The sequence below is a fragment of the Kitasatospora sp. NPDC101155 genome, assembly GCF_044768305.1.
Lineage (GTDB): Bacteria > Actinomycetota > Actinomycetes > Streptomycetales > Streptomycetaceae > Kitasatospora.
On sequence record NZ_JBIWPN010000007.1, the window covers coordinates 2,848 to 102,309 of the forward strand.

The 99,462-nt window shown below is 73.1% G+C and carries 88 protein-coding genes, 1 tRNA gene, 8 pseudogenes and 1 riboswitch; of the genes and pseudogenes, 46 read left to right on the plus strand and 51 right to left on the minus strand.

Annotation, left to right across the window (positions count from 1 at the left end; genetic code table 11):
* Positions 1-249: 249 nt before the first annotated feature.
* Together ACIRYZ_RS12550 and ACIRYZ_RS12555 are read right to left on the minus strand one after the other, a co-directional pair.
* Complete coding sequence (locus tag ACIRYZ_RS12550) at positions 250-963, minus strand: HPP family protein (RefSeq protein WP_402942705.1); 714 nt, start codon at positions 961-963, stop codon at positions 250-252.
* A gap of 5 nt (positions 964-968) precedes the next feature.
* Complete coding sequence (locus tag ACIRYZ_RS12555) at positions 969-3,704, minus strand: GNAT family N-acetyltransferase (protein WP_402942708.1); 2,736 nt, start codon at positions 3,702-3,704, stop codon at positions 969-971.
* 174 nt (positions 3,705-3,878) lie between these two features.
* Here ACIRYZ_RS12555 and ACIRYZ_RS12560 point away from each other — a divergent pair, with 174 nt between their 5' ends.
* The 4 genes from ACIRYZ_RS12560 to ACIRYZ_RS12575 all read left to right on the plus strand — a co-directional run bounded on the left by ACIRYZ_RS12560 (position 3,879) and on the right by ACIRYZ_RS12575 (position 6,009).
* Complete coding sequence (locus tag ACIRYZ_RS12560) at positions 3,879-4,391, plus strand: nucleoside-triphosphatase (RefSeq protein WP_402942711.1); 513 nt, start codon at positions 3,879-3,881, stop codon at positions 4,389-4,391.
* Between the two features lie 21 nt (positions 4,392-4,412).
* On the plus strand, positions 4,413-4,724 hold the full coding sequence (locus ACIRYZ_RS12565; protein WP_402942714.1) for a hypothetical protein: 312 nt from the start codon (positions 4,413-4,415) through the stop codon (positions 4,722-4,724).
* A gap of 213 nt (positions 4,725-4,937) precedes the next feature.
* Positions 4,938-5,432 carry a universal stress protein gene (locus ACIRYZ_RS12570; RefSeq protein ID WP_402942717.1) on the plus strand — a complete coding sequence of 165 codons (495 nt, stop codon included), beginning with the start codon at positions 4,938-4,940 and terminating at the stop codon, positions 5,430-5,432.
* A 409-nt stretch (positions 5,433-5,841) separates the two neighbouring features.
* Positions 5,842-6,009 (plus strand): hypothetical protein, encoded by a 168-nt coding sequence (locus ACIRYZ_RS12575; RefSeq protein ID WP_402942720.1) that lies wholly within the window; start codon positions 5,842-5,844, stop codon positions 6,007-6,009.
* Positions 6,010-6,124: 115 nt separating this feature from the next.
* On the opposite strand, the gene ACIRYZ_RS12580 is transcribed toward ACIRYZ_RS12575, so the two are convergent.
* Positions 6,125-6,700 carry an Ig-like domain-containing protein gene (locus ACIRYZ_RS12580; RefSeq protein ID WP_402942722.1) on the minus strand — a complete coding sequence of 192 codons (576 nt, stop codon included), beginning with the start codon at positions 6,698-6,700 and terminating at the stop codon, positions 6,125-6,127.
* A gap of 121 nt (positions 6,701-6,821) precedes the next feature.
* On the minus strand, positions 6,822-7,757 hold the full coding sequence (locus ACIRYZ_RS12585) for a LysR family transcriptional regulator (RefSeq protein WP_402942724.1): 936 nt from the start codon (positions 7,755-7,757) through the stop codon (positions 6,822-6,824).
* Positions 7,758-7,893: 136 nt separating this feature from the next.
* Here ACIRYZ_RS12585 and ACIRYZ_RS12590 point away from each other — a divergent pair, with 136 nt between their 5' ends.
* Positions 7,894-9,141, plus strand: a complete 1,248-nt coding sequence (locus ACIRYZ_RS12590; RefSeq protein ID WP_402942725.1) for an MFS transporter — start codon at positions 7,894-7,896, stop codon at positions 9,139-9,141.
* 60 nt (positions 9,142-9,201) lie between these two features.
* Positions 9,202-9,801 carry a cysteine hydrolase gene (locus ACIRYZ_RS12595; RefSeq protein ID WP_402942728.1) on the plus strand — a complete coding sequence of 200 codons (600 nt, stop codon included), beginning with the start codon at positions 9,202-9,204 and terminating at the stop codon, positions 9,799-9,801.
* Between the two features lie 59 nt (positions 9,802-9,860).
* Here the strand turns inward: ACIRYZ_RS12595 and ACIRYZ_RS12600 are convergent, their stop codons facing one another.
* Positions 9,861-10,043 carry a hypothetical protein gene (locus ACIRYZ_RS12600; RefSeq protein ID WP_402942730.1) on the minus strand — a complete coding sequence of 61 codons (183 nt, stop codon included), beginning with the start codon at positions 10,041-10,043 and terminating at the stop codon, positions 9,861-9,863.
* 428 nt (positions 10,044-10,471) lie between these two features.
* A riboswitch (M-box (ykoK) riboswitch) is annotated at positions 10,472-10,649 on the plus strand.
* Between the two features lie 307 nt (positions 10,650-10,956).
* Here ACIRYZ_RS12600 and ACIRYZ_RS12605 point away from each other — a divergent pair.
* Both ACIRYZ_RS12605 and ACIRYZ_RS12610 read left to right on the plus strand, forming a co-directional pair.
* Complete coding sequence (locus ACIRYZ_RS12605; RefSeq protein ID WP_402942733.1) at positions 10,957-12,324, plus strand: magnesium transporter MgtE N-terminal domain-containing protein; 1,368 nt, start codon at positions 10,957-10,959, stop codon at positions 12,322-12,324.
* Complete coding sequence (locus ACIRYZ_RS12610) at positions 12,321-13,640, plus strand: NRAMP family divalent metal transporter (RefSeq protein ID WP_402942735.1); 1,320 nt, start codon at positions 12,321-12,323, stop codon at positions 13,638-13,640. Before ACIRYZ_RS12605 ends, ACIRYZ_RS12610 begins: the two co-directional genes overlap by 4 nt.
* Before the next feature lie 266 nt (positions 13,641-13,906).
* On the opposite strand, the gene ACIRYZ_RS12615 is transcribed toward ACIRYZ_RS12610, so the two are convergent.
* From ACIRYZ_RS12615 to ACIRYZ_RS12670, 12 genes and pseudogenes are all read right to left on the minus strand, one after another.
* Positions 13,907-14,926 carry a DUF6081 family protein gene (locus ACIRYZ_RS12615; RefSeq protein WP_402942738.1) on the minus strand — a complete coding sequence of 340 codons (1,020 nt, stop codon included), beginning with the start codon at positions 14,924-14,926 and terminating at the stop codon, positions 13,907-13,909.
* Between the two features lie 103 nt (positions 14,927-15,029).
* Positions 15,030-15,926: pseudogene (locus ACIRYZ_RS12620) on the minus strand (beta-ketoacyl-ACP synthase 3); the annotation flags it as partial.
* Positions 15,923-16,963: an AvrD family protein gene (locus ACIRYZ_RS12625; RefSeq protein ID WP_402942739.1), complete on the minus strand. Its 1,041-nt coding sequence runs from the start codon at positions 16,961-16,963 to the stop codon at positions 15,923-15,925. The gene ACIRYZ_RS12625 and the pseudogene ACIRYZ_RS12620, both read right to left, overlap by 4 nt.
* Positions 16,960-17,724 (minus strand): thioesterase II family protein, encoded by a 765-nt coding sequence (locus ACIRYZ_RS12630; RefSeq protein ID WP_402942741.1) that lies wholly within the window; start codon positions 17,722-17,724, stop codon positions 16,960-16,962. Before ACIRYZ_RS12630 ends, ACIRYZ_RS12625 begins: the two co-directional genes overlap by 4 nt.
* Positions 17,725-17,811: 87 nt before the next feature.
* Positions 17,812-19,122 carry an amidohydrolase family protein gene (locus ACIRYZ_RS12635; protein ID WP_402942743.1) on the minus strand — a complete coding sequence of 437 codons (1,311 nt, stop codon included), beginning with the start codon at positions 19,120-19,122 and terminating at the stop codon, positions 17,812-17,814.
* Between the two features lie 117 nt (positions 19,123-19,239).
* Positions 19,240-20,511, minus strand: coding sequence for an MFS transporter (locus ACIRYZ_RS12640; protein WP_402942746.1), 1,272 nt, complete (start codon positions 20,509-20,511; stop codon positions 19,240-19,242).
* Between the two features lie 50 nt (positions 20,512-20,561).
* Positions 20,562-22,190 carry an FAD-dependent monooxygenase gene (locus ACIRYZ_RS12645; protein WP_402942749.1) on the minus strand — a complete coding sequence of 543 codons (1,629 nt, stop codon included), beginning with the start codon at positions 22,188-22,190 and terminating at the stop codon, positions 20,562-20,564.
* Positions 22,191-22,252: 62 nt separating this feature from the next.
* Complete coding sequence (locus ACIRYZ_RS12650) at positions 22,253-22,648, minus strand: carboxymuconolactone decarboxylase family protein (protein WP_402942752.1); 396 nt, start codon at positions 22,646-22,648, stop codon at positions 22,253-22,255.
* Positions 22,649-22,747: 99 nt separating this feature from the next.
* Positions 22,748-23,434, minus strand: coding sequence for an HAD family hydrolase (locus tag ACIRYZ_RS12655; RefSeq protein ID WP_402942755.1), 687 nt, complete (start codon positions 23,432-23,434; stop codon positions 22,748-22,750).
* Positions 23,431-24,153: an AAA family ATPase gene (locus ACIRYZ_RS12660; RefSeq protein ID WP_402942757.1), complete on the minus strand. Its 723-nt coding sequence runs from the start codon at positions 24,151-24,153 to the stop codon at positions 23,431-23,433. Before ACIRYZ_RS12660 ends, ACIRYZ_RS12655 begins: the two co-directional genes overlap by 4 nt.
* Positions 24,154-24,453: 300 nt before the next feature.
* Positions 24,454-25,302 (minus strand): helix-turn-helix transcriptional regulator, encoded by an 849-nt coding sequence (locus tag ACIRYZ_RS12665; protein ID WP_402942760.1) that lies wholly within the window; start codon positions 25,300-25,302, stop codon positions 24,454-24,456.
* A 330-nt stretch (positions 25,303-25,632) separates the two neighbouring features.
* Entirely contained in the window at positions 25,633-26,385 is a 753-nt protein-coding gene (locus ACIRYZ_RS12670) for an SDR family NAD(P)-dependent oxidoreductase (protein ID WP_402942763.1), read from the minus strand.
* Positions 26,386-26,514: 129 nt separating this feature from the next.
* Here ACIRYZ_RS12670 and ACIRYZ_RS12675 point away from each other — a divergent pair, with 129 nt between their 5' ends.
* The 4 genes from ACIRYZ_RS12675 to ACIRYZ_RS12690 all read left to right on the plus strand — a co-directional run bounded on the left by ACIRYZ_RS12675 (position 26,515) and on the right by ACIRYZ_RS12690 (position 29,113).
* Positions 26,515-27,426 (plus strand): LysR family transcriptional regulator, encoded by a 912-nt coding sequence (locus ACIRYZ_RS12675; protein WP_402942766.1) that lies wholly within the window; start codon positions 26,515-26,517, stop codon positions 27,424-27,426.
* Positions 27,427-27,683: 257 nt separating this feature from the next.
* Positions 27,684-28,427, plus strand: coding sequence for a dienelactone hydrolase family protein (locus ACIRYZ_RS12680; protein ID WP_402942769.1), 744 nt, complete (start codon positions 27,684-27,686; stop codon positions 28,425-28,427).
* A gap of 360 nt (positions 28,428-28,787) precedes the next feature.
* Entirely contained in the window at positions 28,788-28,940 is a 153-nt protein-coding gene (locus tag ACIRYZ_RS12685) for a hypothetical protein (protein WP_402942771.1), read from the plus strand.
* A gap of 29 nt (positions 28,941-28,969) precedes the next feature.
* Positions 28,970-29,113 carry a hypothetical protein gene (locus tag ACIRYZ_RS12690; protein ID WP_402943403.1) on the plus strand — a complete coding sequence of 48 codons (144 nt, stop codon included), beginning with the start codon at positions 28,970-28,972 and terminating at the stop codon, positions 29,111-29,113.
* A 100-nt stretch (positions 29,114-29,213) separates the two neighbouring features.
* Here the strand turns inward: ACIRYZ_RS12690 and ACIRYZ_RS12695 are convergent, their stop codons facing one another.
* On the minus strand, positions 29,214-29,696 hold the full coding sequence (locus ACIRYZ_RS12695) for a hypothetical protein (RefSeq protein ID WP_402942774.1): 483 nt from the start codon (positions 29,694-29,696) through the stop codon (positions 29,214-29,216).
* A gap of 440 nt (positions 29,697-30,136) precedes the next feature.
* Here ACIRYZ_RS12695 and ACIRYZ_RS12700 point away from each other — a divergent pair, with 440 nt between their 5' ends.
* The 3 genes and pseudogenes from ACIRYZ_RS12700 to ACIRYZ_RS12710 all read left to right on the plus strand — a co-directional run.
* Positions 30,137-30,544, plus strand: coding sequence for a ribonuclease domain-containing protein (locus ACIRYZ_RS12700; protein ID WP_402942777.1), 408 nt, complete (start codon positions 30,137-30,139; stop codon positions 30,542-30,544).
* Between the two features lie 266 nt (positions 30,545-30,810).
* Positions 30,811-33,873: an amino acid adenylation domain-containing protein gene (locus tag ACIRYZ_RS12705; RefSeq protein WP_402942780.1), complete on the plus strand. Its 3,063-nt coding sequence runs from the start codon at positions 30,811-30,813 to the stop codon at positions 33,871-33,873.
* Positions 33,874-33,936: 63 nt separating this feature from the next.
* Positions 33,937-34,065 (plus strand): annotated as a pseudogene (locus ACIRYZ_RS12710) (GDP-mannose 4,6-dehydratase); the annotation flags it as partial.
* A 102-nt stretch (positions 34,066-34,167) separates the two neighbouring features.
* On the opposite strand, the pseudogene ACIRYZ_RS12715 reads toward ACIRYZ_RS12710, so the two are convergent.
* A pseudogene (locus tag ACIRYZ_RS12715) lies at positions 34,168-34,623 on the minus strand (transposase); the annotation flags it as partial.
* Positions 34,624-34,776: 153 nt separating this feature from the next.
* Between ACIRYZ_RS12715 and ACIRYZ_RS12720 the strand changes: the two are divergent.
* Both ACIRYZ_RS12720 and ACIRYZ_RS12725 read left to right on the plus strand, forming a co-directional pair.
* The gene (locus ACIRYZ_RS12720; protein ID WP_402942782.1) at positions 34,777-35,985 is read left to right on the plus strand and encodes a 4-hydroxybenzoate 3-monooxygenase; all 1,209 of its coding nucleotides are present in this window, start codon (positions 34,777-34,779) and stop codon (positions 35,983-35,985) included.
* 51 nt (positions 35,986-36,036) lie between these two features.
* A complete protein-coding gene (locus tag ACIRYZ_RS12725; RefSeq protein WP_402942785.1) occupies positions 36,037-37,779 on the plus strand; it encodes a methyltransferase in 1,743 nt (580 codons plus the stop codon).
* A 105-nt stretch (positions 37,780-37,884) separates the two neighbouring features.
* Here ACIRYZ_RS12725 and ACIRYZ_RS12730 read toward each other — a convergent pair whose 3' ends face one another.
* The 3 genes from ACIRYZ_RS12730 to ACIRYZ_RS12740 form a co-directional block, all read right to left on the minus strand.
* On the minus strand, positions 37,885-38,181 hold the full coding sequence (locus tag ACIRYZ_RS12730; protein WP_402943406.1) for a nuclear transport factor 2 family protein: 297 nt from the start codon (positions 38,179-38,181) through the stop codon (positions 37,885-37,887).
* 9 nt (positions 38,182-38,190) lie between these two features.
* Complete coding sequence (locus ACIRYZ_RS12735) at positions 38,191-38,934, minus strand: G1 family glutamic endopeptidase (RefSeq protein ID WP_402942787.1); 744 nt, start codon at positions 38,932-38,934, stop codon at positions 38,191-38,193.
* 202 nt (positions 38,935-39,136) lie between these two features.
* Positions 39,137-39,208, minus strand: a tRNA-Glu gene (locus ACIRYZ_RS12740).
* 285 nt (positions 39,209-39,493) lie between these two features.
* Here ACIRYZ_RS12740 and ACIRYZ_RS12745 point away from each other — a divergent pair.
* Positions 39,494-40,504 (plus strand): helix-turn-helix domain-containing protein, encoded by a 1,011-nt coding sequence (locus ACIRYZ_RS12745; protein WP_402943408.1) that lies wholly within the window; start codon positions 39,494-39,496, stop codon positions 40,502-40,504.
* Positions 40,505-40,868: 364 nt separating this feature from the next.
* The gene (locus tag ACIRYZ_RS12750) at positions 40,869-42,077 is read left to right on the plus strand and encodes a GNAT family N-acetyltransferase (protein ID WP_402942790.1); all 1,209 of its coding nucleotides are present in this window, start codon (positions 40,869-40,871) and stop codon (positions 42,075-42,077) included.
* A gap of 514 nt (positions 42,078-42,591) precedes the next feature.
* Here the strand turns inward: ACIRYZ_RS12750 and infA are convergent.
* Together infA and ACIRYZ_RS12760 are read right to left on the minus strand one after the other, a co-directional pair.
* Positions 42,592-42,816: a translation initiation factor IF-1 gene (infA, locus tag ACIRYZ_RS12755; protein ID WP_402942793.1), complete on the minus strand. Its 225-nt coding sequence runs from the start codon at positions 42,814-42,816 to the stop codon at positions 42,592-42,594.
* Between the two features lie 97 nt (positions 42,817-42,913).
* Positions 42,914-43,711 (minus strand): GNAT family N-acetyltransferase, encoded by a 798-nt coding sequence (locus tag ACIRYZ_RS12760; RefSeq protein ID WP_402942796.1) that lies wholly within the window; start codon positions 43,709-43,711, stop codon positions 42,914-42,916.
* Positions 43,712-44,183: 472 nt separating this feature from the next.
* Here ACIRYZ_RS12760 and ACIRYZ_RS12765 point away from each other — a divergent pair, with 472 nt between their 5' ends.
* Positions 44,184-44,636, plus strand: a complete 453-nt coding sequence (locus ACIRYZ_RS12765; RefSeq protein ID WP_402942798.1) for a hypothetical protein — start codon at positions 44,184-44,186, stop codon at positions 44,634-44,636.
* A 395-nt stretch (positions 44,637-45,031) separates the two neighbouring features.
* Positions 45,032-46,198, plus strand: coding sequence for an alanine--tRNA ligase-related protein (locus ACIRYZ_RS12770; protein WP_402942801.1), 1,167 nt, complete (start codon positions 45,032-45,034; stop codon positions 46,196-46,198).
* A 99-nt stretch (positions 46,199-46,297) separates the two neighbouring features.
* Here the strand turns inward: ACIRYZ_RS12770 and ACIRYZ_RS12775 are convergent, their stop codons facing one another.
* Together ACIRYZ_RS12775 and ACIRYZ_RS12780 are read right to left on the minus strand one after the other, a co-directional pair.
* A complete protein-coding gene (locus ACIRYZ_RS12775; protein WP_402942803.1) occupies positions 46,298-46,669 on the minus strand; it encodes a fic family toxin-antitoxin system, toxin component in 372 nt (123 codons plus the stop codon).
* Positions 46,670-46,958: 289 nt separating this feature from the next.
* On the minus strand, positions 46,959-48,755 hold the full coding sequence (locus ACIRYZ_RS12780) for an acyl-CoA dehydrogenase (protein WP_402942805.1): 1,797 nt from the start codon (positions 48,753-48,755) through the stop codon (positions 46,959-46,961).
* A gap of 285 nt (positions 48,756-49,040) precedes the next feature.
* Here ACIRYZ_RS12780 and ACIRYZ_RS12785 point away from each other — a divergent pair, with 285 nt between their 5' ends.
* Together ACIRYZ_RS12785 and ACIRYZ_RS12790 are read left to right on the plus strand one after the other, a co-directional pair.
* Positions 49,041-49,700: an HAD family hydrolase gene (locus ACIRYZ_RS12785; RefSeq protein ID WP_402942808.1), complete on the plus strand. Its 660-nt coding sequence runs from the start codon at positions 49,041-49,043 to the stop codon at positions 49,698-49,700.
* Between the two features lie 34 nt (positions 49,701-49,734).
* A pseudogene (locus tag ACIRYZ_RS12790) lies at positions 49,735-50,385 on the plus strand (SDR family NAD(P)-dependent oxidoreductase); the annotation flags it as partial.
* A 177-nt stretch (positions 50,386-50,562) separates the two neighbouring features.
* Here the strand turns inward: ACIRYZ_RS12790 and ACIRYZ_RS12795 are convergent.
* The 3 genes from ACIRYZ_RS12795 to ACIRYZ_RS12805 all read right to left on the minus strand — a co-directional run bounded on the left by ACIRYZ_RS12795 (position 50,563) and on the right by ACIRYZ_RS12805 (position 53,952).
* Positions 50,563-51,699 carry a hypothetical protein gene (locus ACIRYZ_RS12795; protein ID WP_402942810.1) on the minus strand — a complete coding sequence of 379 codons (1,137 nt, stop codon included), beginning with the start codon at positions 51,697-51,699 and terminating at the stop codon, positions 50,563-50,565.
* A gap of 143 nt (positions 51,700-51,842) precedes the next feature.
* The gene (locus ACIRYZ_RS12800; RefSeq protein WP_402942813.1) at positions 51,843-53,282 is read right to left on the minus strand and encodes an ATP-binding protein; all 1,440 of its coding nucleotides are present in this window, start codon (positions 53,280-53,282) and stop codon (positions 51,843-51,845) included.
* Positions 53,275-53,952 (minus strand): response regulator transcription factor, encoded by a 678-nt coding sequence (locus ACIRYZ_RS12805; protein WP_402942816.1) that lies wholly within the window; start codon positions 53,950-53,952, stop codon positions 53,275-53,277. The genes ACIRYZ_RS12800 and ACIRYZ_RS12805 overlap by 8 nt, the downstream gene beginning before the upstream one ends.
* Before the next feature lie 139 nt (positions 53,953-54,091).
* Between ACIRYZ_RS12805 and ACIRYZ_RS12810 the strand changes: the two genes are divergently transcribed.
* The 3 genes from ACIRYZ_RS12810 to ACIRYZ_RS12820 all read left to right on the plus strand — a co-directional run bounded on the left by ACIRYZ_RS12810 (position 54,092) and on the right by ACIRYZ_RS12820 (position 56,448).
* Positions 54,092-54,661 carry a hypothetical protein gene (locus ACIRYZ_RS12810; RefSeq protein WP_402942818.1) on the plus strand — a complete coding sequence of 190 codons (570 nt, stop codon included), beginning with the start codon at positions 54,092-54,094 and terminating at the stop codon, positions 54,659-54,661.
* An 83-nt stretch (positions 54,662-54,744) separates the two neighbouring features.
* Positions 54,745-55,536: a hypothetical protein gene (locus ACIRYZ_RS12815; RefSeq protein ID WP_402943411.1), complete on the plus strand. Its 792-nt coding sequence runs from the start codon at positions 54,745-54,747 to the stop codon at positions 55,534-55,536.
* A 213-nt stretch (positions 55,537-55,749) separates the two neighbouring features.
* Complete coding sequence (locus tag ACIRYZ_RS12820; RefSeq protein ID WP_402942821.1) at positions 55,750-56,448, plus strand: phosphatase PAP2 family protein; 699 nt, start codon at positions 55,750-55,752, stop codon at positions 56,446-56,448.
* A 561-nt stretch (positions 56,449-57,009) separates the two neighbouring features.
* On the opposite strand, the gene ACIRYZ_RS12825 is transcribed toward ACIRYZ_RS12820, so the two are convergent.
* From ACIRYZ_RS12825 to ACIRYZ_RS12835, 3 genes are all read right to left on the minus strand, one after another.
* Positions 57,010-57,930 carry a DUF4232 domain-containing protein gene (locus ACIRYZ_RS12825; RefSeq protein WP_402942823.1) on the minus strand — a complete coding sequence of 307 codons (921 nt, stop codon included), beginning with the start codon at positions 57,928-57,930 and terminating at the stop codon, positions 57,010-57,012.
* Between the two features lie 125 nt (positions 57,931-58,055).
* Positions 58,056-58,808, minus strand: a complete 753-nt coding sequence (locus ACIRYZ_RS12830; protein ID WP_402942826.1) for an FAD-dependent monooxygenase — start codon at positions 58,806-58,808, stop codon at positions 58,056-58,058.
* Complete coding sequence (locus ACIRYZ_RS12835) at positions 58,697-58,930, minus strand: hypothetical protein (protein ID WP_402942829.1); 234 nt, start codon at positions 58,928-58,930, stop codon at positions 58,697-58,699. Before ACIRYZ_RS12835 ends, ACIRYZ_RS12830 begins: the two co-directional genes overlap by 112 nt.
* On the opposite strand from ACIRYZ_RS12835, the gene ACIRYZ_RS12840 reads away from it, so the two are divergent.
* Both ACIRYZ_RS12840 and ACIRYZ_RS12845 read left to right on the plus strand, forming a co-directional pair.
* Entirely contained in the window at positions 58,877-59,209 is a 333-nt protein-coding gene (locus ACIRYZ_RS12840) for an SDR family oxidoreductase (protein WP_402942832.1), read from the plus strand. The genes ACIRYZ_RS12835 and ACIRYZ_RS12840 overlap by 54 nt on opposite strands.
* A 215-nt stretch (positions 59,210-59,424) precedes the next feature.
* Positions 59,425-60,267, plus strand: a complete 843-nt coding sequence (locus ACIRYZ_RS12845; protein WP_402942835.1) for a hypothetical protein — start codon at positions 59,425-59,427, stop codon at positions 60,265-60,267.
* A gap of 52 nt (positions 60,268-60,319) precedes the next feature.
* Here the strand turns inward: ACIRYZ_RS12845 and ACIRYZ_RS12850 are convergent, their stop codons facing one another.
* The 4 genes from ACIRYZ_RS12850 to ACIRYZ_RS12865 form a co-directional block, all read right to left on the minus strand.
* A complete protein-coding gene (locus ACIRYZ_RS12850; protein ID WP_402942838.1) occupies positions 60,320-60,646 on the minus strand; it encodes a hypothetical protein in 327 nt (108 codons plus the stop codon).
* Between the two features lie 639 nt (positions 60,647-61,285).
* Positions 61,286-61,444 (minus strand): hypothetical protein, encoded by a 159-nt coding sequence (locus ACIRYZ_RS12855; RefSeq protein WP_402942840.1) that lies wholly within the window; start codon positions 61,442-61,444, stop codon positions 61,286-61,288.
* 156 nt (positions 61,445-61,600) lie between these two features.
* On the minus strand, positions 61,601-61,897 hold the full coding sequence (locus tag ACIRYZ_RS12860; protein WP_402942843.1) for a DUF6296 family protein: 297 nt from the start codon (positions 61,895-61,897) through the stop codon (positions 61,601-61,603).
* 101 nt (positions 61,898-61,998) lie between these two features.
* Positions 61,999-63,156, minus strand: a complete 1,158-nt coding sequence (locus tag ACIRYZ_RS12865) for a hypothetical protein (protein ID WP_402942846.1) — start codon at positions 63,154-63,156, stop codon at positions 61,999-62,001.
* 219 nt (positions 63,157-63,375) lie between these two features.
* Between ACIRYZ_RS12865 and ACIRYZ_RS12870 the strand changes: the two genes are divergently transcribed.
* The gene (locus ACIRYZ_RS12870) at positions 63,376-63,867 is read left to right on the plus strand and encodes a hypothetical protein (protein ID WP_402942849.1); all 492 of its coding nucleotides are present in this window, start codon (positions 63,376-63,378) and stop codon (positions 63,865-63,867) included.
* Between the two features lie 27 nt (positions 63,868-63,894).
* On the opposite strand, the gene ACIRYZ_RS12875 is transcribed toward ACIRYZ_RS12870, so the two are convergent.
* Together ACIRYZ_RS12875 and ACIRYZ_RS12880 are read right to left on the minus strand one after the other, a co-directional pair.
* Positions 63,895-64,701, minus strand: a complete 807-nt coding sequence (locus tag ACIRYZ_RS12875) for a hypothetical protein (protein ID WP_402942851.1) — start codon at positions 64,699-64,701, stop codon at positions 63,895-63,897.
* A 104-nt stretch (positions 64,702-64,805) separates the two neighbouring features.
* Entirely contained in the window at positions 64,806-67,595 is a 2,790-nt protein-coding gene (locus ACIRYZ_RS12880; RefSeq protein ID WP_402942854.1) for an SdrD B-like domain-containing protein, read from the minus strand.
* A gap of 476 nt (positions 67,596-68,071) precedes the next feature.
* On the opposite strand from ACIRYZ_RS12880, the gene ACIRYZ_RS12885 reads away from it, so the two are divergent.
* A complete protein-coding gene (locus ACIRYZ_RS12885) occupies positions 68,072-68,776 on the plus strand; it encodes a TetR/AcrR family transcriptional regulator (RefSeq protein WP_402942857.1) in 705 nt (234 codons plus the stop codon).
* A gap of 110 nt (positions 68,777-68,886) precedes the next feature.
* Here the strand turns inward: ACIRYZ_RS12885 and ACIRYZ_RS12890 are convergent, their stop codons facing one another.
* Complete coding sequence (locus tag ACIRYZ_RS12890; RefSeq protein ID WP_402942860.1) at positions 68,887-70,524, minus strand: amidohydrolase; 1,638 nt, start codon at positions 70,522-70,524, stop codon at positions 68,887-68,889.
* A 54-nt stretch (positions 70,525-70,578) separates the two neighbouring features.
* Positions 70,579-71,997: an APC family permease gene (locus tag ACIRYZ_RS12895; protein WP_402943415.1), complete on the minus strand. Its 1,419-nt coding sequence runs from the start codon at positions 71,995-71,997 to the stop codon at positions 70,579-70,581.
* A gap of 305 nt (positions 71,998-72,302) precedes the next feature.
* Between ACIRYZ_RS12895 and ACIRYZ_RS12900 the strand changes: the two genes are divergently transcribed.
* A complete protein-coding gene (locus ACIRYZ_RS12900; RefSeq protein WP_402942862.1) occupies positions 72,303-72,800 on the plus strand; it encodes a signal peptide protein in 498 nt (165 codons plus the stop codon).
* Positions 72,801-72,812: 12 nt separating this feature from the next.
* Here ACIRYZ_RS12900 and ACIRYZ_RS12905 read toward each other — a convergent pair whose 3' ends face one another.
* Entirely contained in the window at positions 72,813-72,938 is a 126-nt protein-coding gene (locus ACIRYZ_RS12905; RefSeq protein ID WP_402942865.1) for a hypothetical protein, read from the minus strand.
* Positions 72,939-72,941: 3 nt separating this feature from the next.
* Between ACIRYZ_RS12905 and ACIRYZ_RS12910 the strand changes: the two genes are divergently transcribed.
* From ACIRYZ_RS12910 to ACIRYZ_RS12940, 7 genes are all read left to right on the plus strand, one after another.
* Entirely contained in the window at positions 72,942-73,565 is a 624-nt protein-coding gene (locus ACIRYZ_RS12910) for an aminotransferase class V-fold PLP-dependent enzyme (RefSeq protein ID WP_402942868.1), read from the plus strand.
* A 172-nt stretch (positions 73,566-73,737) separates the two neighbouring features.
* Positions 73,738-75,153, plus strand: a complete 1,416-nt coding sequence (locus ACIRYZ_RS12915; protein WP_402942871.1) for a family 2B encapsulin nanocompartment shell protein — start codon at positions 73,738-73,740, stop codon at positions 75,151-75,153.
* The gene (locus tag ACIRYZ_RS12920) at positions 75,140-76,579 is read left to right on the plus strand and encodes a SufS family cysteine desulfurase (RefSeq protein WP_402942874.1); all 1,440 of its coding nucleotides are present in this window, start codon (positions 75,140-75,142) and stop codon (positions 76,577-76,579) included. Before ACIRYZ_RS12915 ends, ACIRYZ_RS12920 begins: the two co-directional genes overlap by 14 nt.
* 131 nt (positions 76,580-76,710) lie before the next feature.
* Positions 76,711-76,938 (plus strand): zinc ribbon domain-containing protein, encoded by a 228-nt coding sequence (locus ACIRYZ_RS12925; protein ID WP_402943418.1) that lies wholly within the window; start codon positions 76,711-76,713, stop codon positions 76,936-76,938.
* A gap of 5 nt (positions 76,939-76,943) precedes the next feature.
* Positions 76,944-77,291 carry a TetR/AcrR family transcriptional regulator C-terminal domain-containing protein gene (locus tag ACIRYZ_RS12930; RefSeq protein WP_402943420.1) on the plus strand — a complete coding sequence of 116 codons (348 nt, stop codon included), beginning with the start codon at positions 76,944-76,946 and terminating at the stop codon, positions 77,289-77,291.
* Between the two features lie 232 nt (positions 77,292-77,523).
* Positions 77,524-79,371 (plus strand): phospholipase C, encoded by a 1,848-nt coding sequence (locus ACIRYZ_RS12935; protein ID WP_402942877.1) that lies wholly within the window; start codon positions 77,524-77,526, stop codon positions 79,369-79,371.
* Between the two features lie 141 nt (positions 79,372-79,512).
* Complete coding sequence (locus ACIRYZ_RS12940; protein WP_402942880.1) at positions 79,513-80,457, plus strand: TAXI family TRAP transporter solute-binding subunit; 945 nt, start codon at positions 79,513-79,515, stop codon at positions 80,455-80,457.
* 52 nt (positions 80,458-80,509) lie between these two features.
* Here the strand turns inward: ACIRYZ_RS12940 and ACIRYZ_RS12945 are convergent, their stop codons facing one another.
* From ACIRYZ_RS12945 to ACIRYZ_RS12955, 3 genes and pseudogenes are all read right to left on the minus strand, one after another.
* A complete protein-coding gene (locus ACIRYZ_RS12945) occupies positions 80,510-80,677 on the minus strand; it encodes an ATP-binding protein (protein WP_402943423.1) in 168 nt (55 codons plus the stop codon).
* Between the two features lie 268 nt (positions 80,678-80,945).
* Positions 80,946-81,263 (minus strand): annotated as a pseudogene (locus tag ACIRYZ_RS12950) (response regulator transcription factor); the annotation flags it as partial.
* A gap of 32 nt (positions 81,264-81,295) precedes the next feature.
* Positions 81,296-81,508: pseudogene (locus ACIRYZ_RS12955) on the minus strand (alpha-ketoglutarate transporter); the annotation flags it as partial.
* Between the two features lie 136 nt (positions 81,509-81,644).
* Between ACIRYZ_RS12955 and ACIRYZ_RS12960 the strand changes: the two are divergent.
* The gene (locus tag ACIRYZ_RS12960; RefSeq protein ID WP_402942883.1) at positions 81,645-83,441 is read left to right on the plus strand and encodes a gamma-glutamyltransferase family protein; all 1,797 of its coding nucleotides are present in this window, start codon (positions 81,645-81,647) and stop codon (positions 83,439-83,441) included.
* Between the two features lie 69 nt (positions 83,442-83,510).
* On the opposite strand, the gene ACIRYZ_RS12965 is transcribed toward ACIRYZ_RS12960, so the two are convergent.
* Together ACIRYZ_RS12965 and ACIRYZ_RS12970 are read right to left on the minus strand one after the other, a co-directional pair.
* Positions 83,511-84,392 carry a phenylalanine 4-monooxygenase gene (locus ACIRYZ_RS12965; protein WP_402942886.1) on the minus strand — a complete coding sequence of 294 codons (882 nt, stop codon included), beginning with the start codon at positions 84,390-84,392 and terminating at the stop codon, positions 83,511-83,513.
* A 122-nt stretch (positions 84,393-84,514) separates the two neighbouring features.
* Positions 84,515-85,444 carry a RimK family alpha-L-glutamate ligase gene (locus tag ACIRYZ_RS12970; RefSeq protein ID WP_402942889.1) on the minus strand — a complete coding sequence of 310 codons (930 nt, stop codon included), beginning with the start codon at positions 85,442-85,444 and terminating at the stop codon, positions 84,515-84,517.
* A 339-nt stretch (positions 85,445-85,783) separates the two neighbouring features.
* On the opposite strand from ACIRYZ_RS12970, the gene ACIRYZ_RS12975 reads away from it, so the two are divergent.
* Positions 85,784-87,037 (plus strand): threonine/serine exporter family protein, encoded by a 1,254-nt coding sequence (locus tag ACIRYZ_RS12975; RefSeq protein ID WP_402942892.1) that lies wholly within the window; start codon positions 85,784-85,786, stop codon positions 87,035-87,037.
* Positions 87,038-87,040: 3 nt separating this feature from the next.
* Here ACIRYZ_RS12975 and ACIRYZ_RS12980 read toward each other — a convergent pair whose 3' ends face one another.
* The 3 genes from ACIRYZ_RS12980 to ACIRYZ_RS12990 form a co-directional block, all read right to left on the minus strand.
* Entirely contained in the window at positions 87,041-88,348 is a 1,308-nt protein-coding gene (locus ACIRYZ_RS12980) for a cation:proton antiporter (protein WP_402943425.1), read from the minus strand.
* A 12-nt stretch (positions 88,349-88,360) separates the two neighbouring features.
* Positions 88,361-89,494, minus strand: a complete 1,134-nt coding sequence (locus ACIRYZ_RS12985) for a PP2C family protein-serine/threonine phosphatase (protein ID WP_402942894.1) — start codon at positions 89,492-89,494, stop codon at positions 88,361-88,363.
* 308 nt (positions 89,495-89,802) lie between these two features.
* Complete coding sequence (locus ACIRYZ_RS12990; protein WP_402942897.1) at positions 89,803-90,399, minus strand: TetR/AcrR family transcriptional regulator; 597 nt, start codon at positions 90,397-90,399, stop codon at positions 89,803-89,805.
* A 513-nt stretch (positions 90,400-90,912) separates the two neighbouring features.
* Between ACIRYZ_RS12990 and ACIRYZ_RS12995 the strand changes: the two genes are divergently transcribed.
* The 3 genes and pseudogenes from ACIRYZ_RS12995 to ACIRYZ_RS13005 all read left to right on the plus strand — a co-directional run bounded on the left by ACIRYZ_RS12995 (position 90,913) and on the right by ACIRYZ_RS13005 (position 94,289).
* Positions 90,913-91,656, plus strand: a complete 744-nt coding sequence (locus ACIRYZ_RS12995; protein WP_402942900.1) for an NrtR DNA-binding winged helix domain-containing protein — start codon at positions 90,913-90,915, stop codon at positions 91,654-91,656.
* Positions 91,657-93,729: pseudogene (locus tag ACIRYZ_RS13000) on the plus strand (hypothetical protein).
* 20 nt (positions 93,730-93,749) lie between these two features.
* On the plus strand, positions 93,750-94,289 hold the full coding sequence (locus ACIRYZ_RS13005) for a hypothetical protein (RefSeq protein ID WP_402942903.1): 540 nt from the start codon (positions 93,750-93,752) through the stop codon (positions 94,287-94,289).
* 276 nt (positions 94,290-94,565) lie between these two features.
* Here ACIRYZ_RS13005 and ACIRYZ_RS13010 read toward each other — a convergent pair.
* Together ACIRYZ_RS13010 and deoC are read right to left on the minus strand one after the other, a co-directional pair.
* Positions 94,566-94,804: pseudogene (locus ACIRYZ_RS13010) on the minus strand (transposase); the annotation flags it as partial.
* A gap of 451 nt (positions 94,805-95,255) precedes the next feature.
* Positions 95,256-95,948, minus strand: a complete 693-nt coding sequence (deoC, locus tag ACIRYZ_RS13015) for a deoxyribose-phosphate aldolase (RefSeq protein WP_402942905.1) — start codon at positions 95,946-95,948, stop codon at positions 95,256-95,258.
* Positions 95,949-96,194: 246 nt separating this feature from the next.
* On the opposite strand from deoC, the gene ACIRYZ_RS13020 reads away from it, so the two are divergent.
* The 3 genes from ACIRYZ_RS13020 to ACIRYZ_RS13030 all read left to right on the plus strand — a co-directional run bounded on the left by ACIRYZ_RS13020 (position 96,195) and on the right by ACIRYZ_RS13030 (position 99,425).
* Complete coding sequence (locus tag ACIRYZ_RS13020; RefSeq protein ID WP_402942908.1) at positions 96,195-96,917, plus strand: GntR family transcriptional regulator; 723 nt, start codon at positions 96,195-96,197, stop codon at positions 96,915-96,917.
* Between the two features lie 166 nt (positions 96,918-97,083).
* Positions 97,084-98,334, plus strand: a complete 1,251-nt coding sequence (locus ACIRYZ_RS13025; RefSeq protein ID WP_402942910.1) for a zinc-binding dehydrogenase — start codon at positions 97,084-97,086, stop codon at positions 98,332-98,334.
* Positions 98,331-99,425, plus strand: a complete 1,095-nt coding sequence (locus ACIRYZ_RS13030; protein ID WP_402942913.1) for an MFS transporter — start codon at positions 98,331-98,333, stop codon at positions 99,423-99,425. The genes ACIRYZ_RS13025 and ACIRYZ_RS13030 overlap by 4 nt, the downstream gene beginning before the upstream one ends.
* Positions 99,426-99,462: the final 37 nt, after the last annotated feature.

A 99,462-nucleotide genomic window follows, 5' to 3' on the forward strand; every position in this document is an offset into this window, starting at 1 on the left:
GGGGGGGGGGGGGGCCCCCCCCGGTGGGGGGGCGGCCGCGGGGGGGGCCCCCCCACCCCCGCGGGGGGGGCGGGGGGGGGGCGCCCCCGGGGCGGGGGGCCCCCCCGCCCGGGTGACCCGGCCCAGGCGTCAGGCAGCGGCACCGGCTTGCGGTGGCCCTGTCCCGCCGGCCGATGTCGGACGGACTCACCCTCGGGGCGGCCGGACTGCGGGCCTGAGCGTCCGACGGCTCGCCCGACCGGCGCACCCTCAGGGTGACCGCGCCTCCTTGCTGTCGTCGAGGTCCCAAGTGAGGTGGTCGGCGAGGGTGTTGAGGCCGTCGATGCGGGCGATCTGCAGGCAGAGGGCGGCGGCATCGCTGCGGGTGCGGGTGCGGCCGCGGACCGAGAGCAGGCCGCGTTCGCAGCGGATGTGCAGCGAGCCGGGAACGACTCCGCTGCCGGGAGTGAGGGCGAGGGCGAGCGCCTCGGTGCGGATGGCCTCGTCGTCGCGGCGCAGGGCGTCGAGCAGGTCGTGGGTGGAGAGCAGGCCGATGAGGCGGCCGTCGGCGTCCACGACGGGCAGGTGGTGCAGGGAGTGCTCGGCCACCAGGGCCACCGCGTCGGTGACGCTCGTGCCCTCGGTGACGGTGACGACTGGGGCGGTCATGAGGTCGCGGGCGAGGAGTTCCTGCTGCGGGTCCTCCTCGGCGTAGGCGGCCAGCAGGTCGGAGGCGGCGACCACGCCGGTGACCGTGCCGTCGGTGGTCACCACGGGCACGATGCCGCGCCGGGAGGCGCTCAGCAGAGCGGCGACGGTCGCGAAGTCGGTGCCGGGGGTGACGGCGACGGCGATGGGGGTCCCCCCGGCCGAAGGCTGGAGGAGGCTCATACAGTCGCCGATCCGGGTGCGGCCGGGCGGGCGTGTGGGCTCTACGGTCGGGAAGGTGTCGGCCGGTGTTCCGTCGAGAATGCTGTGCTTCATGGTGTTCACTCCCCCTCGGCGGCCGCCGGGCGCCGCAGCCGCCTCAGGTAGGGATCGAAGGACGGCCGGCGTTCGAGGCGGACCCGGGCGTCCACGCAGACCGCGCCGTCGGGGCGGAGGATGACGGGGTTGAGGTCGGCCTCGACGAGTTCGGGGAAGTCGTCGGCGAGCCGGGACAGCCGGGTGAGGACGGACCGCACCGCGGCGAGGTCGACGGGAGGCGCCCCGCCGTCACCCAACAGCAGTGGCGCGCCGCGCAGTTCGGTGATCATCGTGCTCAGGTCGCGCTCGCTCAGCGGGGCCAGCCGGGCCACCCGGTCGGCCAGCACGTCGGTGGCGGTGCCGCCCAGGCCGAGGACGATCAGCGGGCCGAAGACCTGGTCCTGGACCACGCCCGCGAGCAGCTCGACGCCGGGTGCGGCCATCGGCTGGACCACGGCTCCGGCCAGCCCGGTACCGAACCGATGTGTGAACTCCCGGTAGGTGTCGCGCACTTCGGCGTCGGTGGCCAGGCCGGTGCGGACGGCGCCCGCGGCGCTCTTGTGCACCTGCCCGGGCCAGTACGCCTTCAGAGCCACCTTCCCCTCGTGCCCGAGCCGGCGCAGGCCGGCGGCGCTGATGGACGCCGTGTGCTCGTCGCGGGCCCACACCGAGGTGGTCAGCGGCAGCCCGTACGCCTCCAGCAGGTCGGCGGTGGACAGCGGGTCGAGCCAGCCGCCCTCGGGGTGGGCGGTGAGGTAGCCGTCGACCAGGCTGCGGGCGGTGCGCCGGTCGCAGTCCGGGGCGCCGGCGGACAGGGCGGCGGGTTCGGGCGGCGGCTCGGCGAGCCAGCGGGCGCGGTCCCGGGCGTGGGCGAGGGCGCGGGCGGCGGAGAGGGTGTCGGAGTAGGCCGGGAGGCTGCCGCCGTCGGCGCAGCCTCGGTAGCGGACGGGCACCTGCTGGTCGAGCAGTACGGCCGCGATCGGCACGGGGCGCCGAGCCGGGCCCTCCAGCAGGGCGCGCACCGGTTCCTGGACCGGGGTGTCGCTCAGTGCCGTCGGCACCAGGCAGACCAGGATGGCGTCGACGGCTTCCTCGCGCTCCAACGCACGCAGGAACAGGGCGAGTTCGGTGGGGCGAACCGCCGCCGTGGTGTCCACCGGGTTCTGGACGGAGGCGCCGGGTGGGAGCAACTTCCCGAGCTCCGTGGGGAGTTCCGGCAGATCCAGTCCGGCCTCGGCGCAGGCGTCCGCGGCCAGGATGCCGATGCCGCCCGCGTTGGACACCACGGCGACCGCACCGCGCGGGGCGGGCAGCGGCTGGGCGTGCAACAGGGCGGCGGCCTCGACGAGTTCCTCGATGCTGCGGGTCGCGGTGATCCCGGCCTGCCGGAACAGCGCCTCCCGGGTGACGGTGGGGGTGGCGGCGGCCGCGGTGTGCGAGGCGGCGCCCCGGCGGCCGGCGGTGGACCGCCCCGCGTCCACGGTCAGCACCGGGATCGTCCGGGTGACCCGGCGGGCGGTACGGGCGAAGGCGCGCGGGCTGCCGAAGGACTCCACGTGGAGCAGCGCGAGGTCGGTGCGGCCGTCCGCCTCCCACCACTGGAGCAGGTCGTTGCCGCTGACGTCGTACTTGTCACCGAGCGAGACGAAGCTCGACACCCCGATGCCCAGCCAGGCCAGCCGCTGGAGCAGTGCGATCCCCACACCTCCGCTCTGCACGGCCACCCCGGCACTGCCGGGCCTCGGGAAGGCCCCGCCGAACTCGGCGTCCAACCGGACGGTGGGATCGGTCTGGGCCGTGCCGAGGCTGTTCGGCCCGACCAGGCGCATGCTGTGCCGGCGGCAGGCCCGCATCAGCCCGCGGGCCTCCTCCGCCCCGAGGCCGGAGGTGAGCACCACCAGCGCCCGGACCCCGGCGAGGCCGCACTCCTCGGCCACCCCGGGAACGGCGCCGGCGGGGACGGCCAGCACCGCGAGGTCGGGTACGGCGGGCAACGCCCGGACGGACGGATAGGCGGGCCGGCCGTCGATCTCCCGGGCATGCGGGTTGACCGCCCAGACCTCGCCCGCGAAGCCGCCCCGCCGGATCTTCCCGAGGACGGTCCGCCCGACCGAGCCCGACCGCCGGGACACCCCGACCACCGCGACCGAGGCCGGGCGCAGCAGCGCCGCCAGGCTCGCGACGTCGGCGCGGCGGCCGCGCTCGTCCACGGCCGAGCGGTAGCGCTCGTCGCCCTCCTCCAGCGGCACCCGGATCCTGACCTCGCCCGGCCCGTAGCGGCGCTGGACGGGCAGCCCGAGGTGGGCGAAGACCTGGTGGACGGCCCGGTTGCCGAACAGGGTGTCGGCCTCGAAGAAGCGGATTCCGGCAGCCCGGGCGGCGTGCACCAGGTGCTCCAGCAGCAGGGTGGCCACGCCCCGGTGGTGCCAGCGGTCGGCCACCGCGAGCGCCAGCTCGGCGGTCTCGGGCGGGTCGTCCAGCAGCTCGCAGTCCGCCTCGCCGACCAGCTCCTCCCCCGCCCAGGCGCCGAGCGCCAGCAGACCGGTCCGCGGCGGACCGCACAGCCGGTCGGCGGCCTGCTGCGGCGCGTTACGGCTCACCCCGAAGAACCGCAGGCGTCGGCTCTCCTCCGACATCCCCTCGGTGTGCAGATCCAGCACCGCCCGGTGGTCGTCCGGGCCCAGCGGCCGGAGTTCGACGGTGGTGCCGTCGGCCAGCAGGGCCTCGACGGTGGTGTACGGCGGGTGGACGGTGGACATGGCGCCTCCTCGGCAGTCGCCCTGCTCCCCCTCCAGCCTCCGCCCCCGCCGTCCACGACGGGAGGGCCGACCGGCCCCGCCGACCCACCGATCGGCGTTGCGCCCCGAACGCGCGGAGGGAGACGCTGGTTACGGGGGCCGGCCACCACTCGACCGCCCGATGCGGAGTCCGCGATGCCGACCAGGATCCTGCTGGAGGGACGCCCCGGCAGCGGCAAGACCACCGCGATCCGCCGGCTGGCGGCACTGCTGCGAGCCCGGGAGACCGCCGGCTTCACCACCGAGGAGATCCGTACGGGCGGGACCCGGGTCGGCTTCGCCCTGGAGACGCTGTCGGGCGAGCGGGCCGTGCTCGCCCATGTCGACCTTCCCGGGCCACCCCGGGTCGGACGGTACGGCGTCGACCTGGAGGTCATGGAGCGCCTGGCCCTGCCCGCCCTGGCATGGTCGGCGAGGACGCTCGTGCTCGTCGACGAGCTCGGACGGATGGAGCTGGCCCACCGTCCGTTCGAGGAGGCCGTCCGGGCGCTGTTCGCCGCCGACGTCGACGTGGTGGCCACCGTGCAGGCGCAGCACAGCCCGTTCACCGACGCCCTCAAGCGCCGCGCCGACGTCGAGGTCATCCACCTCACCCGGGCGAACCGGGACACCCTCCCCGGACAACTGGCGACACGCCTGGGGCACTGACCGGAGCGTACGGGAGGAGGCATGACGATGGCGGGCCGCCGCGACCACTGGAACACCGCGCTGTGGCGCGCCTCGGCCCGTTGGTCCGGGCGCGCCGAACGCTGCGCCGCCTGGACCCGCCGGGGCGTCGAACGGTTCCGCCGCTGGGCGCGCGAGGGTGCCCGGCGGCCCGGTGAGCTGGCGCCCCCGTCCTGGTTCGCCATCGCGCTCCCGTTCGGCATCGCGTGGTACCGGGCCCTCGGCGGCCCGGCGCGCGCGTGGTGCGGAGTGAGCACCCGGTCGTGCCGCCTCCTCGCCCGCGCGCTGGGCGGCCCGGCGCGGACCGGTGGCTGAGCCGGGCGGCGAGCGGCGCGCCGTTCCTCCACGCCGGGCACGTGTCCCGGCCCGGGCGCCCGCCCCTTCTCCCTGCAGGCCGGGACGAGGACGGAGGTGCCACCATTCGGTTGCCGGAGGACCATGAAGTTCAGCGGACCGGCCCGCACCGCGCCTCTCCCTGGCCGCCGAGCCGGTCGGACCGCAGTCAGGTCGCACGTCCTGGAGGTCCCTATGAACACCACCCCCGCGCCAGGTCACGCCGGGCCGATCGTGGTCGGTACGGACGGCTCGGAGTCCGCCCGCCGGGCTGTGCTCTTCGCCCTTCGCGAGGCCCAGCTGCGCGGGGCCGGTGTGCGGGCCGTCTGCGCCTACGGCGGCGGACGCACCGAGCCGTCGGACCGGGCCATGACGGGCTGGCGCGACGCGGGCGGCGAAGCGTCGCCGCACCTGCACGATGCCGTCGCCCGCGAGGTGACGGACTCGGTCGAGGAACTGCGGCAGCAGGTGGGCGAGCCCTACGTGGAGGTCGAGGTTCGCTGCGAGCGCGGCCGGCCCACCCAGGTCCTGCTGGAGGCGAGCGAGGACGCCGCCCTGCTGGTGGTGGGTAGCCGCGGCGCCGGCATCTGGGGCCGACTCGCGCTCGGCTCGACCAGCACCGAGGTCGTCCACCACGCCCACCTCCCCGTCGTCGTCGTGCCGCCCGAGTCCAAGCACGCGACCGGGTGAACCGGTGCCTCACCCGGCGGGGCGGTCTCCCGGGTGGAGCCGTACGCGCTCGCGCAGCCGACCCAGGACGGTCATCGTGCCTCCTCGCGGCGCCCGCCCCGGTGAGCGGGTCACACCGATGGCTTCGCGCGGACTCCGCCTTCCTCCTCGTGTTCTCCTCCGGACCCGACCGGCCCTGCCGCGCCCTGTCGGCGGCGGCTGACGACGAGGGTGGTCAAGGCTCCACACGGAGCCGGTGACGGCGCCGGCCGGGGCCGGCGAGGGAGGCTCACCGGCCAGGAAGCGCGCGACCGCCCCCGGCAGGGGCGGTACGACGAAGTGGTGTCCGGCGGCGCTGAGACAAGATACCGGTGGGGGTATATTTGAACCTGTCAGTCCATTCACCGGGGGCCACAGAGGGGAGCGCGGTATGTGCCGCCGAATCGCCTGCCGCACCTGCGGAAAGCCGACCTACGCCGGGTGCGGGATGCACGTCGACCAGGTGCTGGCCGGGGTGCCCAAGTCCCAGCGCTGTGCCTGCTCGCCGAAGGAGCGGGCCTCCGGAAGCTGGCTCGGGCGGCTGTTCGGGCGCCGCTGACGCTCGGGGACCGTCCGAGGGACAGCGCCGGGCCGAAGGACAGCGATGGGCCCTGCCGGATCGCCCGGCAGGGCCCATCGGGGTGGTGCCTATCGGTGCCGTTGCGGCATTCGCATCAGGGGGTCACCGTCACCGTGAGGGTCTCGGGGTTGCTGCTGTTGCCCTGGTAGACCGAGTCGCCGCTGTAGACGGCCGTGATGACGTGCGGGCCGGGGGTCCGGAAGAAGACGACGCGCGCCGCGACGGCGCAGTTTCCGAGATTGACGAACAGGCGTGCCGTGCCCAGGGTCGTACTGGTGGTGGTGTCGGTGAACGTCACGGTGCCGGTGGGGCGGGTCGTGGCGCTCGGATCGGCCGGGCAGACCAGGTCGTCGAGCACCACCGGCAGGCCGAGCCGGACCTGCTGGGGAATCGCGAACAGGCGCGTGTTCACCGGCTTGCCCGGAGTGAGGTAGCTGATGGTGATGCCCGCGGCCGCGCTGGTCACCGTGGGGCCGGTGCCGCCGGCCGGAACCAGGGACGAACCACCTCCCCCGCCACCCGCGCTCCCGAACGGGTGGATGTTGATGTTGAGGTCGCCACCACCGCCTCCGCCGTAGTAGCCGCCGCCTCCGCCGCCACCCGTCTGGAAGCCGCCGGGACCGCCGCCGTGGCCGCCGGTAGGTTCGGCAGGGGAGTTGCCGTCCGCCACTGTGGATCAGACCGTCCGGGCCGAGGCCGGGTCGTCGATCTGACACACCGTCGATTCACCCCGACGATGGGCGATTCGGGTCATTCAGCGGCCGCCGGGGTTCGGTCCGGCACGGCAGCGTTCAGCGCGGGAGCACCCAGTCCGGTCGCCAGGTCCCGGCGGCGTCGAGGCCGGTCGCCGTCGCGGCGAGGTGGGCGCGGAGGGCGGCCAGCGCCGGGTGGGGGTTGTCGCGGTGCCACAGGAGCGAGTGCGGGTAGACGGGCGTCGGGCCGGTCACCGGGATGCGGCGCAGGCCGTAGCGGGCGGGCCAGACCAGACGGATGTGCTCGCCCATGAAGGTGGCCAGGGCCGGGGTGTCGGCGACGGTCTCCAGCAGCGCGTCGGAGCCGAAGTTGGGGCCGGTCGCCTCGATGGTGAGGCCGAACTCGGCGACGAGGTCGTCGTAGTAGGCGGCCCACTCGGTACCGGGGGTGAGACCCGGCATCCAGATCCGGTGGCCGACGAGCTGGGCGACGGTCACCGACCGGGCACCCGCCAGCGCGTGGGCGGGGCCGGTGAGGAGCTGGAGCGACTCGTCGAGCACCCGGACGGACTCGATGTCCTCGGGAAGGGGCCGGCCGGGCGAGGCGACGGCGCGGAAGGACGCGTCGATCGCACCGGACCGGATGGACGCGACGGCCGTCTCGATGTCGAGCAGCATCACCACGTCGAGGTCGATCTCGGGGTGCGCGTGGTGGAAGCCGCGCATCAGGCCCGACCCCGCCCCACGAGAGGAGAGGATGTCGACGCGCAGCGGACGGCGGCCGGTACGCACGGACGCGACCGCGCGCTCGGCGACGCGCAGCAGCTCGCGCGCGTGGGGCAGGAACGCCTGCCCGTCGATGGTGAGCTCGGCGCCGCGGGGCGTGCGGGCGAACAGCCGAACACCGAGCTCGCGCTCCAGCGCGGCGATGCGCTTGGAGACGGCCTGCTGGGTGATCGAGAGGTCGGCGGAGGCCTTCTGGAACTGGCCCGCTTCCACGACGGCGGCGAAGGTGCGTACGGCTTCGAGGTCCACGCCGATCCACCTTAGGGCACAACGTCTGGTTGTGGCGCGGCGGCAGTACGGTTGTTTGACCTGCGGTTGTGCCGCTCGGTTAGCTCTCACCAGTCAACGTCGGTTTGTTCGGGTGGGACAGAGGGGCGCGCTGAGCATGGTGGGCAGGAGGCCGTTGGGCCGGGAGTTCGGCTGGCTGTGGGCGGCGTACGCGGTGAGCGCGTACGGGTCCGGGCTGGGGTTCGGGGCGTTGCCGCTGATCGCCGTGCTGGCGTTGCACGCCGGCCCGGCGGAGGTGTCCGCGCTGTCTGCGGTGGGGCCCGCGGTGGGCGCGCTGATCGCGGTGCCGCTCGCGCCGTGGGTGGAGTTCCGGCGCAAGCGCCCGGTCATGATCACCATGGATCTGGCCCGGTTCGCGGCCATGGCGACGATCCCACTCGCCTACGCCTTCGGCCTGCTCGGTTTCGTGCAGCTCCTCGTGGTCTCCGCCGTGGTCGCCGCCGCCAAGATCGCGTTCAACGCGGCCAGCGGCGCCTACCTCAAGGCCCTCGTCCGGCCGGACGACCTGCTGGTGGCCAACGCGCGCTTCGAGTCCACCAACTGGAGCTCCATCGCGGTCGGGCCACCGCTGGGCGGGGCGGCGATCGGGCTGTTCGGGCCGGTCGTCACCGTGGTGGCCGACGCGCTCAGCTACCTGCTCTCCGCGCTCGGCATCACCGCGATCCGCGGCCGGGAGGAGGCGCCGCAGCCCACCGGCAACGACCCGGTCCGGGCGGGCGCGGTACTCGACGGCTGGCGGCACATCATGGGCGAGCCCGGTCTGCGGGCGCTCTACCTCAACAACATGCTCGTCAGCGGTCTGATCATGGCCACCGAGCCGCTGCTGGCCGTGCTCCTCCTCGGCCAGCTCGGGTTCGCACCCTGGCAGTACGGCCTCGCCTTCGCCGCCCCCTGTCTCGGCGGACTCATCGGCTCCCGGCTGGCCCGCCGCGTGGTGGCCCGCTACGGCCGCGACCGGGTGTTCCGGACCGTGGGCACCCTGCGCGCCGTCTGGCTGATCGGCCTGGTCTTCGTCCGTCCCGGCGTCGTCGGACTCGTCACCGTGATGGCCGTCGAGCTGGCGATCATCATCAACATGAGCCTGTACACCCCGGTGCTCGCCACCTACCGGCTCGAACGCACGCCCAAGCACCTCGTCGCCCGCACCCTGTCGGCCTGGTCGATCGGCCAGCAGGTGTCCATCGCCGTCCTCACCGCGCTCGGCGGGCTGCTCGCCGACGTCACCGGCCCGCGCACCGCGCTCGCGGTCGCGGGGCTGCTCATCCTGGCCACCCCGTTCCTGCTCCCCCGGCGCGAGCACACCTCGCAACCGGACCTCGCGGCACGGGCCGGAACGGTCGCGTAGCCCCTCATGACGTCGCACCCCCGCACGAACTCGCACCCTCGCATGAAGGAGAACACTCGCGTGAGCACCGCCCCCGCACTCGACCCCGCGCACACCGCCCTGCTCGTCCTGGACTGCCAGCCCGCGGTCCTGGCCGCTCTGCCCGAGGGCGGGGACCGCGAGGCCCTGCTCGATCGTGTGGAAGCCGCCGTCGCCGACGTTCGCGCGGCGGGCGGCACCGTCGCCCACGTACGCGTCGGCTTCACCGAGGCCGACTGGGACGCGATCCCGGCCGCCAACAAGTCCTTCGGACCGCTGGCCCAGCACCGCGCCATGCACCACGAGGACCCGGCCGCCGCCGTACACGAGCGCCTGGCTCCCCGGGACGGCGACCTCGTCGTGCGCAAGACCCGCTTCGGCGCCCTGTCCACCACCGACCTCGACCGGCAGCTGCGCGAGCGCGGCATCACCACCCTGGTCGTCGCCGGCATCAGCACCGGCGGCGCCGTCCTGTCGACCGTCCTCGACGCCGCCGACCGCGACTACCGGCTCTACGTGCTGTCCGACGGCATCGCGGACCCGGACCCGGAAGTCCACGACGTCCTGCTCCACCGGGTCCTCCCCTCCCGGGCCCACCTCGTCGACACCGCCGCGCTGCCCGCCCTGCTCCGGGCCGGCTAGCCGGGACGCGCGGACGGGCCCGCTCGCACGCCGGTGCGAGCGGGCCCGTCCAGCCGGTCTCAGAGCTCGTCCGGCAGCTTGCCGATCAGCCAGCGCACGCTGTTGTCGCCGCCCAGCTGCGGGAAGTGCACCATGGCGGCGTCGCAGAGCCCCATCAGGTGCAGCTTCTTTCCGGTGGCGGGCAGTCGGTGGAACTCGAAGGTCGGACCGGCGTGCCGGAGGACGTCCGGATCGCCCTTCACCTGGGTGGCGACCAGCGGAGCAACCCCAGGGATGGCAGTTACTTTCCGTTGCCGAGAGACACGCAGAGTGCTAACGCATGTCGCGATCCGCCGGGCGCGCGAGGCGCACGCCGGGCGCACACCGGGCGGCGAGGACCGCCCGATCAGGTGAGACCGCCTCACCCGCCGAAGGAAGCCGGGCCCGCGCGTCGGCCGGATTCCCGGGCCCACGCGTCGGTCGGATTCCCGGGCCCACGCGTCGGTCGGATTCCCCGTCACCGGGGCCCGGCCATAAACTAGTTCGGCTCCCCGGCGGTCGCCGACCGAAGGGCGACAGTCCGCACCCGACCGTGCGCCGGGCGGCTCCCCCGCTGGTCAGCTCAGGGTCAAGCTCCGGTCAAGGATTACGCCGGAAGGGCGACAGCGTCCTATCCTGGGGCGGATTTGAACAGACACCTCGTTCGGTGAGGCGTCTTCACGGACACAGGCCACTGATCCCACCCGTCGAGAGACGCTCCGGATCAGGACAGGTCTCCCCGGCTCAAGGGGTGACCCCAAGTGGCTTCCCGTCGGTATCGACAGGGACACGCCGTGGAGTGCCAAAGCTCTGACGAGTGGGGGTGCACCGGGCGGTGACGTCGGTCTCCCCCTGCCGTGCCGCCGCGACCTCGATGCGCGGCCGAAATCGGGAGGAGGCGTGATGGACGGAAGTCCTGGCCATAGTCGGCCCAATCCGATGTCGTCCTCGCCGTCCTTCAGTCGTCCGAGGCGCCCCCTCCTTCCCTGACCGATCCGGTCCGCTCCGCCCTCCGGGCCGCCCCGGCCCGGGCGGCCCTGGCGCATGCCTGGAAGCGGTTCGCGCGGTCAGCGTCGGCGGTGGCGCGCCGCCGGGCGGCCCGATGCCCCGTCCTGCCGGGGCAAGGGGGTCCCCACCATGGCTGCCACCACCCTGCTCAACTCCGCCACCGCCCGGCTGCGCGACCGCACCGTCGCCGCCGAGCGCCGTACCGCCGTCACCCGGACCGTCCGGTCCTCGCTGGTCTCCGTCGCCGGGCTGGTCGGCGGGCCGGTCGCCAACCAGGCCGGGGAAGAGGTGGGCCGGGTCGTCGACGTGGTCGCGCGCCTCTACGGCACGGAGCCGTACCCGCCGGTCACCGGGCTGATCATCCGGATAGGCCGCCGCCGCACCTTCATCGCCGCCGACGCCGTCGACCGGATCATGACGGGGCAGGTCCGGCTGCGCACCGCCCGTCTGGACCTGCGCGAGTTCAACCGCCGCCCCGGCGAGGTGCTGCTTGCCCGGGACGTGCTGGACCACCAGCTCGTCGACGTCGACGGCGTCCAGGTCACCCGCGCCGCCGACCTCTACCTGGCCCCGCTGGCCGCCCGGACCGTCCTGGTCGGGGTCGACGTCTCGCTGCCCACCCTGCTGCGCCGGCTCGGCCCGCGCCGCTGGCAGATCCGCCCCACCCCGGAGCGCGTCCTGGACTGGCAGTCCGTCGCCCCGTTCGGCGAGCAGGCCACCCACGGGCCGGCCGAGGTGCGGCTGCGCGCCTCCCGCTCCGCGCTGCACCGGCTGCGCCCGGCCGACCTCGCCGACATCCTGGAGGACCTCGGCCGGCACGAACGCCAGCAGCTGCTGGGCTGGCTGGAGCCGGAGCACGCCGCGGACGCGCTGGAGGAGATGGAGCCCGCCGAGCTGGAGAACCTGCTGCGCGAGGTGCCGCCCGAGCACGCCGCCCGGCTCGTCGACGAGATGGAGCCGGACGAGGCCGCCGACGCCCTGCGCGACCTCGCGCCCGGCGAGCGCGAGACCCTGCTGGCCCGGATGCCCGAGCCCGAGGCGGCCGAGCTGCGCTCCCTGCTCACCCACCGGGAGGGCACCGCCGGCGGCGCGATGACCACCCTGCTGGTCACCGCCGGCCCCGCGCACACCGTCGCCGAGGTACGGGCGGAGCTCGCCGCCCAGGCCGAGCACCGCACCGACATCGACGCGGTCACCGTGCTGGACGACCAGGGCCGGCTGCTCGCCGACATCCCGCTGTTCGACCTGGCGGTGGCCGAGGACACCTCGGTGATCGGCGACCTGGTCGCCTGGCTGGACCAGTTCGGCCCGCCGGTGACCGTCCGGCCCGACACCCGCCTCGCCGAGGCCGCCGACCAACTGGTCGCGGCCCGGGCCACCTCCCTGCTCGTGGTCGACGACTCCGACTGCCCCCTCGGCCGGGTCCTGGCCGACGACATCCTCGACTCGCTGCTGCCCGAGCGCGGGCGCCTGCACTTCCGGAGGCTCCTCAAGTGACCCGCGACCTCGACACCCTCGACGCCGGTCCGGACGCCGCCGCGGCGCCCGTGCCGTCCGCCCCGGGGCGCCCCGGCTGCCGCAAGGGCCTGCGCCGACTGGCCGCGATCGCGATGGTGGCCGGCCCCGGACTGGTCGCCGCCAACGCCGGCAACGACGCCGCGGGCATCGCCACCTACGCCAGCGCCGGCTCCCAGTACGTCTACGGCACGCTGTTCTTCATGGTGCTGGTCACCGTCGCCCTGGTCATGGTGCAGGAGATGGCCGTCCGGCTCGGCGCCCACACCGGCAAGGGTCTGGGCGCGCTGATCCGCGAGCAGTTCAGCCTGCGGCTGACCGCCCTCGCGGTGTTCTGCCTGCTGCTGGCCAACACCGGCCTGGTGGTCAGCGAGTTCGCCGGGATCGGCGCCGCGTTCGAACTGCTCGGCGTGCCCAAGTGGGCGGTCATCCCGCCGTCCGCCGTGCTGCTCTGGTCGCTGGTGCTGTTCGGCTCGTACAAGTGGGCCGAGCGGATCTTCCTGGTGATGTCGCTGGCGTTCTTCGCCTACCCGGTCGCCATGGTCCTCGGCCACCCGGACTGGGGACAGGTCGGCCAGCACCTGGTCATCCCGCACGTGGAGGCCAGCAAGGACTTCATCCTGCTGGCCGTCGCCCTGATCGGCACCACCGTCAGCCCGTACATGCAGTTCTACGCCGCCGCCGGCGTGGTCGACCGCGGCGCCAAGCCCGCCGACTACAAGCTGATCCGGGCCGACGCCGTCCTCGGCGCGGTGTTCGCCTGTGTGATCAGCCTGACCATCATCATCGCCACCGCCGCCGCGATCGGCGGCACCGGCCCGCTGGAGTCCGCCGCGCAGGCCGCCGAGGCGCTCAAGCCCGTCGCCGGGCACGGCGCCGAGCTGCTGTTCGCCTTCGGGCTGCTGGGCGCCTCCGCCCTGGCCGGCGCGGTGGTGCCGCTCTCGGCGAGCTACGCCATCGGCGAGGCCGCCGGCGTCGAGCGCTCCGTCTCCCGCAGCTTCCGTGACGCCCCGCTGTTCCTCGGGGTGTTCACCGCGCAGATCGTCCTCGGCGCGGTCGTCGCGATGACCCCGGTGGACGTCATCCAGCTGCTGATCGGCACCCAGGTCCTGCAGGGCCTGATCAGCCCGATCGTCCTGGTCTATCTCCTGGTCCTCACCAACCGCCGCTCCGTCCTCGGCGACGCGGCCAACACCCCCCGCTACCGCGTGGCCGCCACCGTCGTGGTGGTCGGGGTGGCCGTCATGTCGACGATCCTGCTCATCCAGACCGTCCTCGGCTGGTTCGGCATCGGCTGACGCCCTCCCCCGCGGGCCCGCCACGACGGCCCCCGATGACCGACGGCCCCGTCGTCGGACATCGGGGGCCGTCGGTCGTCACCGCCCGCGGGAGAGGTCGCGGGCAATGAGCTCGGCCAGTTCGGGACCGTGCTCGTACGCGAGGGGCGCGAGGTCGGGCGGGAGCCCCGCGTAGGCGGCGGCCAGCTGCTGCCGGTACGGGTTCCGGGCCGTGCGCCGGGCCTGTCCCGCGGGTCCTTGCCGGGCCCGTAGGACAGGCCCAGGGGCTACTGGGCGGTGGTGATGGTCAGGTAGGAGGAGGCGATCTCGGCGCCCTGGCCCCAGAGCCGGCTGCTCGCCGGACTGGCGGTGTCGACAAAGGTCTGCGGGGTGGGCTGGCCGGCCGGCGGGGCGTAGTAGTAGCCCGGGGTGGTGTCCAGCTGGACCAGGCCGCGGCCGTCCTGGCCGGCGCCGTCCATGATGGTGAAGGTGCCGAGGCCGCAGAGGAGTTGGCGCGGGGCGACAGTCTGGTCGGTGCCGCCGTGGTCGGTGACCAGGTGGGAGCGGTCGGTCGGGCGGGCGCCGAGGTCGGTGACGCTGTAGACCGGGATGCCGTTGATCTTCCAGGTGGCGCGGGTGCGGCTGTTGTCCAGCTGGATCTGGTAGTTGAGGGACGCGCCCTTGGAGATGGTCGCCACCGGCACCGCGTAGGCGAAGGCCGAGTAGGTGGTGTTGGGGTAGCGCAGCCGCTCGTACCAGGCGTACACGGTGTTGTTGGTGACGTGGAAGTCCATCAGGACGCCTGTCTCCAGGTCGGCCACCACCATCGCGCCGTTGGCGAGGCGGAGGTCGGACTGGGGGTCGGTGACGTTCGCGCCGAAGGGGTTGGCCTCGGTCTTGCGGGTGGTCACCGAGAGGTTGGCGTCGCAGGTCCAGCGGCCGTTGGCCGGGGTGTCGTAACCGGCGAAGCCCGCCGTGGAGTTGTGGTTGGCGAAGGACAGCCACTTGGTGTGGTCGCGGTCGCCCGCGCCGCCGGCCGTCTGCTGGGCGGTGGTGAAGGCGAACGCCGGGTTCCCGGTGGCCGGGTCGGTGCCGCTGGGTATCACGTGCAGGCCGTTCGCGTCCGTGCTGGGGATGCCGTCGCCGCTCGGCATGCCGGGCGCGGGCCAGAGCTGCCACTTCCCGGTGCTGGAGGTGTCGAAGCCGTTCTGGAAGTTGTCGGTGAAGACGGTGCTGGTGGTGAGGTCCGCGGCCTGGGCCTGGGCCTGGGCGGGGGCGGCGCGGACGAGACGCCTGATCGGGCGCATAGCAGCAAGTACCTTTCGGGGTCTTGGGGTTCCGGGGATTCGGGGCGAGCCCGACGCCGAAGGCGGTGGACAGGATGCGGTCGCCGACCCCGAAGGTCCCGGCCGCGCCGGCGTGGGTGAGCGCCAGCGGGATGGAGGCCGCCGAGGTGTTGCCGACCCGGTCGATGTGCAGCAGGACCCGCTCGCGCTCCACCGTCAGCAGGTCGGAGATGGCGTACAGGATACGGGAGTTGGCCTGGTGGCCGGCGAACCAGTCGACGTCGTCGACGGTCCAGCCGATCCGGTCGAGCAACGTCGCCGAGGAGGAGCTCATCCGCTCCACCGCGTGCGAGAACAGCTCCTTGCCGCGCATGGCGAGCAGGTTGTCCTGCTCGCTCGGCGGCTGCCGGTAGGAGCGCTGCCGGGATCCGCCGACGGCGAGCAGCGCCAGGTCGTGGTGCCCGCCGTCGCTGCCGAGGTCGAAGCCTTGGAAGGCGCCCGGCTCGTCCGGGTCGCCGGCCCGCAGTACCGCCGCGCCGGCGCCGTCGCCGAAGATGATCGCGGAGGCCCGGTCGTCGTGGTTCAGCCGGGTGGACCAGATGTCGGCCCCGATCACCAGCGCCCGGTCGATCAGCCCGGAGGAGATCGCGCCGACGGCGTTGGCCATTGCGTAGACCCAGCCGGTGCAGGCCGCCGAGAGGTCGTAGGCCCACGGGGTGCCGAGGCCCAGCCGGTGGGCGATCTCGGGCGCGGTGGCGGGCATCGGCTGGTTGGGGGTGCTGGTCGCGAGGATCACCAGGTCGACCCGGCCGCCGCCGGCGGAGCGCATCGCCCGCTCGCCTGCCGCGATCGCGAGGTCACCGGTGACCGTCCCGGGCTCGGCCCAGTGGCGCTGGTGGATGCCGGTCCTGGTGCGGATCCAGGTGTCGTCGCTGCCGACCAGCTCGCCGATCTCGTCGTTGGAGACGATCCTCGGCGGCACCATGGCGCCGAGCCCTTCCAGTACCGCGGCCCTGGTCATGCCGCCACCTCCCGCTCGTCGTGCCCGGTCCAGCCGGTCGGCAACCGGTGGGTCGCCGAGCAATGGATCCGGATGTGTTCGAAGGCCGCCGCGATGTCGACCACCCGCCAGGTCTCCCCTGTCCTGGTGGTGAGCAGCTGCGGGTCGACCAGCTCCGCGGACAGCGGGGCAGGACCGGCCACCGGCCGGTACGGGTCGCCGATCTCCAGGACGGTCTGCCGCATCCAGAGCGTGTTGCTCTCGGCGCGCGGGACGTCGTCCAGCCCGTAGATCAGGATCTGGCCCAGCTGGATCGCGCCCACGAAGGCGTCGATCAGCGAGACCGAGCCGTGGCTGTAGCTCTCCAGCCCGCCCACCGGGCCGGCCTGCGGCGCCGCCGGGCGGCTGCCGAGCAGGGCGCTCGCCCGCCGCGCGGGCAGGTCCACCCGCAGGGCCTCGATGGTCTGCGTCCTGGTCCGGTGGGCGGCGGCGAACGGCCGCAGCGGGGCCGGGCCGAGCAGGGCGTCCGGCGAGTCGAGGCGGGCGGTGCGCACGGCCCCGGCCGGAAGTGCCGGGTGCTCGATCTCCAGGCGTGCCCGCAGCCCGCCCACCTGGCAGTCCACCACGGTCGAGCGGTCGGAGTGCCGGGCGGCGGTGGCGTGGACGGCGAAGCCGCCCAACTCGGCCTCCACCGGCTTGGTCCCGGCCTTCAGCCGCGCCCGGCGCAGCCGGAGCCCGGTGCGCTGGGCGGCGTCCAGGCCGTACGTCTGGGTCAGGTACAGCTCGGCGGCCTCGCCCGCCATCAGCAGGACGTCGATGCTGCTGAGGTGCGGGGCCTGGTCGGTGCCGCCCTTGCGGGACCAGTCGGCCGGGTAGTCGACGGAGCCGCGGGCCCGAACCGTCCCGGTGCCGTCCGCCTGCGAGCCGACCACGATGTCGGTCAGCCGCTGCTCGGCCCGACGGTAGCCGCTGCCGAAGAAGCGGCGCTCACCTGGGCCGAGGTAGTCATCCACGGTCGCCCGGACCGGTGCGTCGGGCATCTGTGTCGTGCCGGTCATCTCACTCCCCCGTGCAGGTCGATCACGGCTGCCAGCCGCGTGAAGAATGCGTCCTTGGACTGTCGTTGGAAGAAGTGCCCGCCCGGGATCACCTGGAGGGTCCCGCCCCGCAGGGAGTGCGAGCACCAGGCGGCCGCGTCCTCGACCGCCACCAGTGGGTCGTCGGCGCCGGCGAAGACGTCGATGGGACAGGGCAGTTGATAGCTGTCACCGGCGTACCGGCGGCTCGTGCACAGTTCCAGGCCGACCCGGACCTGGGCGAGGTAGTCGGCGAGCCGGTCCGGAGTGCCGCTGACCGCCGCCGGCAGACCGTCGAACGCGGCCAGCCGGTGCGCGAGTTCGGCGTCGTCCAGGAGCAGCGCCGACTCCAGCGGAAGCGGCAGGTGCGGCGCCGGGTGGGCGCCGACCAGCAGCCGCTTCGGCAGCCGCCGACCGGTCGCGGCGAGGAACCGGACGAGGTGGTACGCGACCAGCGCGCCCATGCTGTGGCCGTAGCACAGGTACGGCTCGTCCAGCTGCGCGCCGAGCTGCTGGTGCAGCGCCCGGGCGAGCGGGGCGAGGTCATGGTGCGGCCCGCCGCCGGGCTCCTCCCGGTCCGGCAGCCGGACCGGGACGACCTCGACCCTCGACCCCAGCCGCCGCTGCCAGCCGGCGAAGGAGGCGGTGCTGCCGCCCGCGTGGTGGAAGGCGAACAGCCTGACGGGCCGGGTGACCCGCGTACGGGCCCGAACGTCGGCGAGGTGGACGACGACGGCACTCACAGGACTGCTCCTCCCCTACGGGACCCTCCGCGGGTGGCGGTGGGCGGTCGGCGTGCCCGCCCCGGGGGGGGCGGGCACGCGGATCCGTCACTGCCCCGCGCCCCGCAGGTGGGCGACGGAGGCGACGGCCAGCTCACGGGCGCGGGCGGTGTCGGCCACCAGGCGGCCGTCGCGCTTGACGACCCGTCCGGCGACCAGGACGGTGTCCACGTTGCCGGGGTGGGCGGCCAGCACGAGCGACTCGGCGGGGGTGGTGACCGGCGCCAGGTCGATGTCGCCGGTGCGCACCAGCACCAGGTCGGCGGCCTTGCCGGGCTCGATGGAGCCGGTCCGGTCACCGAGGTGGACGGCGCGGGCGCCCTCGACGGTCGCCATCCGCAGCACGGCCTGGGCCGGCAGGACCGGCTCGCCGTCCGGCGTCTCGGCGCGGTCGGCCGCCAGCGCGAAGCGCATCTGGGTGAACAGGTCGCCGCTGGACTCCAGCTCGGTGTCGATGCCGAGGCCGGGGTTGACGCCCGCGGCGCGCAGCCGGCGGACCGCCACGTTGCCGCCCAGGCCGGGCATGGTCAGCTCGATCTGCGGGCAGATCGACACGGTGGTGCCGGAGTCGGCGAGCAGCTTGAGCGCGTCGGCCTCGGCGCCGTTGACGTGCGCCAGGTTCAGGTCCGGGCCGAGCAGGCCGGCCTGGTGGAGCAGCTGGACGCCCTGGTGCTCGGGGCCGGGGCGGCCGGTGGACAGGTGCGTGGTGATCGGGATGCCGAGCTCGCGGGCGAGGGCGAAGTCCTTGACCGCGTTGTCGATGCCGGAGTAGTCCGGGCCCTTGGCGGCCATCGCCAGGGTGACCAGGCCGTCGTCCGAGGGCAGCAGCTGCTCGCGGACGCGGCGGATGTCGACCGGGTGGGTGGCGGCGAAGTCGAGCTTGGAGCCGATCGGCCAGGCGTGGCCGAACACCGCGCGCACGCCCGCGTCCTGGAGGGCCCGGACGGCGGCGTCGGCGTGCTCGGGCGAGTTCATCGCGTGTGCCCAGTCGAGCACCGTGGTGATGCCCGCGTTGAGCGCGGTGAGGGCGCCGAGGTAGGTGCCGGCGTAGACGTCCTCCGGGCGGACCTGGTCGCCCAGACCGATCAGGGTCTGGCCGACGTACTCCATGATGGAGGCCTCGGAGTTGGACTGCCGCAGGCTGCTCTGCCAGGTGTGCCGGTGGGCGTCCACCATGCCGGGCAGGACGAAGGTGCCGGAGGCGTCGATCACCTCGGCGTCGGGGGCCGGCTCCAGGTCGGTGCCGACGGCGGTGATCCGACCGTCCTCGATGAGCACGTCGCCCGTCGGGAATTCGCGGTTCTGGGCGTCCATGGTGACGATCCAGCCGCCACGGACCAGGATCCGCTGAGTGGTCAAGGCAGTTCTCCCATTTTCTACGGTGACGGACCGGGGGTCGGGCCGTCGTTGTTCGGTTCGGTGGTCGTGAAGTGGTCGTGGGGTGGTTGTGCGTGAGGTGGCCGTTCCGGCGGCCGGTCAGGCCGCGCCGGCCGACCCGGCGCGGGCGTCGACCGCCCACACCAGCAGCGCCAGCAGCGCCAGGCCGGCGCCCACCGCGCACACCGCGCCCCAGCCGGCCGCCGTGTAGGCGGCGCCCGAGGCAGCGGACCCGGCGAAGCCGCCGACGAAGTACGTGGTGGTGTACGCCGTGGTGATCCGGCTGCGCGCGTCGGCCCGCAGCCGGTAGATCACGCTGAGGTTGGTGACCTGGATGCCCTGGACGCCCAGGTCGAGCAGGACCACCCCGAGCAGCAGGGGGATCAGCCAGTGGCCGCCGTTCAGGGCGAGCAGGCCCCAGCCGGCGAGGACCACGGCCAGCAGGACGCCGGAGGACTGCCGGTCCAGCCGCCGGTCGGCGAACCGGCCGGCGATCCGGGCCGCGTACGCCCCGACCGCGCCGACCAGGCCGACCAGCCCGATCAGCGCCGCGTCGAAGTGGTACGGCTGCCGGGCCAGCAGGAAGGCGACGGAGGCCCAGAAGGCGTTGAAGCCGGCGAAGGTGACGAAGCCCAGCAGGCAGCGCCGCCGCAGGACCGGCTCCTCCCGGAGGATGGTCAGCACCGAGGCGAGCAGCGCCGGGTAGGAGAGCCGGGCGGCCGGCTCGACCTTCGGCAGTCGCAGCCGCAGCACGGCGGCCAGTGCCAGGGTGAGCACCCCGGCGGCGACGAAGACCGCCCGCCAGCCGGCCCAGCTGCCGAGCAGCCCGCTGCCGGTCCGGGCGAACAGGATGCCGAGCAGCAGCCCGCTCATCACCCGCCCGGAGACCTTCCCGCGTTCCTCCGCGGCGGCCAGGGTGGCCGCGAAGGCCACCAGCATCGGCCCGACCACGGTGCACATCGACAGCACCGCCATCGCCATGACCAGCACGGCGAAGTCGGGCGCGGCCGCGGCGGCGGCGCAGGCGACAGCCGTCACGGTGAGCATCACCACGACGATCCGGCGGCGTTCCGTGACGTCCCCGAGCGGCACCAGCAGGGCGAGCCCGGCCGCGTACCCGAGCTGGCCGACGGTGGTGACCAGGGAGGCCGACCCGCTGCCGAGCCGGAAGGCGTCGGCGATCCCGTTGAGCAGCGGCTGCACGTAGTACAGGTTGGCGACCGCGAGACCGCAGGCCCAGGCGAACAGGGTCACCAGGCGGGGGTCGATGCCCGCGCCGGGGTCGATGCCCGCGCCGGGGTCGGCGGCGTTGCTCGCAGCGGCGGGGGGCGACGCCGGCGCCGCGTTACGGGCCGGGGTTCGGGGGGGCATGGCTGTCCTTCCGTCAGGACACGGGTACGGGGGCCGTAGTGGGCAGGCGGTCACTCGGCGGTGGTGGCGATGACGGGCTCGGCGGGCCGGGCGCCGCGGAGGAAGGCGAGCACCTGGTCGGGGCGGTCGGCCCCGGCCAGCAGCGCGAGGTGGCCGTCCGGGCGGACCACCGCGAAGGCGGGGTTCCGGCCGAAGGTGCGGTCGAGGGTCCGGGCCGGCCCGCCGCCGACCCGGGCGAGGTCGAGCACCGTGATCGAGGGACCGAGCTTCGCGCGCAACTGCCGTGCCCGCTGCGCCCATTCGGCCTTCGGGCGCCGCCCGGGCCAGAGCAGCACGGTGTAGTGGGCGGGGTCGATGGCCGGCATGCCCGAGTCCAGCTCCGGCGCGACGAACAGCGGGACGCGCTGGCCCGGTTCGATCGGCCGCGGGTGTCGCAGCAGGATCGGCTCGGTGGCGAGCCGGCCGTAGCTGACGTCGATCTGGCTGAGCAGCGGCACCACCATCCGGCTGACCAGCCCGGTCTTGCAGGCGACGGTGAAGAGCGTGTCGCGCACGGCGATCCGCCCGACGCTGCGCTGGAGGGCGAAGCGGGCCTGGGCCGCCGAGGTGCGGGACAGGCGGGTCGCACCGGCCTGCCGCTCGGGGGCGTAGCTCTCCAGGATCGATTCCCGCAGGGTGCCGTTGGCCACCCCGGCGAGCTTCCAGCCGAGGTTGGCGACGTCCATCAGCCCGACGTTGAGGCCCTGGCCGCCGGCCGGGCTCACCACGTGCGCGGCGTCGCCCACCAGGAAGCACCGGCCCTTGCTGAAGGTCTCGGCGATGCCGAGCCGCGGGCGGAAGGCCCGGGTCCAGTCCGGGGTGCCGACCTGGATGTCGCGCCGGGAGCGGGAGCTGAGGATGTGCTGGATCAGCTCGCGGGAGGGGTGGCCGTCCTCCTCGCGCCGGTGCGGGGTGGTGGCGGCGAAGCGGTAGCTGCCGTTGCTCAGCGGCACGATCGCGGCGACGCCGTCCCGGCAGTAGTAGTACTGGCCGAGCGGCGGCACGTCCCCGGAGAGCGGGACGTCGCCGATGGCGTAGGTCACGTCGATCTCCTCGCCGTCGAAGCGGATCCCGAGTTCGGACCGCACGGTGCTGGCGGGCCCGTCCGCGCCGACCAGCCAGCGCGGTTCGACGGTCTCGCTGGTGCCGTCGGGGTGCTTGAGCAGGGCCCGCGGCTCGGCCCCGGAGCCGTCCAGCGAGACCAGCTCGACCCCGCGCTCGACGACCCCGCCGAGTTCGGCGAGGCGTGCGCGCAGGATGCGCTCGGTGTCGCGCTGCGGCAGCGCCAGGATGAACGGGTACGGCGAGTCGGTGAGGGTGCTGAGGTCGGCGGTGCCGAGCAGCCGGCCCTCGGAGTAGTAGCTCAGGCCGCTGGTGCGCCGACCCTCCCGGACCAGGGCGTCGGCGACGCCGATCCGCCGGAGCATCTCCAGGTTGCGCGGCCAGACCAGGACCGCCTTGGAGTGCGGGTCGCTGGTGTCGATCCGCTCCTGGCGGTCGACCAGCCGAACGCCCACGTTCTGCTGGAGGAGTTCGCAGGCGAGCGCCATGCCGATGGGCCCGGCTCCCACGATCAGCACCTGCGGGGTGGAGTCGCGGCCGGCGTCCGGCTGGGCCGGGGGCTGCTCGTGGGCGGGCATCTGTGGTCCTTTCGTCTGGCGGGTCTTGTCGCGGCCTCGGAACGAGGTGGTCAGCGGTCCGGTCAGCGGTCCTGGAACTTCTCGACGGCGCTGCGCGCGACCGCCACGGCGTTGATCGCCCGGGGCACGCCGGCGTACAGCGCGACCTGGCTGAGCGTCTCGGCGACCTCCTCGGCGGTGGCGCCGTTGCGCAGCGCTCCGCCGATGTGGAAGCCGAGCTGGCCCTCGCAGCCGCCGAGGGCGGCCAGGACGGCGACCGTCACCAGCTGGCGGGTGCGCAGGTCGAGACCGGGGCGGCCGACCACCTCGGCCAGGCCGAAGGCGACGGTGTCGGCGAGCGCCGGGGCGGTCGCCTCCAGCGCCTCCCAGGGCGCGGCGGCGGCGGTGCCGCCGGCGAGGCGGTGGAACACCTCGGCGGCCTCCTTGCGCAGCGCGGCGGCGGACTCGTGGTCGTTCATCGGTGTTCTCCGGGAGGGTGGTCGGGGCGCCGTGGGCGGCTCCGGCGGGTCAGGCCGTGGGCGGCTTCGGCCGGTCGGGCTGTCGGTGGCTTCGCCGGATCAGGCCGGGAGCGCGGCCGGGGTGTCGGCCCAGCAGGTCCAGTTGCGGCTGCGGGCCTGCTCCACCAGCGTGTGGTCGGCGTTGGCGACCACGACCGGGTGCCCGACCGACTCCAGCAGCGGCAGGTCGGAGATGTGGTCCCCGTACGCCCAGGAGCGGCCGAGGTCGAGGCCGTGGGTGCGGGCGGCCTCGGCGAGCGCCTGCGCCTTGTAGCGGCCGATCATCGGGTGCGGGAGCTCCCCGGTGTGGACGCCGTCGGCGACCGTGGGCCGGGCGCAGATGACCAGGTCCGCGCCGAGGTGGCGGCCGATCGGGTCGAGGCAGGGTGGGAAGGAGCCGGACACCAGCACGGTGAGGTGCCCCTGCCTCCGGTGCCCGTGGAAGGCCGCCAGCGCGCGCGGGTGGAAGAGCGAGCCGCCGGCGAGTTCCCGGGCGAACCACTCCCGGCCCAGCGCGGCGAGTTCGGCCTCCGGCCGGCCCGCGTAGTTGCGGTAGTAGAGCAGGTTGGCCTCCTCCCGCCGGCCGTTGGCCCGGGCCTCGGCGAGCCTGGCCATGGCCTCGTCGTAGGCCGAGTCGGGCAGGCCGCGGGCGGCGAGGTCGAACCGGAGGAAGCCGAGCATGCTGACCACGGTGGTCAGCGTCTCGTCGACGTCGAAGAAGGCCGCCCGGCGCCCGCCGGCGCTCACTTCGCCCCTCGCGTCCCGGCGGGGACGCGCTCGGTCTCCAGTCGCAGGTCCTGGCCGCCGTAGTCGGCCTTGGCCCGCCGGATCGCCTCGTCGACGGGGATCAGCGCCGGCAGGTCGAACAGCTTGACGATCTGCTGCAGCCGCTCGGCGACGGTGCCGCCGATGACGTGGTACGGCATGCCCATCTCCGCGAAGCTGTCCAGCAGCATCTCGTCGCAGAGCCGCCGGAACTGGTCGTTCATCGGCCGGTGGCCGTCGGCCACGATCGGCAGCTCGTTGCGTAGGTGCACGAAGGTGTCGTAGGTCTTGGCGACGTGCTGCTTGAAGGCGCTGCCGTACTGGACCATCACCTGCTCGAAGAAGTCCATCTCGGCCGTCCTGGGGACCACTTGGCCTTCGGCGAGGTGGGCGGAGGCGCTCGGGTTGATGCCCGCGCGCACTCGCAGGGTGCCGTAGATCCACTCCTGCAGCGAGGAGCCGTCGGAGACGAAGCCGTCGCCGAGGAGGTTCTCGTGCACCGCGCGCTCGACGTGACGGCGCATCACCAGCTGGAGGAACTCCGGCGGGGTGCACTCCGCGAGGGCCTTGCCCGGCAGGGCTTCGGGAAGGATCTCCCGCATGGTCTTGGCCAGCGTCCGCGGCATGCCGGTCAGGTGTGACAGCGCCATCACCGTGAACGTCTTGCCGGACGAATACGCACCCGAGACTGCCAACTTCACGTCTGCTCCCCGTTGCTACCGGTCTGCCGGTTCGTCGGACGGCGAATCCCGGGAGCCGGCCCGCTGTCCCCGCGGCCGCTCGCCTTCGCCTTGAAGAACGCTAGATCGGTTCGCTGCCGGGTGGCAGTGTCGGATCATGGTGGTGGTGGGAACACCAGGAACCGGATATCGGACGAACGCGGCGGGGGCGGGTGGGCGCGGTTGCGCCTCACCCGCCCCCGTCGGGCGCAGCGGTGGTCTGACGGCCTCCTGGCGGACCGGCCGGTCGGCTACCGGCCGGTCGGCTACCGGCCGGTCGGCTCAGGCCACCGCGCGGTCGGGTCCGGCCAGTTGTCCCAGCAGCAGCCTGAAGGAGGCCGAGGCGGCGGTCTGTTCGTCGGGTGCGTACAGGTGCAGCCTCAGGTGCGGTGCCTCGCTGAGGTCCAGCGCGGTGTGCTCGAAGGTGAGCGGGCCGCACCGGGGGTGGGTGACGGTCTTGGTCGTGCGGGTGGCCAGGCTGATCTCGTGCCGGTCCCAGAAGGTGCGGAACAGCGGGCTCTCGGTGCGCAACCGCTGGGCGACGTCCATGAAGTGGTGGTCGTCCGGGTAGCGCGCCGCCTGGGCGCGGAGGAAGCCGATGACCTCCCCGGCCACCGCCTCGACGTCCGGGAACCTCTCGCGCCAGTCGGCGTCCAGGAAGAACCGGACCGCCTGGTTGTTGTTCTCGTCGGTCAGCCCGAACACCTCGCGGGCGGCCCTGTTGAACACCGGGATGTTGCCGTAGCGGTCGACCAGTTTCGCCGGGTACGGCATCCAGCGGTCGACGATCCGCTGGAGCCTCGGCGGGATGCCCTCGGTGTGGGCGTCGCGCGGCAGCGGGGAGTTGAGGCCGGCCAGCCGGTGCAGGTGGGCCCGCTCCGGCTCGCCCAGCCGCAGGGCCCGGCTCACCGCGTCCAGGACCTCGGGCGAGACCTTGATGTCCCGGCCCTGTTCGAGCCAGGTGTACCAGGAGACGCCGATCCCGGCGAGGACGGCCACCTCCTCCCGTCGGAGCCCGGGGGTCCGCCGGAATCCGGCCGAGGGCTGGCCGACGTCCTCCGGCTTGAGGGCGGCGCGACGGCTTCGCAGAAAGTCTCGCAGTTCCGCCCGTCGGGCCTGCAATGGATTCATCCCGTCAGGTAATTTCTGCATGTCACCCAGCCTAACCCCAAACTTTTCGGGCCAGCCGTAACCCGACTGTCAACCGGGCCTCAAAAGCCGGTCCAACCTGCTGGTATAGGTTAATCGACTGGCCCGCACGACGAATGCGGAACACCAGGTTCTATTCTTTACGAACCTATTCCGGACATTTACCGGCCACGACGGACCCGGGAATAGCGCGGCAGCGGCGCGCTGAAATGCCGGGCCGCCACGGCGGGAGCCCCGGGCGGGCTCCGGAGCTTCCGCGTGCGTTCCGTGGTGGTTCCGTGCGGGTTCCGGGGCTCCCGTGAAGGCCGCCCGTCACCGCGGGTGGATGCCGCCGTCCAGCCCGATCACCTGGTTGGTGAGGTAGCCGTTGCGCAGCACCGCCATCACCAGGTCCGCGACCTCCTCCGGGCGCCCGTAGCGGCCGACCGGGACGGCGGGCGTGAGGCTGCCCTCGGTGAGCGAGGGCAGCATCCGGGTGTTCTCGATCAGCGCCGGCGCCACCGCGTTGACCGTCACCCCGTGTCCGGCGACCTGCGGCGCCAGCGAGTGCACCAGGCTGTGCAGCCCCGCCTTGGAGGCCGCGTAGTGCGGGCCGACGATGCCGCCGATGAAGGCGGCCGTCGAGGAGATGAACACCAGCCGGCCGTACCGGCGGGCCATCATCGCCGGGATCACCTCCTGGGCCAGCAGGAACGGCGCCCGGAGGTTCACCGCGAGGGTGCGGTCCCAGGTCCTGGTGTCGACGGCCAGGCGGATCCGGCGCGGCGCGCAGCCGGCGTTGGGGATCAGCACGTCGATCGGGCCGAGCGCGTCGGTGGCCTCCCGGACCAGCCGTTCCGGGGTCCGGGGATCGGCCAGGTCGCCGCGCAGGGCCACCGCGTCCAGTCCGATGTCCCAGGCCTCCTCGGCCAGTAACTCGGCTTCGTCGTAACGGCTGTTGGCCACGAAGGCCACCCGAGCCCCGGCCGAGATCAGCCGGCGGCCCAGCGCGCCGCCGATCCCGCCGGACGCCCCGGTCAGCAGCACCACCCGCCCGGCCAGACCCGATTCCTCCAGGTGCATCATCAGCTCTTCCTCCCACCGGTGCGGATCAACGACTGCAGCTCACCATGCGGTCGCCGGGCTTCCGGTGTCCAAGACCCATTCCCGAAGCTGTCATACCCTGCGGGCATCACAACTGAGGAGTGATGCCCGGTGGACCTGGACCTGAGGAAACTGCGCTACTTCGTGGCCGTCGCGCACCGGCAGCACTTCGGCCGGGCCGCCGAGGAGCTGCACATCGCCCAGTCCGTACTGTCCCGTCAGATCATGGCACTGGAAAGGGAGTTGGGCGTCCGGCTGTTCGTCCGGACCAGGCGCACCACCGGGCTGACCCCGGCCGGCGAACAGCTGCTGGCCGACGCCGAACCGCTGCTGGCGAACGCCGAGGCGGTTCGCCGGCGGGCCGCCCGGGCCGGCGGCTCGGGGCCGCTCGGCTTCACCGTCGGGTTCATGCCCGGCCTGATCGTCACCCCGGCGGTGCGGGTCATGTCGGAGCGCCACCCCGAGCTGGCCGTCGAGGTGCTCCGCACCAGCTGGGACGACCAGGTCCAGGTGATCAACGACGGCCGGGTGGACGTCGGCTACCTCCGACTGCCGGTCGACCAGCGCGGACTGACCGTCCTCCCCCTGCTCACCGAACCCCGCGTGGTGGTGCTCCCCGCCGACCACCGGCTGGCCGGCCTGAGCGCCGTCACCCTCACCGACCTCGCGGGCGAGCAGCTGTTGCAGAACCCCGAGGCCGTCCTGCCGGCGCAGGACGCGGCCGCCCTGCGGGACGGCCGGGCGCGGCCCTCCCTCCAGGCCATCCGCACCGTCGAGGAGAAGCTGGAGTACGTTGCCGCGGGCCACGGCATCGTCGTCCTGCCGCTCTCCGTCGCCACCTTCTACACCCGCCCCGACGTCACCCACCTGCCCGTCCACAACCTGCCGCCCAACGAAGTGGCGCTGGCCTGGGACCGCAACCGCAGCAGCCGGCTGATCGAGGAGTTCGCCGGCATCGCCGTCACCCTCCAGGCCGCCAAGCTCGACCCCGTCGGCGCCCGCCCGGCCACCGCCCACGGCTGAGCGCCAACGGCCGTCCCCCCGGCGGCGTTCGGGACGAACGGGGCTGGCCTCGGCCGGTCCGGTGGGCTACGGTGTCCGGCGATGACTACCGGGACGGCTCTGCGCCACACACGAATTGGTGACCCGGCGCTCCGCTGAGCGCCGTACGGGCCACCGCGGGCCCGCAGTTCGATCGAGGATCCGGCGCCGTCGCGCGGGCTCCGCCTCCGTCGTGTTGACCACACGCTCGACACGTCAACCACGACAGGAGACCTTCCTTGCCCACCAAGACGCTGACGATTCCCACCGCGGACGGCCGGGCCGACGCCTTCGCCGCCCACCCCGACCGCGACGGGCGGCACCCCGGGGTGCTGATGTACGCGGACGCCTTCGGCATCCGGCCCGTGCTGCGGGAGATGGCCCGCGAACTGGCCGGACACGGGTACTACGTGCTCGTCCCCAACTTCTTCTACCGGCACGGCCCGACACCGGTGGTGGAGCTTCCCGAGTACATCGGGGAGGAGGCCCGGACCGCGGCCGTCGCCCGGCTGATGCCCCTGATCAGGACGCACACCGCCGAACGCGTCCTCAGCGACGCCGACGCCTACCTCGGCTTCCTCACCGCCCAGCCCGAGGTCGCCGCCGGACCGGTCGCCGTGACCGGCTACTGCATCGGCGGCCTCCTGGCTTTGCGCACCGCCGCGGCCCACCCCGGCCGGGTGGCCGCCGTCGCCGGATTCCACGGCCCCGTGGGCGCCGACGGGCCCGACATGCACCGCCTCGTCTCCAGGCTCACCGCCCAGGTCCACCTCGGCCACGCCGAGACCGACATGACGCCCGAGACCCTCGGCGAGCTGAACCGCGCCCTGGACGCCGCGGGCGTCGACCACACCTCCGAGATCTACCCCGGCACCGTCCACGGCTTCACCATGTCCGACACCGACGCCTTCAGCCCCTCCGGACTGCGGCTGCACTGGGAGCGCCTGCTGCCGCTCCTCGGCCGCACCCTGACACACGGCTGAGGCGCCCGGACGGCGAGTGCTCGGCGCAGCGCGGCACGGTGTCGAGCACCGCCCCCGGCCCCCGATCGGCCCCGATGGGCCACTGCGCCGACGCGGCGACCGCGCCGCCGCCGATGGACGACATCCGCAACGCCGCTGCGTTTAGCGTGGTGAGCGGGATGCAAGTCCGTTTGGTGCTGCGCCTGCGTTGTCGGACGTGCTCACGAGCATCGGCAATCTGTGCCGGGTGCGCCGCAGATTTGACTGACGCCCAGGTGGCTCGCTCAGCGACCTTGCAGGTCGACAGGAACGAGCACGTTCAACCGAAGACTCAGGCCCGCAGTCTCTTGCCAGAATTGATTTGCGATCAAACCTAACTGTATGACAGATGCATCGGTGCCATCACCCAGCTCCCCCCGCGAGGTGCTCTCCAGCCTCGGCGAGCTAACCCGCCGTGTCCGTTCCGCCCAGCGCGGTACCTGGTTCCCGCTGCTGCTGTTCGGGGTGCTCACCCTCGGCGGGATCAGCACCTGACGGTCCTGGAGAAGGCCGGTCTGGTCCGCATTGAGAAGGGCTACGAGGGCAAGCGCGCCCGCACTTGGCTCTCCCTCACCCCGGCCGGGGACCGCGCGCTGAGGGATGAGGTGGCCCAGCTGAAGCGGCTCATCGAGCAGATCGAGCAGGGAGGCTCGCCAGTGGCAACCTGAGTCTTCGTCATACCCCAACGCAACTTCCCAAGCGGCAGGTCGGACCGCCCGAACTGCCCGCGTGGAGCGGCATTCGCGAGATCCGCCGGCGCCGTTGCATTTAGCGTCGTGGGCGGGGTGCAAGTCCGTCTTCCATGATCGTGACCTGGGCGTGGAAGGTGTAGTCCTGGGCGGTGGCGGGGTGCTTGCCGATGTTCGGAGCGTACTTGCTGGCACTCTTCAGGCTGCGGGCCTTCATCCGCTGGCGGCGGTGTGCGGGCAGCAAGTTGTCCAGCAGCGCGAGACCAATCGCGCCGACCAGGCGGGCGGGCCCGTCGATGAGCACGCCCGCGGCAGTGGTCACCTGGTCGCGGGCCGCGTGGAGGGCGACGGTGAGGCTGAGCCGGTCCATGTCCAGGCCGGGGCGACTGGCGGCGGCATCGGCGGCGGTATGGATCAGCGCCTGGTAGACCACCAGGATCGCGTAGACCTCCTGGTCCAGGTCGGCGGGGTGCCCAGAGCGCAGGACCCGGCCGTTCAGCAGGGTCGCCTTCAAGCTCGCATACGCGGTCTCGGCCTGCCACCTTTCGTGATACAGCGTCACGAGCCGGTCGGCGGGGAAGCGGATGTGGTCAAGCAGGCTGGTGAGCAGGCGCCACTGTTCGCGGCGGACGGTGCCGTCGGCCAGGGCCCAGGTGCCCCGGCGCGAACACCCCCGCCGCTACCGCGACCACCTGCGTGATGACAGACTTCTCCTGCAACGGGACCCCTGTGCTTGATCGACGTTCTTCGCCGATCGTTGATCTACAGGCGTCCCGTTGCCTCGTTCAACCCCTTGACCTGCGGCCTCACACGTAAACGCAACGGCGTTGGTGATCATCCATGCCGTGATTCTTGGCAGGGCCTGAAGGCTCGGACAATCGTATTTCACGATGATCGATGCTCTGGCGTGCTCAAGTCACCTGGTAGTACCGGGAGTTACCCGGAAATGAAGACTTGTCAGAGGGCTTCCCGTACGGCTCCAGGGCTCGCACACTCATGGGCATGACCAGCCCTCTACGCGCGTGGAAGACCGCCGCCTCCGCCGCCACCGTCGCCCTGATCGCCCTCGCCCCCGTCGCCGTCGCCGTCGCCGTCGCCGTCGCCACCGAGGCGAACGCCGCCGTGAGCGGCAACGTGTGCCTCACCGCCCTGCCGCCCCAGGCCAGAACCACGCTCAACCTGATCGCGTCCAACGGGCCGTTCCCGTACCGGCAGGACGGGATCGTCTTCCAGAACAACGGCGGCGTGCTGCCGCGCCAGTCGTACGGCTACTACCACGAGTACACCGTGGTGACCCCGGGCGCCCCGACCCGCGGCGCCCGTCGGATCGTCACCGGCAAGCAGTACCACGAGGACTACTACACCAGCGACCACTACGCGACGTTCCGGCTGATCAACTTCGGCTGCTGACAAGGGAATCGGCCCACGGCCTCGGCGCGGTGACCTGCCCGCCGGGGCTGTTGGCGTGCAGTGGCGCCGAGGGGTGCGCTCAGGTGGGGAAGGAGTTGCCGCGAGGGTGGTGAGGCCGCTGCCGGCGGTGGCGACTGCGGCGACGGGCGCGCGCGACTCCAGCAGCGGGGCGAGCGGCGGGCGGTGGGCGGGCAGTGGGTGGGCAGTGGGTGGGGCGATGCGGTGTCTAGGGATTCACCCAGGGCGAACGGGCATTCGATCCGACGGTGAAATCACATAAAAGAACGACGACCTGGCTGCGCCAGGACACCGGTACGCGGTTCAGCCGGGCGGTGGCGCCGCTGGAACACTGGTACCTCGGCTTCCCCCGAGGGCTCTCCCCGGGGCTGAACCTGGTGGTGGAGGGCATCGGCGGGATAACGGAGGAGGTACTGCGTCGGGCAGTCGCAGCGGCCTCCGAGGCCTGCCCGGGCGCACGGCTGACCCGCCGCGGCGGGCGCTGGCTGGACAGCGGCCAGGCGCCGCCCGTCCGCCTCGTGGCAGGCCGGACACCCGACCGTGACACCCTCGACCGGGCCGCCGAGCTGAGCCGGCCGCTCCCAGCCCGGGGGGCGTACTGCGAGGCCGTGCTGTTCGACGGCCCGCGCCCGGCCGTGGCCTTCCGCGCCTCGCACGCCGTGATGGACGCGCGCGGGCTGCGCCACTGGGCCGCCGACGTCTTCCGGGCCCTGCGCGGCGAGGAGCCGCTCGGTGCCCGGTCCACGATCACCGTCACCGGGCTCGACGAGCCGCTGCTGCACCAGGGCGGCGGGGTGGACGGGGAGTTCGCGCTGCGCCCGGTGCTGGACGTCCCGCGCGGCGCGGGTTTGCACGGGCAGCGCTGGTGGCGCCGGACGGTGGACGGCACCTACCCGGCCGTCGCGGCCCGGCTGGCCACCGAGCTGGCGCGCCGCTCCGGCGAGCCGGTGGCGACCGTCGGCATCCCCGTCGACCTGCGCCAGTTCCACCCCGGCCTGGACTCCACCGGCAACCTGGCGGTCACCGTCAGCCTCGACATCACCGCCGGGCAGGAGTGGGAGGAGACCCAGCGGCAACTGCTGGGCGTGCTGGCGGAGCGCCGGGGCACGGTCCGCACCCCGGGTCCCGAGATCCTGCGGGCGCCGCTGGGGCTGCTGCGGATGATCGTCCGCAGGCTCGACCGCGGGACCCGCGGCAGCGGCCGGTTCTCGTCCGTCGCGTCGGTCACCAGCCTGGGGCGGATCGACCCCGTGGCCTTCGCCACCGCCGACTTCCGGCCGACCTCGGTCTACCTGCTGTGCCCGCGCGAGCCGGCGAGCCCGCCCGGCCTGAGCGTGGTCGAGTGCGACGGGCGCACCGAACTCACGCTGTCCTGGTGGTCCGGCGCCGAGTGCGAGGCCCAGGCCGAGGAACTGCTCGACGGGCTCTGCGAGGCGCTCTCGCCGTCCGAGGCCCGTGCGTACGCAACGCTGCCGCCCGAGCCGTCGTCCGGATCGTCGGACGCCCGGACCGTGGTGGAACGTTTCCGCGCCCAGGTGGCCGCCCGGCCCGACGCCGTGGCGATCAGCGGGCCGGACGGCGACGTGACCTACGCGGAACTCGACCGCAGGGCCCGGGCGGTCGCCGCCGGGCTCCGGGAGCGCGGCCTCGGACGCGACACCGTCGTCGGCCTGCTCACCGACCGTTCGGCCGCCGCCGTGGCCGGCGCGTGGGGTGCCCTGATGGCCGGCACGGCCTACCTGCCGATGGACCCCGGGCACCCGGACGCCCGCGTCCGCGAGCTGCTCGCCGACGCCGGAGCGCCGCTCTGCATGACCCACCGGCCTTACGCACAAAGGGACTTCCTGCCTCCGGGCTGCACGCGACTGCTGCTGGACGAGCTGCCGGACGGCCCGACCCCGGACCTCCCGCCGGGCGGGCCGGAGCCCGCCGACCTCGCGTACGTCGTCTACACCTCGGGCTCGACCGGCAAGCCCAAGGGCGTGGAGATCGAGCACGGCGCGCTCGCCGGCTACGCGTCCTGGGCGATCCGTGAACACGGCATCGACCACGACACCCGGCTCCCGCTGCTGTGCTCCCTCTCCTTCGACGTGGCGGAGATCTCCCTCATCCTGCCCTTCCTGGCCGGCGGCACCCTGCTGGTGATGGGCGAGGAGCTCACCCACGTGTCGCTGCGCGAGGTGCTGGCCGCCGGCGCCACGGCGCTCGCGCTCACCCCGACCCACCTCGACCTGATCACCCGGCTCGACCTCGAACCCGGGCGCGTGCGCACCCTGCTCGTGATCGGGGAGCAGTTCACCCGCGCGCTCGCGCTGCGCGCTCGTGAGCGCTTCGGCCCGGACTGCCGGATAGTCAACCTGTACGGGCCGGCCGAGGCGACCATCGGCGTCAGCCAGCACGTCTTCGACGACGCGCGGGACGACGGCGCGAGCGTGCCGATCGGGCGGCCCGGTGACGGCGTGACGATGTACCTGCTGGACGCCGACCGGCGCTTCGCCGCCCCCGGTGCGACCGGCGAGCTGTACCTCGGCGGGTGCCAGCTCGCCCGCGGCTACCGGGGCCGAGCGGACCTCACCAGGGAACGCTTCGTCCACCTCGCCGACGGCACCCGGGTCTACCGCACCGGCGACCTGGCCCGCCGACTGCCGTCGGGGGAGATGGAGTTGCTCGGCCGGATCGACGACCAGGTCAAGGTGAACGGGCACCGGATCGAGCCTGCCGAGATCGCCCGGACGCTGGAGGAGCACCCGGACGTGGCGGCGGCCGTGGTCGTAGCCAGGAGCCGGCCCGGCCGCTCCGGCAAGGTGCTGTGCGGCTACGTGCTGCCCCGCCCCGACGTCCGCCCGCCGGACGCCGCCGAACTGGAGCGGCACCTGCTCGCGCGCGTACCCGCCTACCTGGTGCCGGCCGCGCTCACGCTCGTCGACCGGATCCCGCGCACCGTGAACGGCAAGGTCGCGGTGGACGCGCTGCCCGACCCGTTCGGCGAGCCGGGAGCGACGGCCCCGCCGGAGGCCGTCGCACTGAGCCCGGTGGAGCGGGAGGTCGCGCGGATCTGGGCCCGGGTGCTCGGCGTGGAGACCGGAGGGCTGGGCCCGGACAGTGACTTCCACGAGCTCGGCGGCGACTCCCCGGCCATGATCACCATGGTGGCCGAGGTCGCCCGCGAGGTGGCCGGCCCGGACGGCGAGGCGCGCCTGGCCGCCCGGCTGCGGGAAGTCGTCGCCCGGCCGACCCTGGCCCGGGTCGCCGCGCTCGCCGAAGCCGCCCGGCCGGAGCGAATCGGGCCGGAAGTCTCGCAAATTCCTTAGCGGTGCTTCTGGTTCGCTGGCTCTGCCGAGAACGGCCCGCGAGCAGTGGCTGAAGGGGAACGGATGTCCAAGCGTGCACTGATCACCGGGGTGACCGGCCAGGACGGGTCGTACCTGGCCGAACACCTCATCTCCCTGGGGTACGAGGTCTGGGGCCTCACCCGGGGACAGGCGAATCCGCGGAAGGCACGTCGGCCGCGATGCGGATGAGCGCCTGGTAGGTCGCCAGAAGCGCGTAGACCTCCTGCTCCAGGCCCGGGACGCTGCGCGAGGGCGGCCGTCGAGCATGGTCGCCTTGATCGAGAAGTGGGTTGTCTCCACCTGCCACCGGCGGTGGTAGAGCTCCACAAGTTCCCGTGCGGGGTGGCGCTCGTGGTCGAGGAGGCTGGTGATCAGTCGCCAGTTTTCACGCCGGGTGGTGCCGTCGGCGAGGGTGACGGTGATCCACGCCTCGATCACGCGCACCGGCAGCACGCCATAGCCACTCCCGGCCCGGTAGGGGGCGGCCAGGCGGGCCAGGTAGGAGCCGTCGGGCAGGCGGCGCTGGATGGTCGGGCGGCGCCGGACGGAGGAGCGCACCAGGAACTGTGCGCCGGTCGCGGTCACTTCGCGCAGGAACTCCACGGCGTCGAAGGCGGCGTCGCCGAGCAGCAGCATCGAGGCATCCAGGCAGCTCAGCAGGCGGCGCGCGTAGGGAAGTTCACCCTCTCCTCGGGGCCGAAGCAGGCGGCGCAACGGGACCGCTCCCACCCGGCGTTGCCTCGTTCATCCCCTTGACCTGCGGCCTCACACGTAAACGCAACGGTGTTGACGACATCCGGGGTAAAAGATCATCACTCCATTCACCAAAACGAGCTATTTCCTCCCTTCGTTGTATCCACCCCCGGCTAAGATCCACTTTTCGTGACTGACCGTCAGACAAGCACAGCGCCCCACGGCTCCGCCGACGTCGTCATCCTCGGCGCCGGACCGGCCGGACTGACCCTCGGCAATCTCCTCCTCGCCGCCGGGATCGACTGCGTCGTCCTCGAACGCGCCGACCGCGCCCACGTCCAGACCCGGGCCCGGGCCGGCTTCCTCGCCGCGAACACCGTGCGCGTCCTGGACCGCCACGGCCTGGCCGAAGGCCTGCACCGACGAGGCATTCCCCATGGCACCTGCGAGTTCCGCACCGAGGTCGGCCGTTTCCGGCTCGACTACGGCACCCTCGGCCGCGGCGAGCAGCACACCGTCTACCCCCAACAGGACCTGGTCACCGACCTGCTGACGCACTACCTGGCGGCGGGCGGACGGATCCACTTCGAGACCGAGGCCCTGACCGTGGACGACGCCGCCGGCGCCCGCCCCACGGTCACCGTCCGCGCCGCCGACGGTCGCCCCGGCCGGTGGCAGGCCCGCTACGTCGCCGGCTGCGACGGCCGCCACGGCGCGGCCCGGCGCTCGCTGCCCTCCACCGCCCGCCGCCACCACCGCGACCACGGCGTCAGCTGGCTCGGCCTGCTCGCCGAGGCGCCGCCGAGCCTGGACGCCGTCGGCTACGCGCTGCACGGACGCGGCTTCGCCGGACACATGGCCCGCACCGCGGAGGTCACCCGCTACTACCTGCAGTGCGAACGCGGCGCCGCGCCCGACGCCTGGTCGCAGGAGCGGATCTGGGAGGAACTCGGGCTGCGCATGGGCGCCGCCGACCACGGCCCGCTGCGCCAGGGCCGGATCTTCCAACGCTCCGTCATCGACCTGCAGTCCGACGTCATAGAACCCCTGCGGCACGGCTCGCTCCTGCTGGCGGGCGACGCCGCGAGCCTGCCCGCCCCGGCCGCCGCCAAGGGCGCCAACCTCGCCGTCCTGGAGGCGGAACTCCTCGCCGAGGCCCTGATCGACGACCTCTCCCACGGCGACCCCGCGACGCTCGACCGGTACTCCCGGCGCTGCCTCGCCCACATCTGGCGCGCCCAGGAGTTCTCGCACTGGATGATCCAACTGCTGCACGCCCCGCTCGGGTCGGACGAGGAATCGCACTTCCACGCATCCCTGCGGCGCTCACGCATCGAATCGCTGCGCACCTCGCGCACCCACCAGGACTGGTTCGCCGAGAACTACGTCGGCATCTGACCGCCCGGGCCCCACACCCCACCCCTCACAGCTTCGAAGGACGCCCCCACCATGACGGCGACACCTCCCAGCGACGCGACCTACCTGCGCGCGACCGCCGACTTCGTCAGGGACCACGACACCGCGACCCTGCTCCCGCTCCTGCTGCCCGGGCTCGACGACGCCGAACTGCGCTCACTGGCCGAGCGCTGCCGCTTCGCGCACGCCGCGCTGCTCCTGCTACCGCCGGACGAGGAGACGCTGCGCACCCAACTCGCCTCCTGCGACCTGGACTTCGACGCGGCTCCGCATCCCAGCGTGGTGGTCCGCCGACGCCTGGCCGAACGGCACGGACGCGACGAGGCCGAACTCGACGTCACGATCCTGCGCCCGTCCGTACCCGGCGCCCCGAAGGAACGGACCGTCGAGATCTTCGCCCTGACCGTGCCGCCCGGCTCGGAGCTGACCGAGCTCGCCGCACACGAACGCGAGCACCAGCACGAGTCCCACCTCGCCTTCGACGTCCAGCACCCGGACCCGCTCGCCCTGCGCGGCCTGTGCGCACTCCTGGCCCGGCACGGCGCCGCCCCCGACGGCGGCGGCTACAGCCCCCACGAGGACGCCACCGTCCTCTACTTCACCGTCCCCGCCGACTCCCGGACCGGCTACCGCCGCGTCGAGCTCCACGCGCGCGGCAACCACCCCGGCGTGCTCGCCGACCACCTCGGCTCCACCGGGGCCGACCGCGAGCACCGCTCGGCCGAGACGCTGCTGCACCTGCTCACCGGCGCGTGGACCACCCAGGCCCTCGCGGTCTCCGTCCGGCTCGGACTGCCCGACGCCCTCGACACCCGCACCGCCACCGACGCCCCGGCACTGGCCCACACCCTCGGCGCCGACCCGCAGAGCCTCGGAACCCTCCTGCGCTACCTCACCATGCTGAACGTCGTCACCGAGCACCACGACGGCTACCGCCTCACCGAACTCGGCACCCTGCTGCGCGCCGACACTCCGGGCACGATGCGGGCCCTGGCCCTGATGTACGGCGGCCCGTTCTACCAGTCCTTCGCCGCGCTGGAACACACCGTCCGCACCGGCGAGGCCGCCTTCGACCACCTCTTCGGCGAGAACCACTTCCTCCACTTCGCCCGCGACCCCGAACTGGCCTCGCTCTTCGACCAGTCCATGGCCGCCAGCGCCCGGATGTTCGACCCCGTCCCCGCCCACCCGGCCGTCACCGCCGCCGCCGAGGCACCCCGCCCGGGCACCGTCGTCGACATCGCCGGCGGCAACGGCGAGCTGCTCGGCCGCCTGCTCACCGCCCACCCCCGGCTGCACGGCGTCCTGCTGGAGCGCCCGCACGCCGTCGAGGCCGCGCGCACCCGGCTCGACGCGCTCGGCTGCGGCGACCGCAGCAGCTACGTGACCGGCGACTTCGCCGACGTCCCCGCGGGCGCGGACGTCTACGTCCTGTCCCGCGTCCTGCACGACTGGGACGACGCCCGCTGTGCCGAGATCCTGCGCCACTGCGCCCGCGCGATGCCCGCCCACGCCGACCTGCTCATCATCGAACGTGTCCTGCCCGCCGACGCCTCCACCTCCCTGGCCACCGCCTGGGACCTCCACATGATGGCCAACACCGGCGGCCGTGAGCGCCGCGCCGACCACTACGCCCGCCTCCTCGCCGACGCCGGTCTCCACCTCCTCGACGACGCGCCCCCCCTACCCCTGGGAGCCACCGTCCTCCACGCCCGCCGCACCACCGCGCCCCTGCCCCACCCCGCCCAGGCCCCGGAGGCGACCCAGTCGGCCTGAGGCCTGTCTGAGCAGACGAGCTCAGGGGCGGGGCCGCCGATCGGGTACCCGGACGGCGGCCCCGCCGCTGCTGACCGAGGTCAGCGGATCCAGCCGGTCACCGCCTCACACCGCGGGCCCGTAGGCGCCGAGGCCGCGGCAGGCCAGGCCGTCGCGGAAGGTGAGGACCTCGGCGACGGCCCGCCCGCGCTCGTTGCGGTAGTTGATGACGAGGGTGTCGACCGAGGCGCGGACGTCCTCGACCGTGAAGTGCAGATCGGGCAGGTGCTCCAGGCCCTTGGCCCAGTAGGCGCGCAGGGCGTCCTTGCCGCGCACCTCGCCGGACGGGTCTCCGATGATCCCGACGATCCGCGGCGAGGCGAAGACGACGTCCTCGGTGAAGTGGGCGAGGATGCGCTCCAGTCCGTCGTGTCAGCTGTGCTTCCAGGTCACCGAGAAGGAGTTGCCCCCGCTCAGCCCGGAGGTGGTGGCCTCGGTCACGCTGCTGGAGGCCATGGTGATGCCGTCCGGGGAGAAGCCGCCCAGGCTCCGGCCGTTGGCGGTGGCGCCGGTGAAGGACACCGAGTGGAAGTCGGAGAGCGGCAGCACCCCGGTGGAGCTGGAGGGGGCTTCGGCGATCACCTCGGCGGAGGCGAGGGAGGCGCTCTTGAGGGACTTGTTGACGGTGTGGCTCCAGCCGGCCGTGGTGTCGGAGAGGGTGAGGGTGAAGGAACCGCTGCCGTTGGTGGTGACGCTCGCGGTGAAGTGGTCGCCCGGCCGTACGGTGTTGCTGAAGTTCACCGGGTAGGCCGGGTACATCTCGTACCAGGAGGAGTACACCGGGGAGCCGTTCGAGCAGTCGGCCTCGGTGCCGGTCTGCTCGACGGTGTTGCTGCCGTCGCCGTCGAGGCCGACCCAGAAGCTGGACCAGGTGTTGCCGCCGGAGCAGGTGACGGTGGGCTGGACCCAGCTGGCGCTGACACTGGTGAACCGGCTGCCGGTGGCGGCGTATCCGGCCCAGTTGCCGCTGGTGCTGTGCAGGAGGCCGCCGCCGTGGTGGGCGAGCGGGGCCTGGACGAGGGTGGGGGCGGTGGCGGCGACGGCCGGTGCGGCGGCGGCCAGGACGGTCAGTAGGGCGGCGGACACGGCGAGGGTGCGCCGACGGGCCACGGACATGACTACTCCCTTGTGGGGGCGTGGAGTTGGCCGAGCGTCGACAAAGGTAGACCCGCCGGGCGAAAGCGGGGCGTTACGGGACGATAACGAAGCTGTGCTCAGCCCGGGGTGACGCCGCATCCGGCACCACCCCGCGGCCCGCCGGACGGGCGTGGGAACGCCGCAGGGGCGGAAGTCGAAGTCGACTTCCGCCCCTGCAAGTTGGAGCGCCGGGCCCGAATCGAACGAACCCCTCCCACTGAAAGTGGGCGTGCTACCGCTGCACCACCGACGCCTGCTCCGGCCGGTCTTCGACCACTTCCGTGATCTTGTCCTGCCGACGAGGAAGAAGTTACCAGCAGATGATCGGAAGAGGAAAATCGGCGGACGCCGGAGCCGACGGCCGCCACCCCGGCAGGTGCCGTACCGTCACCGTCCCCTTACGCTCGGGCGAGTCACCGGGCCTGCTGATGTGGGGGGAAGGCCTCGCCATGATGTGAGGGGAAGGCCATGTCGGCCGACCTGAGAAGAGCGTGCGCAGGAGGGAAGCGTGCAGGAGGGAGCGGTGGACGTGGCCGCGATGACGGGGAGTGTGTTCACGGGCGAGGACCTGCCCGCGAACGAACGGTTCGACTGCTGGCGGGAGCTGGTCGGGCGGACCCGGGACAGCGAGATGACCAGTGCGCACGCCGACGACTTCGAGGCGGAGATGCGGCGCCTGGAGCTGGGGCCGGTGACCCTCCTCAGATCCTCCTTCCCGCCCGCGCGGTTCCGACGGACCGCCAAGATGGTGCGGCGGTCGGACCCGGGGGTGTACCACCTGACGCTGGTCCTCGACGGCGGCCTGTCCCTGACGCGCGACGACCGCGTACCGACAACCACCTTCAATCCGGGCGAGCTGTACGTGCTCGACAGCTCACAGCCGTACGACGTACGGGGCCTCGGCGTCCGCGCCGCCGGCCGCGCGGAACCTCGGATCGAGGCCGTGGGCCTGGACTTCCCCGTGTCCCTGCTGCCGCTGCCGCCCCGCCGCCTGCGCGAGCTGATGGGCCGGGCGTTCTCCGGGCAGGAGGGCACCTGCGCGCTGCTCGCGCAGTTCCTCGTCGGCCTGGACCGGCAGGCCACGGCCCTCGGGCCGGTCGAGGCACCCCGGCTGGGGACGATCGTGGTCGACCTGATGGCCGCCTGGCTGGCCCGGGAGCTCGACGCCGAGGCGGCGGTCCCGGACGACGCCCGGCAACGGGCCCTGGTGGAGAACGTGCGGACGTTCATCCGGCGCAACCTGCACGACCCCGAACTCTCCCCGTCCGTGATCGCCACCGCGCACCACATCTCGGTCAGCTACCTGCACCGCCTCTTCACCCAGCAGTCGCAGGGCGAAACGGTCGCCGCCTGGATCCGTGGCCAGCGGCTGGAGAAGGCCCACCGCGACCTCGCGGACCCGGCGCTGCGGGCCGTGCCGGTCCACGCCCTGGCCGCCCGCTGGGGCATCCCCCGCGCCTCCGACTTCACCCGCTCCTTCCGGGCCGCCTACGGGATCCCGCCCAGCGAGCACCGCCGCCGGGCGCTGGCCGGGCGCACGGGCGAGTAGCCGCGGCGGCGGGCGCCCGGTCCGTACGGGCCCGACCGGCCCGTACGGGCGGCGCGGTGGCCCGGCACGCACCCCCGTGGCGTGCCGGGCCACCGGCCCGTTCCGGTCCTCCGCCCCGGGTCGGACCGGTCCGACCCGGGGCGGAGGTGGACAGCGGCGTGGGCGCCGTTGTGTTCCTCCGGGAGGATGTCAGGCCACGGCCCGGCCGTGTTGGCGCTGCGTCGACAGTTCCTTGGCACTGCGTCTACTCCTCGGGTGCGGTGTCCGCTCCCGCGTACTAATTCGTTTGCCCCGTCCACGGGTCGGTGCTGAAGTGTGGCCGGCACCACGTGGTGCCGGTATCCCAGGGGAGGCAGCGGTAGCAATGCAGATCCGTTCCACGACCGAGCAGGACCTCGACGTCTTCGTCGAAACCCTCCATGCCGCGTTCGGGCGCTTCCCGGAAACCCCGTCCGAGGGCGGCGGCGGGGTCTGGTGGGCAGCGACCGAGATGGACCGCAACCTGCTCGCCGTGACGGCGGAGGGGCGGCCGGTCGGCACCGCCGGCTCGTACTCCTTCGAACTCACCCTGCCCGGCGCGATCCTCGCATCGGCGCCCGGGGTGTCCGCCGTCGGCGTCCTGCCCACGCATCGCCGCCAGGGCGTGCTCACCGCGATGATGCGGCACCAGCTCACCGAGCTGCGGGCCCAGGGGGAGTTCCTCTCCGTGCTACTGGCCTCCGAGGCCACGATCTACGGCAGGTTCGGCTACGGCCCGGCGACGTACACCGGGCGGCTGACGGTGCCGCGCCACCAGGCCGACCTCGCCGCCCCGCGGGCCGGCAGCGCGGACACCGGTTCGGTCGAGGTGCTCCGGCGCGCCGAGTGCGGCGAGATCCTGGAGGAGGTCTACGACCGGTACCGCCGCACCCAGCCCGGTGCGCTTTCCAGGCCGCCCCGCTGGTGGGCCCTGGGCGCGGGGCAGCCCCCGATCGCCCCGGCGCCGCGCTACGTCGCCGTCCACCGGGACGCCGACGGCGTCCCGGACGGGTACGCCAGCTACTCGCTCGACGGCGAGACCCTGAACGTCGACGAGACCATCGCCGACGACGACGCCGTCACCACGGCCCTGGCCCGGTTCCTGCTCCAGCACGACCTGGTCGCCAAGGTGGTCTTCAAGCACTTCCCGCCCGGGCACCCGCTGCGCTGGCAGCTCACGGACTTCCGCGCCGCCGAGGTGGGCTTCGACACCGACTGGCTCTGGGTGCGGCTGCTGGACGTCCCACGCGCGCTCACCACACGCGGCTGGTTCGGCGACGGCGAGCTCGTCCTCGACGTCGACGACCCGTTCCTCGGCGAGCACGACCGCTACCTGCTGACCGTCCGGGACGGCAAGGCCGAGTGCGTCCCGACGGACCGGGAGCCCGACCTGTCCCTGAACGTGCGCGACCTGGGCTCGATCTACCTCGGCGGCACCGCCCCGAGCACGCTCGTGCGGGCCGGACACATCCGGGCCCACCGCCCGGAGGCGGCCGCCCTCGCCGACGCCCTGTTCAGCGCCGAGCGCGCCCCGCACTGCCTGCACTGGTTCTGACCGACCGGTGCCCGGCCCTCGTCACCCCCGGGGCGGCTGCCCCCGACGGGTGACGGGGTGCCCGGTGACGGGGTGCCGGACGACGGCTGCCTCAGGCGGCGGTCCCAGGTCGGCCCGCCGGAGGGCCGCGCACCTGCGGCCTCTACGCTGGCGGGCATGTCAGGCTCCCGGCAGCCTTTCAGGCACGCGGACGGCGAACGCATCCACGGCACGTGGCGGCACGTCTGTCGTCTACCCCAAGGGCTGGCCGGCCGATTCCGGCCTCCTGGTCCTGCGCAACGAATACCCGGCGCCGATCGAGCTCGACGGCGTGGTCTACCCGACCGTCAGCCACGCCTACTGGGCCCTGTCGACCACCGACGAGCGGCACCGGGAGACGGTCCGCGCCGGAACTCGTCCGCGCCGAACTCGCCGCCGAGCAGCACGGTTTGACCTACTGAGCACGAGCCGGGCGGGGGGGGGGGGCCCCCCCCCCGGGGGGGGGGCCCCCCCCCCCCGCCCGGCGGCGCATCCACTAGGACCGGTAGCGGAAGCGGATCCGGCCGCGGGTGAGGTCGTAGGGGCTGAGCTCCACGAGCACCCGGTCATGCGGGAGGATCTTGATGTGGTTCTTCCGGACCTTCCCACTGATGTGGGCGAGCACGATGTGCCCGTTCGGGAGTTCCACCTTGAAGTTGGCGTTGCGCAGGCACTCGACGACGATGCCCTCAACCTCTATGCCGTTGGCTGTCTTGGTCATGGCTCTCACCTCTTCGTTCTCTTAGTTCGTGTGACACTGTGGTCGGTTCGGAAAAGCGTGGCGGGCGTGACGGGACGCCGCAGGACGTCGTGGGACGTCAACGACGCACGAGCTCCAGGGCGCTGTTCACGCGCCGGGCGCCGATGCCCTCGAAGAGGGCGGTGGCGGCCGCGTTGGACTCCGCGACCTCGGCCCAGACCGAGGTCGTGCCGGAGCGGTGCAGCGCGTCCAGCGTGTCGGCCAGCAGCGCCCGCGCGACGCCGTGTCGCTGCACGGCGGCCCGGACGGCGATCAGCCCGATTCGCGGCTGCCGGGTCAGCGGCGCCACCCGGAGCAGCCCGACGTACCGGCCGGCCTGCCGGGCCACCGCGTACTTCGACAGGTCGACCACGGTAATCCCCGCCGGGCGCGGCAGCACCTGGGCCGGCACCGCCGCCCAGCCGACGCCGGCCTCGATCTCGGCGTGCAGGACCTGGTCCAGGGCGCGCAGCGGCGCCTCCTCCGCCTGCCCGACGGGCACGATCACCACACCCGCCGGAGGCCGCACCGCACCGAGCCCGGTGACCTGCGGATCGGTGGGTACGACATAGCCCCACTCGCGACGCACGGTCGTGAAGCCGGCCCGCTGCCAAGCGGACACCGAGTCGTGATCGGCCTCGTCCGCCACGGCGTGCAGCGGCGCCGGCAGGTCCGCCGACAGCGCCTCGGCGATGCGGTCGAACACGGTGCCGTGCCACGCGTCGTTGCTGACGAAGAGTCGGCCGTCGGGCCGGAGGGAAGCATCACCGCGGCCGACCACCTGGTCGCCTTCCACGGCGTGCCACTCCGTGTCCGACACCCGCACGACCGCGATCTCGCGGTTGCCGGTGCCCGGGATGGAATCAGAAACGTTCATGGCGTTGCCTTTCGAGAGTGCCTGTTCGAGGCGCTCCCGGGCGACACCTGAGGTCAATCGCCCGCCGTGACGGAAAGGGGGAGCACCCACACGGATACAGCCTTCATGGGTCTCACCTCCTCGCGTTGTCTCACGGCTGCGCAGACAGTAACAGCCACCGGCACGCCCGCCCAACCCATTTATCCGGTTGTCCCTCTTGGAGTTGAAGCGGGGCAGCCCGACCGGACGCCCCGCGCGCTTACCCGACACCGAATCGGAGAAGTTCCGGTACGCGGTGTCCAGGTCCCGAAGACACTGGATCAGCGAATCCACACCGCCAGAAGATGCACGAGATCAACCTACCGAAGGGCACTGACAACGCCCCCGTCCAAACCTCCGAAGACCGCTCCGCCGCTTCGCGGCTCCGGTCCAAGGATCCCCATCTCCCCTGACGGAAGCCAGGGCCGTCCTGAGAGAACAAGGTGATGGCACCATGAACGACCTTCTCTCGCACCTCCCGGCGTTAGTCCTGACCACCGCTCTGGCGCTCTTCGTGGTCCTGGCAGCGCGCCGACGGCGCCGGCGCGAGCGCGAGGCGCTGGCCGCGAAGTGGGTCTGGCTGCTGCGTGAACAGGAGGCCCGCCGGTCGACCGGAGCCCGGTTGCTCCAGGTGCTGAGTGTCCATCAGCGGGTGCGGCGGGGGTCGAAGGCCAGCATCCGGTGGTACGCGGGCGGGGCCGTGCAGGACGCGTGGTTCGACGGCTGGCACGTGCCCCCGGGTGCCTTCGTGCTGGTGACGGGCAACGTGGGCCGGGGAGCGCGCAACCGGATCCGGAACGTGCTGTACGTCGAGCCCGGGCACGTGCACGGCTGGGTGCCCGCTTCGGCACCGGGGGCATGGCACCGGCAGCAGGCCCTCCGCGCACCGATGCTGGGGCGGTGGTGAGGTCAATCGGGAACGGCGGCACACCGCTCACCCGATCGGGGCCACGGACCCTCCGCGTGGTCGCCGGCACGTCCGCCGCGAGGTCCCCGGGATCCCGGCGTCCGACGACCGAACACCTCTTGCCGCCGGTCCAACTGTTCATCAATTGAGTGGCGCAGGGTGCGCCCGTGGCGTTAGCCTCGGAGACATGGACGTCATGGACCGAAGCATCACCGCAGCCGCGCGAGCGACCAGCTCGCCGGTTGCCGCCGCCTGACGTACATCCTCCTCCCCTCGGCGACCGGAAACGGTCCGCCGGTGGTGGCTTCGAGGTGATTCCCTCCTCGGTTCCGTTGATCGCGTGGCTCGTTGTCCGGTGCCTCCTCCCCTGGCACACCCGCGAAGGAGCCACCCCCGTGAACACCGACCAGCTCGTCCGCACCTTCATCGAGTACTTCAAGGAGCGCGGCCACCGCCGGATCACCGGCTCGACCCTGCTGCCCCCGCCCGGCGACCCGGTGCTGTTCACCACCTCGGGCATGCACCCCCTCACGCCTTATCTGGAGGGGCGCCCGCACCCGCTCGGCAGGCGGCTGGTCAACGTGCAGCGTTGCCTGCGCACCACCGACCTCGACGAGGTCGGCGACCGCACCCACCTCACCGTCTTCGAGATGCTCGGCACCTGGTCGCTCGGCGACTACGAGGGACCGCAGAGCCTCGACTGGGGCTACGGACTGCTCACCGACGGGTTCGGTGTCGATCCCGGCCGGCTCCACGTCACCGTCTTCGGCGGAGACGACCGGGTCGGCCCGGACACCGCCTCCCTGGAGCTGTGGCAGGACCGCGGGGTCCCGGTCGAGCTCACCACCGAGGACAACTGGTGGTCCAACGGACCGACCGGCCCGTGCGGCCCCGATTCGGAGATCTTCCTGTGGACCGGCGACACCCCGCCGGAGTCGACGCCCACCCGGGACGACCGCTGGGTCGAGGTGTGGAACCACGTGATGATGCGCCACCGGCGGCTCGACGACGGTTCCCTCGTCCCGCTCCCCCAGCGCAACATCGACACCGGCCTCGGCCTGGAACGGCTCTCCTCGCTGTTGCAGGGCCGGTCGTCGGTCTTCGAGTGCGACGTCTTCGACCCCTGGCGCCGCCTCGTACCGACCCTGTGGCAGCTGGACGAGCCGTCACTGCGTCTGGTCTGCGACCATCTGCGCTCGGCCGTCGTCGTCATCGGCGACGGCGTGCGCCCGTCCAACACCGGCCGCGGCTACGTGCTGCGCCGCCTGGTGCGCCGGGTGCTCACCGTGCTCCGTCGGGACGACCCGCGGCGCGGACTCGGGGACCTGCCGGACGAGCTGGTGCGGCACACCCTGGACCGCTTCCGCCAGGACGTGGGCTCGGACGTGGTCCGCCAGGTGCTGCTCGACGAGGAGCGCCGGTTCGGCCGCCTCCTGGAACGCGGCCGGCAGGTGCTGTCCCGGCCCCGGTTCCGCGGCCCGCTCAGTGAGGACGATCTCCACTACCTCCACGACACCCACGGCCTGCCGCGCGACCTCGTCCTGAACCTGCGCTCGCAGTGAGGGCGAAGCCGTAACCGAAGCTGAGGGAACAGCTGGGCCGCGAGGCCGTGAACGGTCATGAAGCACGCTCGACGACCTGCCGCTGACGGGCCGGACGGCTCAGCGGTACCAGCTGCGGATCGCCGACGCGGTCTCGCGGACGTCGGCGTTGCCGGCGCGGATGCGGGTGGCGAGGGCGACGGCCTGTTCGGGTCCGGCGGTGACGATGACGCCGGAGGAGCTGAGGTAGGAGGCGGCGACCACGGCGGCGAAGTGCTCGTTGCCGGACTCCAGCGCCGGGACGCGGATCAGCTGGTGCATCAGCGCGGCGGCGCGCTGGTGGACGGCCTCGTACACGGGGACGTCCATGACGGCGTCGGCGTGTCGGGCGACGGCCGCGGCCAGGGATCCGTAGTCGGTGATGTCCGGGTCGCCCGGCAGGCACTCGTGGGCGATGTCGAGCAGCCAGGCCCGGTCGATCCGCAGGATCACGCGGCGCCCGCCCCGGTCCTGGGGACGCACCGCGCGCGTTCGTCGAGGGCGCGGTGCACGGCGTCGTCCGGTCGCACGGTCAGCTGCTTCACGGTCGCGAGCGTAGCGAGGTGTAGCAGGCGCTAGCAAAGCTCGGTGGATCCGCACCCGACCGGTGCCCGGACTGTGTCAGAATCCGCGACGGTGCCATCCGGCACAGCCGGGCCCGCCCGGACGGACCGGGCGGGCCGAACCCACTGAACTCGGCTGAACCCGACTGGACTCCACCGAGTTCAGCTGACCGACCGAATCAGAACCACTCGGGCCGACAGTCCCCCGCCGTCCGGTCCAGACTGTCGAGCAGGTCGAACTGCGGCCCGGTGCGGGGCAGTTCGACCCGGAAGAAGTGCCGGGCGGCCTGCCGCTTGCCCTCGTGGAAGGCGTCCGTGCCGTCGCCCAGGGCGAGGTACTGCTCCAGCCAGATCCAGGCCAGCACCACGTGGCCGACCGCCTCCAGGTAGGTGGAGGCATTGGCCAGCGCGGTCGCCGGGTCCCCGGTCGACCAGAGCACGGCGGTGGTCCGCCCGATCCGATCGGCAGCCCGCTGCAACGCGGCGGCCAGTTCGGCGGCCTCGCCGCCGAACTGCGCGGCCCGCACGGCGGTCGCCGCGAGGGTGTCCAGGAGCAGCTTCAGCCCCGCGCCGCCGTCCATCACGACCTTGCGGCCGAGCAGGTCCAGGCCGTGGATGCCGTGGGTGCCTTCGTGGATGGGGTTGAGCCGGTTGTCCCGGTAGAACTGCTCGACGTTGTACTCGCGGGTGTAGCCGTAGCCGCCGTGCACCTGGATGGCGAGGTCGTTGGCGGCCAGGCACCACTGCGAGGGCCAGCTCTTGGCGATCGGGGTCAGGACGTCCAGCAGCAACTTCGCCCGGGCCCGGTCGGGCTCCTGCTCGGCTGTGGCCTCCTCGTCCAGCAGGTGGCTGCAGTACAGGCCGAGCGCGAGGGCGCCCTCCACGTAGCTCTTCTGCGCCAGCAGCATCCGGCGCACGTCGGCGTGCTCGATGATCGGCACCTGCGGGGCGTTCGGGTCCTTGGCCGCGAGCGGACGGCCCTGGGGGCGGGTGCGGGCGTAGTCGAGGGCGTGCAGGTAGCCGGTGTAGCCGAGTGCGGTGGCGCCCTGGCCGACGCCGATCCGGGCCTCGTTCATCATGTGGAACATGTAGGCGAGGCCGCGGTGGGCCTCGCCGACCAGGTAGCCCACCGCGCCCGGGGCGCCGCCCGGGGTGTGCTTGCCCTCGCCGAAGTTGAGCATCGTGTTGGTGGTGCCGCGGTAGCCCATCTTGTGGTTGAGGCCGGCCAGCACCACGTCGTTGCGCTCGCCCAGCGTGCCGTCCGGCCGGACCAGGAACTTGGGCACGATGAACAGCGAGATGCCCTTCACGCCCGCCGGACCGCCGGGGATCTTCGCCAGCACCAGGTGGACGATGTTCTCGCTCAGCTCGTGGTCGCCGCCGGAGATCCACATCTTGGTGCCGCTGATCCGATAGGTGCCGTCGTCCTGCGGCACCGCCTTGGTCGTGATGTCGGCGAGCGAGGAACCGGCCTGGGGCTCGGACAGGCACATGGTGCCGAAGAAGCGGCCCTCGACCATCGGGCGCACATAGGTGTCGACCTGCTCCGGACTGCCGTGCGCCAGCAGCAGGTTGGCGTTGCCGACGGTGAGCAGCGGGTATGAGGCGGTGGCGATGTTGGCGGCCTGGAACCAGGCCCGGCAGGCGTTGGCGACCACGACCGGCAGCTGCTGGCCCCCGATGTCGTAGTCCATGGTGGCGCCGACCAGTCCGGCCTCGGCGAACACCTTCAGGGCCTCCTTGACCTCCGGGATGACGTGCACCCGCTCGCCGTCGAAGCGGGGCTCCTCGGCGTCGTTCTTCTTGTTGTGGGTGGCGAAGTGCCGGGTCGCGATGGCCTCGCTGAGCTCCAGCACGGCGTCGAAGGTGTCCCGGTCGTGATCGGCGTAACGGGGGCGGCGGGTCAGCGCCGTGACGTTCAGCCAGTCGTGCAGCAGGAATTCGAGGTCGCGGCGGGAGAGCAGCAGGGAGTCCAAGGTGAGGCATCCGATCGGGGAGGCTGGCGGGAACGGGGTCAGCAGGAACGGGCAGGGCGGTGCGGGACGGTCGGCAGGAGCAGGGCCGGGCCGCGGAGGCGTTCCCCCGCCGCCCGTCATGCCACCACCACACCCCGGTCGCTGTCGAGAGGGGTGATCCGCTCGGGCGCGCGAAAGTGTGATCCGGTCCACACCGACCCGCAGGCCCGAACCGGTTGACGTCCGGGCCATCCTGCTCCAGCCTTTGGATCTAAGCAAGCGCTTAGTCACTTCAAAGGGGAGCTCATGCCCGGAGCCGCCACCGCCGCCGTGGACGCCGTGGTCTTCGACTACGGCGGCGTCCTCACCGGGCCGGTCCGCGAGTCGATCGCGGCCTGGCTCAAGGCCGACGGCATCGAGCCGGCCTCCTTCTCCCGCACGCTCAAGGCCTGGCTGTCCCGTGACGCCGAGCAGGGCACGCCCGTCCACCGGCTGGAGACCGGCGAGTTGACGGTCGAGCAGTTCGACACCCTGCTCGCCGCCGAGCTGACCACGGTCGACGGCCGACCCGTCGACCCGGTCGGCGTGCTGGACCGGCTGTTCGCCGGGATGCGGCCCGACCCCGCGATGTTCGAGCTGGCCGGCGAACTGCGCGGGCTCGGGATCCGGGTGGCCCTGCTGTCCAACAGCTGGGGCAACACCTACCCGCGCGCGCTGATCGACGGGCTCCTGGAGCCCGTCGTGATCTCCGGCGAGGTCGGCCTGCGCAAGCCGCTGGCGCCGATCTACCGGCTCACCCTGGACCTGCTCGGCCTCCCCGCCGGGCGGGTCCTGTTCGTGGACGACGCCGAACCGAACGTGCTGGGCGCCCGCGCGGTCGGCATGCGTGGCCTGCTGCACACCGACGCCGCCACCACCCGGGCCGCGCTGGCCGCGCTGGTTCCCGGCCTGCGCCCCCGACCCTGAACCACAATCCACCGCCACCACCGAGGAGTTGGCCATGAGCACCACCACCCGCACCGCCGTCGTCACGGGTGCGGCCCGCGGCATCGGAGCCGGCGTCGCCAAGCGGCTGGCCGCGGACGGCTTCGCCGTCGCCGTCATCGACCGGGACGAGACGGCCTGCAAGCCGGTCGTCCAGGAGATCGAGGCCGCCGGGGGCCGGGCGCTCGCCGTCGGCGCCGACGTGAGCGACGAGCAGAGCGTGCAGGCCGCCGTGGAGCGGATCGCCGCCGAACTGGGCGAGCCCACCGTGCTGGTGAACAACGCCGGCATCATCCGCGACAACCTGCTGTTCAAGATGACCCCCGGCGAGTGGGACGCGGTCATGAACGTCCACCTGCGCGGCTCGTTCCTGATGACCCGGGCCGTCCAGGGCTACATGACCAAGGCGGGTTGGGGGCGGATCGTCAACCTCTCCAGCACCTCGGCGCTCGGCAACCGAGGCCAGGCCAACTACGCGGCGGCGAAGGCCGGGATCCAGGGCTTCACCAAGACCCTCGCCATCGAGCTCGGCAAGTTCGGCGTCACGGCGAACGCCATCGCCCCGGGCTTCATCGAGACCGAGATGACCGCCGAGACCGCCCGCCGGATCGGCATCGGCTTCGGTGACCATCGAGCGCGAGGGCGGCCACAAGCCGGTCTGCGTCGTGGAGACCCTCACCGTCCTGGTGCCCTGACGGACGCGAGCCGATCGCGGGCCCGACCGGCACCGCCCCACCGGCAGGGGCGGCCCTCGACCGCCGTCACGGTCGAGGTCCGCCCCTATTGGTGCGACCGGCCTGCCCGCGGCGCCCGTTGGCACCGGGGCGCCGCGCTCCGGGCACGCTCAGTGCAGGACGTCGAGGGAGTTCTCGAAGTTGTTGACGAAGTAGACCGCGTCGTGGTCCAGGTCCAGGGCGAGGCCGAACAGGTTGCCGGCTCCGGCCGGGTTGCCCTCGTTGTTGATCTGCTTGGTCGCCACCTGCCGGCCGCGCTCGGTGGTCTCGACGATGTTGCCGTCGTTGCCGTTGACGGTGAGGATGTCGCCCTTGGGCGTGATCGCCATCCCCAGCGGGCCGTTGAGGCTGCCGCCCGAGGTGATGACCCGCCCGATGCCGGCGTCGTCGTTCCGGGTCAGCGCGTCCGGGATCGCGGTGATCCGGCTCAGCACCGTGTCGGCGACGAAGAGGGTGCCGTCGTGGCCGAGGCCGACGCCGGTCGGGCCGACCACCAGCGCCGTCGGGTCGGTCCGCTCGGGGAAGCCGGAGCCGATCACCTTGGTGGCCACCACCTGCGGCGGCTGGTCGCCTTCGGTGCACAGGGTGATCCGCAGGACGGTGCCCCCGTCGACCTCGGCGCCGCCGCCCGCCACTGTCCCGTTGAGCACGTTGGTGACGAACAGCTCGGTCCGCCCGCTCTCCCCGCCCCTCTTTTCGGTGCTGACGGCGGTCATGTCCCACGGCCCGTTGATTTCCTTGCTCGCGATCGTCTCGCGCACCGTGCCGTGCTTGTCGAGCACCAGCAGGCAGCCGGCGTCCGTGGTGGCGGGCGAGCCGTCCGTGGTGGGCAGGCTGCCGACCACCACCCAGCCGCCGGGCAGCACGGTCAGCGCCGTGGTGAGGCCGACCCCGCCGGGGCACTTGCCGGGCAGGTTGGTCGGGTCGATCGTGGCGAAGGTGGTCCTGGTGCCGTCCGGGGTGATCTGCACCAGCGTGGTGCCGAGGCCCTGCAGGCCGGCCGAGTTGTTGAAGTTGCTGACCAGGACGTTGCCCCAGTGCAGGTCACCGATGCTCTCCCGGATGGTGAACGTGCCGTACGGGTTCACGTCGTGGTTCTCGGGGATGGTGGACGCGACGAAGGACACGGTGTGCAGCCGGTCCAGGAACGGCGGCGGGTCCGCTGCCCCGGCCGGGGACGCGACGCCGGTCAGAGCGAGGGACAGCGCGGCGGTCACCAGCGCGCTCGAACATGCCCGAAGCTTCATGTGTACTGCCTTCTGGAGGGCGGACCGGCCCACCGGGACCTCCCGGCGTTCCCGGCCCGCGGAATTGCTCAACATGGCCCCCAGGACGCCACGTTAGGCACGGGCCGGCACGGACCGCCCGCCGACGTCCGCCAAACTGCCAGTCACCCTGCGTGACGCACTACGCCGGGCAGGCGAGTCCGGAAGGTGGTCGCCCCGGGGGTGTCCAGGACGGCGAGCGTCCCCCCGTGGATGGCGGCGATGTCGCGGGCGATCGGGAGGCCGAGGCCGGTGCCGCCGTCGTCCCGGCTGCGGGCGTCGTCCAGGCGGGCGAAGCGCTCGAAGATCTTCTCCCGGTCGGCGGCGTCGATCGCCGGCCCGTCGTTGGCCACGTCCAGCACGGCCTGGCCCGAGGCGGGGTCGGCGGCGAGGCGCACGGTGACGCGGTGTCGGGCGTGCCGCTGGGCGTTGTCGAGCAGGTTGGTGAGCAGCCGTCCGAGCCACAGCGGGTTGCCGGGCACGGTGACGGCGGCGGGCAGGTGGACGGTGACGGGGTGGGGCTCGGTGCCGCGGGCCGCGAGCGTCGTCCCCACCAGCTCCACCAGGTCGACGGGTTCACCCGGCCAGTCGTGGCCGGTCGCGTCCAACCGGGCGAGCAGCAGGAGGTCGGTCGCGAGGGCCTGGAGGCGCCCGGTGTCCTCCAGGGCGCCGGACACCAGGTCGGCGCGGACCTCGGGGTCGGGGTGGGCAATGGCGACTTCGAGCTGGGTGCGCAGCACGGTGAGGGGACTGCGCAGTTCGTGGGAGGCGTCGGCGATGAAGCGGCGCTGTCGGTGCCCGGCGGCCTCCAGGCGGCCGAGCATCGCGTTCATGGTGCCCGCCAGCCGGGCGATCTCGTCGTCGCTGCGCGGTTCGGGCACCCGGCGGTCCAGGTCGCGGTCGCCGATCGCGGCGACCTCGGCGCGGATGGCCTCCACCGGCCGCAGGGCGCGGCCGGTGGCCCGCCAGGTGAGGGCGCCGACGGTGAGCAGCAGGACGGTGCTCAGGCCGGCGAGGGCGGCGGTGGTGAGGTCCTCGGCGGCGTCGACGGTGCGCAGCGAGGCCCCGACGTGGATGGTGACCGGGCCGGTGGGGGTGGTGGCGGTGATCGTGGTGACGCGCTGGTGGTGTTCGTCACCCAGGGCGCGCAGGTTGAAGGTGCTGCGGCCGTCCGGGTGGCCGCTGGGGGCGACCGCGGGGTGGCCGGTGAGGTTCTGGCTGGCGGCGACCACCCGGCCGCTCGCGTCGACCACCTGGATGAAGTCGGTGCCGTGGTCGAGCGGGAGCTGGCTGCCCAGTCGTCCGTCCTCGGCCTGCCCGGCGACGGCCTGGGCCTGCTCACGGGCGCCGTCCTCCACGGTGCGGGCCAGGTTGGCGCCCAGCAGCAGGACGACGGCTCCCGAGGCGACGGCGAGGACGACGGCGACGCTGAGGCAGGCGGCGAGGGTGGTGCGGGCGCGGACGGAGCGCGGCGTCAGCCGGTCGACCAGGGCTACGAGACGCGGGTGACGGGCCAGGCGGCGGCGTGCGGCCGAGCCGATGCGGGCCAGGGTGCGGTCAGCCACCGTCGGCCGCCAGTCGGTAGCCGGCGCCGCGCACGGTCTGCACCGCGGCCCGACCGTACGGGGTGTCGATCTTGCGCCGCAGGGCGCTGACGTGGACCTCGACGGTGTTGGGGTCGCTGTCCGGGCCGCTGTCCCAGACCGCTTCGAGGATCTCCCGCTTGGAGACGGCCTCACCGGCCCGGCGGGCGAGGTGGTCGAGGATGGCGAACTCGCGCGGGGTGAGGGCCACGGCCACGCCGCCCCGGGTGCAGGTGCGGGCGGCGGAGTCCACCACGAGGTCGCCCAGCACGGTGCGCCGGGGCGCCCGGCTGCCGATCCGGCGGGCGAGCGCCCTCAGCCGGGCGACGAGCACGACGAAGGAGAACGGCTTGGACAGGTAGTCGTCGGCGCCGGTGTCCAGCGCCTCGGCCTCGTCCCACTCGCCGTCCTTCGCGGTGAGCATCAGGATGCCGACGTCGCTGCCGGAGGCCCGCAGCCGCGAGCACACCCGGTAGCCGTTGAGGCCGGGCAGCATGATGTCGAGCACGACCACGTCGTAGGCGTGCTCCATGGCCTGGGCCAGCCCGGACAGGCCGTCGTGGGCGACGTCGACAGTGAACCCCTCGGCGGCCAGGCCGTGCTGCAGGGCCAGGGCCAGCCGACGTTCGTCCTCCACCACCAGTACGCGCATGCCCACCAGGGTCGCAGGTCGTCCCGGCGGCAGGCTGAAGGGGCCTTCAGGTCTTCAGCTGATCTTCAGCAACGCCCGGACATCCTGTGCGTCTCGCCCGGGGACGGCCCGGGCCTGGTCGAGGAGCGGGGTGGGTGCTGTGAGCGAGCCCATGGAAGGCGCGGAGCCGCAGAAGAGCGCGGGCAGGACGCGTACGGGTCTGGGCCGGGCCGGCCGCTGGGTGCGCGGCCGGTCGAAGCGCTGGGTCGTGGTCGGCGCGGCGGCGGTCGTGCTGGGCGGCGCGGCGGCCGCGGTGGCGGTCCACCACGGGCACGAGGGCCATGGCGACGGCCGCCGGTGGGCGGCGGGCGACCAGGAGCAGAGCGAGGGCCAGGGACGGCACGAGGACCAGGAACGGCACGGCGACCGGCACGGCCACCAGGGCCACCAGGGCAACCAGGGCAACCAGGGCCGGAGCGGTGACGCGGCCGACGGCCGGGCCGGAGCGGTCGCACCGGCGCCGCTGCCCGCCACCGACGCGGCCGACGCCGTGGCCAAGGCCTCGGCCGCGGTCTCCGGCGGCAAGGTCGAGTCGCTGGCCCCGGTCGGCGAGCAGGGCGGTGGCCGCGCGTGGCAGGCCGTGGTCCTCGGCCCGGACGGTGTGCGGCACGCGGTGACCGTGGACGGCGCCAACGGCACGGTCACCGGCAACACCGTCCTCGGCAACTGACCGTCCCCCGACCATCGGTTGGGCGCGCCCCGGGCGCGCCCCGGCCGCGCCGTACAGAAGGGAGCGCCGTCGTCTTGGGCGCCGTGACAACCCCCCGGGCGGCCCAGCGCCGCCGGACCGTGCCCACGGGGCGGGTCCTGAGCAAGGTCCCGCAGGTGACGGCGGTGTTCTGGGTCGTCAAGATCCTCACCACCGGCATGGGCGAGACCACCTCCGACTACCTCGCCAAGGTCCTCGGGCCGATCCCGGCGGTCGGTTCGGCCGGGCTGCTGCTGGCCGTCGCCCTGTTCGCCCAGGCACGGGCCCGCCGCTACGTCCCGGCGGTGTACTGGGCGGCGGTGATCATGGTGAGCGTGTTCGGCACCATGGCGGCCGACGTCGCGCACGTCGCCCTCGGGGTGCCGTACGTCGCCTCGGCGCTCGCCTTCGCTGTGGTCCTCGCCCTGGTGTTCGCGCTGTGGCGGCGCACCGAGGGGACGCTCGCGGTGGAGACGGTCGCGGGCGGCCGCCGCGAGGTCTTCTACTGGTGCGCGGTGATGGCCACCTTCGCGCTCGGCACGGCCGTCGGCGACCTGACCGCGGCCACCCTGGGCTGGGGCTACCTGCCCTCCGGGCTGCTGTTCGCCGCCCTGATCGCGGTGCCGGCGCTCGCCCACCGGCTCTCCGGCCTCTCCCCCGTCCTGACCTTCTGGTGGGCCTACGTCCTCACCCGGCCGCTCGGCGCCTGCTTCGCCGACTGGGCCGGCGTCAGCCACGAGCGCGGCGGCCTGGACCTGGGCACCGGGCCGGTCAGCCTCGTCCTCGCGGTGATCATCGTGGCGGCCGTGGCGTGGCTGAGTGTGACCGGACGCCGCGAGGACCGAGCATTGGCCTGACCTCCGATCAGCCGTCGGGCCTGCCCGGGCCCGGCTCCGAGGAAAGGCGCAGCACGCGATGAACCTCCCGTCGGGCCTTCCGGCCGTCGACCGGCCGGATACCGGACCACTCCCCCGGACGAGCACGGTCGTGCCGGAGCCGACCCCGGTGGATACGCGATGACGGCCGACGGGCCAGGCCCGCTGCGTCCCGTGGCGCCGGCGGACCATGGTGTGACCCGCGCCGCCCGGCGCCGGTGGCCGGTGGCCGCCGGCGCCGCAGTGCTGCTGTTCGCGGCACTGGCGGCACTGCTGGCCGGCCAGGACTGGGCGCCGTTCGGCTTCGAGCGCAGCGCCAACGACTGGAGCGCGGCCCACCGCCCCGGCGCCGCCCGGGCGGTGGCCGTCGTGATCACCGACCTGGGCTCCGGCGTGGTTCCGTACCTGCTCGCCCTGGCCGCCGGGGCCGTCACCGTCCGGGCCATGCCCGTACCCCTATCCCCGCGCCGGGCCGTCCCCGCTTTCCTAGCCCCGCTTCTCTGGCTGGTCGCGGGCCAGCTCGTCCGGCTGGGCCTGATGTACGCCTTCGAACGCCCCCGCCCGCCACGGGTGAACTGGGCCTGCGACGCCTCCGGCTACTCCTTCCCCTCCGGGCACTCCTTCACCTCGGCGGTCTGCGCCGGACTGCTGGCCATGGCCGTCGTCCGGGCCCACCCGGCGGCGGCCCGGCCGGCCGTCGCGGGCGCCGCCGTGTTCGCGGCCCTGGTCGGCCTCAGCCGGATCTATCTCGGGGTGCACTGGCCGCTGGACGTCCTCGGCGGCTGGCTGCTCGGCTGCGCCTGGCTCGCGGTGGCCACGGCGGTACTGCCCCCGGTGCGCCGCGCCGCACTGCCGCCGGGCGACGGGGAACCGGGCGGGTCGTCCGAGGTTTAGGACGCTCCTCGGGACGGACGCAACGGCAGCGGCCGCGCGTCGGTGGAGCTCTCGGACCTGACCCGCGACGCCGTCGTCCGCGTCGCGGGCCGTGCGGCACCGCACTACTGGACCTCGGCCGTCTCACCGGAGCTCACGTCCGACGGCCGGCCGATCCCCGACGGCCCCTCGGCGGAGACGCTGATGGAGGCGCTCGCCTTCGCGTCGGTCGGGCAGGGACTCGTCCTGGTGGCCGAGCACGTGGCCCGCGCCGTACCGCGCCCCGACCTCAGCTATGTCCCGGTGTCCGACGCGCCGACGCTGGAATGGGGGCTCGTCTGGCCCCGGGCCGCGGAGACCGCCAGGGTCCGGGCCTTCGTCGACGCGGTCCGGTCCGCCTTCCGGCGCTCAGCTCACCAGGCACGCGGGCCGGGGGCCGTACAGCCGGGCTCAGCGGGACCGCAGGCGGATGTCCAGGCCCGCCGTCCCCTCGGGTTCGATGCCCGGCAGAAGTCGCATCGAGCGGTCGTAGTCGCCCCCGTTGAGGGTGCGGAACGGGATCGGCTCATCCTTGACGCCCGGTCACCCCGCCGGCGGCCTGGTCGCCGGCTCCGTGTCGTCGTCCCGGGACCAGGCGCCGACGCCGAGGCGCCCGGTGGTGCCGAGGTCGAGCTCCGGGGTGACCATCACGGGGGCCCCGTCCGGGGTGGCGCGGACCCGGACGTAGGGGACGTTCACCGGCTCGCCGGCCTCGGTGGTGTTGCGCCACACCAGGGTGGCGTGGGCGCCCTCCCCCGGGCGCAGCGCGATCTCCCGCGGCGGGGTGTCCGCACCGGTACCGGTGGCGATCCCGGCGGCGCCGGGCAGGATGCGCACCCCGTCGACCGGCCGGTGCGCCAGGTCGAGCAGCTGCAGCTGCGGGTAGCCGTTGACCGTCACCGTGGACGTGCCGCAGTTGCGCAGCAGCAGGCCGACCACCCGCAGGCCCATCGCGGCGTCGCCCTGGTCGGCGTACAGTCGCAGCCCCGACGCCGGGCAGGGGCCGCCGGGCTGCGGGGCCTCGGCGCTGGGCACGCTGCGGACCTTGACGATCTTCACCCGCGGTCCGGCGCCCGGCCGTTCCGGGCCGCGCCCCCGCAGGTCGATCCGCTTCTTCGCGGTGGCGCCCGGGGCGAGCCCGGCGACGGTGTCGGTCATGCTGTCCAGCGCGGCCCCGGTCGCCGAGAGTCGACTGAACTCCACGGTGACGTCGGACGGTTCGCCGCCCGGGTTGGTCACCTCGTACTCCGCGCACGTCGAGCCGACGGCGGTGATCCGCACCCCGCCCTGGGCGAGCCCGCTCGTCTCCGGCGCGCTGCCGGCCGCCGAGGCCAACGGCGCCCCGCACGGCCCGCCGGCACCGGACGCCGCCGGGGCCCCGCCGTGTTGGGAGTCGCAACCGACGAGCAGGGCGGCGCCGGCGACCGCGACCGCGACCGCCGCGGCCGATCGACGGCCCGTCAACAGGGTTAACTTCTCGAACCGGTACATCGGACGATGCGATCACGAACCAAACCCGGACGGCTGTGAGCGGCGCCACTTCCACTGCAACAGCCCTGCAACGCTCTCCGGCCCGGCCGGGCCGCGACTCAGACGGAGAGGATCCGGCGCAGGACCTCGCGCAGTCCGGCGCCGTCGGCCGTCGGGTGCGGGGCCCGCCAGGCGAGGTGGCCGTCGGGGCGGACCAGGAGGGCACCGTCCGCGGGGAGTTCGAGCGCCTTCGCCTCGCTCTCCGTCAGCTCGTGCAGGGTGACGGGCACTCCGGCGGCGGTGGCGGTGTCCGCCTGGCGCCGCCAGGCGGCGCCGTCGGGGTGGGTGAGCAGGGTGAAGCCGGGGCCGACCAGGTCCAGGCTGGAGGAGGAGTCGGCGAGCCGCAGGTGCGGGAGGCGGGTGCCGGGCGCGCCCTCAGGGTGTTCGAGCCCGGGGTCGAGTGCGGGCCGCGCCGGGGCGTCGGGGCCGGGGACGACGGCGGTCGAGGCGTAGGCAGCGCTGAGCAGCAGCTCGTCGTCGATCCGGTAGCCGCCCCGGGCCCGGGAGTTGGCCAGCGATACGTCGATGACCTGCCGGGCCACCGGGCGGCGTTCGGCCTCGTAGGTGTCCAGCAGCGCCTCGCCGGCCGTCCCGGCGGTGACGGCCGCGAGCTTCCAGGCCAGGTTGTCCGCGTCGCCGATGCCGGTGTTCATGCCGTGACCGCCGGTCGGGGGCGTCACATGGGCGGCGTCGCCCGCGATCAGCACCCGTGACCGGCGGTAGGTGTCGGCGAGTTGGGCGTCCATCCGCCAGGTAGTGGTGTCGCGCACGGTGACCGCGAGCTCCGGCAGGCCGGCGGCATCCCGGACCATCCGGCGCCGGAAGACCTCCTCGAACGCGCCGACACACCGCGGGCCTTGGGGTGGGTCGAGGTGCCAGGGTGGGCCTCGACGAGCAGGTGCCGCACGCCGCACCCGGACAGCAGGAGGGACATCGTCAGGCCGACCGGGCCGCCGCCGACGATGAGCACGGACGCAGCCTCGGGATCATCGACACCGCGCGGCAGAGGGCCGTGCACGCCGACAGCGACACCGGCCAGCCCTACGATCAGTGGGCCACCGAGTGGGTGCGCCGCCGAGGCGTCCCGCTCGGCCGGATGGGCCGCCCCGAGGAGGTCGCCCCCGTGATCGCCCTCCTCGCCTCCCCACTGGCCTCCTACATCAGCGGCGCCGAGGTCACGGTGGCCGGCGGCGCGGGCCGCTCGGCCCACTGAGGACGCCCGGGTGAGGCGCACCGAGCACTCGTCCCCACACGCGAGTTGACGATGCCGTTCCCCGCCCCTGACCCCGTCCCTGGCCCCGGCCCCGGCCCCGCCGGGCGGCCTCCACCTGCGCCGGCGCGCGTGCGCCGGCCGTACGATGGCGCGTCTGCGCGTCGGCGACGACGTTCCGACGAGGTTCGGATGCGGTTCAGGAGAGGGGCGGGCAATTGGGTACGGGCGAGCGGGCGGGCGGTCTGGGGCGCCTGATCGGGGCGGCGGCCGAGTTGGGCGAGGCCGGGCGGCAGGCGGTGCTGCGGGGCGGCCGGTCGGCGGCGGGCGGGCGGTGGGCGCTGACGGCCCTCGGCTCGGTCGCTCCGCCGCCGGTTCCCGCCACCGAGCCGTGGAAGCTGTCGGTGGGCACCCTGATCGGCTGTCACCCCCGGACCCCCGCCGTGGCGCACAAGCTGCTCGGGCTCCTCGACGGCTTCGGAGCCGTGCACCTGGGGTCGACGAAGGTCGGCTTCGACGGTGAGGAGGTCGAGTGGGACAAGGTCGTCGAGATCCGCACCCGCAACGCCTTCGAGGTGCTGACCACCACCGCGCTGGAGCAGGACGTGGACCGGATCCGCGAGTTCCTGCCGCCCGTGCCCGGCCGCAAGTGGGCCGTCACCAAGGCCGGCGAGGCACTGGCCACCGTCGTCCTCGCGGCGCTCGAACGCGGCTCGGTCGACCAGCGGCTGGACGAGCTGACCGTCCCGACCCGGATCGTGTACCGCGGCCTGCTCGGCCGCGAGCGCACCGTGGACGCGGGCTCCTTCGCCGCCGCCACCCTCGTCGTGGTCGGCCGGGTCGGCGAGAGCCTGATCGCCACCGCCCGGCAGCGTGGCATCCCGGTCCTGCCCGCCGAGCAGGCCGTCCGTCCCGACCGGGCGGCCCACGTCGCGGTGCTGCGCGAACGCACCGACTCCGTCGCCCGGCTGCTGGCCCGGATCGAGCGGAGCGACCCGGACCCGGCGGAGGCGCCCGCCCCGACTCCGGCGCTGTCCCTCGACAAGGACTCGACCGACTGAGGCCGTTGAGACGCTGAGCGGGGACGAACCGGCCCTCCGATGGCCCGTCGGGTCAGCCCGCCGGGCGGGACGGCGAGGCGCCGGGCCGGTGCTGGAGGTCGATCGGGTTGTCCCCGTCGCCCGGGGGCACGGTGGCGGCGGGGCTCGGCGCCGTGGTCGCGGGCGGCCTGCTCGGCGTGGCCGCGGGCCCCTTGGACGGCGCACCGCTCGGGGCGGCGGTGTGGCCGGCGGAGGCCGACGGGGTGGCCGCTCCCCCGCCGGTCGTCGGCGCGCCCGGTGCGGTGGTGGGGGTCGGCGCGGAGCCGCCGCCGGAGGAGCAGGCACCCGCGGTCAGGATCAGGAGCAGGGTGGCCGCCGGAACGGCGAGGCGTCTCTTCACGGGCGGGCTTCTCCGGTCTCGTGGTGCCCGGGGGGCTTCAGGGTTTCCGGGGTTGGACGCGCGCGGGGCCGACCCGGTTCCGACAGGCCCTGCCGATCGACGACCGCGGCGGCCCGGAGGTCATCGCCAACCACGTGACCGGCCGGCGCCCACCGACGACGGGCGCCCGAACACCGTGACCGGCCCACGGCCGGGGCAGCGCTCGACCCGGTAGCCGCCCGCCGGGAGTCACGGAGGGGCCAGGGGCCCCTGCCGCACCCGGTCGACAAGCGGATTCGACGCCCTCGGCCCGGCCATAGGCATCGCCGTAGATGCCCCGAACCCCCGTGAAACGCCTCCACGCGCTCAGGAGATCGATGCTCATGGAACCGCCTACGGCGCCCACCGAAGCCACCGGGCAGGGGAGATCGGGAGGACCCGCAGCGCCCTCGCCCACCTGCTGCGGGTGCTGATCGGGATCGCCGAGGAGTTGGAGGCCGGGCTCGGGCAGCTGACGCCCGAGCAGCGGCGCGCCTTCGACCTCAAGGTCGACTCCCTCGCCCACGACCACCCGCCGCTGCCGGACTTCTCCCGGTTCCATGCCACCTTCCGCGCCGATCCTGCCGGTGCGGTGGCCGACGGGAATATGCGCGAGGCGTACTACATGGCGTACCGGGAGGAGCTGTGCGAGTTTGTAGGGCCCAAGGAGGCGAGGCGGCGGGACAACGCGGGCCGGCCGGTGGTGTCGGCGATCTTCGTCACCCCGTACCCGCCCGGCTTCCCGATCCTGGTGCCGGGGCAGGAGTTCAGCAAGGACATCCTGGACTTCATGGACACCCTGGACACCAAGGAGATCCACGGGTACGACCCGAACCGCGGCTACCGGGTGTTCCTTCAGTCCGCCCTGCTGGACGGCTCCGCCCCGGTGGACGGCGACGGGGGCGGGGCCGGGCGAGGGCTGATCCGTCCGGACGGTCAGCCGCCGGAGTGCGCCACGGGCCGGTCGGCCGGGGCGCGCCGGACGTCCGGGGCGCGCGGCGGCAGTGACACGGCGTGCAGGCAGGGGTGCCACTGCGTCCCGGCGGGGGCGGCCAGGACGGTGGCCACCTCGCCGGTGATCTCCACCCGGAGGTCGCCGTCCGCGCTCTCCCAGACCAGGGATCCGCCGGGGCCCACGGCCTCGGTGGCATGCACCACCACGACGGCCGGTGGGGCGTGCCCGCCGATCGGTCCGGGCAGGGTCACCGCATAGCGGCGCTCGAGGCGTTTCATCGTCGGCCTCCTCCAGTGGCTCCCCCGCTCGCGTAGTCGATTCTCCTCCACGCCGGGGCCGTTGTACACGAACCGTGACCGTCCCGGCGTCGTGCCCGGGCTCAGGCGGACCAGCGCAGGACGGCGCCGAGGCCGCCGGGCGGGCCCGGGACGGCCTCCGGCACCAGCAGCGCCTCGGCCCCGACGGCCGTCGCACAGCGCAACAGCGCGTCGGCGGCCGGGGCCTGCTGCGGCTCGGTGACGCCCATGGCCCGCAGGTCGGCCCGCTGGACGCCGATGTGCTCGGGCTGCGGGCCGGTCCACACCGGGCGCTCCGGGTCGTGGCCGCCCGGCTGGAACAGCAGCGCGGCGAGCTGGTGCTGCCGGGCGGCGGTCACCACGGCGGGCACGCCCTGGGCGGCGGCGCCGGGTGCGGTCTCGGTGCCGGCGGCGTCGGTGCCGTGCTCGCCCGGGCGGCCGATGCCGGTGCGGAAGGCGTCCAGCACGGTGTCCAGGTGGCGGGTCCGATGGCCGTTCCAGGCGACCGTGATCCGCTGGTCGAAGGCCTCCCGGGCGGTGCCGTCGGCCCGGCCGCCGCCGTCCACCTCGACGGTGTCCGGCCGCAGCTGCCGGGGCAGCAGCTCGCGGACGGCCCGGCGCTCGCGCACGTCGCCGGTGAGGACGAGCAGGTCGGCGCCGCTGCCCGGCCAGATCCGGGCCAGGTGGTCGGCGATGATCCCGGCGGTGCGGTCCCAGGCGTCCTCGACCCGGTGCCGGTAGCGCCATTCGTACCGGTCGGCGGGCGGGGCGCGGTGGCCGCGGTCCTGCCACTGCTGCCCCTCGACGGTGCCCAGCCGCGCGGCGCCGCCGAGCTCACGGCGCTCCAGTTCGGCGCCGGTGCGGTCGACGGCCACCACCAGGCAGCGTGGGACGGCGTCGTCCAGCAGATCGAGCAGCGGGGCGGTGTGCGGCAGCGGCGCCCAGTCGGTGGCGACGTCGGGCGGCGAGTCGGCGAGCGGGGCGTCGACCGCGACCGCGCCGTCGGCGGCGAACAGCGCCCGCCCGGGCGGGGAGCCTTCGGCCGGCTCGGCGGCCAGCCACTCCCGGACGGCGGCGCAGGTGCGCTCGTCGGCGCCCTGCCCGGCCAGCCGGTGGACGGCCGCACGGTCGAGAAGCGCCCGGCGCTGGGCGGCATCCTCGGTGGCACGGGAGGTGTCGAGGTAGACGGAGGCCCAGGGCCCGGGCCGGTCGAGCAGCGGGGTGAGGAACGCGAGGTCCATGGCGGCCTCCCGAAATCGGTGGGCTACTGGACGCCTACCCGGCTGCGGCCGGTGGACACCCGGCCGGGTGAAGCGGCTCCGTCATCCGTACGGGGGCTGCGGCGCGCCCGGCCCGAGGCGATCCGGCTACGGTGTGTGTGCATTCTGGTACGTATGGTGCCCGACCGTGCACCGCTTCGATTCGCTGGAGGGCAGATGGGGCTTCCCGGCCGTTCCGCCATGAGGTTGTCCCGACGCCGCACCCGCACCGCCGTCGCCGTCGCCGTCGTCCTCGCCGCGCTGGGCCTGGCGGCCGGGGCCCGCGCGGTGGCGTCCGCCGTCGCGGCGCCGCCGGTGCCCGAGCGGGTGGACCGGCCCGATGTGGTGCCCGTCGCCCTGGGCGTCAGCCGGTCGCGGCCCACGAGTCTGAGCGCGGTCGCCGTCCATGCCCGGACCGGCGAGCCGCTGGCCGGGATGACCGTCAGGTTCTATTCGGCGGCGGGCCGCTTCCTGGGCTCCACCGTCACCGGCGGCGACGGCGTCGCCGAGGTCGGCGTCCCGGCAGGCCTCGAACCCGGCGGCCACCTGGCCGTGGTGTTCGGCAACGGCTACCACTCCGCCGCCCAGGCCGCGCTGGCCACCGACGACGACTGCTTCCTCACCGACTGCCCGCCGGCCGACGGCCACCCGCTCACCTCGGACGTGACCCCGGTGGACCGGAGCCGACCGTAGCCCCACGACGGCACTCGGCGGTTGACCTCAGCCGGCGAGCCAGGGCGCCTCGGGGAGCTTGGCGTCGGCGTTGCGCCCGGCGAAGTCCACGGTGGTCGGGGTGCCCAGGCCCGCGATCTGCATGGTCACCCGGCCCAGCGTGCCGTCGCCGTCCACCCAGTACGTCAGCGGCGAGCGCGCGCCGTCCGGGGCGGAGCCCTGGGCGCGGGGACCCGCGAAGCGGTCGAAGCCGCGGTCGCCGATCCGGTCGCGGCCCAGCCAGCGGGCGCCGGACTGGGCGAGCAGCAGGGGATTGTCCGGCCGGTCGGCGCCGACCTGGATGAGCAGTTGGAGGCCGGCGTCCAACGGGTCCGCGGTGTACGAGCGCGGGGACCAGCCGGCCCGGGGGATGCGTTCGGCCTGCTGCCAGGGCGGGGCCGGGTCGCCCTCCGGCTCGGGGGCCAGGCCGAGGCCGCCGGTGTCCCAGACGACCAGGCCGTGGTCGAGCGGCCCGCTCGCGCCGGTGGTCCGGTAGCGCCCGGCACCCCGGTGGGTGCGGTAGTCGACCACCCCCTCGACCCGGACCTGCACTCCCCCGCCCTCGGACACGGTGAGCACCACCCCCACCGGGCTGGCCTGGTAGAGGTTCAGCCGCGACAGCGCCAGCCGGGACGCCTCGTCCGTGGTGACCGGCCGCTCCGCGGCCTCGTCGGAGACTGTCTCGTAGGCGACGACACCGCCCGCCACGGCGCCGCAGACCGCGATCGCGATCAGTGCCCCCAGCCAGCGGGCCCTCCGGCGGGGCGGACGGGCGGCGGTCCTCGTCTTGCGGGCCATGCGGTTGCCCTCTCCCATCTGTTCTGTCCCAGGTCTGTGCCGTCACAGGACTCGGGCGGGCCCCGGACCCATGGTCCGCGAACCCGCCCGAGCCGGGCTGTCACCCCGTCATGACGGGATGGCTATCGGTGCTGTGCCCTGCGTCGGCGCGCCAGCACGAACAGTGCCGCACCGAGGACGACGAGCGCCACGGCGCCGGTCGCCAGCAGCGGCGTCGCGTCACTCGCGCCGGTGTGGGGCAGTTGCCCGCCCGGTGCCGGGGCCGGCGGGGCCGGGGTGCCGGGGGTGGTCGGGGTCGTCGGCGCCGGGGTGGGCGTCGGCGACCCGGTCGGGGTCGGAGTGGGTGTCGGAGTGGGTGTCGGGGTGGGGATCAGCTTGTTGACGGCCGTCACCGAGACGCCCGCGTCGAGGTTGTCGGCGGTGAGCACCAGCGGTCCGAAGACCGTGGTGTCCGGGGCCGAGTAGCCGTCCGGCGGGCTCAGTTCCTGCCAGTAGTACGTCCCGACCGTGCCGCTGCCCTGGCAGATGCCGTCGGCGCCGGTCGTGCAGGGGTCACCGACGGGCGCGTCCGGCTTGGTGCCCGTGGTCTGCAGGCCGTCGGTGCCGTTGGTCTCGTGCCACAGCTGGAACTTGGCCCCGGCCAGCGGCTTGCCGTCCTGGTCGTGCTTGACCAGCTTCAGCGCGCCCTCCTGCTGGCGGTAGCCGAAGTCGTAGGTGTGGTTGTTCTCGCCCGGTCCGCCGGTGGTCAGCGCCCGTTCGGGGAACTTGGCGTTGTCGGGGACGATGCCCTTGGAGTCGATGAAGTGGTTGTCGCCGACGTCGTGGTCGGTGGGCACCCACTGGTACAGGGGGCCGCCCTTGGCGTAGTCGGCCGGGTTGTCGATGCGGATGGTGTACTTGGCGTGCGGCTTGAGGCCTCCGGTGACGTTGCTGTCGTCGAAGTAGTACTCGCCGCGCGCCGTCGTCCTGGTGGTGCCGACCACCTTGCCCGACTCGTCGTAGAGGTTGACGGTGGCGCCCTTCACCGGGAGCTGGCCCGGGTTCTGGATGCCCTTGCGCTCGGGGTCGTACCAGACCCGGTTGCCGATCTGCAGCGGTGCCTGGTCGCAGAGCACTTCGAGGTCGCCCATCGCGGCGCCCTTGCCGAAGGGGGAACTGGTCGTCGCCGGGGTCAGCCGCAGGCCGAACTTCGGGTCGTGCGCGCCGTCCGCACGCTCCATGAACGACGTGCCGGAGCCGACCGGGGTGTGGTCCGGGTCGAAGGCGGAGGCCGCGATGGTGCTCTCGACCTTGGAGAGCGCCATGCCGGCGAACACCGTGTTGTGGTGACCCACCTCGTCCCAGCCGGTGGCGAAGAACCGGGCGCCCCGGACGGTCTTCCCGCAGCCGAGGTTGGTGTCCATCACGTACATGCCGTTCGACAGGCAGGCCTTGTTCAGGTCGCCGCCGGACATGACGGTGGCCGAGTTCGGCGCCGGGGCGCCCGGCCCGCGGTCGGCGAAGCGGTCACGGAAGGCCAGCAGCATCGAACCGTCGGTCTCGAACTGGATCTCGCCCAACTCCGGTTCGGGGAAGGCGATGGTGGTGTTGCCACACACCTTGCCGTTCTGCGAGCCCGGGAAGGTGCTGGTCCACGGGAACCAGCCCGCGCCGTCGCACGGGCCGCCACCGACGGTGGACTGGCGCGGGTAGTCCAGCGGCTGGTTCAGCACCGCCTTGCCGAACGCCCCGGTACCGAGGTCGAACGGCAGGACCACGGCGTGCACGTCCGCGAGCTTGCCCGTGGACTGGCCGGAGCACACCCCACCGAGGTAACCGGTGCCGTCCTGCAGACCGAGGCCGAACGGCCGCCAGTCCCCGGCCGACGGGCAGCCCGGGTCCGGGATCGCGTAGACGGCCTTCGGCGCCGACGCCGTCGCCGCCGTGGCGTCGTAGCGGTACAGCTGACGGTCGTTCAGGTTGACGACGAAGAGGTCCTTGCCGTCGTCGGTGATCTTGATGCCGCCCAGGCTCTCCTTGCCGGGCACGTCGAGGAAGGCGTCGTCCGTCCCCGGCCCGTGCGCCGTGCTTCCGGCGTTCGGGACGGTGGTGAAGACCGTCGTCTTCTTCTGCGCCAGGTCGGTGACGTAGATCCCGCCGGAGCCGCCGGGGCCGTAGTCGGTGGTCCGCTTGGCCGTCGCCGCCGAGAAGACCCGCTTGTCGGCCTTGTTCCAGGCGATGCCGTACAGCGTGCCGGTCTCGGCGTCGGTGGCGATGTTGGTGGCGTTGGCGGTGACGCCGTCCTGGCCGCGCGCGCTGTACGGGAAGGAGACCAGCGTGCGCTGGGTCCCGCCCTGGTAGGTGGGGGTCTGGCAGGTGGTCACCAGGGTGGCGTTCTTCTGGCAGTAGTCCCCCGGGTACCAGAGCCCGGTGGTGAAGGAGACGTTCTTGCCTCCGGAGAGGTCGACGAACTCCTCGTTGCTGCTGAGCTGGTTGGGCGCGCCGTCCAGCCCCTGCCGCGAGGCGAAGGCCGGGAAGAGCACGCCCGGCTTCGGGTTCACCACCTGCACCCGGTACTTGCCGCCGGTCGCCTTGGTCGACGCCGGGGCCAGCGTCACCGTGCCGTCCGCCGCCGTGACGCCGTCGATCCCGACACCGGAGTCATCGGTGAGCGTGACCTTCACGCCCGCCATCCCCGGCTCCAGCGCGGACCCCGACCACACCCCGCTGGTGTCGACGGCCCGGATCACCCGGACCGTCACCGTGCCGTCCCCGGTCTGCGAGACCGCCGCCGGGACGGCGGCCAGCGAGCTGCCGCCGACCACGATGGCGAGCGCCGCGAGGCGGCCCACGGCGCGGCGGCCGGGACTGCCGGACCGTCGCCGGTCCGGGCCGCGGGCGACGCCGTTCGTCTGTTCGTTCGTTGTTTTCATCCCTGCTCTCATCGTCGAGAAGGGCCCTGCGGGCCCGACTTCCTGAGGGAGTCCACAGCGTGGCCTGAAACCGCCATGATTAACGTGAGCTTAAAGGGGCTTCACCCAACCGGGTGGCGAAACGTGGAACTTTGACGAACCGTCAGGCGTATCAACCCAAGCCGCCGCTCGAGGTCCGCCCCCAGCGCAACCGGTCCGACCAGCACGGATCCGACTCCGGGCGGCCGATCGGCGCAGAACGAGCGCCATGTCGACAAAGCCGTTCGACCGCGCAGAGTGACCGATCCCTCGAACAGCTCTACGGATGCCTCGGGATTTCGACACGGCTCGCACAGAACTGCACACGATTCATTCCGCCCCACCAGCCCCAGGAGCAACCTTCCGCCGAGGCCCGAACGCCGGACCGGGCCGCGCTCCGGTCCGGGATCGGACCGACCCCTGGTCTGCATCAACGCTGTTGACATAACCTGTCGGGCATGAGCGAACGTGTGGTCCCCGAACCCGAACGCCGACGCCGCCGGCCCACCAAACAGGGCGTGGTGCTCTCCCGGGAGCTGATCGTCGACACCGCGCTGCGGCTGATCGGACAGCACGGGGCCGACGCCCTCACCGTCCGACGGCTGGGCACCGCCCTCGGCGCCGACCCCAGCGCGGTCTACCGCTACTTCCACAGCACCGACGACCTGCTGCTGGCCGTCGCGGACGAGCTGATCGGGCGCGCCCAGGCGGGCTGGCAGCCGACCGGCGACTGGCGGGCCGACCTCAGGGCCATCGGCCTGCGGATCCACTCCGCCTACCAGGCCCACCCGCAGGCCGCCGTACTGGCCGCCCACCGCACCACCGGCCGCACCCACGAGACCGCCGCCGTCGAGGCGATCCTCGGGGTCCTGCGCAGGGCGGGCTTCCCGGACCCGGAGGCGGTGCGGATCTACCACGCCTTCGTGGACCAGAGCCTGGGGTTCGCCGCGCTGGACGCCGCCGCCCTCGCCCTGCCCGCGCCGGCGGCCCGGGCGGACCTGGAGGTCTGGCAGGCGTCCTACGCGCACCTCGACGCCGCCACCCACCCGCACATCGCGGCCACCGCCCACCTGCTCGCCGGCGACATGCGGCGCAGCGGCTACCCGTACGCCCTCGACCTGCTCCTGGACGCGGCCGCGGCCCGGCTGGCGGCGACGGGCTGAGCGAGGGGCCGGGAGCAGGGCCGGCTCGGCGAGGGAACGGCTCCGAACGCCGACCGGCGCCGGGCCCGATGGGTCCGGCGACGGCGAACGGTGCGGCGGGGCGGGTGCGGTCAGTCGGCGGCGTGGACCAACTCGCCGCCCACGTACGTCCGCAGCACCCGGGCCGCCGCGATCTCCTCGGCGGGTCCGGTCAGGATGTCCCGGTCGAGGACGACCAGGTCGGCGAGCTGCCCGACGGCCAGCGTGCCCGCGTCGTCGTGGCCGTTCAGATGGGCGGAGCCGGCCGTGTAGGCGGCGATGGCGGCGCCGAGGTCCAGGCGCTGCTCGGGCAGGAAGACCCGGCCGTCCACGGCCTCCGGCTCCATCCGGTTGACCGCCACGTGCAGGCCGGCCAGCGGATCCGGGCTGCTCACCGGCCAGTCGCTGCCCGCCGCCAGGGTGGCGCCCGCGCGCTGGAGCGCACCGAACGGGTACTGCCAGGCGGCGCGTTCGGGGCCGAGGAAGGGGATGGTCAGCTCGTCCATCTGCGGTTCGTGGGCGGCCCACAGCGGCTGGATGTTGGCGATCGCGCCGAGCCGGGCGAAGCGGGGGACGTCGTCCGGGTGGACCACCTGGAGGTGGGCGAGGTGGTGGCGGGTGTCGCGCCACCCGTTGGCGGTGCGGGCGGCCTCGATGGCGTCCAGGGCCTCGCGGACCGCGCGGTCGCCGAGGGCGTGGAAGTGCACCTGGAAGCCGAGCGCGTCCAGTTCGGTCACGTACCCGCGCAGTGCGGCCGGATCGACGAAGCTGAGGCCCGAGTTGGCGGTGGCGCAGCCGCAGCCGTCCAGGTAGGGGCTGGTCATCGCGGCGGTGAAGTTCTCCGCGATGCCGTCCTGCATGATCTTGACCGATCCGGCCCGGAACCGGCCGTGGCTCAACTCGTCCCGGCGCGCGATCAGTTCGGGGATCTGCTCGGCGCCGCGGTCGCGGTCCCACCAGAGCGCGCCGGCCACCCGGGCGGTCAGGGCGCCGGAGCGGGCGGCGGCCAGGTAGGCGTCGGAGGGGTCCGGCTGGCCGTTGAACTCGCCGAGCAGGGCGTCCTGCCAGCCGGTGATGCCGAGCGAGTGCAGCAGGCGCTGCGCCCGCAGCAGGCCGTCCACCCGCTCGGCGGTGGTGGTGGCCGGCACCAGCCGGGCGACCAGGGCGGTGGCGCCCTCCTGGAGCGTGCCGCTGGGCGTGCCGTCGTCCTCGCGCTCGATCCGGCCGTCGGCCGGGTCGGGGGTGTCGCGGGTGAGGCCGGCCAGTTCCAGGGCCCGGGTGTTGGCCCAGGCGCCGTGGTGGTCGCGGTTGGTGAGGTAGACCGGGCGGTCCGGGACGACGGAGTCGAGCAGCTGCCGGGTCGGCAGCCCACCGTCGAAGCTCTCCAGCGACCAGCCGCTGCCGGTGATCCACGCCTGCCCGGGGTTGGCCTCGGCGTAGGCGCGGATCCGCTCCAGGTACTCGGCCACGCCGACGGTGCCGGTGAGGTCGCAGGCGGCCAACTCGGTTCCGCCGTACACCGCGTGGATGTGGGCGTCCTGGAAGCCCGGCAGCAGCAGCTTGCCGGTGAGGTCCACGACCTCGGTCTTCGGCCCGATCAGCTCGCGGACCTCGCCGTGCCCGACGGCGGTGATCCGCTCGCCGGTCACGGCGAGGCTGGTCGCCCGGGTGCGGGCGGCGTCGCCGGTGTGTACGGGGCCGCGGGTGAGGACCAGATCGGCCTGGGTCATGGGTGGTGCTCCGTTCTCGGGTTGCGCGTTGCGCTTCGGTCGTGCGGGAGTTGCTCAGTCGGCGGGGTGGAGGAAGTACGGTGAGCGGCGCCGCCAGCGGGCCCAGGCCGCCGACGGGAGTCCGGTGACGACCATCAGTGCTACCACGGTCAGCTCGAACCAGCCGTTGTCGGCGGAGAGTTCGAAGTGGTCGGCGGAGTCGTAGAAGGTCCAGGCGAGGTAGCCGCCGACGGCGAGCAGCGCGGCGGCGCCGAGCAGCGGGCCGACCACGGCGCGCAGTCCCTGCAACAGGTCGGTGCGCAGCAGGTGGCGGAAGCGGACGGCGGCCGCGACGGCGGTGAGCGCGTAGTAGAGCGCGACGATGATGCCGATCGCGTTGACGGCGGCCGAGATCAGGTCGTTGACGGTGGGGATGGCGATCGAGGCGAGGGCCAGCAGGACGGCGACGCCGGTGATCAGCAGGGTGCCGACGGCGGGGGTGGCGTGCTTGCGGTGCAGCCGGGTCCAGACCGGGCCGAGCACGCCGTCGCGGCCCATCGCGTACATCCCGCGCGCGGTCGGGATCACCGAGGACTGCAGCGAGGCCACGGCGGAGAACGTCAGCGCGATCAACGGCAGTGCGGCCAGGGGTTGGTGGGCGAGCCTGGTGCCGAAGTAGGTCAGTCCGTGCGCGCCGTTGTCGGCCAACTCGTCGAGCGGGAGGACCCGTTGGAAGGCGGTGCCGGCCAGCAGGAAGAGCAGCATCATCACCACCAGGGCGAGGAAGCCGCCCCGGGAGGCGTCGCGCGGGTCGCGCACCTCCTCGCCGACGCTGAACACCGACTCGAAGCCCCAGTAGCAGAAGACCGCCAGCACCATGCCCTGGGCCACCGCGCCGAAGGAGGGGATGTCGAAGGGGTTGTACCACTGGAGGGAGAAGGGTTGGTCGCCTGCGAAGAGCCCGTACCCGCAGAAGCCGAGCAGCACCAGGTACTCGAAGACCAGCAGCGCCTTCTGCAGCCGGGCGGCGAGGTCGAGCCCGCGCACCGCGACGAGTGCCGCGCCGATCAGGACGACGAGGCCGAGCAGGGTGCACTGGACGGTGGAGTCGGCGTCCAGGCGCAGGCCGGCGATGCTGCGCAGGTGCGCTTCGTCCAGGAGCTGGATGATCGCCGAGCCGGTGACGGTGGTGGTGTAGGCCATGAAGACCACCGTGCCGACGGTGTTCACCCAGCCGGTGAGGAAGCCCAGCCAGGGGCTGAGGGTTCGGCCCACCCAGCGGTAGCTGCTGCCGGCGTCGGGCTCGACGGCGTTCAGCCGCCCGTAGCCGCCGGCGATGGCGAGCACCGGGAGGAAGGCCAGCAGCATGATCGCGGGCAGGTGGAGGCCGACCACCCCGGCCATCAGGCCCAGGCCGATGCCGATGCTGCTGGTGGCGGCCGTGCTGGAGGCGGCGATCACCGCGCCGTCGAGCAGGCCGATGGACTTGTGCATGGCGCCGTGGCCGGCGCCTGTTCTCGGACCGCTGCCCGTGTCCTTCACCGTGGATGCCAACGGATCACCGCCTTGGTCGTGGGGGTGGGGGTGGGGGAAGTGCGAGCCATGAAACCGGCGGCGCCCTCACACGTCAATGGCGTTGTCATAAGGGGCTCCACCGGTCCGGGCGGATGCGGCATCCGCCGGGCGCGTGCAGGGTGGAGGGGTACGAACCGCCCGGGTGGCGACTGTCCGTAGCACTGCGGGCGCCGTCCGCCGGGCAACCGGCCCCCAGCCGCCGTCCTACGACCGAAGGAGGCGCCATGCCGACCAGGACGATCCGCAGTCGGGCTCTGGTGCTGACCGCCGCCGCCCTCGCCGTCCTGCCGACCGCCGTGCTCGCGGCGTCCTCGCACGCGGCGTCCACGCCTGCGCCCGCGCCGGCCGCCACCGCCGCCCCGGTCAGCTTCGTCGACCTGCCCAACACCTCGCTCCCCGGCGACAACGCGCCGCACGGGATCACCATCACCTACCGCAACCCCGCGTCGACGGACCAGACGGTCGCCCCGCAGATCCTCATCGAGTCACCCGACAACGGCCCGTTCCTCGACCCGGCGCAGATCAAGCTCGAACTGCTGGGGACGGACCGGCACTGGCACACCGTGTCGCTCGGCAGCCAGACCGGCACCCTGTACACCGACCTCATCCCGGCGAAGATCGTCCTGCACGGCCACCACACGCTCACCGAGCACTACCGGGTGACGGTCCTCAAGGGGCCCGCCCAGGGCTCCGTCGAGCCCCGGGTGGCGATCTACGCCTGAGCCCCGGCCAGGTCAGGCCCGGGCGAGGGCTCCGCTGAGCAGCCAGGTGGGCTGGAGGCTCTCGTGCGGATAGCCGCCGGACAGCGACACCGTGCCGGCCGGCACCGTGCCCGGCTGCTCGTCGGGCTGCTCGGGCACGAAGTGGCGCCCGGCCAGGGCGACCGCCTGCCAGGAGGTGTCCGGGTCACCCCCGCCCGTACCGCCGAGGTCGCCGACTTCTACGCCGCGCTCGCCGAACTCCTCGGCACCCGCCCCGGGAACCTCGCCTTCGCCGCGAGCGCGACCCACGCGTACACCAAGGCGCTCTCCGCGATCGACTTCCGCCCCGGGGACGTCATCCTCACCACCCGCAACGACTTCATCTCCAATCAGATCGCCTTCCTGGCGCTGCGCAAGCGGCATGGCGTCCGGATCGTGCACGCCCCCGACCACCCGGACGGCAGCGGCGTCGACGTCGACGCGATGGCCGCGCTGATGCGCGCCCACCGCCCGCGCCTGGTGGCCGTGACGCACGTGCCCACCAACTCCGGCCTGGTCCAGCCGGTCGCCGAGATCGGCCGGCACTGCCGGGAACTCGACCTGCCGTACCTCGTCGACGCCTGCCAGTCGGTCGGCCAGTACCCGGTCGACGTCGAGGAGATCGGCTGCGACCTGCTCACCGCCACCTGCCGCAAGTTCGGGCGCTCGTCGGAAGCGCACTCCGCGCCCCAACTCGCCCCCCGTGCTTCCAAGTTCCGCTTGGGAGAGCATCGCCGCCACTTATAGGAAAAGTCACTCGTTAGAGTGAGTTTGGCGGCCTCGTGTCCCGCATTCGCGCAGCAGGTGTCCGCTATCCGGCGAGTTCAAACGTGGTCACACCCCTCAAATCCAGGGGCAACAATCACCGGGTCGACCTGACGACACGTCGGTTGTTCAATTGCCGGAGAGAGGACCAGTCGTGACCACCGAGGCCGTTCCGCAGAGCCAGCCCAACCAGCAGAGCCTCAGTACCTCCGCAGCCCGCAACCTCGCCACCACCACCAAGACCGTGCCGCAGATGCTCGGGATCACCCCCCGGTACCTGCTGCGCGCGCTCCCCTGGGTCGACCTGGAGGCGGGTGTCTACCGGGTCAACCGCCGCCGGGGCTTCATCCTCGGCGACGGGCTGGTCAGCACGTACGTCGACGGCGCCGGCGCCACCCGGGTCATCGCCGAGGACCTGCGCGAGCTGGCCTTCCTCAGCCAGGTGGACAGCCCGGTGCTCGCCGCGCTGGCGAGCGGGTTCGTCGAGCGCGAGGTCGCGCCCGGCGAGCCGATAGTCGACGCCGGCGCCCCGGCCGACCAGTTGCACATCATCGCCTTCGGCCGCGCCGAGAAGCGCGCCACCGGCGCGTACGGCTCGGACGCCCTGCTGGCCGTCCTCGGCGAGGGCGACTTCTTCGACGCCGCCGCCTGGGCCGGCGGCACCGCGACGACGTACCGGGTCACGGCCGTCACCACCTGTACCGTGCTCTCGCTCGACCGCCGCGTACTCGTCGAACTCGCCGACCGGGAGCCCTCGTTGCGCGCCCGGCTGACCGAGTTCACGGCCGGTCAGGCCCCGACCGACCCCGAGCACCCGATCGACCTCCACTCGGGCCACTCCGGCGAGCCGTACCTGCCGGAGACCTTCGTCGACTACGACGAGAGCCCGCGCGAGTACGAGCTGAGCATCGCGCAGACCGTCCTCAAGGTGCACACCCGCGTCGCGGACATCTACAACTCCGACATCGACCAGGTCCAGGCCCAACTCCGCCTGACCGTCGAGGCGCTGCGCGAGCGCCAGGAGTGGGAGATGCTCAACCACCCCGAGTACGGCCTGCTCAACAACGTCGCCGCGACCCAGCGCGTGCGCACCCGCAAGGGTGCGCCCACCCCCGACGACCTGGACGAACTGCTCGCCCGGGTCTGGAAGCAGCCCGCGTTCTTCCTGGCCCATCCGCGGGCGATCGCCGCGTTCGGGCGCGAGTGCACCCGGCGCGGGGTGCCGCCGCAGATCGTCGAGCTGTTCGGCAGCCCGTTCCTGACCTGGCGCGGCGTGCCGCTGCTGCCGTCCGACAAGCTGGACCTCAAGGGCTCGGCGAACTCGGCGCCCGGCACCACCAACATCCTGCTGATGCGCGTCGGCGAGGAGCGCCAGGGCGTGGTGGGCCTGCGACCGGCGAAGGTCCCGGACGAGGTCGAGCCCGGCCTGGCGGTGCGCCCGATGGGCGTGGACCGGCAGGCCATCACCTCGTACCTGGTGACCGGCTACTTCTCGACCGCCGCGCTCGTGGACGACGCGATCGCGGTGCTCCAGAACGTCGAGGTGTCGAACTACCATGACTACTCCTGACGGATTCGGGCGCGGCACCGGGATCAACGGGGCGCCGGGGGGCTTCTCCACCGCCACCGCCCCGCCGGCCACCGCCCCGGCGGCTCCGCCCTCGAACCCGCTCCCCGAGGCCCTCGCCCACGCCGCCGGCGGCCCCCGGTACTGGCTGCCGACCCGGGCGGACCGGTCGTCGCCACCCACCGCACCCACCACACCCACCGGCGGATTCGACGTCGAGGCCGTCCGGCGCGACTTCCCGCAGCTGCACCGCGAGGTCAACGGCCGCCCGCTGGTCTGGCTGGACAACGGCGCCACCACCCTCAAGCCCCGCCAGGTGGTCGAGGCCGTCGGCGAGCACTACGCGACCGGCACCTCCAACGTCCACCGGGGCGCCCACACTCTCGCCAAACAGGCCACCCAGATCTACGAGGAGGGCCGCGCCGAGGCCGCCAAGCTGCTCGGCACCCCGGACCCGGACGAGATCGTCTTCGTCCGGGGCACCACCGAGGCCGTCAACCTGGTGGCGCAGACCTGGGGCCGGGCCAACCTCGGCGTCGGCGACGAGATCCTGGTCTCCGCCGCCGAGCACCACTCCAACCTGGTGCCCTGGCAGCTGATCGCCAAGGAGCGCCGGGCCCGGGTCGTGCCCATCCCGCTGCTCCCCGACGGACAGTTGGACCAGGACGCCTACCGGGACCTGCTCGGCTTCCGCACCAAGCTGGTGGCGCTCACCCACGCCTCCAACGTGCTGGGGACGGTCCCGCCGGTGGCCGAGATGACCGCACTCGCCCACCGGTACGGCGCCAAGGTGCTCGTCGACGGCGCCCAGGCGGTGAGCCACTTCCCGGTGGACGTCACCGCCCTGGACGCCGACTTCTACACCTTCTCGGGGCACAAGGTCTTCGCCCCGACCGGGATCGGCGCGCTGTACGGCAAACGGGAGCTGCTGGAGGCCATGCCCCCGTGGCAGGGCGGCGGCAACATGATCGACGCGGTGAGCTTCACGGAGACGACCTACGCCCCCGTCCCGCACCGCCTGGAGGCCGGCACCGGCCACATCGGCGGGGTCGCCGGGCTGCGGGCGGCCCTGCGGTACCTGTCCGGGCTGGACCGGCAGGCCGCCACCGCGCACGAGGAGCAGCTCACCGCGTACGCCACCGCCGCGCTGGCGACCGTACCCGGGCTCCGGCTGATCGGCAGCGCGCCGGGCAAGATCGGGGTACTGACCTTCCTGCTCGCCGGGACCGACCCGATCGCCCTCGCCGGGGCGCTCGACCAGCAGGGCATCGCGATCCGCGCCGGCCACCACTGCGCCCAACCCGCCCTCGCCGCCTACGGGTTGCAGAGTGCGGCCCGGGCCTCGCTGGCCCTGTACAACACCGTGCGGGACGTCGACGCCCTGGTGACCGCCCTCCAGGGCATCCAGGCGGAGGCCGCCGCCTCGTAACCCGCCTCGGGGGTGGGCGCCGGGTCCGGTGCCCACCCCCGACACACCCTGCGGCTACTCACCGACCGAGGCGACCGCGCCACCCGCGGCGGCGACCCCGCAGCGGGCCGCGTACTGCGCCCGAGCTGTCCTTGAACACCCGGCACTGGACCTGCCCCACCTGTCGCACCCGGCACGACCGGGACATCAACGCGGCGAAGAACATCCTTGCGGCTGGTCGAGCCGTAGCCGGGGGCGACCCCGGCGATGCCTGCGGAGCTGGTGTAGGTCGGCAAGGGGCCTCCCTTCCGCCGTCGGCCGGGAAACAGGAACGATCCCAACCGGTGCGCTCACGCGCAGCGGCTCAGCCGCAAGACTGAGGGGAATCCCCCTTCCGAAGGAGGGGGAGAGAGTCAAGGACACCTCGTACGCGTCAGGCTTGGAAGCCTCGCTGCGGCTGCTGATCGAGGCCGGATTCGGCCCGGCGGCCGCCGCCCGGGCCTGGTACACGGCCTACAGCTACACCGTCGGCTTCGTCATCGAGGAGCAGTCCATGGGCCCCAACCCCTTCGACGGCGAGGAGGGTTACGACCTGGAGGCGCGCGCCGAGCGGCTGGCCGCCCACCCGCTGGCCGCCGAAGCGGGCCGGGAGATGTTCCAGGACTTCGACCGAGGCTTCGAGCAGGGCCTGGCCGCGGTGCTGGCGGGAGTGGAGGCGACGCCACTGGCCTGAAACCGTCGGGCGGGCATCCCGCAATAGCCCCATTCGACAGGCATTCGACGGACTTGTCTGCCGAATCGCAGTCCTGACGCATCGTTCCGTATCACTGCGGTTAACCTCGGGTTTACGTGCACCTGTTGACCGCGTTCACCTCCTGTGTCTAGTTTCGAGCCGCTGATGTCGCGCTACGCGCGTCACGGCCCCAACTTCTGACACAGATGACGATGACGTCGAGGACCCAACCATGCACGCAGTCCCCACCCGCAAGCGATGGCTCCGGTACGGTGCCGGCCTGATCGGTGCGGCCTCGCTGACCGCGTTCGGCGGCACGCCCGCCGCCTTCGCGGCCGACGGCCCGCAGACCGCCACGCCGATCAAGCACCTGGTGGTCATATTCCAGGAGAACGTCTCCTTCGACCACTACTTCGGCACCTACCCGAACGCGGCCAACACCGCCGACGACAAGGTGAAGTTCACCGCCAAGCCCGACACCCCCAAGGTGGACGGCCTCAGCGACGACCTGCTCCACAAGAACCCGAACCGGAACAACCCGCAGCGGCTGGGCCCGGCCCAGGCGGTCACCTGCGACCAGGACCACACCTACAAGGACGAGCAGCTCGCCTTCGACGGCGGCAAGATGGACAAGTTCGTCGAGCACACCGACATCGAGAGCTGCAAGGCCCCGATGTACACCGCGCCCGGCCTGGTGATGGACTACTACGACGGCAACACCGTCACCGGCTACTGGAACTACGCCCAGCGCTTCGCGATGAGCGACAACTCCTTCGGCACCAACTACGGCCCCTCCACCCCGGGCGCGCTCAACCTGGTCTCCGGCCAGCTGCACGGCGGCTACCCGGTGGACCCGAAGACCGGTCAGCAGACCACCGACGCCTACGTGGTCGCCTCCCCGGACGCCAAGGGCATCGGCACCGTCATCAACGACCCCGACCCGGGCTACGACGAGTGCTCCAACCCCGCGCACAACCAGCTGGTGATGACCGGCAAGAACGTCGGCGACCTGCTCAACGACAAGGGCGTCAGCTGGGGCTGGTTCCAGGGCGGCTTCAAGCCGACCGACACCAAGGACGGCAAGGCCGTCTGCGGCGCCGCGCACAACAACATCGTCGGCGCCTCGCAGACCGACTACAACCCGCACCACGAGCCGTTCCAGTACTACAAGTCCACGGCGAACCCGAAGCACCTGGCGCCGAAGGACGTGGACGAGATCGGCCACGACGGCCAGGCGAACCACCAGTACGACCTGACCGACTTCGACGCCGCCCTCCAGCACGGCAACCTGCCGGCCGTCAGCTACCTGAAGGCCGCCAACTACCAGGACGGCCACGCGGGCTACTCCGACCCGCTGGACGAGCAGCACTTCGTCGTCGACACCCTGAACAAGCTGCAGAAGTCCAAGGACTGGGCCTCCACCGCCGTCGTCATCGCCTACGACGACTCGGACGGCTGGTACGACCACAAGTTCGCCGAGCCGGTCAACGGCTCGCGCGACGCCGCCAACGACGGCCTGAACGGCGCCGGCCAGTGCGGCAAGGACGCCGGCTGGGGCGGCTACGCCGACCGCTGCGGCTTCGGCCCGCGCCTGCCGCTGCTGGTCGCGTCCCCGTACGCCAAGTCCAACTTCGTCGACCACACCCAGACCGACCAGACCTCGATCCTGCGCTTCGTCGAGGACAACTGGAAGACCGGCCGGATCGGCGACTCCTCCTTCGACGAGCACGCCGGCTCCATCGAGGGCATGTTCGACTTCAAGAACGCCCAGTCGTCCACCCTGATCCTGGACCCGACCACCGGCCAGCCGGCCGGCGGCGACTCGACCCCGTCCGGCCAGCCCACCGGCGGCTCCTCGGCCACCACCCCGGCGGGCACCCCGGCCGGTACGGCGACCTCGACCGACGGCACCGGCAGCACCGCCGTCGCCGGCGCCACCAGCACCGTCTCCGGCCCGCCGCTGGCCGAGACCGGCGCCAACTCCAACACCGGCCCGATCGCGGCCGCGGCCGTCGCCCTGCTCGCGGTCGGCGGCGGCGCGGTCTTCCTCGCCCGCCGCAAGCGCGGTCGCCGCGCCTGACGCACGGCCGTACCCCGCAACACCCCGGCACCGCCGGGTCCTCTTCGCCGAGGGCCCGGCGGTGCCGCCGTCTCCGGGGTCAGGCGTTCAAGGACTCACCGGCCCCAGCACCCTGACCGGAGTCGGGCTACCCTTCCCGCCATGACCGCAACGACCCCGCGCCGCCGCACCGTCCTCGGCGCGGCGCTGACGGCGGCCCTCACCGCCGGTTGCTCGGGCAACGACGGGCCGGTGCGCTCGCTGCGGCTGGCGACCGGGCCCGAGGGCGGACCGTACAACGCCTTCGGGCGCTCCTTCACCGAGGCCGTGACAGTGGGCAGGCGGCTGACCCTCACCCCGGTGAGCAGCGCGGCGAGCGTGGACAACCTCCAGCAGCTCGACGACGGCACCGTGGACCTCGCGCTGACCACCGCCGACGTGGCCGAGGACGCGGTGCTGGGCCGGGACACCTTCGCCCGCCCGCTCGGGCTGACGGCGCCGGCCCGGGTCTACGTCAACTACCTCCACCTGCTGGCCCCCGCCGACGGCCCGGTGCGCGAGCTCGCCGACCTCGCCGGCCGCCGGGTGGCGACCGGCGCGGTGGGCTCCGGACTCCAGGTGACGGCGAAGCGGCTGCTGCGGGAGGCGGGGCTCGGCGTGCGGCAGCAGTCGCTCGGGCTGGCCGAGTCGTTGGCGGCCCTGCGCACCGGCGCCCTGGACGCGGTGTTCTGGTCCGGCGGGGTGCCGACGCCCGCCGTGTCCGAGCTGGCGAGGGAGCTGCCGCTGCGGTTCGTCCCGCTGGACGCGATCGCCGCGGCCCTGCGCGAGCGCCACGGCCCGGTCTACGCGGCCGTCACCCTGCCGACGGACGCGTACGGCCTGCGCGGCCCGGTCGGCACCCTCGGCGTCGGCAACTACCTGACCGCCCGGCCGGGGGTGCCCGAGGACGCGGTGCGGCGGCAGCTGGAGATCCTCTTCGACCAGTGGGCCACCCTGCTGCGGGCCGTCACGGCGGGCGCCCGGCTGGAGCCCCGCTTCGCCGTCTCCACCGGGGCGGTGCCGCTCCACCCGGGAGCGGCGGCCTACTACCGCTCGGTGTACGGGTAGTTCAGAGCCTCGGCGACGCGGGACCCGGCACGGATCCAAGAGACAGGCCCTTTCAGAGCGCGGGCAGCCGGAACTCGACGGTGAGCCCGTGCGGGCCGGTCGGGGCGACGGTCAGCGAGCCGCCGCAGGCGCGGGCCAGTTCGTCGGCGATGGCCAGGCCCAGCCCGGTGCCGGGGAGGTTCTGGTGCTCCGGGGCGCGCGTGAACCGCCTGAGCAGCAGCGGGAGTCGGCTTTCCGGGACACCCGGTCCGGTCGACGATCTCCTCGCGGGAGCGGACGTCGCCGGGTTGGGCGGCGAGCAGCGCGAGGACGTCGAACTCGCGGCGGGTGAGCCGGACCTGGGCTCCGTCGACGGTCACGGTGCGCCCGGCCAGGTCGATCGCCACGTCGCCGGTGCGCACCCGCCGCTCACCGCCGTCCGGGCCACCCGGCCCGCCCTCGTCGGGGGCGGAGCCGGTGCGGCGGCGCACGGGGTCGATCCGGCCGATGAGTTCGGCCATCCGGAACGGCTTGATCACGTAGTCGTCGGCGCCGGCCCGCAGGCCCTGCACGATGTCGCGCTCCTCGCTGCGGGCGGTGACCACGATGAGCGGCAGGGAGCAGACGGTGCGGAGCTTGCGCAGCAGGTCGAGGCCGTCCAGGTCGGGCAGGCCGAGGTCGAGCAGGACGAACTCGGCCTCCCGGGCGTGCCGGAGCGCCTCGGTGGCGCGGACCACCCCCCGGCGCACGGTGTGCCCGCGTCGGGCGAGGGCGGTGGCGAGGGCCTGGGCCATGCGGTCGTCGTCCTCGACGAGCAGCATGTGCATGGCTCCCCCACCACGGAACCTCTGTGCGGTGCCTACCGTACGGCCTCGGCCGGGGCGGTCGCCGCCGGGGCCCGCTCGGGGCTGAGCACGGCCTGCCGGGTGTCCGGCATCAGCACGTAGGTGGCCAGGGAGACCAGGGCGCAGCCGGAGACGTACCAGAAGAAGCCGGACTCGTGCCCGCTGTTCTTGAACCAGAGCGCGATGTACTCGGCGGTGCCGCCGAACAGCGCGTTGGCGAGGGCGTACGACTCCTGACCGATCACCTGACGGAGGGCGCGCGAGTCGGTACGCTGCCGTGGATGCCCATCGGCCGGGTCTTCTTCCTCGGCGGTCTCCGAGCGGCTCCGGTGGAGGCAGCGGGAATCGCCGAGAGGAACCGGTGTGTTCAGTACCCGCCCCACTCTGCAGGGGACCTTCGGGATGGTGTCCTCGACCCACTGGCTGGCCTCGACGGCGGCGATGGCGATCCTTGAGGACGGCGGGAACGCCTTCGACGCGGCGGTGGCCGCCGGCTTCACGCTCCAGGTGGTGCAGCCGCACCTCAACGGCCCGGCAGGCGAAGTACCGGTGCTGTTCGCCCCGGCCGGGGGACGGCCGCTGGTGCTCTGCGGGCAGGGTGGAGCGCCGGCCGGCGCCACGATCGAGCACTTCACCGGGCTCGGCCTGGACATGGTGCCCGGCACCGGGCCGCTGGCCGCCGCCGTCCCCGGCGCGTTCGACGCCTGGCTGCTGCTGCTCCGGGACCACGGCACGAAGCGGCTCTCCGAGGTGCTGGAGCGTGCCATCGGTTACGCCGAGCACGGGCACCCGGCGCTCGACGGGGTGGGCCGTGCGGTCGAGTCGGTCCGGGGACTGTTCGAGAAGGAATGGCCCAGCTCCGCCGAGCTCTACCTGGCGGACGGGCGCTCTCCGGCGCCCGGCGCACTGCTGCGCAATCGGGCCCTGGCGGCCACGTGGCGGCGGGTGCTGGCGGAGACCGAACGGCGCGGGCTGACCCGGGAGGCGCAGATCGACGCGGCGCGCCGGGTGTGGAGCCACGGCTTCGTCGCGGAGGCCCTGGCCGATTTCGCGGCCCGGCCCACGATGGACACCTCGGGCGAGCGCCACCAGGGCGTGCTCACCGCCGATGACCTCGCCTCCTTCGAGGCGGGGTACGAGGAGCCGGTCAGCTACGACTGGAACGGCTGGACGGTGTGCAAGCCCGGCCTGTGGAGCCAGGGCCCGGTCTTCCTGCAGCAACTCGCGCTGCTACCGGAGACCTTGACGCACAGTACGCCGGAGTACGGCGACGCGGACTTCCTCCATCGGCTGATCGAGGGCACCAAGTTGGCGATGGCCGACCGCGAGGCCTGGTACGGCGCCGGTACCGAGGTCGCACCGGCCGAGCTGCTCGCGCCCGGCTACACGGAGCAGCGCCGCGCGCTGATCACCGAGCGGGCCTCGGCCGAGCTGCGCCCGGGCCGGCCGGGCGGTCGGGTGCCGAAGCTGGGAGCGCACGTACGGCGGCGAACTCCCGTGGACCCGGCGACGGATGCGGGCTCGGGCGAACCGACGATCGCCGAGAACGGCGCGCCGCGCGGTGACACCTGCCATCTGGACGTGGTCGACCGCTGGGGCAACCTGGTCTCGGCCACGCCCAGCGGCGGTTGGCTGCAGTCCAACCCGGTGGTGCCGGGCCTCGGTTTCCCGCTCGGGACCCGGCTCCAGATGGCCCTGTTGACACCTGGACTGCCCAACTCCCTCGCCCCCGGCCGTCGTCCGCGCACCACCCTCTCCCCGTCCCTGGCCCTGCGGGACGGGCAGCCAGTGCTGGCGTTCGGCACTCCGGGCGGGGACAACCAGGACCAGTGGAGCCTGCACTTCTTCCTCGCTGTGGTCCTGCGGGACCGGCAACGCGGCGGACTCGACCTCCAGGGTGCGATCGACGCCCCGAACTGGCGGACCGAAAGCTTCCCCTCCTCCTTCTACCCGCGCGCGATGAACCCGGCGAGCGTCGTGGTGGAGTCCCGCGTCGGGGAGTCGACGATCGCCGAACTGCGCCGCCGTGGGCATCTGGTGAAGGTCAGCGGCCCATGGTCGCAGGGGCAGCTCTGCGCGGTGGCTCGCGACCCGGAGACCGGTGTCCTGTCCGCGGGGGCCGACCCGCGCTACCGCCAGGCGTACGCGGTCGGCCGGTAGACCAGGACGTACGGGACGGGAAAGCACTGCGTGCCCGGCCGGCTGTCGGCGGGAGGGGCCGGGCGGCTGTCACGGCCCGGTGGTGGGCAGCCCGAGCCGGGCGCCGGTGTCCTCGTCGACGTCGTTCAGGAACTCGTGGAGGGCATCGGCCAGGTGGTCGAGCGAGCGGACGCCGAACAGCACGGGCTGGTATCCGAACGTCCGGTACGACGTCCGAGCGATGTCGGCGATGTCCCAGCCCCGGATCTCGGCCAGCCGCAGGCGACGGAGTTCGCCGTAGGAGGAGAGCAGCGCGGCACCGTAGGCCCGCACCCCTCTCCGGTCGGCCACGACACCGTACTCCAGGCTGAACCAGTACACCCGGCCGATGAGGTCCAGCGTGTCCTCGCTCACGGCCCGTGCAGCGGCCGCACCGACCAGGCGGTACAGGTCGGCGAACCACGGCGATGCGAGGTGGGCCCCGTGGCCGAACACGTCGTGGATGATGTCCGGCTCGGGGGTGTAGAGCGGCATCGCCGGGTGCCGGACGTACTGCGCCGCGTGGAAGTAGCCCTCCGCCAGCGCCCCCAGGAACCGTCTGTTCCGCACCGGCCCCCCGGCGGGCGTGAAGTCGAAGCCGGTCAGCGACCTCAGTCGGGCGCCGACCTCGGAGAGCTGCGGGACGTGGTCCGGCGGGAGCCGGGCCTCTTCACGGGCCGCCAGCACCTCGGGACACACCCGGCCCTCGTGCGCGGCGACGAGGGCGGCATGCGCGGCGCGCCAGGTCGCGTGCTCCGACTCCGTGTAACTGACCAACGGTGCCGGATCTCCCACCTGGTGGCCGCGCACCGGCGCTGTCACGGCGTGGCGCCGCCGCCGGTATTCCTGGTCCCGAATGCCCGGGTGCTGGTCCGCCGGTCCGAGCTGCCCGTCCGGCGTGATCGGGGTCAGGTCCGCTAAGTCCTCGCCCATACAGGCCATGATGGCCCAAGCGCGCGTCGCGGCAACAGGATGCCCCGGGGGGGCACCGTCCGCCCCGCACGTCGCCGGGCGGTGGTCGAGCTCCGGGCTACCGGCCGGGCAGGTCCCGGCAGTCAGTGCTCCTCCAGCCGTCGGCGGCAGGCGGCGACGATGGCCGGGGTGACCTCGCGCATCGCTTCGCGCCATCCGACGTTGACGTTGACCTCGCAGAGCACGAATCCGCCGTCCGCCCCGAACAGCAGGTCCACCCCGCACACGCCCAGACCCAGCGTCTTCGCGGCCTGCACCGCCAGCGCCTCGCCCGCCCGGTACCGGCCCAGGCACAGCTCGGCGGTGCCGCCCTGGGCGAGGTTCGACTGCAGCCCGCCGTCGCGGGCGGTCCTCACCTGTGCCGCCACGGCCTGCCCGTCGATCACGACCACCCGCAGGTCGCGCCCGTGTGAGCTGGCCACGTAGTGCTGGAACAGGTACGGGACGTCCTGGCGCAGGCTGCCGTGCACCGCAGACAGCATGGCCGCGTCCGGCGCGAGGAACACCTGCTGACCGCGCTGGCCCCGTACCGCCTTGACCACGCACGGCTCCGGCACTCCGGCCCGGATCACGGCGCTCATGGGCGCGTCCGTGTAGCTGAGGGTGTCGGGCACAGGCAGCCCCGCCAGGGCGAACTGTTGCAGCTGCCAGAACTTGTTGACGCAGGCCAGCACCGTCTCGGGCGGGTTGAGCAGGGTGGCGCCCATCTCCTGCAACTGCCGCAGCAGGGTGATCTCCCGGTCGGTGCTCACTCGGGGGCTGGACAGCCGCGCATACACGACCTTCGGCGTCCGCACCGCTCGCCCGGTCAGGTCGTGCAGGGTCAGCCGGCCGCCCTTCACTCCCAGCAGCAGGTCCTCGGTGCTCACCACCGCGTACCGCTGCCCGAACTCCCTTTCCAGGGCGGTGTTCAGCTCCCCGAAGATCCGCGGCATGTACAGCCCGGTTCCGATGAGCAGCCACACCTCGGCCTCGGTGTTCCAGCCGTCCGCCACACCACCAGCCGTCACCATGCGACTCCCTTTCCATCACTCAAAGTGACAGTGTGGCGGTCACTCTACAGCGCGGCGATGGCGGACCCTGCCGGCCCAGGCGGTGGGTACGAGATGAAGCGCCTGGCGCGCAACGCCACCGAGCAGCCTGCGTTGGCCTGCAGGATCGCGCGAATCATCGAGTGCCCCTCTGCGGTGCACGGGGTCGGCGACGCCCGACCAGGCGGACAGACTATCGACCCACACCTTCCGGACCCGGTGGTGGCTCCTGGGCTCCCGCGCACCCGGTCGCGAACGGACCAGCGCGAACAGACCGGGGCACAGTCGGACCGATTCGGGCGGGATGGGACGATACCTGCCATGTCTAGCAAGTCTCCATCGGTCCGGGACCCCGAAGCCCCACCGGACCCGCTCCGCCGCCTGCTGCTCGAACTGGGCGACGCCCTCCTGGGCGGCGGCATTCCCGTCCACGACGTCGAGGAGGAGCTCCACGCGTTGGGAGCGGCGATGGGGGCTCCGAACGTACGGGTCGCCGCCCTGACCAACGGCCTGTTCGTGGCCCTGCACGCGGACGAGGCCACCCGGTTCCAGCCGGTCGGCGCCGCGCTCCGGTTCGAGCAGACGGCGGACGTCCTCCACCTGGTGCACCGGCTGCGCGCGGGCGAGGTCGACGGGCACCAGGCGCTCGCCGAGCTGGAGCGGATCCACCGGGCGCCGGCCCGCTGGCCCGCCTGGGTGGCGGACCTCGGGGCGCTGCCGGTCGGGGTGGGCGTCTGCATCTTCCTCCAGCCGGTGACGGCGAACGTGCTGGCGGCCGGGGCCGGCTCGCTGATCGTGGCCGGGCTGACCATGCTGGCCCGCCGCCTGCCCCGGCTGCGGCCGCTGCTGCCCGTCACGGCCGGGTTCCTGGTCGCGCTGCTGGTCCTCTCGCTCGCCCGGGCCTCGCTGCTGGACGGTCCGCTGCGCACCATCGTGGCCACCCTGGCGATCCTGCTGCCGGGCGGACTGCTGGTCACCGGGCTATCGGAGATCGCGGCGGGCGCCGCCAGTGCCGGGACGGCCCGGCTGGTGTCCGGCGCGGTGCAGCTGGCGCTCTTCCTCGCCGGGGTGGCCGCCGCCACGACGGCGATCGGCATGCCCGCCTCGGCCCTCGCCAACATCCAGGTGGCCAAGCCGAGTTGGTGGGTGATCGGGCTGGGGCTGGCGCTCGCGGTGGCCGGCGTGGTGGTCAATGTGAACACCCCGCCGTCGGCCATCCCGTGGATCGTCGCGGTGATCGCGGTCAGCGTCACCGTCCAGGTGGCGGTGGGCTCGGTCCACGGCGCGGCGATCGGCGGTCTGGCCGGCGCGGTCAGCGCCGCCGTCGCCGCGACCGTCGTGCACTGGCTGCCGGGCGGCCCGCTGTGGCAGGTGCTCTACCTGCCCGCGTTCTGGATCGTGGTGCCGGGCTCCTTCGGTCTGCTGAACACCGCGCAGATCGAGGTCGGCAACGGGGCCCAGTCGGTGCTGGCCGCCGTGTCGGCGGTGTTCGGGGTGTCGATCGGCACCCTGATCGGCTCGGTGATCAGCCGGATCCCGCGCCCCTCCCTCGCCGTGGCGCAGCTGCGGGCCTGACGATCACCGGGCGGGGCCCGCCGAGGCGGGCCCCGCCTGCGGCTGGGGGTGGCGCTGGAACCAGCGGGCGATCGGTTCCAGGGTGATGCCGTGCAGGATGACGCTGAGCAGCACGGTCGTGCACATCACGTTCAGGACGAAGGTTCCTTCGTGCTCCGGGATCTGGGCGTACGCGAGCAGCGCGAAGACGATCGACGTGACGCCGCGCGGGCCGAGCCAGCCGATCGCCTGGCGTTCGGGCGGGCTGAACTCCGTACCGATCAGTGCGGCGATCACCGGCAGGAACCGGGCCACGGTCAGCGCGAGCAGCGCGAATCCGACGCTGCGCAGGCCCACGCCGTTCGAGAACTCGTCCGCGGCGAGCTTGCCGAAGGTGAACCACACGGCCAGGGCCAGGACGTGGCTCTCGTCGTGCACGAGTTCGAGGATGTCGTGGCCGATGACCCGCACCGTGCGGGCGTACCAGACGCCGGTCACGAAGGCCGCCACGAAGCCGTTCCCTCCAGCCAGCACGGAGGCCGCGTAGGCGAGGAAGGGCAGCGCCACCGTGGCGAGCCGCAGTCCGGCGCGGCCGGTCCACCCGGCGTCCAGCGCGCGGCGTGCCAACTGCGCCGTCAGCACGCCCAGCACGGTTCCGGCCAGGATCGCGTAGGCGGCGCCGCGGAGGGCGTTCAGCACCAGCTCGGTGAAGGAACCGCCCTTCACCGAGACCAGGTTGGCCACGCAGAAGGTGAAGAGCGGGGAGATCAGCCCGTCGTTGTAGCCACCCTCGACGTTCAGGGCGTTGCGCACCCGCGCGGGAACGCGCTCGTCCCGTAGGAACATCAGGGTCGGGGCGAGGTCCATGGGCATCACCACCAGTGCCGCCACGGCCAGCAGCCACCAGCCGCGGTCGGGGAACAGCGCGGCGCCGACGAGGACGGCCAGGGCGACGGAGGCGGGCAGTGCCAGGCTCAGCAGTCGGCCCTGCCCGATCGACCTGCCCATCGGCTCGTAGCCCCGGGCCTCGGTCGCGTCCGTGAACAGGACGACGGCCAGGACGAGTTCGACGGCTCGCTCGAAGGCGTGGGTCTCCAGGTTGAGCGGGACGACGGGGTCGGCGCCCCGGGTCAGGATGACGCCCGCCAGCGCGAACGCGATCGGGCCGGTGATGCTCCATCGGGCCATCCGGTCCGACACCAGGGTCCACGCGAACAGCAGGGACACCAGGACGAGCAGAGCGACCACGGGGACTCTCAGGGGTGGCGGGGGGAAGGGCGTCCGACCATTCTCCGGAGTTCCCCGGGCCGGGGCGGAAGCCGCGCCGATGATCGTCCGGCGGCTCTACCGCAGTCGGTCCATCGGCGCCCCGGTGGACCGCCGGACGGCGATCAGCGCGGTGTCGTCGGTCCGGCGGCCGCCGGTGTGCCGTACGACGGCGGAGGCGACTTCGTCCACCAGGCGTTCGGGCTCGGCGGCCCCGGGCAGGCCGGCCAGGCGTTCCAGGTGCGCGCGGAGGCCGAAGAACGCGCCCTGTCGGTCGCGGGCCTCGGTGACCCCGTCGGAGACGATCAGTACGGTCTCGTCCGCTCCCAGGCGCAGGCGCCGGACCTCCGGGAGCCCGCTGGCCAGTTGGGCGAGGCCGATCGGCGCGCCGCCTCCCGACGGCAGCTGCCGTACGCCGGCCGGGCCCAGGACGTGGGGGCCGTCGTGACCGAAGTTGACCATCCGGATCTCGCCCGGCTCGTCATCGGGGAACCAGACGATGACCGCCGTGACGAACCGTTCCTCCTTCTCGCCCAGTCGGGCCGACAGCCGGTTCTGCCGCAGCAGCCGCTCTTCGAGCCGGAGGGCGACGGTCGCCAGGTCCTCCTCCTGGAAGGCGGCCTCCCGGAAGCAGCCGACCAGGGCCGCCGCCGTGGAGACGGCCGGCAGTCCCTTGCCCTGGACATCGCCGAGGATGACCCTGGCGCCGTAGGGGGTGGCCACGACGTCGTAGAAGTCTCCGCCCACCCGGGCCTCGATGTCCGCCGCCAGGTAGCGGGCCGCCGAGTCCACTCCGCCCCAGCCCGGCGGCACCGGGCGCAGCACCACCTGCCGGGTGGTCTCGGCGGCGCCCTGCAGATGCCGGACGTAGGCGGCCCCCTGGGCACGGAAGACGCTGACCGGCACCGCGAGGACGGCCCCGGCGATCACCAGCAGGAAGTCCTCCATGCCCTGGGACTTGGCCCAGATGCTGTCCAGCGCCGGGTAGGCGGCGATCGAGAGGCAGGAGAAGACCGCGGTGAGCAGCGGGCCGCAGAGCCCGGCGGCGACCACGGGGACCAGCACCAGCCAGCTGACGGAGGCGAAGGAGTGCGGCGTGAGCCCGTCCACGACCACGACCATCACCAGCAGCGCCGCGGGCACCAGCCAGGAATGGTGGCCGTACTGGACCACCAGCGGCAGCTGCTGCGTCTCCGCGGACCGCTCCCGCAACCGGCCCCTCCACTCATCCGCTGATCCGACGTTCCGTTTGTTGCGACGGACCGTTGTCGTGACGGTCCGTGCGGCCTCCCGCGATCCGCCCCGGTCCGCCCCGGTCCGCCCCGGGCGCGCGGCTCCGGGGCGGGGAGGTCGCGCCCAACGTTAGGGGGCGAAGCCCGTCGGAGGGCACGCAACGGCCTCGCGCCCTCGGCCGTCGCACGTTCGGCCCAGTCGCGGGACCCAGCCGCGGGGCCCAGCCGCGGGGCCCGGACCGCCGAGCCGGACAGCCGGAGCACCGAGCACCGATCACCGGGCGGACGTCAGCGGTCGACCAGCGAGGTGGCCAGCTCCCGTAGCCCGTCGGCGAGCCGCTGCCCCTCGCCCTGTTCCATCAGCCGCAGGACCGGGTCGCTCTGCAGGGAGCCGAGCAGGAGGTGGGCGAGCAGCTCGGCGTCCAGGTCCGGGCGCTGTTCGGCGATCAGCGCGCTCAGGTGGCCGTGCCAGGAACGGTAGACCGGGTGGTCGCCGGGCGGGCCCTGGTCGGGCGCCTTCGGCGTGGTGGCGGCGGCGTGGCCGAGCGCGGCGAGCAGGCTCTTGTTGCGGGTGACCACCGCGACCACGGCGTCCAGGAAGGCGAGCATGCGCTCGCGGGGCGGGGCACCGGGGCCCAGCGGCGGCGGCCCGTCGCGCAGGGCCTCGTCCAGGTCGAGCGCCCGCTCCTTCATCAGCGCGAGCATCAGGCCCATCCGGCTGCCGAAGCGGTGGAAGACCGTCCCCTTGCCGACCCCGGCGGCGGCCGCGACCCGCTCCATCGAGATCTGCTCGGGCCGGTGGCCGGCGAGGAGTTCCTCGGTGGCGCGCAGGATCGCGCGCCGGTTCCGGATCGCGTCGGCGCGTTCGCGTCGGCCCTCGGCCATGGGCTGCCCGTCCCTGTTCGTCTCGTACCAGTGGACAACTGGACCGGCGGTCCAGTACGGCCATGAGCGGAAGCTGACCGCTGGTCCAGTTTATCCCGGGCCGGCCCCATCCAGATCGGCGGAACACTCCGGCACCCCAACGGAGCAGCCGAGAAGGAGGAAGACGCCTGTGCACTCCCGGGCGCGGGCCTGGACCCAGCTGCCCCGGCGGGGCTCTGGCTGGGCAGCCCGTACGGAGAGGCAAGCCGCATCAAAGCAGATGGCACTTCGTCGACCAGGTTCTGGCGTGCTGCAGCAGCTACAGGGAGCTGGCATCGGCCAGGCCGTTGACCATGTGGGCAGTGTCGCAGTACCCGCCGCAGGGACCACTGACCTGGAACGGACTGGTTGGGCCAATGCCAGCCGGTCGATCCCGTGCGGCCCGCCGTACACGCCGCAGAGTCAAGCAGCGCAGCAATCCTTGCCATCTCACCTTCTTGTGCAAGTGACAGTAACTCAAGTATGTTGCAAAACATGGAAGATGATGTGTGGTCACCACCTTCCGTACTGCTGGCGGTCGATCTCGTGATCCTGACGCTGCGAGAGAGCCACCTACACGTACTCCTGGTGGAGCGGGGCGAAGATCCATTCCGGGGCATGCCCGCCCTGCCCGGCGGATTCCTGAGCCACGATGGTGAGGAGATTCTGGATGCCGCTCACCGCGAACTGAGCGAGGAAACGGCCCTGGCCGCCGGCTGGGTTCACCTTGAACAGCTGTCCGTGTACGGGGACTCGGGCCGCGATCCGCGGGGCCGGGTCGTCTCCGTGGCCCACCTGGCGATCGCACCGGGGCTGCCCGACCCGGTCGCGGGAACGGATGCCACCGATGCCACGTGGGTTCCCGCGGAAGCCGTCCTGTCCGGCGAGGTGGAGCTCGCCTTCGACCACCGTCGGATTGCTACGGACGGGATCGAGCGCGCGCGTACCAAGCTCGAGTTCTCGGCGCTGGCCACAGCATTCTGCAGGGAACATTTCACCATCGCGGAGCTGCAACAGGTATACGAGGCCGTTTGGGGCACCGAACTCGACACCCGCAACTTCTACCGCAAGGTTCAAGCCGCGAAGGGGTTCATCGTCCCCGCCGGCACGGATCGCAGGACGACCGGAGGACGGCCCGCACAGCTCTACCGGGCCGGTCCCAACACCGTGCTGTTCCCACCGCTGATCCGACCTGCGCCATCCGGGACGGACGAAAACACGAGAGGGAAAGAGGAATAGATGTCGAATGGCCTGGTGGTGGTTCTCACTGCCCTCAATCTTGAATACCAGGCCGTGCGCCAGCGGCTGGCGGGTCCCCAGGTGCATCGCCATGAGCGTGGCACCCGGTTCGAAGTGGGAACCGTGCAGGGCACATCGTGCCGTGTCGCACTCGGTCTGACGAGCAAGGGGAACCATTCCGCCGCAGTGCTCGCCGAACGCGCGATCCAGGAATTCTCGCCGGTGGCCGTACTGTTCGTCGGGGTCGCCGGCGCCCTTTGGGACACCGCCAGACTGGGCGATGTGGTGATGGCGACACACGACGGCGCGGAAGTTCGTTTCCACTGGGTACTCGCCGTACTCAGCGCACGCACCTACGACGACCTCAGCACCGAAGAGGTCCAACGGCTGCACTACACCTCCGGGCTCGTACGGACCTACGCCGAGGACGAGTGGACGGAAGCTCTGCGCGTCACCTTCGACCTGCTGGCGGTGCTCAGTACCGCCAGCGGCGAGACCGGCCCCGTGCTGAAGCAGCTGCAAGGCCTGCCGCTCCGCCAGCACGACGCGATCCTCCGCCACCTCGACCTCATGCTCACCGGAGGGCTGAAGGACGACCTGTGGGCAGAGACCTGCGAACGGGCCAGGGCGGAGCGCTTCGGCAATGACCGGGTCCGGCGAGTCTGGGCCTACTTCGAACCCGCGCCCATCGGAGCGCGCGCCCTTCCGCCCCGCCCGAACACCGCTGCCGCCGCCAAGGCGGCCCTCCCGCTCCGGGTGGCCCTGTTCGCCGTCAGCAGCGTGCTGCTCTGGGCCCTGGCACTGATCGCGGATCCGGCCAAGGCAATCGTCGAGTTACCGGTGGCGCTCGGCGCAGGTCTCACCGCGGCACGCTTCGGCGTCCGGTGGTGAGGCCAGGAACCCCTGTTGGACCTCACGGCCGCGCCCCGCTTTCCGCACGCTCGAGGTCCCGCCTCCGCCGAGGACGGGTTCACCAAGCAAGTCCGTCATGAGTTCGACCATTACTTCAGCGTTCGCACACCCTACGGGTTCACCCCGGAGGCCTGGCTCGCTCACACCGCTCAGGTCCGCGGCAGCCTGGCCGCCGAGATCGCGGACCTCTATCGGGAGAGCCGGATCGGTGTGGACCGGGTTCGCTGGTTGATCCGCTACCTCGCCGAGGACGCTCGGAACCGCCACAACGACGGCACCCTGTTCGATCATCACCGCCAGGAGCGGACTCCGGTCAGGACGAAGACCCCGACCGTGCTGGCCCTGGCCGTTCTCGGCGCCGCGGTTCTGACCGCCTTCGGAACGGCAGTCTCGGGTGCCGCCTCACTGAGGCTGCTGTGGGCGTTCCTAGCCGTGCTCGGTGCGGCCTGGTCCGGGAGTGCGGCCGCTTCCCTGTGGCTGAAAGTTCGGCGTGAGGAGCACCGGCTGGCCCGGGAGACGCAGAAGTACCATGAACAGCTGACCGAACGACAGATCGCCCACGAGCGATGGCAGTCGTTCCTGGACGCCACGCGCCCCAGCGAGCTGGAAATGGAGACCTGGCTCACCTGCGACAAGACTTCTTTCCTCGATGAAGCACTCCGGCACCACCGGCTCACCTGGCGCGACCTGATCACCCACACCGTCCTGGTTGCCCCGGCCCCTTCCTACAAACGAGGCCGGGTCAGGGGCGGCCCCTGGCGGTACTCGCACTACGTCTTCCGCCTATTCCTGTTCACCCAGGACGGCATCCGCGAGATCAGCTCCGAGTTCAACTTCTCCGACGCCACGCGCAAGAACGAGCAGCGGAGCAACTACCGGTTCGACGCGCTGTCCTCCGTGCAGGTGACGGAGAACGTCAACGTCGGCTACGACCTGGAGCTCATCCTCACCAACGGACCGGCCAGGAAGATCCGCGTCAAGGACGCCGATGCCCATCAACTGGCGCCGGACGAGAACTCTCAGGAGATCTCCGAGATCAACCTCAACGCGGCCGGCTCCACCCACACCTTCCGCCTCCTTGAGGGGATAGCGGCGGACGGGAAGGGCTGGATCGAACGGCTCAGTCCCAACAACCTGACGCCCTTCCAGATAGCCGGCTGATCCTTAACTCGAACATGGGAATGCCTGTGACTTCCACGGACGATGTCACCGAGAGCACAATCCTGCTGGCCGAGTACGACTGCCTCAAGCAAGAGCAGAAGACCCGCATAGGGTTCCGCGACAACCTGCTCTACTTCACGCTCGCCGCGGCCACCGCAGTCGTGGCGATCGCCCTCCAAAGCGGACAACCCCGACTCTTGCTCTCCGTCCCCGCGATCTGCCTGATCCTGGGCTGGACCTACCTGGTCAACGACGAGAAGATCTCGGCGATCGGAAGCTACGTCCGTGACCAACTGGGACCGCGGCTGGGCGAACTCACCTCCGCCCACGGCACGGTGTTCGGCTGGGAGGTCTACCACCGCAACGTTGCGGGCCGCACCATGCGCAAGCGGCTTCAGACCGCGGTGGACCTGTTCGCCTACCTGGTCCTGCCGATGGTCTGCACGACCGTGTTCTGGTGCTCCCCCACCGTTCAGCCCCTACTCGTGGTCACTTCTCTCGTGCAGACACTCGCCCTGGCCGTATTGGGCTGGCAGTTCCTGCGCCGTGCGGAGCCGTAGCACCAGCCACGCCGTAACCGCTCGACCCGCGCGCCCGACGCCTCCGCCGCCCGGACGCGCGGGTCGGGCTCAGCTATCCGGTCAGCAGCCGTCCGGCTCGGGCAAGGTCAGTTCGTCCAGGTCGACGGTGTAGGTGCGCCCGTCGACCAGCTCGATGGCAAGCTTGCCCGAGCCAGGTTCCCCACCCTTACGGGCACCACCTGGGGTTCGCGGTGGCCACCTCGTGCCCTTGCTCAGCGACGCAGGCCGGCGCCAACGAGACGCCTCCCGCCCGGTGATCAGGGTCCGGCCCCGCTCGCCGGAGTAGGCGAGGAAGGCTCCGACCTGGCAGTTCTCGGTGCGGCCGGAGTGCCGGAGTACTGCCTCTGAACACCGGCCGGCCCCACACCCTTCTTCAGGAAGCCGGTGTCTTCCATGATCAGCACACTGCCCGGATTGGCCAGGTGCTCGACGACGTACTCGCGCACGTCATCGAGCACCCCGTCGGCATCCCAGTCGATCCGGTTAGGCAGCCGATAGGGGCGGGCGGCGCGCAGTGCGGCCGCCTGCCGGCCGTGGCCTGCGGCGTCCAGGTGGTTGGCTGCCTCGTCCCCGGCGATGGCAGCCATAGCGCCGGACAGTGTCACCGAATTCGTACGCAGATGTGGGGCGAGGTGGTGGGGGTGGATGAGCTGGATGCCGCGATGGGTGAGTCTCTGGCCCCACTGGGCGGCTTGGAAGTGGCGGGTGGCCGCTGTTGTGACTGCGGTGCGCTCGTCGGCGGTGAGGTGGCTGGCGTAGTGGGCGGTCCCGCCCATGGGCGTGAACGCGAAGTGCACCACCGGTCAGTACAGCAACGGTGCTTACCGTGGCAGTCCAGGACGTCCTGCCGTTCGACAACGCGGCTGAAATTCCCACCGCCTCGAACTGGTGCCAGCGTCAGCCGCCCGACGGGCGCCTGCCACCGTCGCGGCCCCGGCGCCGGGGTCAGGATCCGGCGCGGCGGGCGGCCAGGTCGTCGAGGATGGTGGCGGTGGCGGTGGCACCGAAGCGTTCGGCTCCCGCGGCCACGAACTCCAGCATGCGGTCGAGGGTGCGCACCCCGCCGGCGGCCTTGACCATCATGTGCGCGGGCACGTTCGCCCGCATCAGCCGGACGTCCTCCAGGGTGGCGCCGCCGGGCGCGAAGCCGGTGGAGGTCTTCACGAAGTCCGCCCCGGCCAGCGTGCTCAGGCGGCAGGCGCGCAGCTTGTCCGTGTCCTTCAGGTAGGCGTTCTCGAAGATCACCTTGGTGCAGGCGCCGCCCGCCGCGGCGCCGACGACCGCCGCGATGTCCTCGCGCACCGCGTCGTCCTTGCCGCTGCGCAGCAGGCCGATGTTGAGGACCACGTCGAGTTCGGTGGCGCCGGCGGCGAGGGCGTCGAGGGCCTCGTTCTTCTTGACGGGTGTGGTGGAGGCGCCGTGCGGGAAGCCGATGACGGTGCCGACGGCGACCCCGGTGCCGGCGAGTGCTTTGACCGCGAGGGGGACGTCGGCGGGTCGCACGCAGACGGAGGCGACGTCGTAGCGCGCGGCGAGGTGGCAGCCGTCGAGGACTTCTCCGGTGGTCAGTTCGGGGCGCAGGAGCGAGTGGTCGATCATCTTGGCGAGCCGGCGGACGTCGATGTCGGTGGGGTCCATGAGCCTGTCCCGGGGGTGTGGCGTTTCGCGTCCCGCCGCTGGGCGGGACGGCGCTGGCGCTTTGACCCTACCCGCCGCCTGTCTAGCTGTCTATACAGCACTACCCGAGCCGGAAATGTGAGGCAGATCACTCTGCACGCCTCTTGCTCGTGGTGTGGTTGGCCATGAAATGTCCGCTGTGCACTGGTCTACGCTGGTTGACTAGACAGCTAGACGGCGTAGCCTCGATTTCCGAAGGAACCCCTTTTGGCAACCGATTTCGCACCCCGGTACCACCAGATCGAAAAGGCGCTCCGGAACCGGATCGCCGGCCGTCGACCGCACGATCCCCTCCCTTCGGAGGCCGATTTGTGCGAGGAATTCGGAGTGAGCCGAATGACCGCCCGGGCGGCCGTTCAACGGCTCGTCGCGGAAGGCCTGGTGTACCGGGTCTCCGGGCGCGGGACATTCGTCGCGGAACCGCCGACCCACCGGCGCGCGGAGAATCTCGTCCGGTTCAGCGAGGAAATGCGCAGACAGGGCCGCAGTCCCTCGTCGCGGCTGGTTTCGGCGCTCCTGCGGCCGGCCCGGCCGCAGGAGGTGCACCGGCTGCGGCTGCCCGGAAGCGCCCCGGCGGCGGAGGTCGTGGAGGTGGTGCGGGTGCGGCTGGCCGACGGTCTGCCGACCGCGCTGGAGCGGGCGGTGTTCCCCGGCACACTGGCCGCCCTGCTGCAGGCCGACTTCCGTACGGCGTCGATGCACGAGACGCTCACCGGCCTTGGCCGGGTGCCGACCCGGGGGCACGCCTCCATCAGGGCGGCCTCGGCCGGTGAGCGGGAGGCCGGGCTGCTGGAAGTGGCCGTCGGCACCGCGCTGCTGGTCGAGGAACGGCTCATCGTCGACCAGGACGAACAGCCGCTGGAGCTGACCGAATCCCGGTACGTGGGCGACCGGTACGGCCTGGACGTCGCCTTCGAGGTCGATTCCTGAGCCGGGGTCCGGCGCCGCCCGCGCCCGGGACACGCGTCCTGGGCGCGGGCGGCGCCAGCGGCGGACGCGGGGCGGATTGTGTGCGGGGGACTTCACAGCCGACGGGCGATGCGGCCCGGCCGGTTTCCGGCAGTGGAATGCTCTTCGATTGCGTGGAGGAAACGCCGTGTACGCGTACCTGATGACCTCTCCCGGGGAAATCAACCGCACTCTGGTGCCCGATCCGGAATGCCGTGAGGACGAGATCCTCCTGCAGACCGAAGCTGTTTCCATCTGCTCCACCGACGTCTCCTACTTCCGCGGGCACCTCTTCGCGGAGAACTGGCCGATCATCCCCGGGCACGAATACGTGGGCAGGGTCGTCGAGGTCGGGAAGAGGCTGCGGGGCGACGTCCGGCCCGGTGACCGGGTCACCTACTGGGGCCAGACCGATTTCGGCGGGATGGCCGAGTACCGGGTGATCCGGCCGCTGTTCCCCGGCCGGATCGGCCTGGAGACCTCCTGGTACACCGGGCGCAACTTCTACGACGCCGACCAGGCCGCCGCCGTCGTGCTGCCGCCGCACGTGCCCTCGGACCTGGCGTCGGTGATCGAGCCGCTCACGTCCGTCCTGCGGTCGTTGCTGCTCAACCCGCCCAGGCCCGGCGACACCTGTGTTGTGCTCGGCTGCGGGCCGAGCGCCCAGCTGGCCGTCCAGGTGCTGCACCGCCACCTCGGCGCGGGCCCGATCACAGTCTTGGACCGCAACGGCGCCCGGATGGACGTCGCCCTGCGCCACGGCGCCTCCCGCGCCTTCAACTCCGAGACCCAGGCGGCGGAACTCCAGGCGTTCGTGCGCGAACACCACGACCAGTACGCGGACTACGTGTTCGACGCGCTGCCGCACATCGCGGCGCCGGCCGCACCGGTCGTACCGGTCGTACCGGGCGCCGCGGATGCACCGGGCGCCCCGGGCAAGGACATCCGGGAGATGGCGATGGGACTGCTGCGCCCCGGCGGCCCGTACGTCATCTACGGCGCGACGGCCGTCCCGCAGCGGCTCAACACCTGGATGATCCTCGCCAAGGGCCTGCGGCTGCTCTCCACGCCCTTCGACGTCCGTTCGTTCCCGATGGCCCGCTCCGCCCACGTCACCGCCGTGGCCCTGCGGCTCGTCGAGTCGGGCCTGATCGACCCCGCTCCCCTGATCACCACCCGGGCCTGCCTGGACGACGAGGCGGCCGTGCGCGAGGCCTTCACCGGCTACGGTCGGGGCGCCTCGATGAAGACCTCGCTGCTCGCCCCCTCCGTCCTGCTCGACCACGTGCGTCGCACGGCCGCCGCGGCCACCGGCGTCCCGGTCCCGGCGGACACCCCAGCCGACGTGCCCGCCGCCGGCGGCGGGAGCCTCGCCGAACAGGCCGGGATGCCGGGATGAGCGGCACCCACCTGCGGGCCGCCGGCCACCCGGCGCCCGCCTTCGTGCGTGACCGCCTGACCGCCACCGCCTACAGCGGACTGGCCGTGTACGCCTACCTGCTGTACGCGCTCGGACCGCTGCTGCCCCTGCTGCGCCGGGACCTGCACCTGAGCTACCTGCTGATGAGCCTGCACTCCACGGCCTTCGCCGCCGGAGCGATCCTCACCAACCTGCTCTTCGGCCGCCTGCGCGAACGGGTGGGCCACCGGGCGCTCTTCTGGTCCGCCCTGGCCGCCCTGGCCCTCGGGGCGCTGCTGCTGGCGACGGCGGTGTCGGCCGCCGTCACCCTCGGCGCGGCGGCCCTCGGCGGCGTCGGCGGGGCCCTGCTCCAGACCACGGCCCTGGCGGTCCTGGCCGAGCACCACGGCGGCCACGAGTCGCTGCGGGCCCGCGCCCTGGTCGAGGCCAACGCCGCCGCGAGCGTCAGCGCGCTCGCGGCGCCCCTGGTCATCAGCGGACTGGAGAGCGCCGGAGCCTCCTGGAACTGGTCCCTCGTCCTGCCCGCCGTCGCCCTGGGCGCCCTGTACCCGGCGCTCGGCCGCGAGCCGCTGCGCCCGCACACCAGCCGGGCCGCTGCGGCCCGCGACCCCTCCGTCCCCGCCGCAGGCCCGGCCGCGGAGACGGCGGGCCGGCGGGCGGCGGGCGCGTTCCGGCGCGCCGCCGCGCTGTGCGGCCTGGTCGTGGGGTTCGAGTTCTGCCTCGCCTACTACGCCGTGCCCCTGCTCACCGACGCCGTCCATCTGACGGACCGTCAGTCCTCGGCGGCACTCGCCCTGTTCTACGGCGGCGAACTCGCCGGACGGCTGGCGGGTAGCCGGCTGACGTCCGGCGGCCGCCCCGCCCGCGCGGCCGCGCTGGTGGCCGTTTCCCTGGCCGTCGCCGCCGCCGGGTTCCTCGCCCTGTGGCTCGCCCGCGCCACCTGGCTCGCCCTGCTGGGCCTCGTCCTGGGCGGCCTGGGTGTGGCCAACCTCTTCCCGCTGACCCTCGCCCTCGCGGTGGGGGGGGGGCGGGGGCCCCCCCCCCCCCCCCCCCCCCCCCGCCCCAATTAGGGGACCGCCAGCCACATAAGGCGCCCCCACCAGCGCG

Coding starts and splice junctions, on each gene's coding strand:
- ACIRYZ_RS12550 (WP_402942705.1), bottom strand. CDS start 963: ATGAAGCACAGCATTCTCGACGGAACACCGGCCGACACCTTCCCGACC.
- ACIRYZ_RS12555 (WP_402942708.1), bottom strand. CDS start 3,704: ATGTCCACCGTCCACCCGCCGTACACCACCGTCGAGGCCCTGCTGGCC.
- ACIRYZ_RS12560 (WP_402942711.1), top strand. CDS start 3,879: ATGCCGACCAGGATCCTGCTGGAGGGACGCCCCGGCAGCGGCAAGACC.
- ACIRYZ_RS12565 (WP_402942714.1), top strand. CDS start 4,413: ATGACGATGGCGGGCCGCCGCGACCACTGGAACACCGCGCTGTGGCGC.
- ACIRYZ_RS12570 (WP_402942717.1), top strand. CDS start 4,938: ATGAACACCACCCCCGCGCCAGGTCACGCCGGGCCGATCGTGGTCGGT.
- ACIRYZ_RS12575 (WP_402942720.1), top strand. CDS start 5,842: ATGTGCCGCCGAATCGCCTGCCGCACCTGCGGAAAGCCGACCTACGCC.
- ACIRYZ_RS12590 (WP_402942725.1), top strand. CDS start 7,894: ATGGTGGGCAGGAGGCCGTTGGGCCGGGAGTTCGGCTGGCTGTGGGCG.
- ACIRYZ_RS12605 (WP_402942733.1), top strand. CDS start 10,957: ATGGCTGCCACCACCCTGCTCAACTCCGCCACCGCCCGGCTGCGCGAC.
- ACIRYZ_RS12615 (WP_402942738.1), bottom strand. CDS start 14,926: ATGCGCCCGATCAGGCGTCTCGTCCGCGCCGCCCCCGCCCAGGCCCAG.
- ACIRYZ_RS12625 (WP_402942739.1), bottom strand. CDS start 16,963: ATGACCGGCACGACACAGATGCCCGACGCACCGGTCCGGGCGACCGTG.
- ACIRYZ_RS12640 (WP_402942746.1), bottom strand. CDS start 20,511: ATGCCCCCCCGAACCCCGGCCCGTAACGCGGCGCCGGCGTCGCCCCCC.
- ACIRYZ_RS12645 (WP_402942749.1), bottom strand. CDS start 22,190: ATGCCCGCCCACGAGCAGCCCCCGGCCCAGCCGGACGCCGGCCGCGAC.
- ACIRYZ_RS12650 (WP_402942752.1), bottom strand. CDS start 22,648: ATGAACGACCACGAGTCCGCCGCCGCGCTGCGCAAGGAGGCCGCCGAG.
- ACIRYZ_RS12665 (WP_402942760.1), bottom strand. CDS start 25,302: ATGAATCCATTGCAGGCCCGACGGGCGGAACTGCGAGACTTTCTGCGA.
- ACIRYZ_RS12670 (WP_402942763.1), bottom strand. CDS start 26,385: ATGATGCACCTGGAGGAATCGGGTCTGGCCGGGCGGGTGGTGCTGCTG.
- ACIRYZ_RS12685 (WP_402942771.1), top strand. CDS start 28,788: ATGACAGATGCATCGGTGCCATCACCCAGCTCCCCCCGCGAGGTGCTC.
- ACIRYZ_RS12700 (WP_402942777.1), top strand. CDS start 30,137: ATGACCAGCCCTCTACGCGCGTGGAAGACCGCCGCCTCCGCCGCCACC.
- ACIRYZ_RS12725 (WP_402942785.1), top strand. CDS start 36,037: ATGACGGCGACACCTCCCAGCGACGCGACCTACCTGCGCGCGACCGCC.
- ACIRYZ_RS12735 (WP_402942787.1), bottom strand. CDS start 38,934: ATGTCCGTGGCCCGTCGGCGCACCCTCGCCGTGTCCGCCGCCCTACTG.
- ACIRYZ_RS12745 (WP_402943408.1), top strand. CDS start 39,494: ATGACGGGGAGTGTGTTCACGGGCGAGGACCTGCCCGCGAACGAACGG.
- ACIRYZ_RS12750 (WP_402942790.1), top strand. CDS start 40,869: ATGCAGATCCGTTCCACGACCGAGCAGGACCTCGACGTCTTCGTCGAA.
- infA (WP_402942793.1), bottom strand. CDS start 42,816: ATGACCAAGACAGCCAACGGCATAGAGGTTGAGGGCATCGTCGTCGAG.
- ACIRYZ_RS12760 (WP_402942796.1), bottom strand. CDS start 43,711: ATGAACGTTTCTGATTCCATCCCGGGCACCGGCAACCGCGAGATCGCG.
- ACIRYZ_RS12765 (WP_402942798.1), top strand. CDS start 44,184: ATGAACGACCTTCTCTCGCACCTCCCGGCGTTAGTCCTGACCACCGCT.
- ACIRYZ_RS12785 (WP_402942808.1), top strand. CDS start 49,041: ATGCCCGGAGCCGCCACCGCCGCCGTGGACGCCGTGGTCTTCGACTAC.
- ACIRYZ_RS12795 (WP_402942810.1), bottom strand. CDS start 51,699: ATGAAGCTTCGGGCATGTTCGAGCGCGCTGGTGACCGCCGCGCTGTCC.
- ACIRYZ_RS12805 (WP_402942816.1), bottom strand. CDS start 53,952: ATGCGCGTACTGGTGGTGGAGGACGAACGTCGGCTGGCCCTGGCCCTG.
- ACIRYZ_RS12830 (WP_402942826.1), bottom strand. CDS start 58,808: ATGGTCCGGGATGCCGCCGGCCTGCCGGAGCTCGCGGTCACCGTGCGC.
- ACIRYZ_RS12835 (WP_402942829.1), bottom strand. CDS start 58,930: ATGTCCCTCCTGCTGTCCGGGTGCGGCGTGCGGCACCTGCTCGTCGAG.
- ACIRYZ_RS12855 (WP_402942840.1), bottom strand. CDS start 61,444: ATGTCCTTGCTGAACTCCTGCCCCGGCACCAGGATCGGGAAGCCGGGC.
- ACIRYZ_RS12860 (WP_402942843.1), bottom strand. CDS start 61,897: ATGAAACGCCTCGAGCGCCGCTATGCGGTGACCCTGCCCGGACCGATC.
- ACIRYZ_RS12865 (WP_402942846.1), bottom strand. CDS start 63,156: ATGGACCTCGCGTTCCTCACCCCGCTGCTCGACCGGCCCGGGCCCTGG.
- ACIRYZ_RS12870 (WP_402942849.1), top strand. CDS start 63,376: ATGAGGTTGTCCCGACGCCGCACCCGCACCGCCGTCGCCGTCGCCGTC.
- ACIRYZ_RS12875 (WP_402942851.1), bottom strand. CDS start 64,701: ATGGGAGAGGGCAACCGCATGGCCCGCAAGACGAGGACCGCCGCCCGT.
- ACIRYZ_RS12880 (WP_402942854.1), bottom strand. CDS start 67,595: ATGAAAACAACGAACGAACAGACGAACGGCGTCGCCCGCGGCCCGGAC.
- ACIRYZ_RS12885 (WP_402942857.1), top strand. CDS start 68,072: ATGAGCGAACGTGTGGTCCCCGAACCCGAACGCCGACGCCGCCGGCCC.
- ACIRYZ_RS12890 (WP_402942860.1), bottom strand. CDS start 70,524: ATGACCCAGGCCGATCTGGTCCTCACCCGCGGCCCCGTACACACCGGC.
- ACIRYZ_RS12895 (WP_402943415.1), bottom strand. CDS start 71,997: ATGCACAAGTCCATCGGCCTGCTCGACGGCGCGGTGATCGCCGCCTCC.
- ACIRYZ_RS12900 (WP_402942862.1), top strand. CDS start 72,303: ATGCCGACCAGGACGATCCGCAGTCGGGCTCTGGTGCTGACCGCCGCC.
- ACIRYZ_RS12920 (WP_402942874.1), top strand. CDS start 75,140: ATGACTACTCCTGACGGATTCGGGCGCGGCACCGGGATCAACGGGGCG.
- ACIRYZ_RS12935 (WP_402942877.1), top strand. CDS start 77,524: ATGCACGCAGTCCCCACCCGCAAGCGATGGCTCCGGTACGGTGCCGGC.
- ACIRYZ_RS12940 (WP_402942880.1), top strand. CDS start 79,513: ATGACCGCAACGACCCCGCGCCGCCGCACCGTCCTCGGCGCGGCGCTG.
- ACIRYZ_RS12965 (WP_402942886.1), bottom strand. CDS start 84,392: ATGGGCGAGGACTTAGCGGACCTGACCCCGATCACGCCGGACGGGCAG.
- ACIRYZ_RS12970 (WP_402942889.1), bottom strand. CDS start 85,444: ATGGTGACGGCTGGTGGTGTGGCGGACGGCTGGAACACCGAGGCCGAG.
- ACIRYZ_RS12975 (WP_402942892.1), top strand. CDS start 85,784: ATGTCTAGCAAGTCTCCATCGGTCCGGGACCCCGAAGCCCCACCGGAC.
- ACIRYZ_RS12990 (WP_402942897.1), bottom strand. CDS start 90,399: ATGGCCGAGGGCCGACGCGAACGCGCCGACGCGATCCGGAACCGGCGC.
- ACIRYZ_RS12995 (WP_402942900.1), top strand. CDS start 90,913: ATGGAAGATGATGTGTGGTCACCACCTTCCGTACTGCTGGCGGTCGAT.
- ACIRYZ_RS13005 (WP_402942903.1), top strand. CDS start 93,750: ATGCCTGTGACTTCCACGGACGATGTCACCGAGAGCACAATCCTGCTG.
- deoC (WP_402942905.1), bottom strand. CDS start 95,948: ATGGACCCCACCGACATCGACGTCCGCCGGCTCGCCAAGATGATCGAC.
- ACIRYZ_RS13030 (WP_402942913.1), top strand. CDS start 98,331: ATGAGCGGCACCCACCTGCGGGCCGCCGGCCACCCGGCGCCCGCCTTC.